At 39.2% G+C, this 115,343-nt stretch carries 120 protein-coding genes and 1 riboswitch (2 of these 121 only partly in view); of the genes, 87 read left to right on the plus strand and 33 right to left on the minus strand.

What is annotated here, in order from left to right:
* The 5 genes from IHV10_RS01220 to copZ form a co-directional block, all read left to right on the plus strand.
* A protein-coding gene (locus IHV10_RS01220) for a heavy metal translocating P-type ATPase (protein ID WP_197126955.1) crosses the window boundary here: on the plus strand, positions 1–1,508 show its 3' portion. 547 nt of this gene lie to the left of the window's left edge; the window shows 1,508 of its 2,055 coding nt (coding positions 548–2,055); its start codon lies beyond the left edge, outside the window; the stop codon is at positions 1,506–1,508.
* A gap of 87 nt (positions 1,509–1,595) precedes the next feature.
* Positions 1,596–2,141: a TVP38/TMEM64 family protein gene (locus IHV10_RS01225; protein WP_197126956.1), complete on the plus strand. Its 546-nt coding sequence runs from the start codon at positions 1,596–1,598 to the stop codon at positions 2,139–2,141.
* 76 nt (positions 2,142–2,217) lie between these two features.
* On the plus strand, positions 2,218–2,505 hold the full coding sequence (locus IHV10_RS01230; RefSeq protein ID WP_197126957.1) for a metal-sensing transcriptional repressor: 288 nt from the start codon (positions 2,218–2,220) through the stop codon (positions 2,503–2,505).
* A gap of 15 nt (positions 2,506–2,520) precedes the next feature.
* Positions 2,521–4,923, plus strand: a complete 2,403-nt coding sequence (locus IHV10_RS01235; RefSeq protein WP_197126958.1) for a heavy metal translocating P-type ATPase — start codon at positions 2,521–2,523, stop codon at positions 4,921–4,923.
* 12 nt (positions 4,924–4,935) lie between these two features.
* Positions 4,936–5,142 (plus strand): copper chaperone CopZ, encoded by a 207-nt coding sequence (gene copZ, locus IHV10_RS01240; protein ID WP_197128141.1) that lies wholly within the window; start codon positions 4,936–4,938, stop codon positions 5,140–5,142.
* Positions 5,143–5,190: 48 nt separating this feature from the next.
* Here copZ and wrbA read toward each other — a convergent pair whose 3' ends face one another.
* The 3 genes from wrbA to IHV10_RS01255 form a co-directional block, all read right to left on the minus strand.
* Positions 5,191–5,817 (minus strand): NAD(P)H:quinone oxidoreductase, encoded by a 627-nt coding sequence (gene wrbA / locus IHV10_RS01245; RefSeq protein ID WP_197126959.1) that lies wholly within the window; start codon positions 5,815–5,817, stop codon positions 5,191–5,193.
* Positions 5,818–5,915: 98 nt separating this feature from the next.
* Positions 5,916–6,359 (minus strand): hypothetical protein, encoded by a 444-nt coding sequence (locus IHV10_RS01250; protein WP_197126960.1) that lies wholly within the window; start codon positions 6,357–6,359, stop codon positions 5,916–5,918.
* Positions 6,360–6,497: 138 nt separating this feature from the next.
* Entirely contained in the window at positions 6,498–7,163 is a 666-nt protein-coding gene (locus tag IHV10_RS01255) for a phosphatase PAP2 family protein (protein ID WP_197126961.1), read from the minus strand.
* Positions 7,164–7,508: 345 nt separating this feature from the next.
* Between IHV10_RS01255 and IHV10_RS01260 the strand changes: the two genes are divergently transcribed.
* From IHV10_RS01260 to IHV10_RS01295, 8 genes are all read left to right on the plus strand, one after another.
* Complete coding sequence (locus IHV10_RS01260; protein WP_197126962.1) at positions 7,509–7,733, plus strand: hypothetical protein; 225 nt, start codon at positions 7,509–7,511, stop codon at positions 7,731–7,733.
* A gap of 76 nt (positions 7,734–7,809) precedes the next feature.
* The gene (locus tag IHV10_RS01265; RefSeq protein ID WP_197126963.1) at positions 7,810–8,025 is read left to right on the plus strand and encodes a hypothetical protein; all 216 of its coding nucleotides are present in this window, start codon (positions 7,810–7,812) and stop codon (positions 8,023–8,025) included.
* A gap of 342 nt (positions 8,026–8,367) precedes the next feature.
* The gene (locus tag IHV10_RS01270; RefSeq protein WP_197126964.1) at positions 8,368–9,609 is read left to right on the plus strand and encodes an MFS transporter; all 1,242 of its coding nucleotides are present in this window, start codon (positions 8,368–8,370) and stop codon (positions 9,607–9,609) included.
* 176 nt (positions 9,610–9,785) lie between these two features.
* Entirely contained in the window at positions 9,786–10,343 is a 558-nt protein-coding gene (locus IHV10_RS01275; RefSeq protein ID WP_197126965.1) for a DJ-1/PfpI family protein, read from the plus strand.
* 213 nt (positions 10,344–10,556) lie between these two features.
* Complete coding sequence (locus tag IHV10_RS01280) at positions 10,557–11,201, plus strand: FMN-dependent NADH-azoreductase (protein ID WP_197126966.1); 645 nt, start codon at positions 10,557–10,559, stop codon at positions 11,199–11,201.
* A 119-nt stretch (positions 11,202–11,320) separates the two neighbouring features.
* Complete coding sequence (locus tag IHV10_RS01285; protein ID WP_197126967.1) at positions 11,321–11,929, plus strand: nitroreductase family protein; 609 nt, start codon at positions 11,321–11,323, stop codon at positions 11,927–11,929.
* A 136-nt stretch (positions 11,930–12,065) separates the two neighbouring features.
* On the plus strand, positions 12,066–12,266 hold the full coding sequence (ytzI, locus tag IHV10_RS01290) for a YtzI protein (RefSeq protein ID WP_197126968.1): 201 nt from the start codon (positions 12,066–12,068) through the stop codon (positions 12,264–12,266).
* Positions 12,267–12,282: 16 nt separating this feature from the next.
* Positions 12,283–13,206, plus strand: a complete 924-nt coding sequence (locus tag IHV10_RS01295) for a DNA-3-methyladenine glycosylase family protein (protein ID WP_197126969.1) — start codon at positions 12,283–12,285, stop codon at positions 13,204–13,206.
* Between the two features lie 43 nt (positions 13,207–13,249).
* Here the strand turns inward: IHV10_RS01295 and IHV10_RS01300 are convergent, their stop codons facing one another.
* From IHV10_RS01300 to IHV10_RS01330, 7 genes are all read right to left on the minus strand, one after another.
* A complete protein-coding gene (locus IHV10_RS01300) occupies positions 13,250–14,179 on the minus strand; it encodes an ATP-grasp domain-containing protein (protein WP_197126970.1) in 930 nt (309 codons plus the stop codon).
* An 89-nt stretch (positions 14,180–14,268) separates the two neighbouring features.
* On the minus strand, positions 14,269–15,471 hold the full coding sequence (locus IHV10_RS01305) for a DUF4129 domain-containing protein (protein WP_197126971.1): 1,203 nt from the start codon (positions 15,469–15,471) through the stop codon (positions 14,269–14,271).
* A complete protein-coding gene (locus IHV10_RS01310) occupies positions 15,465–16,682 on the minus strand; it encodes a DUF58 domain-containing protein (protein ID WP_197126972.1) in 1,218 nt (405 codons plus the stop codon). The genes IHV10_RS01305 and IHV10_RS01310 overlap by 7 nt, the downstream gene beginning before the upstream one ends.
* Before the next feature lies 1 nt (position 16,683).
* Positions 16,684–17,631 carry an AAA family ATPase gene (locus IHV10_RS01315; protein WP_231618096.1) on the minus strand — a complete coding sequence of 316 codons (948 nt, stop codon included), beginning with the start codon at positions 17,629–17,631 and terminating at the stop codon, positions 16,684–16,686.
* A gap of 164 nt (positions 17,632–17,795) precedes the next feature.
* Positions 17,796–18,383 carry a 3D domain-containing protein gene (locus IHV10_RS23050; protein WP_197126973.1) on the minus strand — a complete coding sequence of 196 codons (588 nt, stop codon included), beginning with the start codon at positions 18,381–18,383 and terminating at the stop codon, positions 17,796–17,798.
* A 224-nt stretch (positions 18,384–18,607) separates the two neighbouring features.
* Entirely contained in the window at positions 18,608–18,766 is a 159-nt protein-coding gene (locus IHV10_RS01325) for an aspartyl-phosphate phosphatase Spo0E family protein (protein ID WP_137790428.1), read from the minus strand.
* A gap of 220 nt (positions 18,767–18,986) precedes the next feature.
* A complete protein-coding gene (locus IHV10_RS01330; RefSeq protein ID WP_197126974.1) occupies positions 18,987–19,151 on the minus strand; it encodes an aspartyl-phosphate phosphatase Spo0E family protein in 165 nt (54 codons plus the stop codon).
* A 314-nt stretch (positions 19,152–19,465) separates the two neighbouring features.
* On the opposite strand from IHV10_RS01330, the gene IHV10_RS01335 reads away from it, so the two are divergent.
* From IHV10_RS01335 to IHV10_RS01380, 10 genes are all read left to right on the plus strand, one after another.
* Complete coding sequence (locus IHV10_RS01335) at positions 19,466–20,782, plus strand: hypothetical protein (RefSeq protein WP_197126975.1); 1,317 nt, start codon at positions 19,466–19,468, stop codon at positions 20,780–20,782.
* Positions 20,779–23,571, plus strand: coding sequence for a DEAD/DEAH box helicase (locus tag IHV10_RS01340; protein WP_197126976.1), 2,793 nt, complete (start codon positions 20,779–20,781; stop codon positions 23,569–23,571). Before IHV10_RS01335 ends, IHV10_RS01340 begins: the two co-directional genes overlap by 4 nt.
* A 187-nt stretch (positions 23,572–23,758) precedes the next feature.
* The gene (locus tag IHV10_RS01345) at positions 23,759–24,664 is read left to right on the plus strand and encodes a hypothetical protein (protein WP_197126977.1); all 906 of its coding nucleotides are present in this window, start codon (positions 23,759–23,761) and stop codon (positions 24,662–24,664) included.
* A gap of 18 nt (positions 24,665–24,682) precedes the next feature.
* Entirely contained in the window at positions 24,683–25,453 is a 771-nt protein-coding gene (locus IHV10_RS01350; protein ID WP_197126978.1) for an SDR family NAD(P)-dependent oxidoreductase, read from the plus strand.
* A 131-nt stretch (positions 25,454–25,584) separates the two neighbouring features.
* Complete coding sequence (locus tag IHV10_RS01355) at positions 25,585–25,863, plus strand: HU family DNA-binding protein (protein WP_066236049.1); 279 nt, start codon at positions 25,585–25,587, stop codon at positions 25,861–25,863.
* Positions 25,864–26,030: 167 nt separating this feature from the next.
* On the plus strand, positions 26,031–27,878 hold the full coding sequence (locus IHV10_RS01360; protein WP_197126979.1) for a PAS domain-containing sensor histidine kinase: 1,848 nt from the start codon (positions 26,031–26,033) through the stop codon (positions 27,876–27,878).
* Between the two features lie 53 nt (positions 27,879–27,931).
* Positions 27,932–28,180, plus strand: a complete 249-nt coding sequence (locus IHV10_RS01365) for a hypothetical protein (RefSeq protein WP_197126980.1) — start codon at positions 27,932–27,934, stop codon at positions 28,178–28,180.
* Positions 28,181–28,256: 76 nt separating this feature from the next.
* A complete protein-coding gene (locus IHV10_RS01370) occupies positions 28,257–28,700 on the plus strand; it encodes a helix-turn-helix transcriptional regulator (RefSeq protein WP_197126981.1) in 444 nt (147 codons plus the stop codon).
* A 155-nt stretch (positions 28,701–28,855) separates the two neighbouring features.
* Positions 28,856–29,296, plus strand: coding sequence for a chemotaxis protein CheW (locus tag IHV10_RS01375; RefSeq protein ID WP_197126982.1), 441 nt, complete (start codon positions 28,856–28,858; stop codon positions 29,294–29,296).
* A 10-nt stretch (positions 29,297–29,306) separates the two neighbouring features.
* Complete coding sequence (locus tag IHV10_RS01380; protein ID WP_197126983.1) at positions 29,307–30,995, plus strand: methyl-accepting chemotaxis protein; 1,689 nt, start codon at positions 29,307–29,309, stop codon at positions 30,993–30,995.
* 360 nt (positions 30,996–31,355) lie between these two features.
* On the opposite strand, the gene IHV10_RS01385 is transcribed toward IHV10_RS01380, so the two are convergent.
* From IHV10_RS01385 to IHV10_RS01395, 3 genes are all read right to left on the minus strand, one after another.
* Positions 31,356–31,586, minus strand: a complete 231-nt coding sequence (locus IHV10_RS01385; protein ID WP_197126984.1) for a hypothetical protein — start codon at positions 31,584–31,586, stop codon at positions 31,356–31,358.
* Positions 31,583–31,903, minus strand: coding sequence for a YbjQ family protein (locus tag IHV10_RS01390; RefSeq protein WP_137790415.1), 321 nt, complete (start codon positions 31,901–31,903; stop codon positions 31,583–31,585). The genes IHV10_RS01385 and IHV10_RS01390 overlap by 4 nt, the downstream gene beginning before the upstream one ends.
* A gap of 63 nt (positions 31,904–31,966) precedes the next feature.
* Complete coding sequence (locus IHV10_RS01395) at positions 31,967–33,337, minus strand: FAD-binding oxidoreductase (protein WP_197128143.1); 1,371 nt, start codon at positions 33,335–33,337, stop codon at positions 31,967–31,969.
* A 121-nt stretch (positions 33,338–33,458) separates the two neighbouring features.
* Here IHV10_RS01395 and IHV10_RS01400 point away from each other — a divergent pair, with 121 nt between their 5' ends.
* Together IHV10_RS01400 and IHV10_RS01405 are read left to right on the plus strand one after the other, a co-directional pair.
* On the plus strand, positions 33,459–34,031 hold the full coding sequence (locus IHV10_RS01400) for a BsuPI-related putative proteinase inhibitor (protein ID WP_197126985.1): 573 nt from the start codon (positions 33,459–33,461) through the stop codon (positions 34,029–34,031).
* A gap of 250 nt (positions 34,032–34,281) precedes the next feature.
* Entirely contained in the window at positions 34,282–36,426 is a 2,145-nt protein-coding gene (locus IHV10_RS01405) for an ATP-dependent Clp protease ATP-binding subunit (protein ID WP_197126986.1), read from the plus strand.
* 184 nt (positions 36,427–36,610) lie between these two features.
* On the opposite strand, the gene IHV10_RS22690 is transcribed toward IHV10_RS01405, so the two are convergent.
* Positions 36,611–36,700 carry a putative holin-like toxin gene (locus tag IHV10_RS22690; RefSeq protein ID WP_222122228.1) on the minus strand — a complete coding sequence of 30 codons (90 nt, stop codon included), beginning with the start codon at positions 36,698–36,700 and terminating at the stop codon, positions 36,611–36,613.
* Between the two features lie 412 nt (positions 36,701–37,112).
* On the opposite strand from IHV10_RS22690, the gene IHV10_RS01410 reads away from it, so the two are divergent.
* Positions 37,113–37,742 (plus strand): hypothetical protein, encoded by a 630-nt coding sequence (locus tag IHV10_RS01410; protein WP_231618097.1) that lies wholly within the window; start codon positions 37,113–37,115, stop codon positions 37,740–37,742.
* 373 nt (positions 37,743–38,115) lie between these two features.
* On the opposite strand, the gene IHV10_RS01415 is transcribed toward IHV10_RS01410, so the two are convergent.
* The gene (locus IHV10_RS01415; protein ID WP_197126987.1) at positions 38,116–38,304 is read right to left on the minus strand and encodes a hypothetical protein; all 189 of its coding nucleotides are present in this window, start codon (positions 38,302–38,304) and stop codon (positions 38,116–38,118) included.
* Between the two features lie 202 nt (positions 38,305–38,506).
* Here IHV10_RS01415 and IHV10_RS01420 point away from each other — a divergent pair, with 202 nt between their 5' ends.
* The 3 genes from IHV10_RS01420 to IHV10_RS01430 all read left to right on the plus strand — a co-directional run bounded on the left by IHV10_RS01420 (position 38,507) and on the right by IHV10_RS01430 (position 42,035).
* Entirely contained in the window at positions 38,507–40,909 is a 2,403-nt protein-coding gene (locus IHV10_RS01420; protein ID WP_197126988.1) for a penicillin acylase family protein, read from the plus strand.
* Positions 40,910–40,995: 86 nt separating this feature from the next.
* Complete coding sequence (locus IHV10_RS01425) at positions 40,996–41,286, plus strand: hypothetical protein (RefSeq protein WP_197128255.1); 291 nt, start codon at positions 40,996–40,998, stop codon at positions 41,284–41,286.
* Between the two features lie 410 nt (positions 41,287–41,696).
* Complete coding sequence (locus IHV10_RS01430; RefSeq protein ID WP_197126989.1) at positions 41,697–42,035, plus strand: VOC family protein; 339 nt, start codon at positions 41,697–41,699, stop codon at positions 42,033–42,035.
* 71 nt (positions 42,036–42,106) lie between these two features.
* Here the strand turns inward: IHV10_RS01430 and IHV10_RS01435 are convergent, their stop codons facing one another.
* The gene (locus tag IHV10_RS01435) at positions 42,107–42,358 is read right to left on the minus strand and encodes a hypothetical protein (RefSeq protein ID WP_197126990.1); all 252 of its coding nucleotides are present in this window, start codon (positions 42,356–42,358) and stop codon (positions 42,107–42,109) included.
* Positions 42,359–42,540: 182 nt separating this feature from the next.
* Here IHV10_RS01435 and IHV10_RS01440 point away from each other — a divergent pair, with 182 nt between their 5' ends.
* On the plus strand, positions 42,541–42,792 hold the full coding sequence (locus IHV10_RS01440; RefSeq protein WP_197126991.1) for an HPr family phosphocarrier protein: 252 nt from the start codon (positions 42,541–42,543) through the stop codon (positions 42,790–42,792).
* Positions 42,793–42,837: 45 nt separating this feature from the next.
* On the opposite strand, the gene IHV10_RS01445 is transcribed toward IHV10_RS01440, so the two are convergent.
* Positions 42,838–42,996, minus strand: coding sequence for a hypothetical protein (locus IHV10_RS01445; RefSeq protein WP_197126992.1), 159 nt, complete (start codon positions 42,994–42,996; stop codon positions 42,838–42,840).
* Positions 42,997–43,167: 171 nt separating this feature from the next.
* Between IHV10_RS01445 and IHV10_RS01450 the strand changes: the two genes are divergently transcribed.
* A complete protein-coding gene (locus IHV10_RS01450; RefSeq protein WP_231618098.1) occupies positions 43,168–43,800 on the plus strand; it encodes a YitT family protein in 633 nt (210 codons plus the stop codon).
* 51 nt (positions 43,801–43,851) lie between these two features.
* On the opposite strand, the gene IHV10_RS01455 is transcribed toward IHV10_RS01450, so the two are convergent.
* A complete protein-coding gene (locus IHV10_RS01455) occupies positions 43,852–44,025 on the minus strand; it encodes a YjcZ family sporulation protein (RefSeq protein ID WP_191753127.1) in 174 nt (57 codons plus the stop codon).
* A 180-nt stretch (positions 44,026–44,205) separates the two neighbouring features.
* Here IHV10_RS01455 and IHV10_RS01460 point away from each other — a divergent pair, with 180 nt between their 5' ends.
* Together IHV10_RS01460 and IHV10_RS01465 are read left to right on the plus strand one after the other, a co-directional pair.
* Positions 44,206–44,505 carry a hypothetical protein gene (locus tag IHV10_RS01460; protein WP_231618099.1) on the plus strand — a complete coding sequence of 100 codons (300 nt, stop codon included), beginning with the start codon at positions 44,206–44,208 and terminating at the stop codon, positions 44,503–44,505.
* Positions 44,506–44,822: 317 nt separating this feature from the next.
* Positions 44,823–44,993, plus strand: coding sequence for an aspartyl-phosphate phosphatase Spo0E family protein (locus tag IHV10_RS01465; protein WP_370568694.1), 171 nt, complete (start codon positions 44,823–44,825; stop codon positions 44,991–44,993).
* Here IHV10_RS01465 and IHV10_RS01470 read toward each other — a convergent pair whose 3' ends face one another.
* Positions 44,994–45,188 (minus strand): hypothetical protein, encoded by a 195-nt coding sequence (locus IHV10_RS01470; RefSeq protein WP_197126994.1) that lies wholly within the window; start codon positions 45,186–45,188, stop codon positions 44,994–44,996.
* Positions 45,189–45,344: 156 nt separating this feature from the next.
* On the opposite strand from IHV10_RS01470, the gene IHV10_RS01475 reads away from it, so the two are divergent.
* The 7 genes from IHV10_RS01475 (at position 45,345) to IHV10_RS01505 (ending at position 55,738) form a co-directional block, all read left to right on the plus strand.
* On the plus strand, positions 45,345–46,181 hold the full coding sequence (locus IHV10_RS01475; protein ID WP_197126995.1) for an aldo/keto reductase: 837 nt from the start codon (positions 45,345–45,347) through the stop codon (positions 46,179–46,181).
* 315 nt (positions 46,182–46,496) lie between these two features.
* On the plus strand, positions 46,497–47,447 hold the full coding sequence (locus tag IHV10_RS01480) for a ring-cleaving dioxygenase (protein WP_197126996.1): 951 nt from the start codon (positions 46,497–46,499) through the stop codon (positions 47,445–47,447).
* Complete coding sequence (locus tag IHV10_RS01485; RefSeq protein ID WP_197126997.1) at positions 47,444–48,052, plus strand: alpha/beta hydrolase; 609 nt, start codon at positions 47,444–47,446, stop codon at positions 48,050–48,052. The genes IHV10_RS01480 and IHV10_RS01485 overlap by 4 nt, the downstream gene beginning before the upstream one ends.
* Positions 48,053–48,207: 155 nt before the next feature.
* Complete coding sequence (locus tag IHV10_RS01490) at positions 48,208–48,819, plus strand: flavin reductase family protein (protein WP_197126998.1); 612 nt, start codon at positions 48,208–48,210, stop codon at positions 48,817–48,819.
* Between the two features lie 647 nt (positions 48,820–49,466).
* The gene (locus IHV10_RS01495; RefSeq protein ID WP_197126999.1) at positions 49,467–53,816 is read left to right on the plus strand and encodes a S8 family peptidase; all 4,350 of its coding nucleotides are present in this window, start codon (positions 49,467–49,469) and stop codon (positions 53,814–53,816) included.
* Between the two features lie 169 nt (positions 53,817–53,985).
* Complete coding sequence (locus IHV10_RS01500) at positions 53,986–55,008, plus strand: fatty acid desaturase (protein WP_197127000.1); 1,023 nt, start codon at positions 53,986–53,988, stop codon at positions 55,006–55,008.
* A gap of 250 nt (positions 55,009–55,258) precedes the next feature.
* On the plus strand, positions 55,259–55,738 hold the full coding sequence (locus IHV10_RS01505; protein WP_197127001.1) for a hypothetical protein: 480 nt from the start codon (positions 55,259–55,261) through the stop codon (positions 55,736–55,738).
* 42 nt (positions 55,739–55,780) lie between these two features.
* Here IHV10_RS01505 and IHV10_RS01510 read toward each other — a convergent pair whose 3' ends face one another.
* On the minus strand, positions 55,781–56,014 hold the full coding sequence (locus IHV10_RS01510) for a hypothetical protein (protein WP_197127002.1): 234 nt from the start codon (positions 56,012–56,014) through the stop codon (positions 55,781–55,783).
* 266 nt (positions 56,015–56,280) lie between these two features.
* Here IHV10_RS01510 and IHV10_RS01515 point away from each other — a divergent pair, with 266 nt between their 5' ends.
* Positions 56,281–56,706, plus strand: a complete 426-nt coding sequence (locus IHV10_RS01515) for a MarR family winged helix-turn-helix transcriptional regulator (protein ID WP_197127003.1) — start codon at positions 56,281–56,283, stop codon at positions 56,704–56,706.
* Positions 56,707–56,777: 71 nt separating this feature from the next.
* On the opposite strand, the gene IHV10_RS22920 is transcribed toward IHV10_RS01515, so the two are convergent.
* From IHV10_RS22920 to IHV10_RS01525, 3 genes are all read right to left on the minus strand, one after another.
* Positions 56,778–56,900 carry a hypothetical protein gene (locus IHV10_RS22920; RefSeq protein WP_255520062.1) on the minus strand — a complete coding sequence of 41 codons (123 nt, stop codon included), beginning with the start codon at positions 56,898–56,900 and terminating at the stop codon, positions 56,778–56,780.
* 173 nt (positions 56,901–57,073) lie between these two features.
* Positions 57,074–57,862, minus strand: coding sequence for a class I SAM-dependent methyltransferase (locus IHV10_RS01520; RefSeq protein ID WP_197127004.1), 789 nt, complete (start codon positions 57,860–57,862; stop codon positions 57,074–57,076).
* 108 nt (positions 57,863–57,970) lie between these two features.
* The gene (locus IHV10_RS01525; RefSeq protein ID WP_197127005.1) at positions 57,971–58,765 is read right to left on the minus strand and encodes an FkbM family methyltransferase; all 795 of its coding nucleotides are present in this window, start codon (positions 58,763–58,765) and stop codon (positions 57,971–57,973) included.
* Between the two features lie 223 nt (positions 58,766–58,988).
* On the opposite strand from IHV10_RS01525, the gene IHV10_RS01530 reads away from it, so the two are divergent.
* Positions 58,989–59,690, plus strand: a complete 702-nt coding sequence (locus IHV10_RS01530) for a vanadium-dependent haloperoxidase (RefSeq protein ID WP_197127006.1) — start codon at positions 58,989–58,991, stop codon at positions 59,688–59,690.
* Between the two features lie 38 nt (positions 59,691–59,728).
* Here IHV10_RS01530 and IHV10_RS01535 read toward each other — a convergent pair whose 3' ends face one another.
* Together IHV10_RS01535 and IHV10_RS01540 are read right to left on the minus strand one after the other, a co-directional pair.
* Positions 59,729–60,583: a TIGR03943 family putative permease subunit gene (locus IHV10_RS01535; protein ID WP_197127007.1), complete on the minus strand. Its 855-nt coding sequence runs from the start codon at positions 60,581–60,583 to the stop codon at positions 59,729–59,731.
* Between the two features lie 15 nt (positions 60,584–60,598).
* Entirely contained in the window at positions 60,599–61,510 is a 912-nt protein-coding gene (locus tag IHV10_RS01540) for a permease (protein WP_197127008.1), read from the minus strand.
* A 206-nt stretch (positions 61,511–61,716) separates the two neighbouring features.
* On the opposite strand from IHV10_RS01540, the gene IHV10_RS01545 reads away from it, so the two are divergent.
* Positions 61,717–62,544 (plus strand): VanW family protein, encoded by an 828-nt coding sequence (locus IHV10_RS01545; protein WP_197127009.1) that lies wholly within the window; start codon positions 61,717–61,719, stop codon positions 62,542–62,544.
* Between the two features lie 59 nt (positions 62,545–62,603).
* Here IHV10_RS01545 and IHV10_RS01550 read toward each other — a convergent pair whose 3' ends face one another.
* Positions 62,604–62,996: a hypothetical protein gene (locus tag IHV10_RS01550; protein WP_197127010.1), complete on the minus strand. Its 393-nt coding sequence runs from the start codon at positions 62,994–62,996 to the stop codon at positions 62,604–62,606.
* A gap of 213 nt (positions 62,997–63,209) precedes the next feature.
* Here IHV10_RS01550 and corA point away from each other — a divergent pair, with 213 nt between their 5' ends.
* The 13 genes from corA to IHV10_RS01615 all read left to right on the plus strand — a co-directional run bounded on the left by corA (position 63,210) and on the right by IHV10_RS01615 (position 76,735).
* On the plus strand, positions 63,210–64,163 hold the full coding sequence (gene corA, locus IHV10_RS01555) for a magnesium/cobalt transporter CorA (protein ID WP_197127011.1): 954 nt from the start codon (positions 63,210–63,212) through the stop codon (positions 64,161–64,163).
* Positions 64,164–64,227: 64 nt separating this feature from the next.
* Positions 64,228–64,659 carry a general stress protein gene (locus IHV10_RS01560; RefSeq protein ID WP_197127012.1) on the plus strand — a complete coding sequence of 144 codons (432 nt, stop codon included), beginning with the start codon at positions 64,228–64,230 and terminating at the stop codon, positions 64,657–64,659.
* Positions 64,660–64,766: 107 nt separating this feature from the next.
* Positions 64,767–65,288: a hypothetical protein gene (locus IHV10_RS01565; protein ID WP_197127013.1), complete on the plus strand. Its 522-nt coding sequence runs from the start codon at positions 64,767–64,769 to the stop codon at positions 65,286–65,288.
* A gap of 85 nt (positions 65,289–65,373) precedes the next feature.
* Positions 65,374–65,595, plus strand: a complete 222-nt coding sequence (locus IHV10_RS01570) for a hypothetical protein (protein WP_197127014.1) — start codon at positions 65,374–65,376, stop codon at positions 65,593–65,595.
* A gap of 89 nt (positions 65,596–65,684) precedes the next feature.
* Entirely contained in the window at positions 65,685–66,332 is a 648-nt protein-coding gene (locus IHV10_RS01575; protein ID WP_197127015.1) for a nitroreductase family protein, read from the plus strand.
* Positions 66,333–66,571: 239 nt separating this feature from the next.
* Positions 66,572–67,681: a hypothetical protein gene (locus tag IHV10_RS01580; RefSeq protein WP_197127016.1), complete on the plus strand. Its 1,110-nt coding sequence runs from the start codon at positions 66,572–66,574 to the stop codon at positions 67,679–67,681.
* 176 nt (positions 67,682–67,857) lie between these two features.
* Positions 67,858–67,973: riboswitch (SAM riboswitch) on the plus strand.
* A 184-nt stretch (positions 67,974–68,157) separates the two neighbouring features.
* Positions 68,158–69,948, plus strand: a complete 1,791-nt coding sequence (locus tag IHV10_RS01585) for a PLP-dependent aspartate aminotransferase family protein (RefSeq protein WP_197127017.1) — start codon at positions 68,158–68,160, stop codon at positions 69,946–69,948.
* Positions 69,949–70,106: 158 nt separating this feature from the next.
* Positions 70,107–71,096, plus strand: a complete 990-nt coding sequence (locus tag IHV10_RS01590; protein ID WP_197127018.1) for an aliphatic sulfonate ABC transporter substrate-binding protein — start codon at positions 70,107–70,109, stop codon at positions 71,094–71,096.
* A 22-nt stretch (positions 71,097–71,118) separates the two neighbouring features.
* The gene (locus IHV10_RS01595; RefSeq protein ID WP_197127019.1) at positions 71,119–71,964 is read left to right on the plus strand and encodes an ABC transporter permease; all 846 of its coding nucleotides are present in this window, start codon (positions 71,119–71,121) and stop codon (positions 71,962–71,964) included.
* Positions 71,965–71,979: 15 nt separating this feature from the next.
* The gene (locus IHV10_RS01600) at positions 71,980–72,711 is read left to right on the plus strand and encodes an ABC transporter ATP-binding protein (RefSeq protein ID WP_197127020.1); all 732 of its coding nucleotides are present in this window, start codon (positions 71,980–71,982) and stop codon (positions 72,709–72,711) included.
* Entirely contained in the window at positions 72,708–74,399 is a 1,692-nt protein-coding gene (acsA, locus tag IHV10_RS01605) for an acetate--CoA ligase (protein WP_197127021.1), read from the plus strand. Before IHV10_RS01600 ends, acsA begins: the two co-directional genes overlap by 4 nt.
* A complete protein-coding gene (gene metX / locus IHV10_RS01610; protein ID WP_197127022.1) occupies positions 74,392–75,474 on the plus strand; it encodes a homoserine O-acetyltransferase MetX in 1,083 nt (360 codons plus the stop codon). Before acsA ends, metX begins: the two co-directional genes overlap by 8 nt.
* Positions 75,461–76,735 carry a homoserine dehydrogenase gene (locus IHV10_RS01615; RefSeq protein ID WP_197127023.1) on the plus strand — a complete coding sequence of 425 codons (1,275 nt, stop codon included), beginning with the start codon at positions 75,461–75,463 and terminating at the stop codon, positions 76,733–76,735. The genes metX and IHV10_RS01615 overlap by 14 nt, the downstream gene beginning before the upstream one ends.
* Positions 76,736–76,964: 229 nt before the next feature.
* Here IHV10_RS01615 and IHV10_RS01620 read toward each other — a convergent pair whose 3' ends face one another.
* Together IHV10_RS01620 and IHV10_RS01625 are read right to left on the minus strand one after the other, a co-directional pair.
* Positions 76,965–81,068, minus strand: coding sequence for a phosphodiester glycosidase family protein (locus IHV10_RS01620; RefSeq protein ID WP_197127024.1), 4,104 nt, complete (start codon positions 81,066–81,068; stop codon positions 76,965–76,967).
* Between the two features lie 337 nt (positions 81,069–81,405).
* A complete protein-coding gene (locus tag IHV10_RS01625; RefSeq protein WP_197127025.1) occupies positions 81,406–81,522 on the minus strand; it encodes a YjcZ family sporulation protein in 117 nt (38 codons plus the stop codon).
* A gap of 207 nt (positions 81,523–81,729) precedes the next feature.
* On the opposite strand from IHV10_RS01625, the gene IHV10_RS01630 reads away from it, so the two are divergent.
* From IHV10_RS01630 to IHV10_RS01640, 3 genes are all read left to right on the plus strand, one after another.
* On the plus strand, positions 81,730–82,275 hold the full coding sequence (locus IHV10_RS01630; RefSeq protein ID WP_197127026.1) for a 2'-5' RNA ligase family protein: 546 nt from the start codon (positions 81,730–81,732) through the stop codon (positions 82,273–82,275).
* A 73-nt stretch (positions 82,276–82,348) separates the two neighbouring features.
* Positions 82,349–82,810: a large conductance mechanosensitive channel protein MscL gene (mscL, locus tag IHV10_RS01635; protein WP_197127027.1), complete on the plus strand. Its 462-nt coding sequence runs from the start codon at positions 82,349–82,351 to the stop codon at positions 82,808–82,810.
* 93 nt (positions 82,811–82,903) lie between these two features.
* Entirely contained in the window at positions 82,904–85,195 is a 2,292-nt protein-coding gene (locus tag IHV10_RS01640) for a helicase C-terminal domain-containing protein (RefSeq protein ID WP_197127028.1), read from the plus strand.
* 209 nt (positions 85,196–85,404) lie between these two features.
* On the opposite strand, the gene IHV10_RS01645 is transcribed toward IHV10_RS01640, so the two are convergent.
* Positions 85,405–86,100 carry a class I SAM-dependent methyltransferase gene (locus tag IHV10_RS01645; RefSeq protein WP_370629633.1) on the minus strand — a complete coding sequence of 232 codons (696 nt, stop codon included), beginning with the start codon at positions 86,098–86,100 and terminating at the stop codon, positions 85,405–85,407.
* Positions 86,101–86,219: 119 nt separating this feature from the next.
* Here IHV10_RS01645 and IHV10_RS01650 point away from each other — a divergent pair, with 119 nt between their 5' ends.
* The gene (locus tag IHV10_RS01650) at positions 86,220–86,741 is read left to right on the plus strand and encodes a GNAT family N-acetyltransferase (RefSeq protein WP_231619396.1); all 522 of its coding nucleotides are present in this window, start codon (positions 86,220–86,222) and stop codon (positions 86,739–86,741) included.
* A gap of 115 nt (positions 86,742–86,856) precedes the next feature.
* Here IHV10_RS01650 and IHV10_RS01655 read toward each other — a convergent pair whose 3' ends face one another.
* Positions 86,857–87,498 (minus strand): class I SAM-dependent methyltransferase, encoded by a 642-nt coding sequence (locus tag IHV10_RS01655; protein ID WP_197127029.1) that lies wholly within the window; start codon positions 87,496–87,498, stop codon positions 86,857–86,859.
* A 266-nt stretch (positions 87,499–87,764) separates the two neighbouring features.
* On the opposite strand from IHV10_RS01655, the gene IHV10_RS01660 reads away from it, so the two are divergent.
* Entirely contained in the window at positions 87,765–89,333 is a 1,569-nt protein-coding gene (locus IHV10_RS01660) for an AbgT family transporter (protein ID WP_197127030.1), read from the plus strand.
* 22 nt (positions 89,334–89,355) lie between these two features.
* A complete protein-coding gene (locus tag IHV10_RS01665) occupies positions 89,356–90,552 on the plus strand; it encodes a M20 family metallopeptidase (RefSeq protein ID WP_197127031.1) in 1,197 nt (398 codons plus the stop codon).
* 57 nt (positions 90,553–90,609) lie between these two features.
* Here IHV10_RS01665 and IHV10_RS01670 read toward each other — a convergent pair whose 3' ends face one another.
* A complete protein-coding gene (locus IHV10_RS01670; protein ID WP_197127032.1) occupies positions 90,610–90,891 on the minus strand; it encodes a hypothetical protein in 282 nt (93 codons plus the stop codon).
* A 200-nt stretch (positions 90,892–91,091) separates the two neighbouring features.
* Here IHV10_RS01670 and IHV10_RS01675 point away from each other — a divergent pair, with 200 nt between their 5' ends.
* Positions 91,092–92,516, plus strand: coding sequence for an FAD-binding oxidoreductase (locus IHV10_RS01675; protein WP_197127033.1), 1,425 nt, complete (start codon positions 91,092–91,094; stop codon positions 92,514–92,516).
* On the plus strand, positions 92,513–93,085 hold the full coding sequence (locus IHV10_RS01680; RefSeq protein ID WP_197127034.1) for an MFS transporter: 573 nt from the start codon (positions 92,513–92,515) through the stop codon (positions 93,083–93,085). Before IHV10_RS01675 ends, IHV10_RS01680 begins: the two co-directional genes overlap by 4 nt.
* A gap of 241 nt (positions 93,086–93,326) precedes the next feature.
* Here IHV10_RS01680 and IHV10_RS01685 read toward each other — a convergent pair whose 3' ends face one another.
* The gene (locus IHV10_RS01685) at positions 93,327–93,563 is read right to left on the minus strand and encodes a transporter suffix domain-containing protein (RefSeq protein ID WP_197127035.1); all 237 of its coding nucleotides are present in this window, start codon (positions 93,561–93,563) and stop codon (positions 93,327–93,329) included.
* Between the two features lie 205 nt (positions 93,564–93,768).
* Between IHV10_RS01685 and IHV10_RS01690 the strand changes: the two genes are divergently transcribed.
* The 17 genes from IHV10_RS01690 to IHV10_RS01770 all read left to right on the plus strand — a co-directional run bounded on the left by IHV10_RS01690 (position 93,769) and on the right by IHV10_RS01770 (position 109,706).
* Positions 93,769–94,275 carry an NUDIX hydrolase gene (locus IHV10_RS01690; protein ID WP_197127036.1) on the plus strand — a complete coding sequence of 169 codons (507 nt, stop codon included), beginning with the start codon at positions 93,769–93,771 and terminating at the stop codon, positions 94,273–94,275.
* On the plus strand, positions 94,276–94,677 hold the full coding sequence (locus IHV10_RS01695) for an HIT family protein (RefSeq protein ID WP_197127037.1): 402 nt from the start codon (positions 94,276–94,278) through the stop codon (positions 94,675–94,677).
* A gap of 54 nt (positions 94,678–94,731) precedes the next feature.
* Complete coding sequence (locus IHV10_RS01700; protein WP_197127038.1) at positions 94,732–95,568, plus strand: aldo/keto reductase; 837 nt, start codon at positions 94,732–94,734, stop codon at positions 95,566–95,568.
* 307 nt (positions 95,569–95,875) lie between these two features.
* Positions 95,876–96,538, plus strand: a complete 663-nt coding sequence (locus tag IHV10_RS01705) for a type 1 glutamine amidotransferase domain-containing protein (protein WP_197127039.1) — start codon at positions 95,876–95,878, stop codon at positions 96,536–96,538.
* A gap of 283 nt (positions 96,539–96,821) precedes the next feature.
* A complete protein-coding gene (locus tag IHV10_RS01710; protein ID WP_197128149.1) occupies positions 96,822–98,168 on the plus strand; it encodes an aspartate aminotransferase family protein in 1,347 nt (448 codons plus the stop codon).
* A 9-nt stretch (positions 98,169–98,177) separates the two neighbouring features.
* Positions 98,178–99,671, plus strand: coding sequence for a pyridoxal phosphate-dependent decarboxylase family protein (locus tag IHV10_RS01715; protein ID WP_197127040.1), 1,494 nt, complete (start codon positions 98,178–98,180; stop codon positions 99,669–99,671).
* On the plus strand, positions 99,668–101,455 hold the full coding sequence (locus tag IHV10_RS01720) for an IucA/IucC family protein (protein WP_197127041.1): 1,788 nt from the start codon (positions 99,668–99,670) through the stop codon (positions 101,453–101,455). The genes IHV10_RS01715 and IHV10_RS01720 overlap by 4 nt, the downstream gene beginning before the upstream one ends.
* 16 nt (positions 101,456–101,471) lie before the next feature.
* Complete coding sequence (locus IHV10_RS01725) at positions 101,472–102,023, plus strand: GNAT family N-acetyltransferase (RefSeq protein WP_197128150.1); 552 nt, start codon at positions 101,472–101,474, stop codon at positions 102,021–102,023.
* The gene (locus IHV10_RS01730; protein WP_197127042.1) at positions 101,998–103,347 is read left to right on the plus strand and encodes a lysine N(6)-hydroxylase/L-ornithine N(5)-oxygenase family protein; all 1,350 of its coding nucleotides are present in this window, start codon (positions 101,998–102,000) and stop codon (positions 103,345–103,347) included. Before IHV10_RS01725 ends, IHV10_RS01730 begins: the two co-directional genes overlap by 26 nt.
* On the plus strand, positions 103,323–104,528 hold the full coding sequence (locus tag IHV10_RS01735) for an MFS transporter (protein WP_197127043.1): 1,206 nt from the start codon (positions 103,323–103,325) through the stop codon (positions 104,526–104,528). Before IHV10_RS01730 ends, IHV10_RS01735 begins: the two co-directional genes overlap by 25 nt.
* Positions 104,512–106,317, plus strand: a complete 1,806-nt coding sequence (locus tag IHV10_RS01740) for an IucA/IucC family protein (RefSeq protein ID WP_197127044.1) — start codon at positions 104,512–104,514, stop codon at positions 106,315–106,317. The genes IHV10_RS01735 and IHV10_RS01740 overlap by 17 nt, the downstream gene beginning before the upstream one ends.
* A 62-nt stretch (positions 106,318–106,379) precedes the next feature.
* Positions 106,380–106,532 (plus strand): hypothetical protein, encoded by a 153-nt coding sequence (locus IHV10_RS01745; protein ID WP_197127045.1) that lies wholly within the window; start codon positions 106,380–106,382, stop codon positions 106,530–106,532.
* A gap of 72 nt (positions 106,533–106,604) precedes the next feature.
* Positions 106,605–106,781: a DUF2500 family protein gene (locus IHV10_RS01750; RefSeq protein WP_370629634.1), complete on the plus strand. Its 177-nt coding sequence runs from the start codon at positions 106,605–106,607 to the stop codon at positions 106,779–106,781.
* Between the two features lie 17 nt (positions 106,782–106,798).
* On the plus strand, positions 106,799–107,602 hold the full coding sequence (locus tag IHV10_RS01755) for a GNAT family N-acetyltransferase (protein WP_197127046.1): 804 nt from the start codon (positions 106,799–106,801) through the stop codon (positions 107,600–107,602).
* Positions 107,592–107,894 carry a DUF2087 domain-containing protein gene (locus IHV10_RS01760; protein WP_197127047.1) on the plus strand — a complete coding sequence of 101 codons (303 nt, stop codon included), beginning with the start codon at positions 107,592–107,594 and terminating at the stop codon, positions 107,892–107,894. The genes IHV10_RS01755 and IHV10_RS01760 overlap by 11 nt, the downstream gene beginning before the upstream one ends.
* A gap of 25 nt (positions 107,895–107,919) precedes the next feature.
* Entirely contained in the window at positions 107,920–108,930 is a 1,011-nt protein-coding gene (locus IHV10_RS01765) for a phosphotransferase (RefSeq protein WP_197127048.1), read from the plus strand.
* An 89-nt stretch (positions 108,931–109,019) separates the two neighbouring features.
* The gene (locus tag IHV10_RS01770) at positions 109,020–109,706 is read left to right on the plus strand and encodes a YqcI/YcgG family protein (RefSeq protein ID WP_137790788.1); all 687 of its coding nucleotides are present in this window, start codon (positions 109,020–109,022) and stop codon (positions 109,704–109,706) included.
* Positions 109,707–109,723: 17 nt separating this feature from the next.
* On the opposite strand, the gene IHV10_RS01775 is transcribed toward IHV10_RS01770, so the two are convergent.
* Positions 109,724–110,272, minus strand: a complete 549-nt coding sequence (locus tag IHV10_RS01775) for a GNAT family N-acetyltransferase (RefSeq protein WP_197127049.1) — start codon at positions 110,270–110,272, stop codon at positions 109,724–109,726.
* Positions 110,273–110,535: 263 nt separating this feature from the next.
* On the opposite strand from IHV10_RS01775, the gene IHV10_RS01780 reads away from it, so the two are divergent.
* The 6 genes from IHV10_RS01780 to nadE all read left to right on the plus strand — a co-directional run.
* Positions 110,536–111,378, plus strand: coding sequence for a DUF4037 domain-containing protein (locus IHV10_RS01780; protein WP_197127050.1), 843 nt, complete (start codon positions 110,536–110,538; stop codon positions 111,376–111,378).
* Between the two features lie 238 nt (positions 111,379–111,616).
* Complete coding sequence (locus tag IHV10_RS01785; RefSeq protein WP_197127051.1) at positions 111,617–112,393, plus strand: NUDIX hydrolase; 777 nt, start codon at positions 111,617–111,619, stop codon at positions 112,391–112,393.
* Between the two features lie 72 nt (positions 112,394–112,465).
* Positions 112,466–113,014: a cysteine hydrolase family protein gene (locus IHV10_RS01790; protein WP_197128151.1), complete on the plus strand. Its 549-nt coding sequence runs from the start codon at positions 112,466–112,468 to the stop codon at positions 113,012–113,014.
* 26 nt (positions 113,015–113,040) lie between these two features.
* The gene (locus IHV10_RS01795) at positions 113,041–114,528 is read left to right on the plus strand and encodes a nicotinate phosphoribosyltransferase (protein WP_197127052.1); all 1,488 of its coding nucleotides are present in this window, start codon (positions 113,041–113,043) and stop codon (positions 114,526–114,528) included.
* Positions 114,521–115,135 (plus strand): nicotinate (nicotinamide) nucleotide adenylyltransferase, encoded by a 615-nt coding sequence (nadD, locus tag IHV10_RS01800; protein ID WP_197127053.1) that lies wholly within the window; start codon positions 114,521–114,523, stop codon positions 115,133–115,135. The genes IHV10_RS01795 and nadD overlap by 8 nt, the downstream gene beginning before the upstream one ends.
* A gap of 15 nt (positions 115,136–115,150) precedes the next feature.
* Positions 115,151–115,343 carry the start of an ammonia-dependent NAD(+) synthetase gene (gene nadE, locus IHV10_RS01805; protein ID WP_197127054.1) on the plus strand. The gene runs 626 nt beyond the window's last position, so 193 of the gene's 819 nt are visible here — the first part of the coding sequence; it begins with the start codon at positions 115,151–115,153; the stop codon falls past the right edge of the window.

Genomic DNA, 115,343 nt, shown 5'->3' on the forward strand with positions numbered 1-115,343 from the left:
CACCGAAAGAAGCACTTTTATTAAGAGACGGGAAGACAGAAGTCATCTCTATTGAAGAACTAGAAGTGGATGATGTAGTACTTGTAAAAACAGGGCAAAAGATTCCATCAGACGGCGTTGTTGTCTATGGAAAAAGTTCTGTGAACGAAGCGGCGATTACGGGTGAATCACTTCCGGTGGAAAAAGAAGATGGAGAGACCGTATTTGGTGGCAGCATCAATAATGAAGGTGTACTTCATGTGAGAATAACGAAGACGTATAACCAATCAGCGCTTTCTAAAATACTTGCTCTTGTTCAGGAAGCACAAGAATCTAAAACACCAACAGAGCTTTTTATTAATCGATTTGCAAACTATTACACACCAATCATCATGGTTGTTTCAGCTCTAGTTATGTTAGTACCACCACTATTATTAAATGAACCGTGGGGTGAATGGTTCTACCAAGGTCTTGCGGTATTGATCGTCGGTTGTCCTTGTGCACTCATTCTATCCTCGCCGATCGCGATACTTTCTGGGATTACAGTTAATGCAAGAAACGGAATCTTGATCAAAGGTGGAGCTTATCTTGAACAGCTTGGTAAGATAAATGTCATTGCTTTTGATAAAACAGGTACGCTTACACTAGGTGAACCGCACGTTGTGGCGGAGAAATCGTTTCATCCCGATTTTTATAAAGTAGCTTATGCGATTGAAAAGTCATCTTCTCATCCCCTTGCAAAAGCAGTCGTAGCAAAGTGTCGGGAAGTTGGTGCTGAAGAAGTAGAAGCGGATGAAATGACTACAGTTAGTGGTCAAGGAATTACAGCGGTAGTTGATCATAAAACGTATAGGCTAGGAAACGAAAAAATAATTGGCAGTACGCTAGCGAGTGAGGACGTAAAAAGTGTTATCGATTCATTTAAAGAAGAAGGTAATACGATCGTCCTTGTTGCAAGTGACACTGAAATTCTTGGTGTGTTTGCTATTGCTGATGAAATTAGAAAAGAAAGTCCTGACATTATCTCTCTTCTTCATGAAAAAGGAATAAAAGAAACGGTCATGCTGACTGGTGATCACCCACTTGTTGCAGATAAAGTTGCTAAGAAAACGGGAGTGTCTTCTTTCTTCGGTGGACTGCTGCCAGAAGATAAAGTAGAAAAGATTAGATCACTAAAGAAGCATGGAAAAGTAGCTATGATTGGTGATGGAATCAACGATGCTCCCGCACTAGCTACTGCTGACCTAGGTATAGCGATGGGAAAAGGAACAGATAGTGCGATCGAAACGGCAGATATTGTACTCATGCAAGATCATTTAGGAAAACTTCCAGATGCTGTACAGGTTTCAAGGAAAGTAAATACAATCATCAAGTGGAACATCGGATTATCACTTGGGTTGAAGCTTTTAGCTTTGCTGCTTACGATTCCGGGGTGGCTCACACTTTGGATTGCAATCCTTTCTGATATGGGTGCTACAATTCTTGTAACATTGATCAGTCTGACTGTCCTGCTTCACAATAGAAAATAGTGAACGTAAAAAGTCATGCAGCTGCATGGCTTTTTTAGTACCATAAAGGGGATGAGGTTAGGATTTTTTTTAGGAGGAACGCATGTCATGTCAGAAACCGTTATTCAATTTTTCCAAGAGTATAGCGAATGGGCGATTATAATTTCACTCGTACTCAATCTATTAATTGGAATTCTAGGTGTTGTTCCTACTGTTTTTATAACAGCTGCAAATATTTTATTCTTTGGGTTTTGGTACGGGACATTCATTTCATTTATCGGAGAAGCATTAGGCGCAATGGCTGCCTTTCTACTTTATAGGAAAGGATTTAAACAAGTTTCTAGAGAGAAGCTTAAAGGGTACCCCAGGGTGGTAAGGTTGTTAGAAGCAAGGGAGAAAGAAGCATTTCTCCTGATTCTTTCACTACGATTGCTGCCGTTTGTACCTTCAGGATTTGTTACATTCGCAAGTGCGATTGGGGCTGTTTCAGCTTTGACTTTTGTTGTAGCGAGCTCTATCGGAAAGATACCAGCATTGGTACTTGAAGCATATTCAGTGTATAACGTATCGGAATGGAATACAGAAGGAAAGATCATTTTAGGAGTTGTAGCGTTGGTAGGTATCTACATTTTTGTAAAAGAAAGAAGAAATTAATCAGAACATTTGATACTATAGGGGGGTATAGTATATACTAACTCTGTAAACATCCAAAACGAAGGGATGAACTCATATGGAACAAAAAACACATCGGTGTGAGAGTGATAAACAAGATTTAAACAACCGTTTAAAAAAGATTGAGGGCCAAGTTCGTGGTCTTCAAAAGATGATAGAAGACGATCGTTATTGCATAGATGTTCTTGTTCAGATTTCTGCTGTGACAGCAGGGTTAAATAGAGTAGGATTTCAATTGATGGAAAGTCACACCCAGCATTGTGTGGCTGATGCGATAAAATCTGGTGATGGAGAAGACGCTATAGAAGAGTTAATGAGAGTCATTAAGCAATTCTCAAAATCATAAAAGAAGGTGAAGACCATGAGCCAAAAGAAAGTAAATCTAGGAATCACGGGCATGACATGCTCAGCTTGTTCAACTCGAATCGAAAAAGTGCTGAACAAAATGGACCATGTCGATGTTAACGTCAACTTAGCCATGGAAAAAGCCTCTGTATCATTTGATCCTCAGATGATCAGCCTTCAAGAGATCGAAGCAAAAATTGAAAAGCTAGGATTCGGAGTAGTTAAAGAGAAAGTAGATCTTGATATTTCGGGTATGACCTGTGCAGCATGCTCTACACGAATTGAAAAAAGCTTAAACCGTATGGAAGGTATCTCTAGTGCTACCGTTAACTTAACGGGTGAAACGGGATCGATAGAATATAACCCGTCGATTGTTTCCGTAGATGAAGTGTTAAATAAGATACAAAAACTTGGGTATCATGCGACTACTCAACAAGATCGCGTAACGAAAAAGACGAAGAAGGAAGAAGAGATCACGTTAAAGAAAAGAAAGTTAATTCTTTCTATCATCTTGTCTCTTCCACTTCTATATACGATGTTTGCTCATATGCCATGGGATTTTGGTCTCTCAATGCCATCTGTTTTAATGAACCCTTGGTTCCAACTGCTTCTTGCTTCAGTTGTCCAATTTTATATCGGAGGGACGTTTTATGTAGGTGCTTTTCGAGCACTACGTAATAAGAGTGCGAACATGGATGTTCTTGTTGCATTAGGAACGTCTGCAGCCTTTTTTTACAGCGTTGTTCAAGCCTTTAAAACGCTCGGTAACCCAGACTACATGCCACAACTGTATTTTGAAACGAGCGCTGTTCTAATCACGTTAATCTTAGTCGGTAAATATTTCGAGACTCTCGCAAAAGGTAGGACAACTGAGGCGATTTCTAAACTTTTGAATCTGCAAGCAAAAGAAGCTACTGTCATTCGAGATGGAAAGGAAGAGAGGGTTCCTTTAGATCAAGTGGTAGTAGGAGATATGCTGCTCATTAAGCCAGGCGAAAAAATACCGGTCGATGGCACCGTCCTCTCTGGTAATTCTTCCGTCGATGAAAGTATGATTACTGGTGAAGCGATACCTGTTGAAAAAACAGAAGGTGAAACCGTTATAGGGGCTACAATCAACAAGAACGGCACACTCCGTATGGAGGCTAAAAAGGTAGGGAAAGAAACGGCTCTAGCGGGAATCATAAAGATTGTTGAAGAAGCTCAAGGATCAAAAGCACCTATTCAACGAATGGCGGATTATATCTCTGGTATTTTCGTGCCAATCGTTGTGGGTATTGCAATAATGGCCTTCACGGTTTGGTATTTCCTTGTTGATCCAGGAAATCTGCCTCAAGCACTTGAAGTCAGCATTGCCATTCTAGTGATTGCCTGCCCATGTGCACTTGGTCTTGCAACGCCAACATCCATTATGGTTGGAACAGGTAAAGGAGCAGAGCAGGGAATCTTGTTCAAAGGCGGGGAGTATCTAGAAGGTGCACAAAGAATTGATGCTGTACTACTAGATAAAACAGGAACGGTTACAAAAGGAAAACCAGAAGTGACAGATCTCACAGAGTTAAAAGAGGGTTTTGTATCTCACGTGATTTCAGCAGAGAAAAGTTCTGAACACCCTTTAGCGGAAGCCATCGTTGAGTACGGAGACAAACAGAATATTCCTCTCATTGAAACGGAGTCCTTTCATGCTATTCCGGGATATGGGATTGAAGCTAACGTGAGTGGAAAAACCATACTCGTCGGAACAAGAAAGCTCATGAAAGAAAAAGATGTAGAATACAAAGAGCACGAAGCACTTCTTGAGACATATGAGAACGAAGGAAAAACAGCTATGCTTGGAGCTGTAGATGGAGAACTCGTTCTGGTTATAGCTGTTGCTGATACGGTGAAAGAAACTTCAAAAGATGCGATTAACTCTTTAACAGAACAGGGTATTGATGTGTATATGATCACAGGTGATAACGAGAGAACGGCATTTGCGATCGCTCAAGAAGTGGGTATTAAAGAGATATTCGCTGAAGTGTTACCCGAAGATAAAGCACGTATCGTGAAAGAGCTTCAAGATAAAGGGAAAACAGTTGCGATGGTAGGTGATGGGATCAATGATGCTCCAGCACTCGCGACTGCTAATATCGGAATGGCGATCGGTACAGGAACAGATGTCGCGATTGAAGCGGCTGATGTTACGCTTGTTGGCGGGGATCTGAATCATATTCCAAAAGCGATAGAGTTAAGCCGTAAGACAATGCGAAATATTAGGCAGAACTTATTTTGGGCATTGTTTTACAATACAGCAGGTATTCCAATCGCTGCATTCGGTCTCCTCGAACCATGGGTTGCCGGGGCTGCTATGGCTTTTAGCTCTGTATCTGTGGTTACTAACGCATTGCGTTTAAAACGATTAAACTTAAACAATATTTAGGAGGAAAAGATGATGGAAACAAAAACATTAAATGTAGAAGGCATGACATGTGGCCATTGCAAAGCGTCAGTAACGAATGCACTAAATGAACTAGATGGAGTGAAAAACGTAGTGGTTCACTTAGAAACTGGAAAAGTGGATGTAGAAGTAGATTCCTCGAAAGTGACAGATGCCGAAATGCGTGAAGCGATTGAAGATCAAGGATTTGACGTAAAGTAAATGTGAAAAAGCCTCTCCAATCGGAGGGGCTTTTTTATTTAAGCATTATTAAAGGTTACCTTTAAGTGCTTTTGCTACTTTTGCCACGCGTTTGCCTAATCGTGAAGCCATTGTTTTTTCTGCATCTTGAGGTTGTTGGCTGCCATCTGCTCCTGCAACCGTCGAAGCCGCATAAGGTGAACCTCCGATGCCTTCTGAGGTCATCTGTTCAGGGTTTTCTCCATAAGGAAGACCAACGTATATCATTCCAAAATGCATGAGTGGGACAAAAGAAGTAATAGCTGTTGATTCTTGTCCACCATGTATTGTATTTGAACTTGTGATCACGGCAGTGGCTTTGCCCTCTAGATCACCATTCGCCCAGAGCCCGCCTGCAGAATCGAGTAATTGTTTGATTTGTGCTGGCATCATGCCGTATCGTGTTGGAATTCCCCATACAATACCATCTGCCCATTTTAAATCGTCAAGTGTAACCTCAGGAATATCAGCCTGTGCTTTTTGTGCTTTTACATAAGCATCTTGCTGAGACATGTATTTTTTCGTAACTTCAAATTCAGGAACTTTTACCACTTTTACATCCATGCCTTCAACTTGCTTTACACCTTCTGCTGCTGCTAGTGCCATCTCATGAATATGACCATAAGAGCTATAATATACAACCAAAATATTAGCCATTATATTACCTCCTTAATTAATGTGACTCTTGTACACTTCCCGTTTTTAATCATTTGAAATCATAAAAAAATCCGCCTGTGAGTTTCAGGCGGTCTGCTTTAATAATAAGGATAAGGATATGGATAGGGCGTGTAATAAGGATACGGGTAAGGCGGATAATAGGGGTATAAAGACAAAGCTGCAAGAGTGGCGAGCGGGAAAATCTGACGATAATATCGTCGGTAATACGGATTTCCATTCCATTGGCGCTGATTCTGCTGATTTGTTTGTTGTTGCTGCCCCTGTTGGCTCTGCTGTCCAGGTTCACTCGCCTGAGATGTTTGTTCTGTTTGAGGGGTTTGTTGCTGCGTTTCTTCTGCAGGCATCATATTTTGCGGCACCATCATATATACATTTTTTTTATCTAAATCAGTAATAATGCCTTCGACTTCTTGACCGTCACGCGTTTTGATCGTGACATGGTAATACATGTGAGACTTGCACATTTGGTGCATGTTATCTGCACGAACTTGGTCAACTGCATTCGTTTGTGCATCCCTCATCGTAATCACTCCTTCCCATGTTATTCATATTTGCCTTCAATCCTAGTTATGTCTGTACATGAAAATTGTTTTGTAAATGGTGTTTCTTAAGCTGCAAGAACAAAAAAAGAACCGCTTATATAAAAGCAGTTCTTCACCTTAACTTTTTTCTGTGCTTTGAAGTTTTGTTTTAAACATTCGTTTGAAAAAGCTGAATACTGTTTCAGCCTCAAGATAATAAAACAGTTTAAAAAGCAGGCTGCTAAGTAAAATACCAGCAACGACATCTAGTACAACATGTTGTTTAACGAAAAGTGTCGACAAGATGATACTGTAAGCAATGGTTGAGACAATGATATCTTTTCTTATCGTCCACATCTTACTATGGCGAATACCTAATATCATGAGATAACTACTCAAAACATGAATGCTTGGAAAACAGTTGAATGGTTGGTCAGCGCCATAAACATACTGAACCATCTTTGTGAGTATGCCACCTTCAACTAATTCGGGACGGGGAACCGTGGTTTGAAAAAAGAAATAAATCACATAACATACCAGCATTCCCACACAAAAACTTAATAAGGTCCGATAATAAATGGCTCTGTCATAAACACAAAAGTAAACAAACATTAGAAAAATAAAAGCATACCAAAGTACATAAGGTACTATAAAAATCTCTGCAAATGGGATTTGGTGATCCACTGCTGTAATAAGTTGCCTCGCCCCGCGTTCCCCATGATTTAATACTTGATAAATAATATTCAGTAAAGGGATAGAGAGGAGAAGACATAAAGCTAAAATATTCTCTTTTATAATACGCAATACGAACTACTCCTTTATCTATATCATCAGCTAACTAACATATTCCCGTTTTTAAAGGTTTTACACGTTTTGAAATACACCTTATTGAGGTTACCATATTATGGTTTATTTGTCATAGGTCATGAGACGTATTCTACTATAAATTTTATATCAATTTATCGTTATGTCTAGTCTTCCCAAGTAGGGTTACAATTTCTTTGCCACAATTTGCGTCAAGTAGTAAATGTACCCGTATATTATATATTCAGACGATTACTTTTTGACTTTTCTGATAAAAGGAATATAATGGAGGTACAACCGTAAGACCTAATGCATATTTAACCTCTTTGAAAGGGAGTGTTATGGATGTATGTAGGCAATACCATAAAAGTAGACCGTTATAATGGTGAGTATTTTATGATCAGCCAAAACTGGCTGATGGAAGTGGTCTGGAACAAATATAACATGCCATTGCACGAGTTTTTATTAGCGTATGACAAGTCAGACAGTGACTACATCATGTCACTCGCAGAACGGCAAAGGATTCAATATCAAATTGAACATGATGAAGACTACCTGTACATTGGGTAGTTTTTTTATTTTACGTATGTCAAAAGCCCCTCTTCCTACATACACTGTGTTTAGGATTCAGGGGGAGGGCACATATATGGCTAAAAAAAATGCAAAGAAGACAATAAAAAATAAATATGACAGTCAGGTTAACAAATACCAGCACACACAAAAGATGGTTACAAGTGAGACATGTATCGCCTGTAAGACTCAATGCGTAAGAGGATTAGCTTACATGGAAAGAATGTCACAGCCAGGTGCTATAGGCAAAGGAGTACCCTGCCATCTGACAAAAGGAAGAGGACATAAATAAGGGTAATTGTGTTCGCTGGCCTATTTAGGGGCCAGCTTTTTTTTGAAGGGTTTTTATAGGTAGAGAAGTGAAGAGAGGGTTTTGTGGGAATTTCTTGTGTACGACAATAACGGATTTCTGTTATTTAGGGATTTATGATCGATACCGAGGGTTTATGATCGATGTTGGGAATTTATGATCTATACGAAGGAATATGTGATTCATTCCCGAAAATTTCACCCAGCCCACAAACCATATATCAACAACCTCATCTACGACTCAAACACCGCCAAAGACGGAATCATCTGTCGTGTGGTACACTTTGTTTGGCTTATATTACCATAAGAAGGATGATACATATTTATGATCAAAGCAAATCGCTATTTTCATTTTTTATGGAGTGGACAGGCGCTCGGAAATTTAGGAGACATTCTATACATTATTTGTCTAATTACACTTGTATATAATGAAACGGGATCTGTCCTGCACATGGCTTTAATTCCATTTGCGAAGACGATGTCCTTGCTCGTCTCAGGTTTTATTGCCCCTTTATTTATTGAAACGTACAAACGAACAAGTTTGCTGATCAATACGCTGCTCCTTAAGACAGGGTTATTATTCTGTTTATGTTTATTGAGTTTATATGGCATACATACTGGTATAACTTATGCTCTTTTATATGTTTTAATCGTCGTTGTTTCTCTACTCGAAGGAATAGGAAATCCTGCAAGAAGATCAATGATACCTGATCTCGTAGAAAGTTCTGAGCTTGTAAAAGCAAACAGTTTTATTAGTATTGCCAACCAGACCTCTATGCTTTTATCCTGGCCACTAGGCAGTGTGCTTTTAGTGATATGGGGTGAACAAAACATGCTCTGGGTCACTTTTCTTTTATTTGTAGCAGCGACTTTACTTACAACACAAATAAAGGTTAACGAAAAAGAGAACGTTCAATCACAAGAATCCAAGTGGCACACGATGAAAGAAGGTTGGCAACTGATTTTTCAATCTAAAAAGCTTACCACATTAACGGTTATGGATGTGCTTGAAAACTTCGGTCATGGGGTGTGGATTGCCGCGATCCTTTATGTTTATGTTGAAACGGCGATCGGAAAAGGAGAAGCATGGTGGGGTTACATTAATGCATCTTTTTTTGCAGGGATGATGGTAGCGGGTCTCGTAGTATATCGTTTTTCTAAGAAGATGGAATCGCATCTAGGTTTTGTTATTATGACTTCTACAGTTTGTTTGATGTTACTAAACGTCTGGTTCGGTTTGACTTCATCAGCTTGGGTTGCCTTAATCGTTTCATTCGTTTTTGGGTTTCCGCAGATGGCGCGTGATGTTTCTCAAAACACTCTGATCCAAGAATCCTATAGAGATAAACAGCTTGCAAAAGTTTACGCATCTCATGGAACACTTGTTTATGGGACATTTGGAATAGCGACTTTAATACTCGGTTGGTTTGCAGAAGAATTTGGGATTCGTGAGACATATATTCTCGTGAGCTTTCTGTTTTTTCTTTCCTTTTTGATAGCATTCCTAAATCGTAAATTCCTACATTCATACCAGAAAAAAGACACTTTAGAACATGAGGTTATATAGATAACCTATCAATTCTATCTAATAAGTTGGGAAAACTGCTTGTATTTTACTAAAAAGAAAGCACATGTTCTCCTTCAATTTTCCCAATACAAAGCAAGTCGGCATCCTGTTACAATAATTATACACCCTCTTCCCAGCAAGACGGGTAGAAAAGTAACAGGAATGGGTGAATACCTTTGAAAAAGAAAGTACTTGTCTATTTGTATCCACAATTTAGAGAAGTTGAAGTAATGACGACTTTATCTATCATAGGTAAAAAATACGAAGTGCTGCCTTTCTCGCTGTTGCCAGGAACTGTTACTAGTGAATGTGGTTTACTGATGCAACCTACGATAAAGATGAAGAATATTAGCCCTATTGATTATGAGATGCTAATCATTCCAGGAGGAAAACAAGCATTTACACAAGGGAATCCGAGACTTCTGCATCTGTTGCAAGTGTTCAACAGAGAGAATATTAAGATTGCAGCTATTGGGAACGGCGCAGTTATTCTAGGACGAGCCGGCATATTAAACGGCAGATCATATACCGTTTCTTTGCACGAAGATGAATTTGCTAAAACTAACAGCTGGTTGAATGGTACTTATCAATCCAAACAGATTGTAGAAGATAAAAATCTGTTAACAGCAAAAAGCCATGCTTATATTGATTTTGGTTTAACGATCGGGGACCGTTTGCAATGTTTTGACGGCCTTGAAGAATATAATTTTTATAAAGGCACTAGTTCCTTTTGATGGAACACTGAATTTCGCTCCCCCTTATCGCTTTCTGGCTATTAGCTAGAGAGCGTTTTTTATTGGAAAAAAATCACTAAAATAAATTATGATAATAATTAAAAGTTTAGTGCTTGACAAAAGTAAGTTATGGAATTATGATGTAAAGGAATCAACTTACTAAAGAGAAGTTAATCACTAATTACAACAGATATTAAAAGGAGAGAATCACAAATGAAAGTACTTTATATTAATTCAAATCCAAAACCAATGGATCAATCTTTCGGACTTCGATTAGGACGTCACTTCTTAAACGAACTAACTAATCAAAATGAAAGCATTGAAATCGAAACGGTAAATCTTTATGAAGAGAACATTCCTTTTATTGATGCAGATGTTCTAGATGCTTGGGGTAAATTAGCTGCTGGCTTAGAGCTTTCTCCATCACAAGTTGAAAAAACAAACCGTATGGGAGAAATTTTAGAACAATTCCTTTCTGCAGACATGTATGTATTCAACACACCGATGTGGAACTTGAGCTATCCTCCAATGCTTAAAGCATATATCGATAACGTAGTAATGGCAGGTAAGACATTTAAATATACGGAGAACGGCCCAGCTGGATTATTAGGAGGGAAGACTGCCGTACACATTCAATCTCGTGGCGGTGTGTATTCTGAAGGTCCTGCTCAAGCATTCGAGTTCACGAACGGATATCTTCAAGGTGTGATGGCATTCATCGGAATTACTGATTATCATCATGTATTTACAGAAGGTATGGCAGCAGCTCCAGATCGTGCAGAAGAAATTTTGGCTGATGCAAGAGAAAGAGCTACAGAATTAGCTAAGGAGTTAGTCGTAGCTAAACGCAATGCATAATTTTTGACTTCAACTGATAACCCACTATAATTGGTGGAATAGTAACGAGGTGTCAACGAAATGTGGCACCTCTTTTTTGTAGAGAATTCTAGAGAAATGTGGGATAAGGAGTGGAAAAAATGAACGAAACATTTAAAGTTATGGAAGAACGCTCTTCTGTTCGTCTGTATCAAAAAGATAAAGAAATCCCGAACGAAACACTTCATCAGATCCTTGAGATGGCAGGAAAAGCACCATCAGCATGGAACCTTCAGCACTGGCGTTTTATTGTGATAACGTCTCAAGAACAAAAAGAGAAACTTTTTCCGATTGCTTATAATCAAAAGCATGTGCTAGATGCGTCTGCAGTTGTAGTCGTCTTAGGAGATACAGAAGCAGATAAAGTGGCTGCGGAAGTATTCGAAAAAGCTCCAGAAGAAGCAAGAAATATTTTATTGAAAAATATCAACTCTGCCTATTCACAAGGTCGTGCAGTTGGTGAGAGAGAAGCACTAAAGAACGCATCACTCGGTGCGATGCAGCTCATGCTTGCCGCTAAAGCAGTTGGAGTTGATTCATGTCCGATGACAGGGTTCGATCATGCTGCAATAGTGCCAGCACTCGGAATTCCAGAACGATTCATTCCTGTGATGATGATTACATTAGGATATGCTGACGGCCCAGCAAAACCTACAGAGCGCTTTGATATCGATCGCATTGTCATGCATGATAAATTTGAAGAAAAATAAATATTTCATTCTAAGCAGTTGTGCCTAATATCGGCATAGCTGCTTTTTTTCATAGCACTATCACTATAGTGCCAAGTTTGCTTAATGGGAAAATGTGCTATCATACAAGTAAAATCAGTTTTAATAAGGAGTTAGTATGAGCACATTAAGCATCTCGATATTAATTACCCTCGTTATTATCATATTTGTTGTTATTATTTTCGCAGCAGCTATAACAAAAGGGTATTCTTATAAGCATACAATCGATCAGTTAGATGACAATCCATATCTGAAAAATGAAACAAAAGAAAAAGAAACAAAAGAAAAAGAAACAAAAGAAGGTAAGGAGCGTTCATAAGAAGGGATGTAAGAGGATGAAGTTTGTAATTGAACCTAAACCACCTTTTGACTTTCAAAAGATGATGCAGCGCCTCACAGTTACAGGAAAAACGCATGTCTTAAAACTCAATGAACAATTTACAGAATACGAAAAAATAATCAGAATCCAAGATGTTTCTTGTTATGTAAAAGTAGTATCCAGCGGTACTGTTACAAGCCCTGTTCTGAGTTGTAAGGCTATACCTTTAAATGGTTTAGTATCTGAGGATGCAGTTAAGAAAAAAATTCAACAGCTGTTCTCAACTGAAGTCGATCTGTCGCCTCTTTATAACCACTTTTGTGAAAACGAGAAATTGGATGGAGTACTACAACGTTTTAAAGGATTAAAACTCCTTACAGACACTGATCTATTTGAATCCATTGTAAAGATTATTATCGGTCAACAAGTAAATTTAACTTTTGCTGGAACCTTGACCGAACGACTTATTGAACACGCTGGTGAAAAAGTGGAGGTAGAAGGAAGTACATTTCAAGTCTTTCCAGCTCCAAATCTCGTTGCAACGCTTAAGTATGAGGACCTTCGTAAGCTTCAATTCAGTCAGAGAAAAGCAGAGTATATTATCGATCTGGCAAAGCTGATCTCAGACGGAACTATTGATTTTGAAAGCTTATGGAATATGTCAGATGAAGAAGTGATGAAAGCGCTGTTGCCGATTAGAGGGATAGGGAAATGGACGATCGAATGTCTTTTAATCTTTGGTATGGGGAGAACCGATGTACTGCCCGCTGCAGATATTGGATTAAGAAATGCCATCCGTCAAGTTTGGAAGTTAGCTGAGCAACCCTCAGAGGAAGAGGTAAGGGTGCTTGCGCAGGATTGGACACCATGGCGTACATATATCACGTATTATCTATGGGAGAGTTTAAACCAGACTCCTACAGTTGTGGATCATACTTAATAAAAAGTGAGGGGCATTCTTAGATGCCCCTCACCTTTTTCATTTATAATTCTTTACCTAAAAATTCCGCGATCGCCTTCATGCCATATATATTTGCCTCTGCTTCAGCATCTCGGTTGTAGTTTGTATTCGTGTTTACATCATACGCATATACGTTTCCACTCTTGTCTGTAATGATCTCAATGCCGGCAAACGTAATCCCGTTTGCGTCTAAGAACGCTTCATAACTTTCTTGATTTGGTAGAACAAAGTCTTTAAGAATCTTAAACTTTGGTGTTGGATTCTCTGGCTGGTCTGTTATTGGACAGAATTGATCACCAATCTGGCAAGCGTCAGCCGGACAAAGTTCGAATCCATCAGAAGTATCTACTTGAACGGCATATAAAAATTTGCCGCCTATAAATTCGCAGCGCACAATATAAGGTTCTGGTGCTTCGATATAATCTTGCAAAAGAGTGATTCCGTCGATGGATTTATCAAAATTTTCCGACTGTACATAAGACTCTAGTGCATTCTGGGTTTGGAACAATTGAACCCCAAGCCCTTTACCCGCACGGTTGTGTTTTGTAATGAAAGGGCCGTTAAATTTCGTTGCAGCATGTATCAGTTCATCTTTTCCGTAAGCTGCAATCGTTCGTGGAACAGGTATATGAAATGCTTTTAATGCGCTGTATTGTTTCACTTTACTGATCTCGAGCTGAAGGGCTCTTGAGTCGTTAAATACTTTACGACCATAGCTCTCAAGCCAGGATAGTACCGCTGATGTATATTCAGGCGAATATCTGTGTCCTCTCGTATGAGAGGAGGCACTCATTCTGTTATAGAAAATACCTTGTGGGGGAGCTTCTGTCAGATCTATGTGTCCTTTTTTCATATGCCAATCTTCATAAGGTAGACCGAGCTCTTCAAAACGTTGGAATAACGGAGCAGTCCATTCGCTATTCTCATGAATCACATATATTTTTTTTGTCATAATATCCTCCTTGTATGCTAGAAATCCGACTATTTATATAATATTAGTCTATATTAAATGAGGTGGTATGAACAGAAAAAGAAGCCGTCTTATTTCGGCTTCTTCAAGTGATCCGACTTTTCGAATTTTTTCAATGCACTTACATACTGATTGTACTCAGTATCAGAAATGCTCTCTTCACCGTAACGTACTTTTTCGTATGCAGCTAGAACAGAATCTGCATCTTTTCCGGAAAGTTCAAGTCTTTGAAACCAGTTCACAGCAGATTCACCAGGTTGCCTTCCGAATCCTTTCTTGTCCAATACTTTTTCAAAGTGCAAAAATCTTTTTCTTGTTCTATCTTTCGACTGAAGCCATCTTTTTTTACCGATCATCTGGCTGTTAGCATATGTACTATCAAGAACTGAAATGTTTCCGTTTACCAATAAGCTGGACTGGTTGTTGAACACATTCCTCTTTTTCCAAAGAAAGAAAAGAACCATAATGATAAGAATCGCGATTGTCGTGTATAAAAGTATGGGAGATTCTGCTAGTGTTTCAGGACGCTGTTCTAAGACATCTGTCTGATTACCTGTATTCACCTTTCCCTTTTCCTCCATTTTAAACAATTGTTTAAGCATTTGGATTAACGGAGGAAGAAGGGAGATTACCTTCCAGAGTGGAACCGCTAAAATATAATACAAAATAAAGAACACACCGTCTAATGCCCAATAAAGTAATTGTTTTAAAGGTCCTAATATAGCGAGAATCACTCCGCTTAACCCAACTAGCGTTAAGGGAACCATAAAATCCTTCATTACAATTTGAATCGAATCATTCTTAAAATAATGCAGAGTCATTTTAATGAACAGCATAAGCATGAATTGGATCCACACGGCTCCATACATCACCGTAAAGCCATCCTTAAAAAACAGGGATAGAAGTAATGTTAACACGGCGCTAATCGCAAAGATCAATTCAAGATCTGTTTTAAAGGAATCATTCCAATTTTCTGCGCTTCTCCACATCAGGACGAATGAGATCAATATGGATAGTATGAGGGAAGAAGTCATGAACCAGAACAATAGTGTTGATACAATAACAAAACAAAATAGTGTGATTTTGAATAAGTTTGGTTTGTAGAGATACAACGCCCCGCTTATCGCTACAATCAGGATCAGATTTGCAGTGAACCATCCGAACTCAAGCCAAGTTGCTCCTCCTGAAAAGATGGTCAGCATTATGAAAACAAGCATGGCGTCAAAGCTTAAGTTCATACCGTAAAGAGTAAATTGCTGACTTTTCTTTAACATGATGCGACCTCCGATGAAAAGTATGGCATCAGAATGGCATGTTCTTCGTTGTGTTCGACATAAAAGGTTCTCCCACCTGATCTAGACCATTTCTTAATCAAGATCTGAGAATTCGAATCTGTAGGAATATGACCTAAAAAAATGACAAACGGACTCGAACCAACAAAATTACGATCCATCTTATTCCACATGATCTGAGGTTTGACGATGACATTGGAACGATCAATTCTCGCCAAACCTTCAAGTATACTGCTTAAGTGAACCGCTCCGCTCCCGGTTGGTACATGATACATTCCGATCGGGCCAGGAACTTTAAAGTTAATGTATACTTCAAAAGGTATTCCTTTTTCCGCCGCAAACTGACACATGTATGCCAAATGGCTGATCTCGCTCTCCATATCCTCAGAAGATTTCATCTCTTTATGATCAGGGAGTATCGTATAAACAAATGTCCAGTGATACACCACTGTTTTTTCAAAGACCTTCGTTTGAAGAGAGCCTGACCGTGCTGTAGCTTTCCAATGTATTTTATGAAAAGCATCTCCAGGAGCGTATTCTCGGTTCCCTGCAGGCAGAGAAACGTTTTCAAACAAAGCGAAAGGTCTTACAGATTCACCACTGCCTTGAGAAAATAGATGCTCAATTCGATGAACAGGAAGCGGTCTAGGATAAACAACAATTTCAGTTGGGAAGATCCCCATAAAAGCCAATGCTTGACCACTCAATGAAAGAGGATCTTGTACCTGCAGTGTAAGATTGGAAATTCTTGTTGTTCCTCTTTTTGTAGCAGTAAAGGGTATTGTTTGTGTAAAAACAGTTTTGCGATAGAGTGCAAAATGACGTTTAACTTCAATTCTTCCTTTTGCAGTGTTGTTCGATTCAACATCTCCTGTGACAGATATAGGTGCTCGGTGTGTGAAGATGAGTTCGCCACGATAAGAAGGCCATCTTCCCTTATGAAGAAGTTTTACATAGAACTGATCCGTATCACCAGGAAACAAACGATGAACTTGTTTTGAAGTATCTAGTACAATCTCATTTATTGCGGACTTAGATTGCAGCAATAGCGTTCCATATAAAAAAATGATGGCCAGCCCTAATAAAAATAGAAATGAGATATTACGATAAAAGCCAATCAAAAGTATTATGGGGCTGAAAACAACTAAGACCCGAAAGATGGATTTAATCCATACCTCGCTGCGCCATTGCATATTATCTACCCGCCTCAGACTCTACAGGGACTATAGTTGCTTCAAGAATCTCTTTTAACACTTGGTCTTTCGTCTTTCTCATCGTTCCTTCCATCGTTAATACTAAACGATGAGTTAATACATACGGTGCGACGAATTGAACATCGTCTGGAGTAACGAATGTTCTTCCCTGAACATAAGCAGCGCCTTGAGCGGCTCTCATGAAAGCAAGGGTGCCACGAGGAGAAACACCGTTCTCAATAAACTCATGACTGCGAGTAGCGTGAACAATGGACAGTAAATAATTTTCGACACTATCACTAACATGAATGTGCTTCACTTCTTCTTGCATGACTAATATATCTTCTAAAGAGAAGACTGGTTCTAAAGAGTCTTGAGGATTTTTTTTACGATACATGTGAAGCATTTCTTTCTCTTGATCATAATTTGGAAAGCCAGATGGCAATTTCATAAAAAAACGATCAAGCTGTGCCTCAGGAAGCGGGAATGTTCCGTGAGATTCAATAGGATTCTGTGTGGCAAGAACTAAGAAAGGAGACGGAAGGGGAAGGGTTTCACCATCAATCGTAACCTGTCTTTCTTCCATCACTTCTAATAGACTGGATTGAGCTCGTGGCGTCGCACGGTTAATTTCATCGGCTAATAAGATGTTAGTCATAACCGGACCGGGACGCAGCTCAAACTCTTGATGCTTCGGATGAAAGAACTGTATGCCCGTAATATCAGCTGGAAGGATATCGGGTGTGAACTGAATCCTTTTAAATTCTCCCCCTATCAACCGAGCGAGGCTTTTTGCAAGTACTGTTTTTCCTGTTCCAGGAACATCTTCTAATAATAAATGACCTCTATTGACTATCGAAATCATCGTTAATTCAACAAGTTCTTCTTTCCCTGTTAATACTTCTGCTATTGCATTTTTTATAATTGTCATCTGATCCTTCATGTTCATTTATGTACATCCTCTCAAAAATGTTAATTTAACCTTATCATTATTATAATATTTAGAAAATAAAAAAATGTAATATTTTTGAAATTTATGTAAACATAAAAAAACTCACAGCTTTAAAATAAACTGTGAGCGAAGGAGAAATGAGGTACATTTACCTCATCTCATTAATTTAAAATTGTAATATTTATGCTTTTTCTTCCCCAATTAATGGCATCAGAATAGTTTTTCATAAATACATCGATTTCTTTACCATTGATTCCACCACCGGTATCATCAGCTACAGCATATCCATAGCCAGGAACATAAACAACAGATCCGATAGGAATAACATTTGGATCAACAGCGATTACTTTTGCATAAGGAATTTCTTTTAGATTTGTACCATTGAAAGTTGTACCGCTGCAGCCTTCACAACTTGCCGTATAAGCAGTCGAAGCAACAGTCATACTCTTTTTTGTAACGTTATTTTGAATGCTGTTAAACGTTTGAGGTCCAGCAATACCGTCTACGGATAAGCTTTTAGCTCGTTGATAATCTGTTACGGCTTGTTTAGTAACGGGACCATAATAGCCTGTTGTTACAGCGAAATCATAGAATCCTAGCGCTTTTAATTTTCCTTGAAGTTCATATACGTCATTGTCCCAAGTACCCGGTCGGAGAGTGTGATCCCCCATTGCTGCAAATCCACTAACGGGAGCAGAAACGAGCAATCCGAATGCTAGAGCCCCTGTAATTACCCATTTTTTTATCATGATAACTCCTCCTAATATGTATAATTGGTTAAATACGCCTCGGTTGCCAATTATACTAATCGAATGTAACAAACTCATTAGGAGAAGATAACAAAGAGATTACATTACTATTTTCATATAATAATAGGTAATTATGGAATTTAATAGATAATGATTATGTAGGTTCGTTTAAGTTGATAATCATTCTCTCTCAAACGACAAATTTCCCAGGAAATAGACAAAAATTACGAGTTGTCGCTAGGTTCGCTAATAAAATCATCTAAGCGATTCAATAACTGATCTAATTCCTGACTGCAGATCACTGTTTCTTTAGCGGTTAAACCATATGTTTTGCCCAGACATAACAATACTTCACGTTTTTCCTCAATTAATTGCAATAACATGTTCTATTCACAACTTTCATGAGAGATTTTATCTTCACTTAATATGCAATAAATTTACAAAAAGAAAAAGGGTTTCGGCTAAAATAGTGATAATGTTACAAAAAACTACAATATTGAAGGGAAGGAATGTCGAATTAAGTTCGAGAGGGAAAGTAGTGTTTTAGTTGAAAAAGTAGAAGGTTACGTTGAAATAAAAAAACGACCTAACAAACAGCCGTTTTTATACTTTCTGTTCAAATTTAGAGTACTGGTTCAATAGTTGATCGAGCTGTTGGCTGATCGTGACCAATTTGGGGTGTGTTAATTCATAGTTTAGTTGGTTTGAAATTCGATATAATTCTTCTCTTAATAAACGGATTCGTTCTTGAATATTTTTTTCTATCATAAGTGGTTCTTCCTTTCCAGTTGTAAAGAAGAAGGAGTCTCTATTGCGATCGACAAGCATATCATTAAAGGTAGACCTAACTTCATAGAATTCTGTACTCTTTTCTCTAAAATTTTGTCTTGTGTTGATTGTTTCTAAAAGCCGATATCAGACACTTCTATTCATGTTATCGGTAAAAATTGGAATTGTTTTAGGCGTTAAATGTGTATCTTTGGTCAATTTCAACGGTTTCCTTTAAAATAGATATGATATACATGAATGAGTATAGATGTATTTTGCTATAATTGGTAATAAAAAGAAAGGGGGGAGACGGAATGAAACCAACTGAAGAGCATAAAGATAAGGGCGAAACTCAAGTTCATTATGAAACGCCTGAGCAAAAAGTTCAAAACACACATTCTGTTCAACTATGGCGAGAGTATTTTTCAGAACGGTTTGAAACTTTCGAGAGACGTAAACTGCAAACCGTCTCCTTTCGAGATCTCGTTGATGGAAAAGATACGAGTTATACGTTTGTTCATATCTATCGCGATTATTATCCTGCGCTCTTAAATGCAGGGCAGTTCTTTGACGAAGATATAGCATTATTATACAAATATCACGTACAGATCGAAACGCTGATTCGATTGTTTTCGTTTGAAGGTCAATATGGTGTAGCTACATATATGCAGTCCAATTTTGATGCGACTGTTGAGAAACTAAGTGATCAAATGTATATAACTTTAAAACAGATCGACAGCCAAAAGTTACTAAATGAGAATAAAAAGCTTTTGGAAGAGAGCTTAAGAAACTTTCAGAGTCTTTATGAGATCCCTCCTAAGTGGGGACATCTTCTCTTTTATCTATTTCAGATCAGCTGGTCGTTACTCTATATTGAGCAGGCTTGGGTTACTAAATATGAAAAACAGCTTTTAGAAGAAAAAGAGAGTGGCAAAACATCTCAAATGCTTGAACTAGCTCTTGTTCATTTTGCTTTTGCTAGTGGAAATGAACAACTAGCTTTTAAACGGTTAACACAGTGTGAGAAGAAAGTAGATATGGTTCATTATCTTGTTTGGATGAAATTATTGGTAGACAAACAAGAATGGGATCGACTCTTGTTGTGGCTGCTTGATCTAAAGCCATATTTCCTAGAAGGTGTTGGTACGTACTATTACCATTCTGAATCTCGTGAGTTTTTTCATGAATACTTAAGCTATTTTTGGAAGTACGCTCAACACACAGGTGACGAGGATCAGTATGAAGAGATGCTGATTGAATTCTTACCTATCACGTTCTATGAATACGGGGAGTATTTGATGGTGATCGGTGAGCATGAAAGATGGGTAGAACTGCAAGTGATCATGGGCTATTCACCAGAGTTGATTCAAAGAAAGGATTTAAAAGAGGTGGTGTCCTTTCAAAAAGAATCCGCACTGCCGATCTATCACCAAGCGATTGACAGGCTGATTAATGAGAGGACAAGAAAATCTTATCAGTCCGCTATTAAACATTTAAAAACACTTCGATCCTTATATTTTGATCTTGGTGAAGAAGAACGTTTTTCACAGTATATCAATCGTATTGCTACTGTTTATGGACGGCTTAGAGCCTTTCAGGAAGAGCTAAGGAAAGGAAAGTTTATTTCATGATCGATACAAGCAATCTTTTGCTACACGCGAAATGGCTTCATGGCAACATGGTTTTATGGGCCACTAAACATTCGAAAAGAGTGCATGTAAACGACTGGAAACCTCTTTTATTTACATGGCATAAGCCTTCATTTTATGGGACGATGCTAGAAGTTGATGATGACCAGAATGTTTATTTAGATGCGGGGGAAGCTTTTGATCTTTTTAATCGATATCCCGAATTCTTTCTAACGAAAAACAATTGGGAAGATGATTCTTGGACTTTTGTAAAAGAGGCTAACGATGTCTTCCGTTTGATGCAGAAAGAAAAGGTTACTCCTGACTATGAAGCATGGAAGACAGGATCATGGGCATGGAGAACGGATGGAGAGAGAATTGAATCCGCCTGGGTGAACGAAGCTCTCTCAACATTGCCACATGACGGCAACACATACATGCCTTCAAATTTTAATAGAGAACGCATGAAGGGTATACCTCGACAGATCATATCCGCCTTGAATCATTTAAGTGAAGAGGAATGGCTGATTAAGATCGGCTGGAGAAAAGATCCAAAGCCCTTTGATATCATATTTGAACTGTCTGAACCTGCAAATGATGGTGAAGCTATTGAAGATGTATGGAAGCTAGATGTCATTCTTCAAGAAAAAGAAGATGGGATAGCTGTGCCGTATCTCGGAAAAAGTACCCTTCTTCCAGAGGAATGGAAACCTTTCAAAGAGATGTTAGAGTCTGATATAGAGCTCGTGACAAAATTAATCTCTTGGTTAAAACCAAATGCGAGAAAAGAAATCCGAAATGAAATAACAGAAAAAGAAGCTTGGGATTTTTTAACACTCAAAAGCGATCTGTTAAGACAGATTGGACTTACCGTTGTTCTTCCAGCATGGTGGCAAACCGTTCAAGAACTTCAACCAAAAGTAAAGGCAAAGATCAAAACAAAATCGCAGCAATCTGGTGGAGCACCTTCGTTCTTGGGATTAAATGCGATTATGCAGTTCGATTGGCGAATGTCAACGGGCGATGAAGAGCTTACGGAAGAAGAATTTCGTAAGCTGGTTGATGGAAGCAGGAGGCTCGTGCGAAGAAACGGCCAATGGTACAGAGTAGATCCTGAGTGGATGAAACAAGTGCGTCATCTTATAAAGAATGTGGATCGTACAGGAATTCAGTTGAAGGACGTACTAGAACAACATCTTCTAAATATGGAGACCAACCCTGCTGAAGATGGTCTTCTAGGAATAGAGTCTGACGGACCGATGCTCGACATTGAGTGGGATGAACCGTTAAACGCATGGATGGATCAGCTGACAGAGATCAAAACACTGCCGATTGAGCCTAAAGCAGAAAACTTAATCGGAACATTAAGAGATTATCAGAAGACAGGAAGTTCTTGGATGTATTTTCTCCGGGAATTCGGCCTTGGTGGTTGTTTAGCTGATGATATGGGGTTGGGTAAAACAGTCCAGACCATTGACTACTTCTTAAAGGTGAAAGAAAAAGAAAAACATGAAGGTACATTTTTACTTGTATGCCCTACCTCTGTAATCGGCAACTGGCAAAAAGAGCTTCAAAATTTTTCACCTACTTTATCCGTAGGTCTTCATTACGGGGGGAACCGTAAGAAGGGGGATCATTTTGCTGAGTGGCACAAAAAATTTGATGTTGTTATTACTTCTTACACGACTTGCCAGCTTGATTTTAGTGAGATGGGTGAAACATATTGGGAAGCAATCGTGCTTGATGAGGCACAGAACATTAAGAACAGCTATACAAAACAGTCAAGAAGTATTCGCAGACTTAACGGACGCCACAAGATCGCGTTAACGGGAACACCTGTAGAAAACAGACTTCTTGAACTGTGGGCTATTTTCGATTTTTTGAACCCAGGATATTTAGGGAGCGAACCATCGTTTCAGAAAAAGTTTGTAGTGCCAGTGGAGAAAGATAATGATACGTTGCGTTTACAGCAATTAAAACAGCTTGTTCAACCATTCCTGCTACGTCGTACGAAAATGGATCCTGCTGTTCAGCTCAACCTGCCTGAGAAACAAGAGATCAAAGAATATTGTCCGTTATCAAAAGAACAAGCTTCTCTATACGAAAGACTTGTTCAAGATACATTTGAGCAGTTGGAAAAGGTAACAGGGATGCAAAGGCGTGGACTATTACTCGCGATGTTAGGAAAACTGAAACAGATTTGCGATCATCCAGCTCTCTATACAAAGAATGACAAGCTAGGCAAACTTGAAGATCAATCTGTAAAATTCGCTAAGACGATTGAATTGATCGATGCTATTCTTGAAAAGGATGAGAAGTGTCTGATCTTTACTCAATTTATTTTTATGGGTGAACTGATAAAGAAGTATGTGGAGAAAAAATTCGGACGAACAGTACTCTTTCTGCATGGCAGTCTAAGCAAGCAAAAACGCGACCAAATGATAGAAAGCTTTCAAGATGGAGAGCATCCTATTTTTATCTTATCTCTAAAAGCTGGTGGAACAGGACTCAACTTGACCGAAGCAAATCACGTTATTCATTATGATAGATGGTGGAATCCAGCTGTTGAGAATCAAGCAACAGATCGTGCTCATCGTATCGGACAGAAAAAATTCGTGACGGTGCATAAGATGATTACGCTTGGCACATTAGAAGAGAAGATTGACATGATGCTTGAGAGTAAGAAAGAACTCTCAGAAAAAGTGATTCAGAGTGAGAATTGGATTACAGAATTATCAACTGACGAATTAAAAGATCTATTTACGCTGAGAAAAGAGTGGGTAGAATCGTAAGTAAAGCACAGCCGAATAGCTGTGCTTTTTTTAGTGGGCTGTACATGATGATTGAGTTGTTCAATGTTACGAAACAGCTTATGAGCAAGTTGTATTTTGTTGTTTTCGATTTCTATTGGATAGCAGCGTCTTTTTCACAAATTTTTTGATAAACTTATATTATTATCCAAAAATTAGGGGGAGAACGATGCGAATGGAGTCGTTACTAGCTTGGGGCATCTCAGCCATTTTTCTTGTATTATTGATACTCATTTATACGAAGAAGGCAGACCGCGAAGAATCAAAGATCGGGTGGAAACTGATTGGTTACTTTTTATTAGGTACGTTTACGTTTCGTATTGAATCTTGGGTACTACCAGTGGGACTGGCGATCTTCCTGCTCTTTTTTCTTCCTAAAATCATCGTAAATAAAGATGCTAAAAAGTGGGCTGCTTCTCTAGGCGTGTTATCTTTTGCATCAAGCTTAATTATGAACTACTCGGTAGCTGCTTATTATGAAGAAGTGTTCCGAGTTAATGCTTTAACAAATGCATACGAAATGAAATTAAATAAAGAGTATGAGAAGGTAAAGAAAGCGCTGCATGCAGAAGGAGAGCTTGCTATCAATAACCTGTCGCTCATTTTTAATAAGAAAGGAAAGATTCAGCAGTTTAACTATGAAGCTTCTTATTATAGAGACGGTCGAGATATGAATGCATGGGTCACTTTACACGATGGCAAATATCAAATTAGTACTCAAATTCAGGATGCAGAACTCCAGATGGTAAATCGTCAAAACTATATCTCTTCACCTCACATTTACTTTAAAGCGCTCGATCTGCATGGATTAAAACAGATGGTTCCAAAAGGTGATTCCTATTATTTGAGCTTCACAAACTTTGAACAAGTACAGTTTGATAGTGTGGACAGCTCTTTGTGGAACATAGAGAATTCAGGTATTAAAAAAATTACTGATCTAGTTGTACGTGAGGACGATTCTGAAATGGAAGACGATATGGATATACCTACCTACCAAATTAGCATTCATACGATGAATACTTATGAGACAAACCAAGAACGTTACTTCATCATTTCCCCCGAACTTTTTAACTAAATAGAGGAGGTCGTAAACGTGTATTTACCGTCATTTTCACTTAAAGGCAAAACAGCACTCGTAACTGGTGCTGGAAGAGGAATCGGACAGGCGATAGCGATTGGATATGCAGAAGCCGGAGCGGATGTCGTGATTGTATCTAGAACCCAATCTGATCTGGAAAAGACAGCACAGTTGATTGAACGTGCTGGAACGAAAGCGTATCTTTTTGAAGCTGATGTTACGAATAAGGAACAAGTTATTGGAATTTTTGAAACGCTAGACGCAAAGGGGATCAGCGTAAATATTCTTGTCAACAATGCCGGAATGAATATCCGCTCAAAAGCTTTAGATGTCTCTGATGAAGAATGGGATATCATCATGCATACGAACCTTCGATCAGCTTTTTGGTTCTCGCAACAAGCTGGGGAACGGATGAAACAAGCCGGCGGGGGTAAGGTAATTACTATTTCTTCTGTTGCAGGACATGTCGCTCTTCGTACAGGTGTAGTCTATGCCTCTACAAAAGCTGCGATCATACAGATGACAAAGAACTTAGCTCTTGAGTGGGGACAGTACGGAATTAATGTGAACAGCATCGGTCCTTGGTATTTTAAGACACCATTAACAGAGAAACTACTAGCCGACGAAAAATATTTACAAGACATACTCGCTGTTACTCCACAAAAGAGAGTAGGAGAACTACCGGACCTTGTGGGACCAGCAGTATTTTTAGCGAGTGAAGCAGCTGATTACGTGAACGGCCAAACACTATTTGTTGATGGTGGTATGACCATTCAAGGGTTCTAATTCGAAAACGAATTATTAAACTATATAAATATTTTTCGGAATTTTGTATCTTTCTGTATGAAACCTATCTTTTTCGTTAATAATGTTGCTACACAAGCAGTTCATTTAATGTTTGAAAGGAGCAACTCATAATGAAAAAGATGGATTTAGTAGATGCAGTTCGAAATGCAACGAGTATGAACAAAAAGGAATCAGCGCTTGCCGTTGATGCAGTGCTAGATGCGATTACAGATGCTTTGAAAAACGGAGAAAGCGTACAGCTTATTGGTTTCGGAACATTTGAAACAAGAAACCGTAACGCAAGAAAAGGTCGCAATCCTCTTACTGGTGAAGAGATCATGATTCAAGCAAGCAATGTGCCAGCTTTCAAGCCCGGTAAATCGCTAAAAGAAGCGGTAAAAGCCGTTTAATCGTCAGCATATACAAGAGACGCTTTCCACAAGGGAAGCGTCTTTTTGTCATATTTAGGCGAAAAATAAACGAATTTGACGTGCGAAACTCTAAAAAAAATAAAGGAAAATTGACCCTTTTATTTAATTTATAGACGTTAAGAAAGTTTTAGTAAAAAAGGGTGGATATGATGAAAGTATTGAGCCAGGACGAATTACCTGCAGTTGCCACTTTAAAAGAAATGATTGATGTCCTGCCTGAATTTGTTTGTTTAAGATATCCGGATGGAACTTGGGCAGAAGCGAACCGGTTTGCTCTTAATATTTATGGAATCAACCACGATGAATATAAAGGAAAAAGTCTTGAGGAACTAGATACAAGACTTTCATATGAAGCAATTGAAAGATGTAGCCTTTCTGATAAGAGAGCTTGGGAAACAAGAAAGCCAATAAAAACAGCTGAAAAGATTCTCATGAAGAGCGGTCGTAAAGTAATGCTAGAGCTCATTAAGCAACCGACATTTACGAGTGATGGTAAACCTCAAGTATTAGTCATTACAGGGCGTGATATAACTCCTCATAAGCAGAAGGAAGAAGAGTTGAGTGTGGCTCTAGATTTATTAGAATCGGTTTTAAAAGGAACGACAGATGCCATTCTCATCATCAATACGAGACAAGAAGTTATTAAGGTAAATGATGCATTCAATCAGATGTTCGGTTGGGCCGAAGAAGATTTCTCAGAGGATAATGACGACTATCCCGTTATTACACCTGAACATCTACAAGGTGAATCAAAGGAGATCATTGATCTCTTAAAACAGGGGCAATCGGTTCCGCTTCATGAAACACAGCGTATACACAAAGACGGAACCGTTTTTGATGTATCTGCATCTTTTTCAAATATATGTGACATGGACGGAAAAATTATGGGGTTCGTAATCGTATATCGTGATATTACTTCACAGAAAAAGGTAGAGCGTGCTCTACGGGAAAGTGAGGCGAAATATCGTTTGATCGCAGAACATTCTACAGATCTGATTACTGTGATTGATCCATCCGGTATTATTCAATATGTATCTCCTTCACATTTACCGGTTCTTGGCTATGAAGATGGTGAGATTAAAGGTGCTATCCTTGAAATGGTTCATCCAGAAGATATACAGAGCCTATCTGATCAATTCATGAGAGCTCTTGTAAAAAAAGAACCGTTTCAAACAGAGTTCAGGTTGCTTCATAAGAATGGTGATTGGATCTTATTAGAGGCACGTGGTGTACCGGTTATGACAAAAGACGGACATGTTGAGAGTCTAGTAACCTTTGCTAGAGACGTTACGAAAGCAAAACAGACAGAAGAACTTATGTTGAAATCGGAGAAGTTGTCTGTTTTGGGTGAGCTTGCTGCAGGAGTGGCGCATGAGATTCGGAACCCGCTAACTTCATTAAAAGGATTTACGAAACTATTATCGGATGCAGACGATGTGATTCGATTAGAATATCTTAGAATAATGGAGTCAGAGCTGAATCGAATCAACGATATTGTCGGGGAACTCATGCTTGTTGCTAAACCTCAGGCAGTGAGCTTTGAGCATACGAACATTCAAGAACTGATCTATAGTGTTGTAAGATTGTTAGAAACGCAAGCGATCATGAAAAACATACAAATCTGGGTAAATATCTCGGATAACATTCCACTTGTATATGGTGTGGAAAATCAACTTAAACAGCTTTTCATCAATCTATTAAAGAATGCGATTGAAAGTATGGATAAAGACGGAGAGATTCATATTAAGATCGGAACTCGCAACGATTCTGTTCTTCTCGAGCTAAAAGATCAGGGTTGTGGTATTCCAGCGGAACGTTTGAAAACCCTTGGAGAACCGTTTTATACAACAAAGGAAAAGGGTACGGGGTTAGGCTTGATGGTTTGCTTTAAGATTATTGAAGAGCACGGTGGAGCGATACAATTTTCTTCCGTTGAAAACGAGGGAACGAAGGTGGAGATCGAACTTCCGACTGCACCGTCTTCATCAAAATAAGGTTTAATGTATGTGAAATCCGACCACACTGTTTCTAAGGGAGTGTGGGAAAGATGAATAAATATCGTATCTTTTTTGTGTATCGCGTGAAAGATTTAAATTATATTCATGTGCATGGGATGAACATGGAAAATAAGAAATTGTTCACGGTTCTGATCTCATCTCCAAACGATGAGATGAACCTTGTCAATCATCACAGTGAGCTTCCAAATGAATTGCTGTCATTATTGGAGGCGGAGAGTACCCGGATTAATTCTGGACTCTATGATCTAGCTCATTGGGAACCATATACGTATAGCTGATGCTCCTTTCAATTTTGTTGAAAGGAGTTTTTTTGTGTAAAATGTTCCTAAAAGGATAAAAGGAGAATTTCTTATTATGACGCAAGACGAAATTGTTGACTTGTTAACAGGCAAGATCAAGCTTGTACGGACGGAACTTGGATATACACAAGACAAGATGGCCGATATATTAGGTATTTCAAAGAAAACGTTAGTGCAGATCGAAAAAGAAAGAATCAAAGCGAGCTGGACTGTAATCGTTGCTATGTGTGCACTTTTTCGTAATTCTGACATTCTTAACAATGCCCTTGGTGGAAATCCGCTCGATGTTATGGAACTAGTCGTTCATGAGTATGTAGCGGTACCGAAAGAAAAAACTTGGGGTGGACATGTGTGGTGGAAAGAAATAGAGTCACATAAAGGCTACCGGCTTCAGCAGAATGTAATCAGTCAGCATTTCCGAATTCTTGATCAAAATGATTATCGCGTTTTTAGTTCGTTTGAAGAAGAAGAAGCTAAAAAGAGGTTAAAAGAAATATGATCGACCAATTGTGGAAACACCTTGACCGTTGTGTCTAGGTGTTTTTTTAATTATGCATCTGTATAACTAAAACAATTGAATTTCGTAACCGATAAAAGAGTGAGAACTCATGACTATTGTTTAATGAAGAAATACCTAGAAAAGGAGCAAGTGAGATGTCGCTTAGCACTCAAACGTTAAAAATTGTTGTAATTACAGCGGGTGTTGAACAATATGGGCTGCCGATCGAACATGTGGCTTCGATTGAGCGCGTTCTAGAGATCACACCCATGCCAGAGACGCCTTCAGACGTATTAGGAATCATACATCTAAGAGGGAACGTTATTCCGATCATTGATTTTGGACAGCTGATCGGCAAAGGAAAAACTGAAATTACAGATCAGACTAGAATTGTTATTTTACAGAATGAAGAAAGCTTCTTAGGACTTCTAACTGAAGCCGCTACTGATGTAATTGATATTGAAGCGGATTCCATACAATCACCAGGAAGTTTTCGTTCAAAAGAGGACTCGTTAATAAAAGGTGTCTCTAAGCAGGATGATCATTTAATCATTGTGCTAAATTGTCCGGTTATTTTTAGAAACAGAAATGTATAAGAGGTGACGTATGAAACTAACGTTGAGAAAAAAGCTAGTAGGATCTTTTTTAACGATTGCCGTTCTTTTTGCCGCAACTTGCGGTGTTTTCTTTTACTTTCTAAAAGATATGCAACATACATACAGTGAACTATTAGACAGAAGAACGGTAATCTATAACAATGCTAAAGAGATTGAGCTTCAAGCGACCGTGCAAAACAATAGTGTCCGCGAGTACTTGCTTGAGCAGTCGACCGAAAGCAAACAAAAGTTGACCGACGCAAATCAAAGGATTAATGCACTCGTGAATGAAACGATGAAACTGGTTCAAGTTAAGGCGGATAAAGACAGACTTGAGAAGATTTATTATTTGAACAATGATTACAAAACTGAATCAGACCGGGTACTGCAAAATTCAATGAGTAACATGGAAGCTGCAAATGAATATGCGAAAAGCACTCTTTTTCCACTAGGAAGAGATATGAGAGCTGTTACAGAAGAGATGGGGAAAAGACAAGCAAACTTAATGGCTGAAGGCAGGGTAGTCGTTGCTGACGAAGAGAAATTCGTTGTCTATTTAATCACAATTTTAGGAATCGTTATTGTTGTGGCTGCACTTGCAATCGGTTACACGATCTCGCTCATGATCTCTAGACCGGTAGTGAGAATGTCCAACATGCTTAATGACATCGCAGACGGTGATCTGACGATGGATCCGATCTCTGTAAAAAATAAAGATGAAATTGGTATGCTCGCAGATGGCATCAACCATATGGGTACAAACCTTGCCACCTTAATCAGGCAAGTAAGAGCCACAGCAGAACAGGTGGCAGCATCTTCTGAAGAATTAACGGCTTCAGCTGAGCAAACGAGTATGGCAACAGAACAGATCGCGACAACGATAGGTGAGGTGGCAGGCGGATCTCAAGAACAAGTACGAACGGTTGATGATATTGTTGAAGCCATGAACCAGCTTTCTGCGGGCATTCAACAGATCGCAGTTAGTATGCAGAACATGTCTGAAGCATCAGCTCGTTCTATGCAAGTAGCAGAGGGTGGCAATGATACGATTCAAAAAACGATCGGCCAGATGGATGCGATTCATACTTCTATGGATAGCACTTCTCAGGTTGTGAAAGATCTTGGTGAGCAGTCACAAGAAATTACGAATATTGTTGATGTGATCACGGATATTGCCGGTCAGACAAACTTGCTAGCACTGAATGCAGCAATCGAGGCAGCACGTGCAGGTGAACAAGGGAAAGGTTTTGCTGTAGTTGCTGATGAAGTACGAAAGTTAGCAGAGCAATCTTCAGCATCTGCATCTCAGATCGGTCAACTGATCACTAGCATTCAGGAACTAACTGAAAAAGCCGTTGCCGCTATGAAGAACGGTGCGATAGAAGTGAATGACGGTAGAGAACTCGTCTATCAATCGGGAGAAGCCTTTAAAAGTTTGTACGAAACAGTTGCAGAGGTTTCTGGCCAAGTGAGCGATATCTCAGCCGCTACAGAGCAGATGACAGCAAGTACTGAACATGTTGTCGGCTCGATCGATGTGATCTCGTCGATGGCAGAAACAGCAGCTTCGTCCACGCAAGAAGTTTCTGCTTCTGCAGAAGAACAGCTAGCTAGTATGGAGGAGATCTCATCTTCATCGAACGCGCTTTCACAGCTAGCAGAAGAGATGAATGAAGCAATTAATAAATTTAAAGTGTAGAATCGAAAAGAAATGAATGAAAGCCGCCAGTATTTTGAATGGGCGGCTTTTTTCTGCTTAAAATTGTTTTCTTTGAAAAATTATACTGTTTTTATATGTAAAGAGCATTGTTTTAAAAGCTGAGGCGTGCTTATCGATGGTGAGAGAGTAGGATTAGGTGAAAAGCAGTGCTCTCCAGGTGGTCATTGAGCGGTTACAGGTGATAAATAATGGTTTGCAGGTGGTCCGAGAGAATTTAGCGGAGAACGCGTAACAGATAATAAAATCACGTACCGTAAAAGATGTAATAATCTCATCACCTAAAATAACACAACAAAAAAGCAGCTCTTCAAAAAGTGCTGCTTAAATAAACGAAATAATCTATTCTTCTTTATAAAACCGATCGCCGGTTTCCGGATTATAATAGACGCGTTCTCTTTTTCCAGAAGTAGGATCGATAGAGATTTCATCTGTCCAAATATAGCCTGAGGGTACTTTTGTTTCATTCTTTTTATAACGCTTATCAAAATAAAGCCAAGAGATGATGCCTAAGACAATTAAGAAAAAGATAGACAGAACCTGCCAACCGATAAGGATGTTTATGATGTTCATTGTTTTTCAATGACGACAACAGTGCCATAAGCAACAATCTCGCTCATGTTATTGCCCATCTCTCCAGAATCAAAGCGCATCATGATGATTGCGTTACCACCCATCTCAGTGGCATTCTTTACCATGCGATCAACTGCTTGTTTACGGGCATCTTCAAGCATGCTCGTATACTCTTTTATCTCACCGCCCATGATTCCTCGCAGTCCTGCCATGATGTCGCCGCCGATTCCGCGAGCACGCACAACAACTCCGAAAGCAGAACCTTTTACTTCCTTCACTTCATAGCCTTTTATATTCTCTGTTGTAACGACGATCATGATATAACGCCCCCTCTTTGGTTATTACTCCTATACGAATCATACAAGCTCTTCGTTGCATTTCTATAATATGATCTTACCTGGGTTTAAAATGTCGTTTGGATCCAATTGTTTTTTTATAGCTAACATGATGGGAAGAGTATCAGCATGTTCCTTAGCCAAATATTTTGCTTTTCCGATACCAATGCCGTGCTCGCCTGTACATGTCCCACCTTTTTGAAGAGCATAGTCCACTATACTAGCATTCACCGTATCAGCTTTTTCACGCTCTTCCAAAATTGAGCTATCATACATCAAAATGGCATGAAAATTTCCATCCCCTACATGACCGAGTACGGCACCTGGTACACCAATCTCATCCATCGTTTTTCTCGCATGTACGATTGCTCCGGACAATTCAGAGAGTGGAAGACAAACATCGGTGAACATCATCGATTTTCCGGGATAACCGTGTTTAAATGCATAAGCTAGATTGTGTCTTGCTTCCCAAAGCTTAGCACGCGCTTTAGAATCACGTTCCTCCACCCATTCTAAACCTCCAAAGCTCTCTAGCAACTCTTTTGTCAATGATGCTTCATATGAAACGCTTGAAGGGTTTCCTTGAAACTCTAAAAATAAGGTAGGAGCTTCTGTATACGAGGTATCGCTATTGTGGTTCACTTGAACGATCGAGCGTTCATCAACCAGCTCCATCCTTGCTATACCAGTGCCAGAGCCAAGAACCGCACCAGCTGCTTCAACCGCCGATTGAACCGATGGAAATGTGCACCTTGCTGCTAAAACTGACTCAGGGATGCCGTATACTTTTAATGTGATCTCAGTAAAAACCCCAAGTGTACCTTCTGAACCGACAAACATGGAGGTCAAGTGATAGCCTGCTGAAGATTTCGCGGCCATTCCGCCGGTTTGAATAACCTGTCCATCAGCCAGTACTACCTGGAGATTTCTTACTTGGTCACGCATGATTCCATATTTTACGCTTGTTGTTCCACTTGCATTCGTAGCTGCCATTCCACCGACGGTAGCATCTGCTCCTGGGTCCACCGGAAAGAACAATCCGTATTTTTTTAAAGATAGGTTAAGCTGAGTACGTGTTACGCCGGGCTGTACTTTCACTAAAAAATCATCTGGACGAATCTCAAGCACTTCATTCATTTCTTGAAAATTTAGTGAGATCCCACCCTTTACGGGTATACAGTGGCCTTCAAGACTGGAGCCTGCTCCGTAAGGCACAACAGGAATTTTGTTTTCATTTGCGAATTTTAGTATAGAAGAAATTTCATCTGCTGATATAGGGTATACAACTATATCGGGAGAAACAGGGTGGTGATATGATTCATCGTGGCTATGCTGCCAGAGAATCGTTTCATTTTGTGTGGCACGCTTTTCAGAAGTTATTTTTTGCATCTCAAGCAAAAGATCTGACTTTGTCATTTCCAAAGAAACACACTCCCTATACGTATAAGTTTATTTCTATTTTACATGAAGTAAGCTAAAAATCCTTTTTAAACATGAAATTCCGTATATATGCCCAAACTAACAAGTGAGGTGAAGAATGATGAGAAAATGTTGGATCAACAAATGGCATGTTATACTGATCATATTATGTATTTCGATAGTCGCTACAGGCTGTGGGAACAGTGACAGCCAAAACCAATCCGAGGGGAGAGAGCAACCGGTGATAGGTGATGGTAAAGAAGATAATAAAAAGAAACAAAGTCCTAAGGATGGCAATGAAGAGCGATCTGGACAAGATGGTCAGAACGGTATCGTTGCAGGAAATATTGAAGGTACAATCAAGGTTCAAGAACAGCAGAACGCAAAAGGTATCCTATTTCGGTATGAGTTAAAAAATCAAACAGAAAAAGAGAAGGTATTTCAATTTTCATCCAGTCAAAAGTTTGATTATGTAATCAAAGACAAGAATGGAAAAGTTGTTTATCAATACTCTAAAAATCATATGTTCATGCAGGTTCTCACTTCATTAAAGTTGAAGCAAGCGGATGTTTTTACGCAAGACATTTTAGTGAATAATCTTGAGCCAGGTTCATATACACTTGAAGTGTGGTTAACGCCAACTGGAGAAACAGAAGATTACAGACAAAAAATCACTTTTAATTGGAACTGATTTGGGGAAGAGATGAGTTAAGAGCTCATCTCTTTTTGTTATTTTTAACAGTCAAACAAAATACTTGAAAGTCAAAAAAGGTCAAAGTATAATATGATTAAAGGTGAAAGGTCAAAGAAAGTCAAAGTCAAATTTTGAGCAATCAAACCAAAACACCTTAACCAAAAAAGTTGCGAAACGAAAAGCATAACGTTATAATCGCAAATAATTTATACAAATTTTCTAAAAATCTAAATAGGGGGTTACAATTATGCGTTGTGAACAATGTGAAGTTAATCCTGCTACGATTCAAATGAGTATTTCGATGAATAAAGAAAAGAAACAATTTGTGCTCTGCTCGGATTGTTACCATAAAGTAAAACAAGAAATGACTACTGGAGGAGGAATGAATATGAACTTTTCTTCTTTCGATGATATTTTTCAACAGATGATGAATGGACAAGCTTTTGCAGATCAGTCTAACGGTCATCAGCATCAACAAACACAAAAAGGAAAACGAGGCGGAGGCTTCCTAGATAAATTTGGCCGTAACTTAACAGATGCGGCAAAGGCAGGAATCATCGATCCCGTAATCGGACGTGATCAAGAGGTACGTCGTGTTATCGAAATATTGAACCGTCGTACAAAAAATAACCCGGTATTAATCGGGGAGCCAGGTGTAGGTAAAACAGCAATTGCTGAAGGCTTAGCTACTAAAATTGTAGAAGGTAATGTACCAGCAAAGCTACTGAACAAAGAAGTGTACTTGTTAGATGTTGCTTCACTCGTTGCAGATACTGGCGTAAGGGGTCAGTTTGAGGAAAGAATGAAACAACTTATTGCTGAACTTCAAAAACTCAAGAATGTGATTCTCTTTGTAGATGAGGTGCATCAGATCGTGGGAGCCGGTTCTGCTGAAGGATCTATGGATGCAGGAAACATTCTCAAACCAGCACTCGCTCGTGGTGAACTTCAGATGGTTGGTGCTACAACACTCAAAGAATATCGCCAAATTGAAAAAGATGCAGCGCTAGAGCGCCGCTTCCAGCCTGTTATTGTTAACGAACCGACACCTGTTGAAGCGTTTGAGATCCTTAAAGGACTTGCTTCACGATATGAAGACTATCACCAAGTTAAATTTACAGAAGAAGCTTTAAAAGCTTGTGTTACATTATCACATCGTTATATTCAAGACCGCTTCTTGCCAGATAAAGCGATTGACCTTATGGATGAAGCAGGTTCTAAGAGCAACCTGCAACATATTACGATTGAGAAATCTTCAATTGAAGAGCGCTTGGAGGAACTCGTTAAAGAAAAAGAAAAAGCTGCTGCAGATGAAAATTATGAACTCGCAGCTAAGCTTAGACAAGAAGAATTAGTACTCGATGAGAAACTTAAAACACAAGAAGAAGATAAAAAGGCAGCAATTGTTCAAGTAGAAGATATTCAACATATCGTTGAACAAAAAACAGGAATTCCAGTTCGTAAACTGCAAAGTGATGAACAGTCTAAGATGAAAGAGCTCGCTTCAAAACTTGCAGCACAAGTAATCGGACAAGATGAAGCAGTGGAAAAGGTAGCAAAAGCTATCCGCAGAAGTCGTGCAGGGTTAAAAGCGAAAAAGCGTCCGATCGGTTCCTTCCTATTTGTAGGACCAACGGGTGTAGGTAAAACAGAATTAACGAAAACATTAGCTAAAGAAATCTTTGGCGATGAAGACAGCATGATTCGTCTCGACATGAGTGAATATATGGAAAAACACGCAGTTTCTAAGTTGATCGGTTCACCTCCAGGGTATGTGGGACATGAAGAGGCTGGACAACTAACAGAACAGATTCGCCGTAAGCCATATAGCATACTGTTGCTCGATGAGATCGAAAAAGCTCATCCAGATGTACAGCACATGTTTCTTCAGATCATGGAAGACGGTAGATTGACCGACAGCCAAGGACGTACGGTAAGCTTTAAGGATACTGTGATCATCATGACAAGTAATGCCGGTTCAGCTGTAAAACAAACAAAGAAACTAGGGTTTAATACAGAAGAGGTTGAAAAAGAAACGCAGATTCTAGACTCTTTAGGCGGATATTTCAAACCAGAGTTTCTAAACCGTTTTGATAGCATCGTTCAATTCCAGTCTCTAAAAGAAGAACACCTTGTGAAGATTGTTGATTTGATGCTGCAAGATCTTTCTGTTCAACTCCAAGAGCAAAACATCTCGATCTCAGTTACTTTTGCTGCAAAACAGAAGCTTGCGAAACTAGGGTATCATCCAGCTTTCGGAGCAAGACCACTTCGTCGTATCATTCAAGAGCACATCGAAGATAAAATTGCAGATGTTCTTTTAGATGACGAGAGCGTCGAGAATTTAACAGTAAATGTTTCAGAAGGGCAGATTGTCGTCAAGAAAGTATAGACTAGCTACGATTGTATAAAGAAAAAACAGTTAAAACTAAAAACCTTGCTCGGAGAGTATCTCCAGCAAGGTTTTTGTTTTACAATTCATAGAAAGGGTAATTCTAGCTTTTAGATAAATTTATCCGAAAAAATAAGCCATGCATCTGCATGGCAGAATGAATAAAAAATAAAACTCTCTGTCTTTATGAATCATCTTTGGAGCGGATTATGGTAAGAACAAGCATTGAAAAACCAATCATGAGTGACATCGCTTCAAATACTGTCATCCCCATCCCTCCTTGCAAATTAGGAGTAAGACTCGTACAGAAACTAGAGAAGGAAAAGTATTGTATGTTTACCATTTTATCCCGATTTGAAAAATGAAACAAGAATCGGAAAGACTATTTCTAATAACACTATTTAGGTCAATAGGATTATTTTACCAATATTATTTTCGATCAAAAATCGAATTCTTTTTCTATTTTAACTGGGGTGAACCAAAAGACCTATGAAATAGTTAATTTTAAAAATATTTTAGATAACAGGTGTAGCTAGGAACATCACGAAAAGAAATATAAATAAGCTAAATACGAAGAGCAAACACTTTCTTTTCATTCTTTTCATCCCCCTTGTGTATATCAATGTATAAAAAAATGACATTGTTCATGACTATTATTCAAGGAAAATTTTAAGGAGGATTAATCGTTGGACACATCTTATGTTTGGTATGTCAGTTATGGATCTAATTTAATGGAGCATCGTTTTTTATGTTATATTCTTGGCGATCAGCCGGAAGGTTCTACTCAACGGGAAAGAGGCTGCAGAAACCCAGCCATGCCGCTGAAGAACGGCAAAGCAGTTCTGCCATATCCCCTGTATTTTGCAAGAGAGCGAACGAAGTGGGGGGAAGGTGGGGTTGCCTTTATCGGCCATGAAAGAAATGAAGCTTACGAGACGTTTGGGAGAAAGTATTTGGTCACTGTTGAGCAGTTTTTAGATGTTACAGCCCAAGAAAACAGCTGTGATGAAATAGAGGCTGATCTGGAGGAAGTCATCAAAAAAGGATATATTCACTTTGGCCAAGGCTGGTATAGTCGAATGGTCTATTTAGGCGAGGACCAAGGATATCCGATGGTTACATTCACTTGCAATCTTGATATGCATGAACAGGATTTGAATCCACCGCCAGCAACTTATCTTATTACGATCGCAAAAGGGCTTAGTCAGATAGGTCTATCTTGCGGTGAAGCGGTAAAATATTTTGCTCAAACCCCTGGAATTGCAGGTCGAATGAAGGATGAAGAGATTGAAAATATCATTAAGACGTATTTTTAGCATGACAAAAGCTAGATAACTTGGCCAACCACCGCCTAATTTTCCGATTAAAGGGTTGAACATAGGCCAAGCGGTATACGTCTAATGGAACTTACTAGATTTAAAAATCGATGAGATAATAAAGTCCCCTATACATATAGAGGTGCTTCCTTTAGCGAAGCACCTCTTTTTTTATGGCTCTTTTCAAAAGGTTGGCCTTTAGTTGTTTTTCGAAGGAGTTCATTTCCGTTCGGGACTGCTCGCTTTCCTTTGGGCAGACAAGCAATCCTGATGTAAAATTCCTTTTTGGATGCCAAGCTTAGAAACGCGCAGGTGGTAGGCGACACTACCACACATTTCAAAGCTTTAAGGCGTTAACACATTTTTTATTAACTTATGCATTCATTTTTATTTGCTTAATAGAGATGATTCCAGCAGGGCAGTTAAATTGTTCTGCGATTAATTTTTTCACTTGTTCGTGGAGATTGGCTTTGCTTGGATAGATATTAACAATCACGATGTTGCCTTCAGTAATTTTTTCCTCACCATGACTAAGTTGGAAATCCACTACAATTTTAGCCATCTTAATTCTCCTTATCTTTTATGTCATAAACTGCTTGTTGAAATATTCGACATTTTTCTGAGAATCCTGTCTTTATTTAGAGAAATTAGGCGAAAAGTATGGAGGTTTTTCAATCCATTTACTTTTCTCAATTTTTTACAGGGGAAATCCGTCACATTATAGAATGTAATTAGGAAGATTGTAGTGGCAGGGGGGTCTATAGGTGGAGAGTGCGCTTCAGAAAAAAAAGTCTGTTAAACGATTATCTTGGAAAAAAGGTTTACTTATCATCGGAATTGCTATCGTTGTCATATTAGCAGCAGCAGCAGGGACTGCCTATTTTTTGCTTCAAAAAAGTAAACCCATAATTAATGGATCAATTTCTCTAAACGGACTAGATGCAACGGTAGATGTTTACAGAGATAGAGACGGTGTTCCTCATATTGAAGCGACCTCAATGAAGGACCTATTTATGGCTCAGGGCTTTGTAACGGCTCAAGACAGGTTGTTTCAAATGGATTTGAGCAGAAGACAAGCATCGGGAATGCTCAGTGAGGTTATTGGGGAAAAGACACTTACCCGTGATAAGTTTTTTAGAACACTTGGTTTGAGAAGAGCAGCAGAAGCTTCTTATGATAAATACTCTCCAGAAATGAAACGATATCTCTCATGGTATGCAGATGGTGTGAACGCTTATATGAACCAAGCGAAGAAAGATAACACACTACCCATCGAATTTTTGCTCGTTGGATATGAGCCGGAGAGATGGACGCCGGTTGATTCGCTCGTGATCGGTAAATACATGGCTTTTGACCTTGGTGGACATTGGGAAGGTCAAGCCTTTCGATATTATCTAACGGAAACCTTCTCAAAAGAAAAAGCTCTGGACTTATTTCCAGGATATCCAGAAGATGCACCAACGATAATAGAAGATCTACAGACTGAAGGAATTGATTTTGAAAAAAGTTTCGCGGGATCGGTTATTCCAAACCATCATAATGGTAGTAATAACTGGGTAGTTGCGGGCAGTAAAACGAAATCTGGAAAACCGCTTCTTGCCAACGATCCACACCTTTCGCTTGGTACTCCTTCTATTTGGTATCAAGCTCATCTGAAAGCTCCGGATTATGAAGTTTCTGGTGTAATATTTGCGGGAATTCCAGGTATCATTGTGGGCCATAACAAAACGATCGCATGGGGTGTTACGAACGTAGGACCAGATGTTCAGGAACTATACGTAGAAAAGAGAAACCCGAAGAATGCTTATGAATTTCAATACTTAGCAAACTGGGAAAAAGCTGATGTGGTTAAAGAAAGAATTAAAGTTAAGGATAAAATGGATGTGGATCACGAGGTAGTTATCACGAGGCATGGACCTGTAATTTCAGAATTTGCACATCATGATAAACCAGGTACAGCCCTTTCATTAAAATGGACAGCTCTTCAACCTTCAAAGGAGCTCGAAGCTGTAATTATGATGAACCGCTCTAAAAATTGGAATCAGTTCGAAAAAGCACTGGAATCATTTCATACACCGGCGCAGAATTTTGTATTTGCTAGTACAGATGGAACGATTGCTTATAAAGCAAACGGTTTGATACCCATTCGTAAACAAGACTATACGTCAATTCCTGTTCCTGGATGGACCGACCAATATGAATGGGAAGGGTACATCCCGTGGGATGAACTGCCAACAAGCGTTAATCCTGAAAAAGGATATATTGCGACAGCCAACAATAAAGTCACTGCTGATTCGTATCCTTATCATATTTCAGATACATTTGCTCAACCATATAGACAACAACGGATCGTAGAAGTACTTGAAGGGAAAGAAAAACTTACGGCAAAAGACATGCAATCTCTACAGTTCGATCAAAAAAACAAGCAAGCAGAAGAAATGCTACCTATTTTTTTGCAACAAGTTATGAAAAAGCCGCTGAACGATAAGGAACAAGATGTTTTAGCACTTCTGAAAAATTGGAATAGATCGGACAGCAAGGAAAGTGCAGCTCCATTAATCTTCCATATCTGGATGAGCCATTTTAGTGATGAGTTGTTTAAGGATGAGATCAGTGAAGAGATGCTTAAAATGTTTGACGGTAGAGAACAAGTAGTGGACGAACTGATAAGAAAAGCGAACTCTGGAGAACCCGGACCTTGGATCAAAGAGAATGGTGGATTAGAAAAAGTCACCCAACGTTCTTTTGAATCGATGATGACCTTATTAACAGAAAAATTTGGTGAAGATTCATCAAAGTGGAAATGGGGAGATTTCCATACCTTAACATTTGAACACCCTCTTGCTGCAATTAAACCTTTAAATCTGTTATTTAATCCGGATAAACAAAGTATGGGTGGGAGTAGAGTGACAGTGGGTGTAGCCGGATGGGATCGTGAAACTGGAAGCATCACGCATGGTGGAGCTTGGCGCTCAGTGATTGATATGTCTGATACGTCAAGGTCGTATCACGTGGTCGGACCAGGTCAATCCGGTCATGTTCTGAGTCCATGGTACAGTGATCAAGTGGAAGATTGGGCCACTGGCAAGTATCACGAAACAGCATTAATTAAGAAAGAATGGCCAGAAAATCAACATCTCGTTTTGCGACCATTTGGAGAAAAATAAAAACCGATAGACTCTTGTCTCTGTCAAAATAACAGGTTGGACATATGGTGTAGAGAAGGCAAAAACAAGCTGGGAGGTTTACCCCATTGTCATACCAAACGTATCACCTGTGCCGTCGTTATATAGGCAGATCGGTATATATTGATTGTCATTGTGGCACACGATATCATGGTGTTCTTAAACACGTAGATGAGAGTAAAGCGTATATTCTACCGTATAGTTCAGAAGGTCAGGACGAGAGCAGCAACCGCTTCTTCTTTGCACCAGCATTAGTAGGACTAACACTTGGTACTATCGCAGGTCTAGCACTAGCACCTCGACCTTATCCAATCTATCCTGTCTATCCGCCATACCCATATCCGCCGTATCCGTATTAAGTTTTATAAGACTGAATTCATACTACACTTTGCGTGTAGATGGATCAGTCTTTTATTTTGTTAATCAGTGTGTTTTTTTATTAATGGTTGTTTTTTTAGATACATTGGTGCTCTACGAAAGAGTTGAGATACCTATACATTTGCATGCTCAATATGTTTCGTATGAAGAGCTTCCTGCCAGTATATGCGCATTAGGAGTCTCATCATCTTTACCTTCAACCAACTTGCATAGTAGCAAAAGAAAACTTCCAAAAGCGGGAGACCTTTAGAAAAGAGCGTGATAAATAGTGCTTTTTTATAAAAGAGAGCAGGAAATGAAGAATAAGAGAGGGAATTTAACGAATACATAAAATTAAAATCGAATATAAATCTAGCACATGATCACGAATTTTTTACGAGGGGGTATTGGTATGAAGCTCGCGTTTTTGTTTCACCCAGTAAAAGATTTACATGAGTCGCAGCAATATTATGAAGGTCTAGGGATGACTGAAGCCTGGCGAGAAGGAAATCAAGTACTTGGAATGTCGATGAAAGATTGTGAAGTACAGCTGATGATAGAAGAAGATGAGCATGATCTAGGACCAGGCGGTGTGTTTTTAGTAGATAGTGTTGATGACTTTTATCATGAACATGAGGGAAAGCTGAATTTTGTTAAACTACCTTGTACAATTCCACCGGGAAGGTATGCCATCTATCGAGATGCAACAGGAAATCCAATACGCATTATTGATTCTACGAATAAAGACTAAATAAGGGTGAATAAACACCATTCAACTTTGAATGGTGTTTTTATTTGCTATTTTTTTTTGCGGAATTTAGCCTAGTGATAAAAATCATCGTTTTCATTTAATGCGGGATCATGCAGATCGCCAACGAAATTTAACAAACTGTCACCTTCAAAATAAAAAGGCTCGGTATCTTCTAACCAGCTTCTATATTCCTGGAAATCTTGATCAAAGTCTCCCGAGTAGAAACGGTGAGCTACTTCGTTTGTTAAAGTATCTATGATCACGATCCCTCTGTAACTCTGGCGATCGGGTTCATCATAATCGCATGCTATGTAATAAGCCATAATCTTACTCCTTTTTAAGTCATACTCATAATGTTGCAATTTAGTTCTTTTTTCATACCATTATTTTTCAGTTTCTTCATAAATTAAATGCATAAGCCATAAAACTCTAACATGGGGTTAAAACGTTCTTTACATTTCGCTAGTAAAATAAAAAATGAAGAGGACTGAAAGAGGGTCATACAATGAAAACATACTTTATGGTACAAGAGAAAATCAGACCAACTTGGATTCATGAAATGGTCATTAAAGCGAATGAGTTTGAACAATGCCAGATCTTTTTTGAATGCAATACGTTAAGAATCAATGCAAAAAGCCACCTTAGTATGAGTCTTTTAAATGGCATGCAAGGGGTGTGTTGTGTTTCTGCAACTGGAGAAGATAGCAGGGGTGCAGTTGATGCCTTACGCAGTCTTGGAACAGGTTCATTATCATAAAAATATATAAGGCCATAAAAAAAGCAGTCATCCGACTGCTTTCTTTTATTTGCTCTTTTTTGGTTGAACAGTTGCTCGGTTTTCCTGAAACTTCTTTTGAATATAGACATCTCCAACTACTGATCGTGCTTGTTCAGCTTCTTTGTGCTCTTCGCGCGCTTTTTGCTCAAGCATCTCAATTTCTCTTTTGTTGTGTTGTGTCAATTTTCTTGTCCACCTTTCTGCTGCTTCCACATTTCGTGTTATTCCCGCAAAAGAGATGAACAGGGCCCTATTCCTCTAAAAAGGAGTAATCAATAAAAAGATATGATTCGTATTTAACTTATATGTGTTTTATTTTTGAAACAGCTTGCATTTTAGGTGAAGAGGACTAATATGAAGGAAGGAATAAACAACGAAAGAGAAAGGGTTTTTGTTTTGCAGCGAATCATGTGGTTAACGTTTGGTGCTTTTTTGCAAGGACTAGCTATGGCAGCTTTTCTTTTTCCTCACCATATACCTTCTGGGGGTGTAGCGGGTATTGCTATATTAAATGATTATTTTTTCGATGTATCACTTGGTTTAACGTTATGGTCGATAAATTTTGGACTATTGCTGTTGGCAATAAAGAAACTCGGAAAGCAAACCGCATTATGGACCATCTATAGTGTGGCTGTCACATCCATCGTTGTGGATTGGCTGACTCCTCAGATCACCAACCCTTTAAACGGAACACTTGTAGATGTTGTGTACGGAGGTATTATCTTCGGAACAGGAGTGGGTATTCTCTTTCGATTCGGTGCATCTTCAGGTGGTATGGATATCGTTGCTTTAATTCTTTCTTATTGGACGGGTAAGAAGCCAGGAACCATTCTTTTTTGTATCAATAGTGTTGTATTGTTAGGTACATCGTTAATGTTAGGCATTGAGATTATAGTATTCGCTTTAATGTGCCAGTGGATCAGCACAAGACTTATCGATTTTGTAAGAACGGTATCCCTTAAGAGAACAGCAAAACCATATATGTAAACAAAAGAGGTGCGGATACCATATCCGCACCTCTTTTTACTGCATATAAAATTAGCAGTCTTTGCCTTTATATGCCCACGAACAGCCAACAATAATGAGAAGGACAAATAGAACTACTATGATCGCAAAACTCTTGCCATAACCTCCGCCACCACAATAACTATATCCGCCACCATATACTGGTGCGTTTGCAAGTGAAGCATTTACCGGTGAATTTGCATACATTCTAAAAACTCCTCCTTATAAGTGTACTTTCGACTTCGATACAGTATATGTAAACTCCGGAAAGCGTGTATGGACAAATGATTAGATTTTAAGGAAATAGGCAGATGTAATAATTGAAAAGAAAATGAGATGTTACGATATTATATAAATGGGGTAAATGTAAGCAAGGAGGCGTTATTCATGCAAACTACAACTCAAACTCAAATGAAAACAACCAGTAAATTATTGAAAACACAATCTTGGGCCCTGATCGGTCTTGGTACAGGAGCATTAGTGTGGCTGTCCTTTAAACCAAATCGTATTAAAACTAAAATGAAATTTAAAGATATGAAACGCAGAGTTCGACCAGATCACATTGATCGTACGCAGCTACCTATTAATAAAGCAGGTCATCCTGATCCAATGGATGTTGATGACAACAAGATGGTAGAAGAAGGAGCGATGTACTCTGTAAACTATTTCAATGACAAAAAAGGTTAAAAGGATGGGAAGTAGCCCATCCTTTTTTTTGAGCCTGAAATAGTAGCCCTAAGCATCGATTCTATAATAAAACAATAAAAAACAAAGGATTCTTTACTAGTATTGTTACTAGTTTCAAACTCAAGAAAGTCGACGAATGCGGCTGAATCTTGGATCATATTGAAGGATATCTTAGGTATTTCTGACGATATAGCATGAAAAAATTGTCCACTTTTGTAACATTACTTCTTCTTTTGGTGAATCTATTTTCAAGGATAAAAAAAGCGTTCATAATAAGCAAGAGGTATATAAAAATGACACAAGAGGAGCGGATTTTCGTGGAGAAAAAAGAATGGAATAACTCTCTTCTCATGGAATGTATAAAAGAAAAAAAAGAGAAGCTGGTAGAAGTTGCGGATCGCAATGGCTTAACCAGCAATGAAACGGTTAAGTGTAGTCAAGAGTTAGATGTTTTGCTGAATGTGTATCAAAGACAATTTTCTTTTTAATTATCGTTTATTGAAGATGAGTTCATCTGTTAGTTGATCGATACGAAGTAGAATCGCTTTTTTTGTTACTAAAGGATAGTTACAGTGAAACTCTGATAAAAGTTCACGTATCTCCTGAATCAGGGTAAATTCTTGTTCAGGCATAGATTTAGATGATTCGCTTTTGGTCTTAAAATGAATCAGATTGTCCTTCACACCAACACCCCATTTTCATATTGTGTTGGATACTACTTCCATAGAAGGATTTAAATCCCTTCTAAAAGTCGAAATGTTTCCTTTATACAGCAGAATGTGACAATATCTTTTTGAGGGAACAAAATTCAGCTCTAAAAATGGGAGGCTATTAAACAGATGACTACGATTAAATCATTGCAAGATACGACGGTCTTGAACAACGGAGTAGAGATGCCGTGGTTCGGACTTGGTGTATTTAAAGTTGAAGAAGGACAAGAAGTAATTGATTCTGTTAAATGGGCAATCGAAGTGGGCTATAAGAGTATTGATACAGCAGCCATCTACAAAAATGAAGAAGGTGTTGGACAAGCGTTAAAAGAAGCGGGTGTTCCTCGCGAAGAATTGTTCATCACGACTAAAGTATGGAATAAAGATCAGGGTTATGAGTCAACGCTCGCAGCGTTCGAAGAGAGCATGAGCAAACTTGGACTTGAATATCTTGATCTATATCTCGTTCACTGGCCGGTAAAAGGAAAGTATAAAGAAACATGGCGTGCACTTGAAAAGCTTTACAAGGATGGAAAAGTAAAAGCGATTGGTGTGTCTAACTTCCAAGTGCATCACTTAGAAGACATCTTAGCTGATTGTGAGATCAAACCGATGGTGAACCAGGTAGAATACCATCCACGTTTGGCACAAAAAGAGCTTCTGTTGTTCTGTAAAGATAACAACATTCAACTCGAAGCATGGAGCCCACTCATGCAAGGGGAGCTGCTAGATGAGCCATCATTAGTCGAACTAGCAGAGAAATACGGAAAATCTGTAGCGCAAATCATCCTTCGTTGGGATGTTCAAAACGGCGTTGTAACGATTCCGAAATCTGTTAAACAACACCGCATCGTAGAAAATGCAGATATCTTTGATTTTGAATTATCGCTTGAAGATATGGCGAAGATTGATGCGTTAAATGAAGATCGACGCATCGGCCCAGACCCAGATAACTTCGACTTCTAATAAGGGGTCTGACCCCAAACAAATACAACAATTCACATTTTGTCCACGTGGAATCTACAGATTCCACGTGGATTTTTTTATTTCTGACATGGATGAGTGGTGGCAATATACGAACTAAATGTTGTTCTTCCCACGTATTAAGGGTATAGGCTTAAATAAACTGTGGTACGTCCATAATGAGTAGGATTAAAAGAAATGATACATATTCTAAGTATCGAAAACAATCGAATATAGTTACTTGACAAAAGTAAGTGTTAAATCATATACTTAACTTACAAAAAATAAGTTACATGAAGTTGAAAGGATGTAAAGGATATGACGATGCGTACAGATGGAATTCACCATATAACTGCGATTGTTGGTAACCCTCAAGAAAATGTAGATTTTTATGCGGGTGTACTAGGGCTTAGACTTGTTAAAAAAACAGTAAACTTTGATGATCCAGGGACGTATCATCTCTATTTTGGAGATGAAGGAGGGAGCCCAGGAACCATCATGACGTTTTTCCCTTGGCCAGATGCTTATAGAGGTAGAGTTGGTTCGGGACAAGTTGGAACTACATCTTTTGTTGTACCTGAAGGCTCTTTACCCTTTTGGGAAGAAAGACTCGTGAAGTTCGCCGTAGAGTATAAAAAGACTGTCCGTTTTAAAGAAGAATATCTAGAATTTCTCGATCCTCATGGATTGCGTCTAGAAATTGTTGCAAGACAAGAAGGCAAGAATAACGAATGGTCATTTGGCGAGGTTACTCCTCAACATGCAATAAAAGGATTTGGTGGAGCAGTACTTCTATCAGCAGCTCCACAGGCAACCGAACAAGTTCTTACAGAAGTGATGGGGTTAGAAAAAATAGGGCAAGACGGTGATTACATCCGGTTTCATGCGAAAAGTGACATTGGGAACGTAATTGATGTTAAACGATCGCCTGAAGCAAGAGGTGTGAGCGGAGTAGGTACAGTTCATCACATCGCCTGGCGAGCTTCTTCCTACGAAGAACATGAACTATGGCAGCAACATGTGAAACAAAAACAGTTTCAAGTAACCGAAATCATTGACCGACAATATTTTAACGCTATTTATTTCCGTGAAGAAGGCGGCATACTCTTTGAAATAGCAACTGATCCACCAGGGTTTACACGTGATGAACCAGAAGAAGGGTTAGGAAAGAAATTATTACTTCCACCATGGCTTGAGCCTCACCGTGAACAGATAGAGAATCACCTACTACCGGCTGAAGCCAGAATTTTAAAGGAGGATAAACGATGATCCATCTATTTAATAAAGGAACAGATTTAAACAAGCCAGTACTTTTGTTATTACATGGTACAGGAGGAAATGAGAAGGACTTACTATCGTTAGCAGAAATGATCTCACCAGAATCCTCTGTACTGAGCGTAAGAGGAAATGTGTCTGAGAACGGTATGCCGAGATTTTTCCGCCGTCTATCAGAGGGTGTATTTGATGAAGAAGACCTAATCTTTCGTACAAAAGAGCTTTATGAGTTTATTGAAGAAGCAGCAGAAAAGTATGATTTTAATCGTGATCAAGTTGTGGCTGTTGGCTATTCAAACGGTGCTAACATTGCAGGAAGTTTAATTTTTCACTATGAAAAATCATTAAAAGGTGCTATCCTTCATCATCCGATGGTACCTAGACGCGGAATTGAGCTTCCGAACCTTGATGGACTTCCTGTTTTTATCGGGGCAGGAAAAAACGATCCAATCTGTCCGCCTCAAGAAACGGAAGAGTTGCACAAATTGTTGAACAACGCCGGCGCAAAAGTACATTTGAAATGGGATAACATGGGTCATCAGCTATCAAGAGCTGAGGTAGAAGAAGCGGCTGAATGGTTCAGCAAACATCTCTTATAAGTCATTTTTGTTAAAATTAAGTCAAAATATAAGACAAATAGATCATGATCGTTTATTTAGTGCTAAATGTCACAACTGAGTCATTCATAAGAACATATGGAATTCGACAAGTTCATGCTCATTGTACAAAAACTGATTAAAGTGGGTGAAGATTCATGAAGTCCATCGATCCTCAAAATTTATCAATAAAAGAGAATTATAAGTTTCTAACCGGAAGTATTATTCCAAGACCGATTGCGTTCGTTACAACTCTTTCATCAGAAGGAGTGCTAAACGCTGCACCGTTCAGCTATTTTAATGCGTTAACTTCCGATCCTCCTTTAATCGCAATCTCTATTGGGAGGAAGGATGGTAAACGGAAGGATACGTCCCGAAATGCAGATGAGCTAGGTGAATTCGTGGTTCACATTCCAGACGAAACATATATAGAAGCTGTAAATATAACAGCTGCTAACTTAGAGCCAGATCAAAGCGAAGTTGAACTTGCGAATTTAACAAGGGTAAAATCGGTAAAAGTAGGTGTTCCTGGTATCGCTGAATCGAAAATACGTATGGAATGTGTTGTTGAACAGATCATTCCTCTAGGAGGCACACCCGACAAGCCATCTACTGATCTGTTAATCGGAAGAGTCGTTCATTATCATATTTCAGATGAACTTTATCACGATGGCAGAATTGATGCAGACAAGCTAAGGCCGGTTGGTAGATTAGCAGGAACGAATTACGTAAAGCTTGGAGAGATTTTTTCGTTAGAACGACCACAATAGTATTTAACCTTCCTCATAAAGAGGGAGGTTTTTTGTTTGTTTTCGAATGCTTTTACGAGATGAATATTGCCATAAAACGACATTTTATAAAAATCAAAGTTAAGATATTGTTACAAACTATTAAAATTTAAGTAATAGATTATAACTTTAATAGGTAAATATGCCGTTTTTTCCGACATAAGACCTGCATCCAAGAAAGGAAGAATGCCTCACTCATGAACTCGTAAATCTATCTAACTCAATGCAACTGTAAAAGCATAAAGAAAATATTGGAATTAATATAGTTTCTTTTTAACACAGATAAAGTGACTGAGTCCTCATTTTTCACTTACTTTATTTTATATTACAAAAATAAGTAGTTATGTACCGTGCCATAAGTTTTGCATACCAGAAAAAATAAGCAAAAAGAAAAAAATGACTAATCAAAAGTCACGGATTAGTAGAATAGCAGTCATACAAAGGATTTATTTTCCATTTACTAGTACTTTCTACGACAAAATATTACATAATCTTACATGACTGTTCCGTTAACCTTTATATAACAACAAAGAATTACTATATTTTCATAAAAATAACAGGAGGTGTGACAGAATTCTTGCTTAGGTTAGATCAACCAAAAAACAATAGACCAGGGAGGGAAAAGTTACATGAGTAAAAAACGAAGAAAAGTACGCTGGCTTTCCGTATTTTTAGCTTTTTTAATGATTGTTCCAATGATGTTCCCATCTCAAGCGAATGCTGCTACTACAAAAGGTAAGGCTTCTACTTCAGCGAAAGAGGCAGCATTAGACGGTAAGACGAGTAAGGTTGCAAAGAAACTGAACGAGCAATTCAGCAAGAAGGATAAAGTTACATTCCTCATTAAATTCAAGGAACAAGTAGATACGGCTGCAGTGGCGAAAAAAGCTGCTAAAGAAGCTAAATCTCAAAAACTCTCTTCTAAACAAACTAAACTTATGAAACGTTCAACGATCGTTTCAACACTTCGTGCAAACGCGCTAGAAACTCAACAGCACACGAAAAAATACTTAGAAAAACAAGAAAAAGCAGGTAAAGCTGAAAAAATCCAATCTTTTTATGTTGTTAACGGTATGGCCGTAACGGCGACAAAAGAAGTAATGGAAGAAATCGCAGCTTTCCCAGAAGTTGAAAAAGTGCTTCCAAACGAAACAAGACAGCTTATTCAACCTGTAAGTTCTGTAAAGCTTCCAGAAAAGCAACTTCCAAAATCATCACTACAGGTTCAACCGAAAAACGATACTTCTTCTATTGAATGGAATATCGAACGTGTAGGTGCTCCTGAAGTTTGGGGGATGGGTATCGATGGGGCTGGTACAGTTGTTGCCAATATCGACACAGGTGTTCAATGGAATCACCCTGCACTAAAAGAAAAATATCGTGGATTTGATCCTCAGAACCCTGATGCAGCTGATCATCAATTTAGCTGGTTTGATCCTGTCGGTGGACAAACGGCTCCATATGATGATGATGGGCATGGTACACATACGATGGGAACTATGGTAGGTGCTGAACCGAACGGAGGCAATCAGATCGGTGTTGCACCGGGAGCAAAATGGATCGCTGTAAAAGCGTTCTCCGCTTCAGGTGGAACGGATGTTGATCTTCTTGAAGCCGGTGAGTGGATCTTAGCACCAAAAGATGCAGAAGGTAATCCACATCCTGAAAAAGCGCCTGATGTTGTAAACAACTCATGGGGTGGCGGAGCAGGACTGGATGAATGGTATAGAGAGATGGTACAAGCTTGGCGTTCAGCTGAGATTTTCCCAGAATTCTCTGCAGGTAACACAACGATCTTTAATCCAGGTGGTCCTGGATCAGTTGCAACTCCTGCAAACTATCCAGAATCCTTTGCAACGGGTGCAACAGATATCAATAACACTTTAGCGAGCTTCTCACTGCAAGGACCTTCTCCATATGACGAAACAAAACCTGAGATCTCAGCACCAGGAGTTAATATCCGTTCAGCGGTTCCTGGAAGTGCATATGAAGGTGGTTGGAATGGTACATCAATGGCCGGACCGCACGTTTCAGCAGTAGTTGCTTTATTGAAGCAAGCTGATTCGAGTCTGACTGTTGAAGAACTTGAAGAGATTTTATTAAATTCAGCAACTCCTCTTACAGATGCAACTTTCCCTGAGTCTCCTAACAATGGATATGGGCATGGACTTGTGAATGCATTTACAGCCGTATCCTCAGTAGTGACTGGATTAGGAAGAATCGAGGGAACTGTAACGAAAGAAGGAGAAGATAGTGAAGCTCCTTCCATCACACATGAAGGGCCAACTGAATCTTACAAAGAGATGCCATTAAATCTTGAAGCTGAAGTGTCAGATAACATTAGCGTTACTTCAGTTACATTGAGCTATCAGAACGAAGACGGAAGCTGGACAGATGTGGCTGCTGAACGTACAGGTGGAGATTATCAATCAGGTACGTACAGCGCTTCTATTCCAGGATCAGCATTAATGGGTGATTCCATTGTCTATAAATGGACAGCCATTGATTTTGGAGGAAGTTCCGTTTCAACTGATAACTATACAATAGCACTGTTACCTGGAATCTCTTCAGGATACAGTGAGGATTTTGAAGGAAATCCTACAGGCTGGACATCTTTTGGAGCAAATAACAGCTGGGAACATGGTGTACCAACAAGCGGACCTGGTGCAGCATTCTCTGGTGAAAAGGTATATGCTTCAAGTCTTGCTGGAAACTATGCGAACAGTGCTAACATGACACTTGTTATGCCTCCTGTTGATCTTCCTGAAGGCAACACTTATCTTCAGTTCAAACAGTGGCACGATTTAGAGCGAAACTATGATTATGGACATGTATTCGTTTCAACAGATATGGAAAACTGGACACAAAAGCTTCGTGTAAACTCTACTTCCGGTGGTTGGATTGACGGTGAAGTAGATTTAAGTGAATATGCAGGACAACGCATTTACGTTGCGTTCAATGTAACTGCTGATGGTTCAGTCGTTAAAGCAGGCTGGTACCTAGATGATGTGAAGTTGCATGACCAACCGATCACACCAACGAAGAAAGCAAAACTTGGCGGATCACCAGCGGTTGAAAAAGCACCTATGTCACAAGCAAAACCAAAAGTAGATCCTTCTAAAATCAAGCCGATGAAACCATCTTCTGAAAAAGAACCTTCAAAAGATGGTAATGGTGCTCCACTAGCTCTACCAATGAGAGCAGAAGTTAGTGTTCTTGAAACAGGACGTTCTGTTTATACGAATCCTCAAGATGGTTCGTACAGCTTAACACATGCGGCAGGAACGTACACGGTACAAGCTGAGGCGTATGGTTTCCGTTCGCAAACTCAATCAGTAACTCTTGAGGCTGACGGAACGGCACGTGCGAACTTTACACTAGAAGAAATTCCAAGAGGAACAGTCTCTGGTACGGTTACGAATGAAGTGACTGGAGAACCGATCTCAGGAGCTACTGTGATGCTCATGGAAGATGCTGCGATTGCACCTGTTCAAACGAATGAAGATGGTACGTATGAAATCTCTGCATACGAAGGCGAATACACGCTAAAAGTACTTGCACCTTCTTATTATGGAGAAGAAGTTTCTGTTACCATTTCTGGTGGCGATACAACAGATCAAGACATCGCGTTAAAACCTTTCATCGGTTACCCAGGTGAGATTGGGTATGACGATGGTACAGCTGAGAATGCTCGTGCATGGAATGCTGCAGGTAACGCTTGGGCAGTTAAGATGTCACTAGCAGATGGTAATGAAAAAGCAGCTGTAACTGGAGGACTATTCCGATTCTGGGATACTGAATGGCCAGTACCAGGTGGAACAGCATTCCAAGTAGCTGTATACGATGCTAGTGGACCAGATGGGACACCAGGTAAAAAGCTCGCTGGACCTTTTGATGCTACAGCATTACGTAATGGCGAGTGGACGCATGTTGACTTAAGTCAACACGGCATCATGGTAGAAGGGGACTTCTATATGGTGTACATCCAAAACTTTGCAAACCCTAACACACCAGGTCTTGCAACGGATGAAGATGGAGAGTGGTCAGGACGAAGCTTCCAAAGCTTGAGTGGGGCATGGTCTCAATCTCCAGAAGAAGAAGGTAACTATATGATCAGAGCGACTGTAAACTATGAAGTAACGGCACCATCCATTACTTCTCCAGTCGATGGATCGTTTACAAACGAAGAGAAAGTAACTGTAACAGGTAACGCTGCTCCAACCACTACAGTGGAAATCTACAGAGACGGAGAAGAAGTAGCTACTGCTGAAACGACAGACGAAGGTACGTTCTCTGCTGAAGTTATGTTAGAAGAGGGCGCTAATATGTTGACTGCCAAAGCAGTAACAGATAGTGGTTCAACAGATGAATCTGCTCCGGTAACTGTGACGCTGGATCAAACAAAGCCAAAAGTGAGTATCACATCACCGGCTGATGGTATGAAGACAAACCGTGAATCTGTAACCGTAAAAGGTACAGTTGATGAAACCAACCTTGATTGGGTTAAAGTTAACGGACAAAAAGCGCAAGTTGACGAAGATGGCAACTACAGTCACCGCATGCTTCTAAATGAAGGAGAAAATGTAATCAAAGTGGTTGCGCTTGATAAAGCTGGAAATCGCCACTCGAAGACTGTAACCGTTTATGCGAAGTTCGAAGCTCCAGTGGTTGAGAACTTGAAACCTGACACAGACAAAGAGCTGAAGAGCGGGGAGTCTGTGAAGATTGAATTTGACAGTGCGCCAGGATTGGATGCAGTATTCGTTATCCATATGCCGCTGACAAATGCTGGTGGATTAGCAAATGCTACAGAGCTTCCGATGCGTGAAACGTCTGAAGGTCATTACGAAGGTTACTATACGGCAACTACAAATGTTAAGGCACCAGGTGCTGTTGTTGAAGTGATCGCTTCAGATGATTATGGCAACAAAACAAGTGAACGAGCATCAGGTAAGCTTTACATCAACGCAAAAAAATAAAAAAATAAAACTTTATTTTTCCGGCCTTCTCCCTTGTGAGAGGCCGGTTTTTACGTGGTTTTAGTACCAAGTCATATAATAAGTTCACAATTCGACAAATATAGGTGGGTGCTAAATTCAAAATATGTGATAAGATAGGGAAGATGTGAAGTTAAAGGAGACTGATTTAATGAGCGAACATTCGAAGTACGACATTCGTGAATGGAAGAAAAAATTAGCACCATTTGAGCGCCCGCGTATCTCAGCAAGTGTATGGCAGTTAGTTAATTCAGTAGGACCATTCTTGATTTTATGGGTTTTGGCTTATTTGAGTTTAAATATATCATTTTGGTTAACACTGCTTTGTGCAGTACCGGCAGCCGGCTTTTTAGTTCGAACATTTATCATTTTTCATGATTGCACACACTATTCTTTTTTCAAAAGCAGAAAAGCCAATCAGATCGTGGGTATTTTTACAGGTTTGTTTACGTTTTGTTCGTATGAACAGTGGAAGAATAGCCATGCAACACACCATGCCACGAACGGAAACCTTGAGAAACGTGGAGTTGGTGATGTATGGACAATGACGCTTCAAGAGTACGCAGAAGCTTCTTGGTTTAAACGGTTACAATACAGAACATACCGAAATCCGATCGTGCTCTTTTTGATTGGACCACTATATATTTTCTTGATCGATTATCGATTTAATGCAAAGAATGCTTCAAAGAAAGAAAAAGTGCATGTTTGGTTAACGAATATCGCACTAGTAACGATCGTATTAGCTGTTGGATTTACGATCGGATGGAAAGCTTTCTTATTGGTTGAACTGCCGATCTTCTACATTGCTACTTTTTCAGGCGTATGGTTGTTTTATGTTCAGCATCAGTTTGAAGATGGTTATTTTGAACATAATGAAAAATGGAACTATGTTGAAGCAGCTCTTAAAGGAAGTTCGTTCTATAAGCTGCCAAAAGTATTACAATGGTTTACAGGGAACATCGGATTTCACCATGTGCACCATTTGAATTCTCGTGTGCCGAACTACCACTTGGAAAAAGCACACAAAAGTGATCCGAGACTACAAGATGTACCAACCCTCACGCTTCTTACTAGCTTAAAATCATTAACGTTTAAGCTATGGTGTGAACAGTCTAAGAAGTTTATCGGAAATCGTGATATTCGTAATTTCATTCGAAAAAATAGAGCAGCATAAAAACACTCAAGAGTCACTCCTCGCTACGTTAAAAAACGTGCGGAGAGTGACTTTTTTTACTTGAGGCTAGGCTGTAATCATCGCTTTCCTAGGGTAGTTGATTACCATTCTAGGCACATACTCTTAACATTTCAAACAAATCCAGGTAATCTTTAATAACAAATCAGACGAACATCTATAGGCACCTTTTACACACTTACTTTCATACTATACATACATGATGACTCCATTAGAAAGAAGGAGATATGAGATGAAGTTGAATGTTCAATATATTCATCTAACTAAAATTAAGCCGAATCATGCGATTAACTTAACAGATCATGTAAAGATGCTTAAAAATAGAATGTGGGATTCTATGCATATGCTTGTAGTCAAGAAAGATAAGAAGAATCGATTCAGTATTATTTGCGGAAATGACCGTTTTGAATATTTAACGAAGCACACAAAAAATAAATACGCGCTATGTATCATTGATGAACAACCTAGAAAAACAGAAATAAAGAATTTCTTACAGAGCTTAAGAGGTATGGGTAGGAAGGAACAAGATAAGAAATTATGCAAGAGGGTGAGTCCAGCCGCGCTTTCGATCATAAAGTGTTTCCTAAAAGAGAATCCGGGTTTTCATGAACTGTCATTTAGTCAACGATTAAAAGTACTCTTGCTTGCTTTTCGTTACAAAAGAACAGTGATAGGATCTATGAAGACAAAAGTAGAACATTTATTGGAGTAACATAAAAAAACAAGCACCTCATTTTAGTCTGAGGTGCTTGTATTAGTTCATATCCCATAAATCACTGAGTTTAGTTGTAGGTTCAACCTTTTTTACCGCATATAATATCTTTCGTATACATATCATTCTTGGATTTTTATTTGGATTGTAGGCGAGCTCTTCTATCATTTGTCTTTCGATACCAGACGTTCGGGTCAACCAATCAGTATCTTTATTATGCTGTTCGAGCCACATACCTAATTTGCTGCGTTTCTGCTCCACTCTGTACATATTCAATGATACCCCCAAACAATTTATTCACACATTTTTTCTCTATAATTATGGGGTACCCGTATAGAATGGTAACTAAACCTAAATACTTGCATATGAATGAGTCTTTTTTACCAAAATCTTTTTTGAATCTACATAACGCGTCAAAAATAACGCCGTTTTCGGGTATGTAATTAGGTTGAAATACCTATTTAACATAAATGGATAATTCTTTAAAATTATTTAAATTTTCAGAAGTATGCCTTATAGTGAAATTAAGGTGGTGTTTATTTATGGAGGATGTCAGAGATCTACTGCAGAATTTGAGTAGAAAATATGAAACGTTGCAAAAGAACAGCTGTCGTTTAGTAGAAGAAAATTTAACATTAGCACATAGTCATATCCTTTATGAAATTAGCAAACACTCACAGCCTACCATGCAACAGATCGCAGATAACGTTGGTGTTGATATTACGACATTCAGCAGGCAAGTGCAGTCTTTAGTAAAAATAGGTCTTGTGGAAAAAAGAGTGAATCCTAGTGACAGAAGAATTTTTTTCCTTGTATTAACAGAAAAAGGCGTGCATACGTTATCACATTTGAATATGATTTTAAGCACACGTCTAAATCAAAATATTGAAGGACTCTCTGAATTTGAAAAAAACACGATCATGCAAGCTCTAAAAATATTAACGAAAGCACTAAATTCACATAAATAAGAAAGAGTATCTGCTAAATCAGATACTCTTGTTTAATAAAGGATTATATGATGGCGATATCTTTATCTTTTTTAATGTTTGTCTTTCCTTGCTGAAAGAAGAAAATGGACAAGCAGCTGTTGAAGATGCTGATCTTGTATGTTTTTCTTTGTGAAATGACGTTTCACAAGATGACGGATGATCACTTCACTCATTTTCTTTTCCTCCCTTCTAGGTTTTCTCCATAATTCTCTCTCAATCGATAAATATCCTCTTTATTGTCGAAACAATAGTACAGCTTTCCTAGGAATGAATCGAACAAAGTGAAAACAGGACATTTGAAGGGGATCTAAATGAATTATTCAATTGATAATACTTTATTATAAAACTATACGTCTTTCTTTTTGGCTAGAAATAATGCAACTGCATGTTTTTTAGAGATGATCCCTGAACCTTCCTCCAAAATTGCTTTCTCTATTTCTTGATAGAGGAGTTCTTTTTGTTCTGGAGGCAACAGTTGGTGACCAGAATGTGTATCTAATAGCCCTACATATTCTTTGGCGGTATAGGTTTGGTTCCACGTATAAGTATGTGTGCTTAAATCTTTAAAAGCACCTGACTGCAGCGTAAGTTCGTTTCGCTTCTCAATAAATTCTGCTAGTGTAGGAGCACTGCTGTCTTCTAAATGAGGAGCAAATAAATCATAAGCTTTACGTATTGATTGGTAGACAGGTTCAAAAGAAGGAATGTGAATAAACCAAAAGAGCGCTAGTACCCCATTAACTTTTAAAAGTGAAGCTGCTTTTCGATACCCAGTCTCTTGAGGAATAAAGTGAAAGGCTGTTCCAGAATAAACTAGGTCAAATTTGTCGTTTTCTGGATGATTCCAGTCTTCAAAACTAGAGTGAATCACGTGAAGAGTTGGAGACGATGAAAACTTTTTTCGAGTCAGCTCAACTAGGTTTTGTCCATGTTCAATACATGTGATTTTTGAGATGCCTTGTTTTACAAAACCTTCTGTAGCTTTTCCCGTTCCACTTCCTACCTCCAAAGAATTATGATCTGCATGAAGGTTTGCATACCGTATAATATCTGCGAAAAGCTTTGTTGGATAAGTCGGCCGGTATTTCTCATATGAATCGGCAACAAAGTTAAACGATTGTTTAAGCGAAGTCATCAAACATCAGCTCCCCATATTTTAAGGAAAATGATACCAAAAGAAACGTTGGCTGAATAGAGGGGATAAATAAAAAAAGGTGCGCATTAGCCAACACCTAAACAGTTTTTAAATTTTAAAGGCAGTAGTTGTGAAAAGTAGTTCTATTGGATCATCATCCATTAAAAGGGCTTGAAGCAATTTTGATTTTTCAATCCTTACTGAGGATGACGCATAAATATAATCATACATATCTAAGCTTTGAATAAGTTTTTTTACTTTCTTTTGATAGGCTTTTTGTAGTTTCTTTTCTGAAGTGTCAGGACATCTCTTTCTCATCGAGCTTTTTAAAAATTCAGGATGAAGAGATAGGTAAAGCGGTGGCTTGTACCGTTTTAAATATTTCCGCATAGAGGGTATGAGTAGATATTCACCGCCTTCAATATCCATTTTGATGAGTGACAGATTGGTAATCTGATAATCCTTCAGCAAGTCTTTCAGGGTACTTACTGAAACGGATTGAAAATCATCTGACAATGATCGAACGAGACTTGAACTAGAATCACCAAATCGTGTTCTTTTATATAAGTTCATCGTTCCTGACTTATAGGATAGGGCTTTGTTGATAGGCGTGATTTTTTGTTTGAGTTCTAGGTTTAACGTAATATTTGTTTTCAATGCTTCATAGGCTACTGAATCTGGTTCAACACCAAATGAATGTTTTGCTTTACTTGATGCATACAGTATAGTTGGTCCGATCCAAGAGCCGATATCTAAATAATTTTGATCAGGATGTAAGTAATGATCCAAGACTTTAAATGTAAAGTCCTCCCAATGATTGGGGAACACAGTGTGCCAAAAGTATGCAAACTGTTTATCGTCAGACACATTAAAGGATACATCATTTTTTGTAACGTTCTTCAAATCATCCACCAACTTCCATTTAAAAAAGCTGTCACAAGCTGTAAGAGCTTGGCCAACTATACAACATTATATGTTTATACGACACTTAAGGAACTTGATTTACTCTTAATCTCTTTAAATACAAAAAAAATGTTTGTATAACCACTGTTTAAACAATTACCTTGTTCTAAAATTTTTGTCCATTGACATAACATGAGGTAATACATGAAACAGGGGGGATGAAATGAGAAGTTATTTGAGGTGGTCAAAAATACCTTATCCGGGCGAGAGTAATCCCCCGACTCCTGTAACCCCAGAAGCAGGTAATTGGCCGATGTTTTTCATCGCTCGAGAAGGTGATGCGTTTTTGGACCCTTTTCGAAACCAGATCACATGGAAAATCAAAGATCCTAATTCAATTAATTGGGCCAATGAACTTCAAATTGTGCAACAGATGATGCAGCAGATAACACCAGATCAGATACGCATTGCACAAATGTGGGCTGCTGGAGAAGTGAATAAACAGATTATTCCAATCGTATTTCAAATGATGGAAACATATGGGTTGGCTTCAACAAAAGCGGCCAGATTTTTAGCGTTTTATCAAGCGGCAATCAATGATGCTTTCGTAATTACGTGGCATTTTAAATATCTTTGGGATGTAGCACGTCCGTGTCAATATGACCCAAACTTAAGAACGGTGTTAATGACTCCAAGGTTTCCGGGTTATCCCTCTGCACATGCTGTAATGGCTGGAGTTTCAGAACCTATACTAAGCTATTATTTTCCACAAGAAAAAAATCGCATCCACCTGCTCATGGAAGAGTGTGCGATGTCTAGATTATATGCAGGCGTTCATTTTAAAGTAGATAATGATGAAGGATTATCACTTGGAAGACAGCTCGGAGATATCGTAGTGAATTTAATACGATCGCAAAATATATAATGAAAGAATAAAAACCGGACGTAGATGTCCGGTTTTTCTCAGTATCCTCGATATACATATTCTTCTTTTGGTTTCTCGATTTCCTTCCAGTCCTTTACTTTTACATAAGGGATATCGGCTTTAAATGGTTGATAATATTGGGTTTCTATACTTCCCTCAATCTCAATCCATTTGTCATTAGGAAATGTTGTACCTTTTGGAAATTCCACCATCATGCCAAAAACGCCAGAATCGGCAATACAGTGAATGATTCCAAAACGTAGAAGAAAAAGTTCGTTTGATTTAGCAGCTTCGTCTTCTGCATTGTAAGTAAACCCTTTGAACTGAACATCCTTCCCGAGAAAAATACCAGGTTTATAATAGATACTCTCCATGCCTTTTAGATAGTTCTTATCGTTCAGCACAACCTGATTTCCTTTAGTAAAGGGCTTCAGTTCTTTATCCATGATTGAATTATAGCTTTCTTTTCCATAATAAACACTCGTATCAGGCTTTAGAAACTGATGCTCACCAAAATCCCCTTCGTTCTCAAGGCCTTTAAAGTGGAACCCTTTCGTTTTTACGGTTTCAGAGTCAAGAGAAGCGATAGGAAAGAATAACCCGGAAATGATCGGGAAAATGAGTATGCTGTTCACAGTTACATTCTTTAGACGGGAAGGTTTCTTATGATGATCATGACCACAATCAGGGGTGCATGAATCATCGTGTGCATGTTCACCATCATCACTTTTCCCATAAATGTAGAACTGAACGAGCGTAAGAAAGCCAAGAATAAATATGGCTGAGAATGAAATATACGAATACTTCATGTTAATGTACTTGCTTATATCACCTGTTGCATGCAGATGCATGAACAAAAAGGTGAATCCGATCAAAATCAAGATTCGAATCATGGATGTGCACCTCCCTTATAGAAATAGTGATCCGATTAGAACAAGGATCGTAATATATACAACAAGACTTATCACTAGTTTTTTCTTAAATGCAGCTAGCATCATCAGGACGTTCTTCACATCAAGCATCGGACCATAAACAAGAAACGCAACGATGGAACCGATGGTAAACGTGCTTTGAAATGAAGACGCGATGAAAGCATCAGCCTCTGAACATAGAGAGAGTATAAACGCTAGTCCCATCATCACAAGAGAAGATGATATTTCACCTTGCCCGATTTCAAGAAGTGTTGATGTTTTCACGTACGTTTGCATACTCGCTGCAATCAATGCACCAATCACTAAATACTTTCCGACAGAGAAGAATTCTTCTACAGCATGGACGAACGTACCTTTCAGTTTGTTATAAAAAGAAACTTTTGTTGCTGTAACCGTTGCTGCCATTTCGTCGTTAAACGGTGGACGGGAAACAGCACCTATTTCATTCTTTAGTACTTTTACATTTTTAAATTGAACGGCAAGAATAAAACCTAATAAGACAGCAACAATCATGGCCAGTCCACCTCTGTAGATCATGACATCCCATCTGTTGCCGAATGCAACATACGTCGAGAATAATACGATGGGGTTGATGATCGGACCGGTAAGCATAAAAGGTATAGCCGCAAAAACAGGAACACCTTTTTCGATCAGCTTTCTTGTGATTGGAACGATTCCACACTCACATGCGGGAAAAATCGCACCTAGAACAGCTCCGAACAAAACAGCACCTATCTTATTTTTGGGCATGATGCGTGCCACCATCTCCTCAGTGACAAACATCTGTATGACACCTGCAATGAGCACACCAATAAGAACGAATGGAAGTGCTTCGATGAGGATGCTTATAAACACGGTATTCATCTGTAAAAACGATTTGTCGAGCATCCGATAATTCCTCCAAATCAATAAACTACCTATCATCATAAAATATAAACTTTATGAAGTAAAATTTTATTAAGCAATATCCACACTATAACGCATAATCCACAGGAAAATAAATGGTAAATGAAGAATTAGAAGATAATGGGAAATGGGGTCTGACCCCAAACAATTTATTTCCCATAATGAGATTGAGCAAAAGGAGTAAATAAATGAACCATTTTGACCTGCGCCCGAAGCGGCGTTCGGCTTTTCGAATCTCGCTAGGAAAAAAATATTATATGTTTAAAAGGTATATAGAATGGATTACCGATGAAAAGACTTATGCCAAAACAAGAAAGAGCGAACAGCTACCATTTGTTCATTTTTCGCATCAGACTATTCTTCTTCGCAAATTAAAAGATGTAGACATGTGGTATCAGCATAACAAAGTTAAAAACCTGAGGATTGCTATCAAACATTTAAACGGAACCGTGATCCAGCCTGGGGAGACTTTTTCTTATTGGAAAAGCATAGGAACGACAACACGCTCGAAAGGGTACGTAGATGGTATGGTTTTGTTTTACGGAAAGTTTAAGAAGGGAACCGGGGGAGGACTTTGTCAGCTGTCGAACTTAATCTATTGGATGACGTTGCATACTCCGCTCTCTGTAACAGAGCGACATCGTCACAGCTATGATGTGTTTCCAGATTCGAAGCGCACCCAGCCGTTTGGAAGCGGAGCGACTTGTGCTTATAACTACCTAGACCTTCAAATTAAGAACACGACGAATCAGCCTTATCAGCTTCTTCTATACTTAACCGATACTCATCTCGTAGGAGAATGGCGGACAGACCAAGAACCTTTGCTATCGTATCAAGTGTATGAAAAAGAACATTGGATCACGCCGGCTTACTGGGGTGGATATTTAAGGCATAACTCTATTCATCGCAAAGTATTTAACCGTCAAAGAAAAGAGATCGATGATGAATATGTAACAGAGAATCATGCCATCATGATGTATGAACCATTACTAGAAACTAGTCAAAAAGAAGCGTAGTAAAAACCCTTGGCCGTTTTTGTGGCTAAGGGTTTTTAAGCTTAATTGATCTATTTCTTCTAATGTTGAACAGGGTTAAGGTCAAATATAGTTTCTGTTTCGTTAGCATATGGGTTCCAGCCACCATCAATATGTAGTTCTTTATTATTTTTTTCAAATCTCAACATAAACCCTCCCCAGCCTTCTATAGAAGCTTGTTTAAAAACGAGCTTCCAGCCATGACTAGGTAGAGAGTCTCTATAAAATTCATAGATATCATACCAATGGTTACCCTTCATCAAGTAATGATGTTCTTGAAATTCTAATCCTTCATAAAGAGGAAGGTCGTTGCGCTGCTCGGGAACTATTGAAACCGATGAGTAACGATCTTTCTTCACCACATATTGATAAATCGTGACACTTAAAAATACCAACAAAACGAAAACAAAAGATATCACGATCCTCTTTTTCAACACGATCGCTCCTTTCATACATAACTATAATTTTAACAAAATAAGGAAAAATACAGCTTGTTTATTAACCATTTAGTCGACCGTTTTTTTATTGTCAAAATAAAAAGCATAGCTTATTGTATATAAATGCCGCATTCCTATTTAAATGTTTCAAATCACTGATAAAAGTTAAAGAAATTAGGGAAATGATAATAAGAGAAAGAAGGTGTAATCATGGTCCGAACAATCGCTATCATCGATCATAAAGTAATCATTAATCCGCCGTTTAGACAAATCAATGAAATGAAGCCTGATTGGTTCTGGGTGGATTTTGACTGTCCGACATCAGGTGAAACCAATTTATTGCGCACTTTTTTTGACTTCCATCCTCTTGCTGTTGAGGACTGTGTGAATGCCTTGCAACGACCAAAGGTTGAATTTTATGAAGATCACCTGTTTTATGTGGTGCACGCTCTTGACAAAAAGACACTCGAAGCAACTGAGGTTGATATTTTCACAACGAAAAACTGTGTTGTCACTTTTCATAAAACAAACGTACCAGAGATTGATTTTGTGTGGGATTATTTAAGTAGACTAGAGAGTGTTCCGCCTGAACTAGGAAAAAATGAACTCGTTCACAAGCTTATGGATAAACTGGTAGATATGTATTTTCCTATCATGCATGAATTAGAAGAACGAGTAATTTCTATTGAAAGCAATGAAGATGACGAAGCACCTAAAATCATTAACCAGATCTTTGATATAAGAGGAGATCTCTTAACATTAAGAAAAACAGTTGTACCTATGCGTGAGTTGCTGTATCGTATGCTCGAGTCAAAACGAGTAGGTTTAGATGCGGATGAAAGATCCTATTTTCATGATATATACGATCATCTATTGCGTTTGACAGATATGATGACATCAGCCAGAGAGATGACATCAGATATACGTGATAATTACATCTCTCTTAACTCTTACCGTATGAATAATATTATGAAAACATTAACTGTAATCACAACTATTTTCATGCCGTTAACATTCATTGCAGGTCTGTATGGAATGAACTTTGTAAACATGCCAGAGCTGCAAACAAAGAATGGCTACTTCTATGTACTAGGTTTCATGGTCTTATTAGGGGCAATTATGTCCATTTGGTTTAAGAAAAAAGGTTGGTTCGAGCAGGATTGAGTTTCGTTTAAAAAATGCTTAACAGGGGAACCTACTTGTAAAGAACCGTTTGGAGGGAAACCAAATGAAAAAAGATATTATCGGTACATATTTAAAAGAAGAAGAAGCGGTTGGCGCAATCAAAGCTCTCGTCGAAAAAGGATATCATCCATCTGATATTTCAATCGTTGCGAAAGATGATGAGATGGTTGATCATGTTGCCGATGAAACACATGTAAACGAAAGAAAAATTACTGAAGATGATGCAGATAGTGCAACATATGGTACGATTGCTGGTTTTCTAACCGGTATTGGCGGAGGGATTGCAGTCCCTGGCCTCGGAGTACCAGGTATCGGACCACTTCTTGCAGCTGGACCTTTTGCTTCCATGTTTGATCATGATGAAGCGGATATGAAGGAAATTCTTCAAAACATGGACGTTGCGGAAAGTGATGCGGAAAGTTATATGCAAGATTTACAAGATGGTAAGATCTTAGTTATGGTTGAACGAAAATAAAACCACGATTTAAAGGGCACCTTCAGAAGGTGTCTTTTTTATTGTTTTGAAACTTTTTCCAGTACATAATCGTATTTATATATATAAGATATGTGGGGTGATAAAACATGGAGCTCTTCTTAAATGTGTTTTTTGGAATCTTAATCGTGATAGGAATCATTGCAGCCGTTTATTACCTTTTGAAAAATGTGATAGACAAAAAAAGAGCTGTTCCGGTCTATGGACTTTCTTATAGTGGAGAGTATACACAGAAAAACTTTTGGACGCATGAGATTATGATTGTGGTCATCATCACACAAGGATTCGGTCTGTTGAAACTTTCGATGCCTGTTAATGTTTTAATGATTTGTTTACTGGTGTTCCTAACACTGCTTTATTTTACTCAAATATGGCGCGGTGCAATCGGCAAGAAAGGCGTTGTATCGGCAACAAAATTTTATGATTGGAATCAGATTGATTCAGTGGATTGGATCACGGGACTTCAAGCTGAAAACCCAGGGTATCCAAGCTGGGGTTTAGTTCGCTTTCATACGGGTGAAAGATATGTAGAATTTGTAATCAAGAAAAAAGCTGAGGATGAAGTGCGTTCGTTTGTTGAAGAGCGTATGAATCTTGCAAAAGCTAATTAGTTATGCAAATTTGTTTTAAAGAATAAAGGTATTCTATCTTTTCCTAAGAATATGTTAAATGTAAAAGGGAAAAGGTGGTTTTACCATGAAGCCATATGTGAAAGCAGGTTTAATTACCGCCGGGTTAATCGTTCTGATCAGTACCTATCTGCTAGGAATGTATGTTGAGAAGTTAAATGTTCAAAAAGAGTCACTTAATATGGATCCTATCCATATTGTAAGTGTATTATTAGGAGCTTCACTCATTTTAATCGGATTAAGAATAAAAACTAAAAAAGAAATTGAACCAGAGAACAGTGCAAAATAGGCACTGTTTTTTTACGTATTTTGTAGAGAGTTCCAATCTTTTGTATAATACATTTAGAATATCTAATACATGTGCCAGAGGAGACAATCATGAAATACGAAGATTTTAAAGAAATCGTGCACGGCAGAAGAAGTGTCCGAAAGTTTACGGATGAAGCAGTTGCTGAAGTAGACATTCATGAAATCATGGATTGTGCCCGCTATGCGCCGAGCGACACGAACTCACAAACGTGGGAATTTATCGTGATCCGAAACAAAGATAAAGTAAAGAAAATTGAAGAGATGACGTGGGATGCTATTCATAAATTGGCTGCAAGAGCTGAAGAGAACGGCAAAACGAAGGAAGCGAAATTGCTGACGCGCTCTTTCGGCCCTTATGCAACGGCGTTCTCTGGAGCACCTGTGCTGATTATCTGTTTAGCCACTCCTTACGAATCTAAGTTTCGTGAAAAAATATTTGATCCGATCGAACTTGCCGAAGAATCAGTCTGGGAAGAAGAAGGAATCAAGAGCAGCTGCTTGGCGATTCAAAACTTGATGCTCGCAGCCCATGCGCGCGGACTAGGGACTTGCCCGATGACTGGTCCCGTATTGCTTGCGCAAGATGCGATTCGAGACTTTTTAGAAATTCCGTCTAAGAAACAGATCAACATGGTTATTTCACTTGGACATCCACAAGATCAACCGAAAAAACTCGCAAGAAAAGCTGTAGAAGAAATCGTCACATATGTAGATTGATGACAATTGGTTCTGTAAAATTCTTAAAAAGCTCGTCCAGCGGCTGACAAGCACACTGGACGAGCGCCATATGAAAAGTGCAAGAATCACCGCTTTGAAATGCCCCCTTGAACCCCTCTCATACCCCTCTATAAGACTTCAGACCTACAATTAATCTTAAGAAAAAAGGATTTTTTTCGACATATACCGAATATATGTTTCATGTAACGTATTTTCAATTATAGAAAGAGGAACTTCTTATGAAAGAGACATTTGACTTGATTGATTATGCACTGCAAAAAAGTGGATTAGAGGAACTTAAAGATCCGACTCAGGTTCAGTATTTAGGTGAAGGGGCTTGGCATCTTGCTTATCTTGTTCAGCTACGCACTGGAGATGCTGTGGTTGTTCGTTTTCCGAAAACAGAGGCGTATGGAAAGAACGTTGAGTTTGATGAAGAAGCCATGCACTCAGAATATGCAGCGACTAGAGCATACTATGAGCTAGCAAACCAAGTTAAACCAGGAATCTGCCCTGCCTTTTTCAATTATCATGTAGAAAAAGGCAGAACGTTTACCGTGGAATCTTATGCGGGGAAAGCAATCAAGCTAGATCAACTAACGGTTGTAGAAGCGTTTCATATTGGAGCGGAAGTTGGTGAGTTCTTTCGCAAGATGAATACTGCACATCATGGCTTAAAAGGGTTTGGTTATCTCTCATGGAACGGTAAACATATTGCAGGCAAATTTCAATCAGATGTTTCAGAATCTATGAAAGAAGAAAACAATGAATACATAGATGATTTCAAGAAATTTATAGAAACGTATGAGGGGGCCATTTCTTCATCAGCTTTAGTAGACCTACATGCTTGCATGGAGGATAGAGAGATTACGGATCATACGGTTGTACTTACTAATCAAGATACATCTCCAGAGAATATATTGCTGCATTCAGATGGCACTGTCTGTTTGATTGATCCTGTACCAATCTTATATAGCGGAGATTCGCTTGCTGGGAATTTTCTTAATAATTATCGAACGTTGTTTCCAACATTTTTTAATGCACCGCGTTATGCACGACATGAATTTGATCGCTTTGAAGACCGTTTGAAAAGAATAGCTGACGGATTTTTAGAAGGTTATTCTAACGGAGATCTAGATGTAAAGCGTCGAGTGAAACAAGAAGAGTTTATTCAACTTACGGATCTAACTGTAACTCATTGGCAACTACTTCAGATTGATGAATTATCGTCCGAACAGAAAATTCGTTACGGAGAAAGAGAAGCCATTGCCAATCGAATAGCGGAACTTGTAAAAAAAATCGAAGAGTTTCAATGGTTTGATGAAAAAAGTGGAACAAAGTTAGCATAACCGGCATAGCATGGGCATAATCTTAATTCAAAGCTGACAGTTGAACACTCATTCATTTGTATAACTTTTATGATTTTTCAAAAAACGGTTGACTTTCTAAAACATCTTACTCTATAATCCTATTCAAGAACAAAGTAAACATCAGCACGTTAATGTGTTAAACATAATTTGAATATCTCTTATCCAGAGAGGCGGAGGGACTAGGCCCGATGAAGCCCGGCAACCAACAAACCACATTTGGTTTGGAAAGGTGCCAATTCCTACAGATCTTTTTTGATCTGAAAGATAAGAGGAGGACCAAAACCCTCTTCTTAGGAAGGGGGTTTTTCTTTTTCCCCTTATCATACTTCAAGCACAAACATCACTTAGTCACTTATTTCATTTTAAAAATTGAATATAGCAAAAGGGAAAAGCATTAATCTTTATCCCTAGTTTTCCTATAGATTTTATTTGAATAATGAGAAGGAGCGATTATAATGACAAAATCTTTTGACGGATACGATATTGAAACATTGCTATTACATGGGGGCCAAGCGCCTGACCCAACGACAGGATCACGAGCGGTACCTGTCTATCAAACTACTTCCTATGTTTTTTCTGATACAGACCATGCGCAAAGCCTTTTCGCGCTTGATGAGCCAGGAAACATCTACAGCCGAATCGGAAATCCAACTGTTGATGTTTTTGAGAAAAGAGTTGCACTTCTAGAAGATGGTGTTGCAGCTGTAGCTACTTCTTCTGGTATGTCAGCTATCGCGCTTGCCATCTTAAACATCGCACACGCAGGAGACGAAATTATTGCAGCTACGAATCTATACGGAGGTACTTACAACCTATTTTCTACTACTCTTCCGAAATACGGAATCAACGTAAAGTTTGTTGATGCAGAGGATCCAGAGAACTTCCGAAACGCGGTTACTCCAAACACGAAAGCATTTTTTGCTGAAACGATCGGGAACCCCAGTCTTAACGTATTAGATATTGAGGCAGTGGCAGATATTGCGCATGAAAACGATGTACCTCTAATTATCGATAATACATTTGCAACACCATATGTCACAAAGCCAATAAGCTTTGGAGCGGACATCGTAATCCACTCAGCTACAAAATGGATCGGCGGACATGGAACCGCAATTGGCGGTGTTGTAGTGGATGGAGGACGCTTTAATTGGAATTCAGATAAATACCCAGGATTCACTGAGCCAGATAACAGCTATAACGGATTAAGATACGCGAATGATTTTGGAACATTGGCTTTCGCGACTAAATTACGCGTTCAGCTTTTACGAGATTTCGGAGCTTGTTTAAGTCCACACAATGCATTTCTCCTTCTACAAGGTTTAGAAACACTGCATCTACGAGTAGAAAAACATGCGAAGAACGCACAAGAAGTAGCGGAGCATCTGGAAAAACATCCAGCAGTAGATTGGGTTTCATATCCTGGTCTTTCTTCGCACAGAAGTCATGAGCTTGCGAAAAAATATTTAAGCAACGGTTTTGGTTCGATCGTAAACTTTGGAATTAAAGGCGGGCGTGATGCAGGACGTAAGGTCATTAACAACATCTCATTATGGTCACATGTTGCAAATGTTGGTGATGCAAAATCATTGATTATCCACCCTGCTTCTACCACTCATCAACAGCTGAGCGGAGACGAATTAGTAGCAACAGGCGTAACAGAAGAACTAATTCGGTTGTCGATCGGACTTGAATCCGTAAAAGATCTTACGAATGATCTTGATCGTGCGATACAAACGGCTACAGGAATCGGAGCGGATAAAACAGAAATCACGATTAATGACGAAGGTGTCATTCGTTGGGCATTGCAATCATCACTTTATAGAGCAGTTGAGAATGGACAGGAAATTCAACGACCTAAGACGCTAGCGATCGTGGGACTCAGTTCCAATCCTGCAAGACCTAGCCATCGATTAGCTAGAAAGATGCAGCGACTTGGCTATAAGATCGTTCCTGTTAATCCAAGAGAAACCGAAGTGCTTGATGAAAAAGCGTATCCAGATTTAAAATCCATTCCGTTTCCGATAGATGTTGTTCAAGTATTTAGAAGTCCAGAAGCAGCGATCGAGCTCGCAAAAGAAGCAGCGGTCACACAACCAAAAGTGTTCTGGCTGCAAGAAGGTGTCATCTCACCAGAGGCTGCAAAAATCGCGAAAGAAGCTGGTATTGATGTGGTGCATAACAGATGCACGTATAAAGAAGCACAACGACTAAGAGGTACCATTTCAACGTATGCGTGTGAACTTTAAAAATAGAGATAGCCGATTCATTTTTAGGTTTTGCTTTAATGATTCTTTGCTTGTTGATTGTAGTGCAAGGTGTGAGACTCCTGGAACGGGAGTCAACGACTTTCAAGAGTAACTCAAAAAATAGCCATACAAAAAGAGAGAAACGTGGAGGGAAATACATGATGAAGATTTGGCAAAAAGCAGCACTGGCTTTAAGCATAGCAGGCGCTTTAGTGTTAGCGGGCTGTTCCAGCAGTGCTAAAGAAGGTGAGAAGCCGGAGAAGATTAGACTTGATTATGCCTTTTACTCTCCAACAAGTCTAGCACTCAAAAAGTTTGGCTGGGCAGAAGAGACATTCAAAAAAGATGGCATTGAAGTGGAATGGGTTCAGAGTCAGGGAAGTAATAAAGCGCTCGAATTTTTGAATTCAGATAGCGTTGATTTTGGATCGACAGCTGGTGCCGCAGCTTTAATCGCAAAAGACAAGGGTGCTCCGATCGAGTCAGTCTATATCTATTCTCAGCCAGAATGGACAGCACTTGTCGCGGCAGATGGATCAAAGATTAAAGATGTAAAGGATCTGAAAGGTAAAAAGATAGCGGCGACGTTTGGTACAGACCCGCACATCTTTCTACTCCGAGCACTTGCAGATGCCGGCCTTTCTGCAAAGGATGTACAAATCGTAAATTTACAACATGCAGATGGTGCGAATGCTCTATTAAAAGGGCAAGTGGATGCTTGGGCTGGATTAGATCCACATATGGCGAGAGCAGAAATCGAATCCGGTGCTCAATATATTTACCGCAATCCAGATTTTAATACGTATGGCACGTTAAACGTACGCTCTGAGTTTGCAAAGAACCACCCGAAACAAGTAGAACAAGTCATTGAACTTTACGAAAAAGCAAGGAAATGGACGATTGAGAATCCAGAGGAAGCAACAAAACTTTTATCTGAAGAAGCGGGGATTAAAGAAGATGTCGCAAAAAAACAACTGCAACGAAACAACTTCGAGGAACCTGTTCCAGGATCACAGCACGAAAAAGCTATATCGGCTGCAGGCGAAGTTCTCCAAACAGAAGAGATTGTCAAAAAAGATACTAACATCGAAGATCTTGTAAAGAAATTAATCAATCCGAAGTTCGCAGAAAAAGTAATCAAACAATAAGGAGAGAGAGGAGGAAGTGTCGATGATTTCTGAAACACATAAGTGGAAAGTAGCACAGAGAGCTTCCCCTCAAAAGCTCTCATCATCTAAAGGCATATTCCAATTAGGTAGAGGAATTCTTATTGGTTCTATCTTGCCTATCATTTTATTAGTTGGGTGGGAAATAGCAGCTAGAATGGGACTACTAGCTGCGCACCTGCTGCCTGCACCAACCATTATTTTAGAGAAAATAATTAGCATGTATCAAGATGGCTCCCTGTTTGGTCACATCTCTATTACACTGACCCGGGTATTCTTAGGGTTTGCGATTGGAACGGTAGCGGCGGTCGTGATCGGTGCGATTGTTGGTTATGCAAAAACAGCAGAAAGACTTTTAGATCCGTTGTTTCAAGCGATTCGTTCTATCCCTTCTCTTGCCTGGGTACCACTCTTTATTCTTTGGATGGGGATTGGCGAACCTTCTAAGATTTCTTTAATCGCAGTAGGTGTATTCTTCCCTGTCTATTTAAATATTGTGGCAGGGATCCAAGGGGTGGATCGTAAGCTCATCGAGGTAGGAAGAATTTATAAGTTAACACCTTATCAGCTAACGAAACGCATTATTCTGCCTGCTGCATTGCCGTCATTCATCACAGGTATGCGCAGCGGCTTAGGTTTAGGGTGGATGTTTGTAGTAGCCGCAGAGCTTATGGGTGCAAGTGAAGGATTAGGCTATCTGCTTGTGGTAGGTCAGAACACGTACTCACCTGATACGGTAATTGCGAGCATCTTGCTATTTGCAATCTTAGGAAAGATAACGGATGCCGTACTAAAATGGATCGAACGCCGTTCGTTAAAATGGCAAGATAGTATAACCAATCAAGGATAGAAGGAGGGGAAACAAATGCTGAATGTGAATCGTTTAAAACGTACGTTTAATCATGACACAGCTGGGTTTCAAGATATTAATCTTTCTGTACAGGAAGGGGAAATCATTGGAATTCTAGGAACGAGTGGCTGTGGAAAAAGTACATTGCTTCGCGTGCTATCAGGACTTGATAAACAATATGAAGGGACGATTTCGATAGAGAATGGATCGAACAACCAGATCGGTATGATGTTTCAAGAACCTCGCCTTCTTCCATGGTTGTCTGTAAAGAAAAACATTTCATTCGGTTTGGAAAAAGAAAAAAGGAATACGGATAAATATAAAACGTATCTGGATCTAGTAGGATTAACGGATTTTGAGAACCATTACCCGAAAGACTTATCAGGGGGGATGGCACAGCGGACAGCAATAGCAAGAGCGCTTATCACTGAGCCTGAGATTCTATTATTAGACGAACCATTCAGTGCGTTAGATGCTTTTACAAAAATGCAGCTTCAAGATCTTCTATTATCCATATGGCAAAAAAAGAAAACGACGATGATTTTAGTAACTCACGATATTGATGAAGCACTTTATTTATGTGATCGAATCTTTATCTTAAAAGGGCAGCCAGGTGAAGTATATAGCGAAGTTTCAGTGGAAAAACAAAAACCCAGAACCCGTGGAGACGCTTACCTCTCTAAACAAAAAGCACACATCTTAAATTTATTAAACGTTGAAAAGAAAGCAGCAGGTGAACAGAAATGACAAAACTAGCCACCATTCATCCAGTCGAAGGAAATCATAATATTTCAGAAGACCAAAGGGATACAGCATTTTCTTGGGAAACTTTTATTGAAGAATTCAATAGGCGAAGTGATGGTAAGACGAATATGGCGTATGAATGTGTAGACCGTCATGTTGAAGAAGGAAGAGGTGAGAAAACAGCTCTTCACTATATTGACGACTCACAGGATATTAAAATTCGTTATAACGAGTTAAAGAAAACGACTGATCAATGGGCGGCGGTTTTGAAAAATCATGGTGTAAAGAAAGGAGATTTTGTATTCGTATTCTTGCCAAAACACCATCATTGTCATATCGCAATGTTAGCTGCTATTAAGTTAGGTGCGATCGTGGGTCCGTTATTTGAAGCATTCATGTCAGATGCTGTAAGAGACCGAATCAATGATTGTGAAGGAACGTTCTTAATTACAGATGAAGAGTTGTATAAGCGAGTACCAAGAGAAGATATTCCGAGTCTTCATACGGTTTTTTTAACAGATGCTGAAGGAGAAAACGGAGAAATCTCGCTTCCAAAAGAATTGAAGAATGTAGAGAACACTGAGAGTCAGATTGAGTGGGTAGATCCTGAACATGGTTTAAACATCCACTACACATCCGGTTCTACTGGAAAACCTAAAGGAATCATCCATGCTCATCGAGCGATGGTTCAGCAATATCTTACAGGCAGATGGGTGTTAGATATTCAAGAAGATGATGTGTATTGGTGCACTGCCCATCCTGGATGGGTGACAGGAACAGTGTATGGCGTTTTTGCACCATTATTAAACGGAGCCACCATTGTTGTTCACGGTGGGCGATTTAAAGCAGAAACCTGGTATGAAACCTTACAAAAAACAGGTGTCACAGTATGGTATAGTGCACCAACTGCGTTCCGCATGTTGATGGCAAAAGGAAATCAGCTTCCAGAACACTATGACCTTTCAAAGCTTCGTCATATTTTGAGTGTAGGCGAGCCATTAAATCCAGAGGTAATCTTTTGGGGTAAGAACGTACTTAGTAAACGAATTCATGATACATGGTGGATGACTGAAACTGGTGCGCAGCTTATCGTAAACCTTCCAACAGAGCCGATCAAGCCAGGTTCGATGGGAAAAGCTTTTCCTGGAATAACAGCAACTGTATTGGATGAAGAGGGAAAAGAATTGCCTCCGTACGCTGTAGGACATTTAGCGATCAAGGCCCCATGGCCAGCAATCATGAGAGAGGTTTGGCAGAACCCTGAAAAATATAATTCTTATTTTAGCTGGGGTGAATGGTATGTTTCTGGAGATCTAGCCATAAAAGACGAAGATGATTATATCTTTTTCCAAGGACGTTCAGATGACATGATTAATTCTTCAGGAGAACGAATCGGACCATTTGAAGTTGAAAGCAAGCTGATTGAACACAAAGCAGTGGCCGAAGCTGGAGTAATAGGCAAGCCTGACCCTATTCGCGGAGAAATCGTGAAAGCCTTCATCGTGTTAAAAGATGGATTTAGCGAGAGTAAAGAGCTTTTGGAAGAAATCCGAATCTTTGTTAGAGGTGAGTTAGCTGCACATGCTGCACCTCGTGAGATTGAAATCGTGGAAGAGCTCCCTAAAACAAAGATCAGCGGAAAAATATTGCGAAGAGAGCTGAAAGCCCGTGAGTTACAAAAACTTGCTTGAGACCACGAGAAAGATAGGGAAGATAAGAATCGGTGACTTTGCTTTAGAGTCAGGTAAGATAATCCTAAATGCAGAACTAGCTTTTGAAAAAACGGGAAACCCAAAAGGTCCAGTTGTCTTACTTTGCCACGCGTTAACTGGAAATCAGTATGCATTTGGTGAAGAGGAAGATCCAGGATGGTGGCGTGGATTAATTGGTCATGATCATTATATCGACACAAACCAATTTCAAGTCATCACATTTAATGTGCTCGGAGGATGCAGCGGTTCTACAGGTCCAGCAAGTACAAATCCTGAAACCGGAGAAATCTATGGAAAGTCATTTCCTTTTGTAACGGTAAGAGATATGGTTCGCGCACAGCGACAGGCACTTAGCATTTTAGGAATTCCAAGACTTCTAGCCGTCATGGGGGGATCTCTTGGCGGTATGCAGGCACTTGAATGGGCAGTGCAGTTTCCATACTTTTTAGAAAAAGTATTTATCTTTGCGGCAACTCCCTTCTTAAGTGATTATGGAGTTGCCTATAATAGACTCGCTCTTCACGCGATAGAAAGTGATCCTGTTTATAAGAGCGGCAATTACAAAGGCGATGAGAAATTGACAGGTTTGGAGATCGCACGTATGGCGGGCTTATTAACGTACCGTCAGCCTAAATTATTTAACGAGAGATTCAATAGAGAGATCAAAGAAAAAGATGATGAAGGTAAACCGTTCTTTCAAGTAGATTCTTATCTTACGTATCAGGGGGAAAAGTTGACGAAAAGATTCGATGTGGATAGTTATGTTTCACTTCTATACGCTATGAACGCTTTTGATATTGGGGATAAGCTCGGTGGCTGGGAGCGGGCAGCATCACAAATTCAAGCTGAAGTTCATGCTTTTGGTTATGAAGGGGATCTTCTATATCCACCTGAAGTGATTGAGAATTTTGTAAAACATACTAGATTCGGAACCTACTATTCTATAGAAACAGACTTCGGTCATGATGGATTTTTAGTTGAATTTGAAAAGTGGGGACCACATGTGAGGGAAGCATTGAGACAAGAAGGGAGGCTGCAATATGGCACCTATTAAAGCGGCGCTGCTAGGTTTTGGAACAGTTGGCCAAGGTGTGTATGAAGCGCTGAAAACACATAAAGAACAGCTTCAAGCCGTGCTCGGTCAAGAAGTTGTGATTGAAGGAATCTTAGTAAAAGATGGATCGAAAAAACGTGAAGTGGAAGATCATGTTTTAATTACTACTGACTTTAATGAAATCCTCAATATTGAAGGATTAGAGGTCGTGTTTGAAGCAATAGTGGGAGAAGAGCCTGGTTTTACTTACTTAAGCCGCGCTCTTGATAAAGGTTGTCATGTAATTACAGCTAACAAAGTCATGTTTGCGAGACATGGGAGAACATTGCTTGATAAGGCGGAAACACTGAATCGCTTTGTGGGATTTGAAGCGACAACTGCCGGGGGAACTCCGATTATTCGCAGCATCTCGCAGCTTCTTCAAGTAAATGAGATCCATACAGTTGAAGCTATATTAAACGGTACATCCAACTACATTTTAACGAATATGAGGGAAAAAGGTCTTCCCTTTCATGAAGTGTTAAAGTCTGCCCAAGAACTTGGGTATGCAGAAGCTGACCCGGCAAGTGATATAGAAGGTTATGATGCTTTTTATAAGTTAATGATTCTTAGCGAGTTGTCGTTTGGTGAGACGCCGAAATGGGAGGACGTAGAACGAAAAGGGATAACAGAAGTAACTGCTGAGCAAATCTCTGTGTTTAAAGACTGGGGATATAAGGTGAAGCATTTGGCGCGGATCCGCCGTGACAGCGACCAATTCATTTCATCTGTAAAACCCGTGTTGGTCGATGCTGATCATCCATTGTACGGAGTGGAAGATGTTCAAAATGCGATTATGGTGGACACGAGCCTAGCAGGAAAAGTTACGATCCAAGGAGCTGGTGCAGGAAAACTTCCAACAGCAAGCGCCATGGTGGAAGACTTGACTTATGTGCTTCAGCCTCGATCTTTAGTAAGAAAGAAAAATTCAGCTACTATTGCTGAAGAAGTAAGCAGTGAAGATACAAATACGACGCTTATTGGAGAATATGTTGTCATTGGCTCTTCTGTAGGATTTCATGGAACAGATGAAGTAGAGATCTTAAAGCAAGAAGTAGAAGGTGATCTTGTCTATTTGTTGGTCGAGTGTCAGGTAAGTACAGCCCTTTTGTTAGAGGAAAATCCGGACCTTGTTGTTTATGAAGTAGCAGGAAAGGTGAGGAAGACAGAGGGAAGGGCTGAGCAAAAAGATTCGCTGCTAAAGAAAGTGATCAATTTATAGAATGAGAGAAGTTTGCTTCATCAAGTGTATTAGACGAACATTGCAGAGTGGCTCCTGCAATGTTTTTTAGTGTGTGGGTTTTGTAATGACGCGAGCATAAAAGTCTATGAGCGAGCATAAACCTCCGTGAACGAGCAAAAAGCACAAATCATACACAAAAATTAAATAAGCTGGATGAAAGGTCAACGAACGACTGCTTTCAACCAGCTTATTTTCTCATTTACTCCTATTACTCTTCATGATAATCCTCGTTTATTACCGTGAACTCATCAATCAACTCTCCATCAGAAGAAATAGTCGTAAATGTAATATTGTCTTTGTTTACTTTTGCACGCATGGATACAGCGATGTTGTCCATATTTACAAACTCGAATTTTTCATCTGCTACAGCGTCATAATGTTTGTTGCCTGTTGTTCCAGCTACGACATAGACGGTTCCGTTTTCATCTTCATTTCCATCTTTCAATTTCTTTGTCCGGCCATAACTATGGTCGTGACCCGAGAAAACAAGGTCGATACCAAGTTCGTCAGCTACAGGAGGTATCTTTTCTTTCATGATCTCGTTACCGCCGAACGGGTTTGTATAATATGGTGGTTTGTGAGTCACAAGAATTTTCCAAGGTTTATCAGAACCTTTCATATCCTGTTTTAACCACTTAAGCTGTTGGTTCAGTACCTTTGCATCAGATGTGTATCCGAGGACAGCAATATGCAAGTTATTATAATCTACTGAATATGTTCCGCCTTTATCAACATTTGGTCCGTTATTTGGTAGATTGAAGATGGATTTTGCTAGAGACGCATCAGCATCTCCCATGTACTCGTGATTTCCAAGGGCAGTGACTAAATCAGTAGAACGAATCTTGTCATAACTGCTCAATACAGTTAACGAATCATCCCATTGATGAAATTTGGAGGATTCATCAATTAGATCGCCAACATGAACCATGAACGATAGATTTTCTTTGTCTAGATCTCCTAATATCTTGTTGAAATGAGACAGATCAGAGGGTGATTGCGTATCGCCTAGGACCGCAAACTCAAAGCTCTGTTTTCGCTTTAAAGTAGTAAATTCCATGAACTCTGACCAGTGCTCACCATCACCAACACGGTAAATATAAGTGGTACCTTGTTTTAGTTTCTGCAGCTTCACCTCATTTACACGGATTATTCCATTCTTAGTTAGGTCTAGTTCTCCAGAAAAGACTTGATCACTTCCCCTTGCTTTTTGAGTCTTTAGTGTAGAACTGCCCTTACGTTCAAAATCTTTCTTTTTAGCGTATTGAACAATTGCTGATTGTTTTCCAGCAAGAGGACTAGACATCCAGGTTAAGCCTTTCATTTTATAAGGATTGCCAGTCGGAGTCGAGATAATATTCTTGAATTCAGTTTCAGTCGCAAGCGCTGGGTATGTTTGTGTATTGACCTTAAAGGAATATTTACCATCTTTTACTGCATATAACGTGATTTTCTTCACTTCATCTGAGAAAGAATCAACCATTATCTTTCCTTTACGATCAGTTTTCCCTAAGGAGACAGGATCTTGCTCACCAATATGCGCAAACAATTCAGCATTTACAACGGGCTCTTTGTTACTATCATTTACAAAAAGCTTTGTTGGTTCTCCAATTAATATTGGATCATGTGTCAAGCTGATTGCAGATTTAACAGGTATACGAACGGGCTTGATCGAAAAACTTGAAATGAAATTCTCTGCTTTTGGCTGACTATAAACTAGGTTTCCATTAATTATTTCATATTTTAGTTCGCTGTCTTCTTTTGTAGAAGCAGGAATATCTATCTGAATCGTTGCAGCATCTGCAATTTCAGAAGTCTCACCACTATTGATTAGATTGAGAGTTAAGATACCAGTCTGTGAGTCGAAGTTTGTTGTGCTCGACTGAAAAGCTTCTGAAAATATTACATCTTCAACTGGAAATTCTTTATCCATCTGCATTCGAATAACAGCAGAAGTAATATCATCGAGCTGTGTCATTTTTACCTTGAGATTAAAGGGATCGCCTAAATAAGCTTCTTCTCGTGACTTGACTAGTTCAACCTTTGCGGATCCTGTAATTACTGAAAAATAACTGGTATAAACAGCTTGGTTTCCAAATTTATCAGGAACGATCAACGTTACTTTATGTGTTCCATCAGCCCAACGATACCCACTTAATGAGATGGAACCATCCATGTCATAAGAAAAGTGACCTTCTGCATTTTCATAATTCTTACCATCTACGATCATACGGATCTTGTCCCAATCAATGCCTGTTTTAAACAAATCATCTTCATATTCGTTTACTCTTGCCGTAATGGTTACTTCATCTGTTGTGAAATTCTTGTCGTCCGTACTAACAGATTGAATGACAGGAGGGTAGAGGTCATCTACCTTTTCACCGTATACGGCACGTATGTTATCCACATAGATGGAACCTTTTGTCATTGGACCGGTAATACCGGATTTTGTAGACATCAAACGAATCGTTTGTGTTCCTGATAACTTGAACGGTCCTGTAAAAGAGGAGGGAATATCAGCTTCGATGTATTTCCAACCTGTCCAGTCGATTCCGGGATCTTCACTTGTCAGATTTATCGTCTGATTCTTACCGTTGCCATCCACGATCATCATTCTCAACCAATAGCCTTTTGCTTCAGGAGTTCCGTACACCCACATGCCTATACTTGAAGGAATACCGTCGATAGGAGTATGTGCTCCAGGTCCAGCATAAACACCGAGCGTCGTCCCTGTTTGAGCACTTAAAAAATCAAAATCAAGTTTGAGCGACTGGTTGTCAAAACGGACTTGGTCTGGGAATTCAGAAAGTGCTAGCGTTCCATTTTCTCCACGACCGGCAGTGGATGTTTTCCAACTGCCTAATGTATCCTCAAAATTATGAAGAACGATAGGAAGCTGTCCAACCGCTACATTTATCTGTGCTGCAAGAGAGGTTCCGTTTAGTCGAGCCGTGATTGTTCCTTTTACGTTTTGATCTCCAGTATGAAGTATGCCTCTTTCATCAATAGTTCCCATACCATCAGGGATCTCAAATGTAATGTCTTGCGTGTTCCATTTTACATTCCTTTTTTCGAAACTGGTGATGAGATTAATCTCTGCTTGGCTGTTTTTAGCAACTGTCAATTCAGAAGATGTAAAGTGCATTTCGTTAGGTGTTTCAATCTCAATAATACTCTTGCCAACTTCATGACCATCATGCTTTAAAAGAACGTGAAACTGTCCAGTTTTTCCACTCGATACAAAAATACCTTCATTATTGATGGTTCCATAAGAAGGTTCAGACACTTCCCACGTTAAACCTGAATTTGGGAGTGGGGCAGATGCTTTAGACTTGTCCATTCCTTTTGCGTCAAAATGAATCGTTGAGCCAGGAGTGAACGATATGTCGTATGGATCGATGTGCGCGGAATGGAAGACATGATCAGAAGGCTCTTTTGTAACAACAAGCCAAGAGTTGGCAACACTTCTTTCATTTCTGTCAGAAGGCTGATTGTCTACTTCTAATACATCATCACCTCGTTTACGAGTCGTAAAAGTAGAGGAGCCGCCTCCGTCGAGGTTAAGAGCGTGAACAGCACCATGATCAAGCATTAATTGAGCTAGATCTTTCATTGAAATACCTGCTGAATAAGGTTCTTGTCTCCCGTCGATTACAACAAAGAAAACATCACCGTCTTCTTTAATGCCAACTGCAGTTCGAGGCTCTTTATCCTGACCTGTTTGAGGAGTTTGATAGATTTGACTATTCCTGACGAGGATGGCGTTACCGCCGAGAGCCTCTTGAAGGTCTGTTTTAATTGATTCATAATCTGAGGGATTACCGATAACAGCACTACCATCCTTCTTTATGCCGAAAAAGTTCCACGATCGTCCGCTTGTCCCTTTTATTGGGCGCCCTTCTTTATAAACAACGCCATGAGGTTCACCTGTTGCCATGTTATAAAAATCAGCGTTTACGGCTGCAACCACTTGGTGGTTTTCTCCATTGGCCGCGTTCGCTTGTGCTCTCACAGGCTGTAAGCCAAATGAATCTCCATCATTAGGCGTCCCGGCTTCAATGGAAACGTTTGGATTATGTACATCGACTTCTACTACGTAACTCTCAATCTTCTTTCCTTCTTTGCTTTCAAAGCTGTAATGCTTTTCTTCTACACCAGGTGCGAGGTTTGCCCGGTACTCATTAATGGGGGTTTGTACAACTTCAGAAACGAGATCGAACTCACCTAAAGCAGAGGTGATAATGGGTGTTAATGTACTGCTCACGAGACTCAGGGCAAGGGCAGAGGTTAATAGATTTTTCCAATTAATTTTCATCTTTTCCTCCTGTAAACATTATTTTTGATACAAGGGTTTTGGTGTACAGGTTTACAATAATGGAAAAATATTAATTTAATGTTAGTATTTTGTAATATGTGTTTATAGTTATACTAGAAAACTAAAGTAGTTGTTACAATAGGGCAAAAGTTCTCTTGTAGCCATACATATAAAGACCTGCACTCAGACGAGCGCAGGTCTTTTCTCTCTCTAGTTTTCTCTCTCTAGGTTCTCTCTCTCTGTTATCATACGAGGGGTTGTTAAAGCAAAAGGTTTTCATGCAATTGATCACATTGGGTGAATCAAGGACTCATTTCCTCTAAAGGAAATGAACTGATTAGCACCAGCCGTGTCCGCCGCCGTAACCACCGCACCAACAACACCCAACGATGATTAACAAGATAAATAGAACTACGATTAAAGCGAAGCTGTTTCCGTAAGACTTATATCCCATTTAACCCACCTCCTTCTTTACAATGACAGAATATTAGAGGTACAAGTTAAAGGTTTGGGCGGAATTAGCCCATTTTTTCGGGACAAGAGCGGAATCCTTATTTTATATAGTAATGCATTTACCAAAATGTGGTTTCATGTATAATTACACTAAAACCTACCAAGATTATTGACTTTTATGAACAAAACCATATTTGGAGCTGATAACATGTACGGTGTAATTGCTTATTTAAACAGTGAAACTGAAACAAAGATAAATGAACTTAGGGATGGACTAATAAAAGAAGGAATCGTTGGTCATGGTATGCGGCCACATGTAACTCTTGGTACACATCCAGAAGTAGATATTGAATCGTTTAAGATATCTTTTCAAAATTATTTTAAAGACATTGCTGCTGTACCTCTATTCTTCCCATCTCTAGCCATTTTCTTAAACAGCGGAACACTATATGCAGCACCGACTAAAAACAGTGTGCTGACAGATTTTCATCAGCGTTATCATGACCACTTTAAAAAAGAGATAAACCAACAATCTTTATATATCCCAACTCATTGGGTGCCGCATTGCACGCTCGTAATGGACTTATCACATGAAGACTTAATTAAAGCGTTTGATTATTCGGCAAGGAACCTAGAGCCTTTTCCTTCTACGATTGATAGTGTCGCACTTATACAACTAACGTATGAAGCTGATATATGCATAGATGTGAAGGATATTCTGACTGTGAAATTAAAAAAAGATGACGTGAATTGATATCGGATGACGTTTGAAAGTTGATGCTGTATGGTTATACATATACTAGTCATACAGAAAGGAATTATCGTACATGTGGAACGAATTTAAAACATTTATCATGCGTGGCAACGTGATCGATCTCGCCATCGGCGTAATTATCGGGGCAGCGTTCAGCAAGATCGTCACTTCACTTGTTGATGATGTCATCATGCCTCCGATTGGTCTGTTACTTGGAAAAGTAGATTTCAGCAACCTCTACATAAATTTAGGAAAAGGTAACTATGCCACATTAGCAGATGCGCAAAAGGCGGGAGCCGCAACACTTAATTATGGATTGTTCATTAACACGCTGATCAACTTCTGTATCATTGCATTGGTCATATTTCTGGTAGTAAAGCAGATTAATCGTCTTAAGAGAAAAGAAGAAGTAAAAGCGCCAGATACAAAAGAATGCAAATATTGTTTATCTACAATTCCGCTGAGAGCCGTTAAATGCCAAAGCTGTACGGCAGATTTAAACGATGATGCTGTAGTGAGACAGTCCTCTGAATAAGGGGGCTGTCTTTTATTGTAGGAAAAGTTTATAGAAGCAGTTGTGCTACAATTATTACATAAAAACAAGTGAAAACTAGAGGTAGGTGAAACCATGCCTGAAGCGGTTAAAATCTCTGTACGGTCCTTAGTCGAATATGTATACCGTTCCGGGAGTATTGAATCCGGATTTAAATCAACCTCATCCTTAATAGAAGGAACGAAGGCACATCAAACCATACAAAAAACGTATGAAGAGACCGATAAGGCAGAAGTATTTCTGCAAACGAGCTATCTCCATGAAAACCTTGAATATTGGATAGAAGGCAGATGTGACGGTCTTCTTTTGCGTAATGATATAGTCACGATCGATGAGATCAAATCAACTGCTCGAAATTTAAGTGAGATTACAAGAGATTCCTACCCCGTTCACTGGGCTCAAGCAAAGGTGTATGCCTACATATACATGGAAAGAGAAAATATTGACAAAGTTACGGTCCAGCTGACCTATGTACATATTGATTCTAGTGAGCAGAAGAAATTTCAGGAAGATGTTACTTTTACTGAGCTAGAGAATTTCATGTCTCAACTAATAAAAACGTATGCACCATTCGCTGAATTGCGTCTCGAAAATCAGCAAAAAAGGAACAACAGTATACGAGAATTAGCTTTTCCATTTCCATCATACCGGAATGGTCAACGTAACTTTGCTGGTGCTATCTATAAAACGATTATGGATAAGAAAACTCTATTTGCGAATGCTCCGACTGGTACAGGAAAAACCATTTCGACTCTTTTTCCAGCCGTCAAAGCGATCGGAGAAGAAAAAGCAGAAAAGATTTTTTATTTAACAGCTAAAACACTCAATCGAAAAAACGCAGAAGAAGCACTTTTGTTAATGAAAGAGAAGGGATTGTTTCTCCAAAGCACGACCATCACTGCTAAGGACAAAGTTTGCTTTAAAGAAGAAACTCGGTGCGAACCCTCTTATTGTGAGTTTGCCGATGGATATTTTGACAGGATAAATGGAGCAGTACTTGATATCTTGAAAAATGAGACCGTGATGGATCGAGCAGTAATCTCAGATTATGCACAGAAACACAAAGTTTGTCCGTTTGAATTCTCTGTTGATCTTGCGTATGCTTCAGACAGCGTAATCTGTGATTATAATTATGTATTTGATCCTAGAGTCTCGTTCAAACGTTTGTTTGAAGAACAAAAAAAGCGGACGGTTCTGCTTATGGATGAGGCGCACAATCTAGTGGACAGAGCTCGCGGAATGTATTCTGCAGAGATTATGAAATCGTCATTTTTACAACTTGCGCGTAATTATAAGGGAAAACATGACGGGGTCTGTAATACGGCAAAAGCCGTTAACCAGGAACTTCTTTTGATAAAAAAAGAACATGAAGATAAAGATGTTGCTGTCATAGAATTGAAGGAAAAACTACTTGAGAGTTTAGAAGCTTTCTTAATACAGGCAGAGCAGCTATTAGCCAGTGGTGATAACAGCGAACAACTATTAGAGACTTTTTTTGAAGCGCTGCAATGGTTCAAGATTTCACAATTTTACGATGAACGTTTCGTTACGTTCATCTCGACGTTTAAAAGTGAGGTCAAAGTTCGGCTATTTTGTATGGATCCTTCACAGCTGCTTTTTCAGACTGGTAAGAAATATGGTTCACGCATATATTTTTCAGCAACACTCTCACCACTATCGTATTTTCAAGAAATGCTCGGAGGAGAGAAAGACGATTACATCATTCGGATGCCGTCTCCTTATGAAAAAGAGCAGCTGGATGTATTCGTGCAGCCTCTGTCTACCCGCTTTAGAGATCGGGAAAAAACGATAGATCCAATTGTGGGTATGATCAAAGACTTGGTCGTGAACAGACCAGGCAACTATCTTGTTTTCTTTCCATCCTATCGGTATATGACAGATATATATGAACGAATGTTAGAAGTCGATCCAGACTTTTCGCTCATCGTTCAACATCCTGCTATGAAGGAAGAAGAGCGAGAGACATTTTTAGCTCATTATGACTCTGTAGGTGAGAAATCGCTTGTCGGGCTCGCTGTCATGGGTGGCATCTTTTCTGAAGGAATTGATTTAAAAGGAGATAAACTTACTGGTGCTGTAATCATTGGTGTTGGATTGCCTCAAGTAGGATTAGAGCGTGATACGATGAAGGATTATTTTCAGCGTGCAGGCAAGAATGGTTACGACTTCGCGTACGTGTATCCTGGAATGAATAAAGTACTGCAGGCAGGAGGGCGTGTTATCCGATCAGAAGAAGATCAGGGAACGCTCGTTTTAGTAGATGATCGCTTTCTAACAAGGAAGTATGTAGAGATGCTGCCTGAAGAGTGGCGCGATTTTGTGGTGTTGGATCGGTCGTTTATGTAAGTTGTATTGTGTGTTTTGTCGAAAAGCCTATAAAAGATTTTGAGGGCCTATAAAGTAATTTGAAGGCCTAGAAATAGATTTGAAGGACCATAAAATTGGCTGAAGGCCTATAAAATGAAAACTAGGGCCTAGAAACGAATCACGATAACTATCACACACTTCTTAAGCCATTAAAAAACACTTGGAGACGGAGCTCCAAGTGTTTTTCTTTATTTCCTAAACAACCCTGCATTTAAAAATGGCAAACCGAATGTATCTGCTGGCTGCGTTATTTCCTTCATTTTGCGTAATTCAACCTCTTCAAATTCAAAGAAGACCTCCCGCATCCGCTCAAACGTGTACCCTAATCCTCCTTGCATCGAGCGATCTTTGTACACGTCCATGTCAGGTATATCTAATCCCATGCCCACAGCATCAAAGCACGTAATAGCAAAATGTCCGCCTTCTTTTAAACAGTTGTTTAAAAGGTTCAAATAACTGACACGACGATGGGGAGGCACATGATGGAAGCAGCCGGAATCATAGATGAGATCATACTCTTTGTGTGGTAGGTTAATCTCAAAGATATTTCCTTGCATAAATTTTACTTCAACGCCTTTTTCAACAGCACGTTCACGAGCCCAATCTAGTCCTTCGCTTGAGAGGTCTACAGCATCTACTTCAAACCCGAGTTGAGCTAAGAAGATTGCATTTCGACCAGGACCACATCCAAGTTCTAACACGCGGCCAGGCTGAATCATGCCACGTTCCACGTAGTTCACAAGATTTTCATCTGGAGCGTCAATGAAAAAAGGAATCCTTTTATTTCGATCTTCATAAAAAGAGTTCCAGAACGCGCCTTCATCACGTAAAAGAGAATCTAGCATGTAAAAAACATGTTCATTTTTTGTAATCAAATTTGTCAAATGATCTTCCGCCTTTCTCATTCAAAATGAGTATCTGACTGACTGAGCTATTTACCTCTATTTTACCAAAAAATAGGCTATAATAGGGGTGTTTAAGATAAATAAAGTGAGGTGAAACAATGGATAAAATAGCGGTTACAGAAGGTTTAGTTCTTATGAAAGCTGGTCCAGAAGACGTGAAAGGAATAGCCAGAGTTTGCTCAGAAGGATGGCGTGCAACATATGGATACCTAGAAGATGAAGCGTATGTGAACAGAGTCATCGAAGAATATTATAACGAGAAAAGAATTGAAAAAGAAGTGACCGAGTTCACCGAAGGTTGGCACGGATATTTCGTAGCAAAAGAGGATGGGGAAGTAGTAGGTGCAATCGGCGGTGGAACGATTGGTGAAGAAACAGGTGAGATCTTTGTGTTCTATATGGATCCGAACAAGCGAAACAGGGGAATTGGAACGAAACTGTTAAACTATTACACAGACTATCAGAAGAATTTAGGTATTAAAGAACAATGGCTATCTGCGCAAAAAGATAACGAAAAGGCGATTCCTTTTTATGAAGCAAAAGAGTTTGTAAAACAGTCAGAAAAGAGGAGTGAAGGAAGCGGAAAACACCTGTCTATTCGATATAGGCGAGAAATTTAAGAGCCCCTCAAGCAGAGGAGCTTTTTTTGAACAGATTTTTAAGCTAGCACTCTTTTCCTATCTTGAGCTTCAAACAATTTAAGCAAGCAAATAATCTCTTAAAGCAACGCTGTAATTAGTCTACGATTGCTTTCTTACGTAAAAGCAAGGATTGAAAGTTCATACCTATACCTCGTCCAGCTTCTGTTACAACGTGAAAATCTTGTACGTCGAAAAGAGGAGCAACCACATCAAGTAAATCTTCATCGGTATAAAAGGAGAAGAATCGCTTTGGAATATATGAATCTTCTTGCCACACTCCCTCAGAATCTTTACCGCCGTAAACGCCCATGTAGAATAAACCATCCTCTGATAATACGGTATGAATGTTTTTAAGAACAGCAGGCAGGCTTACCTTTGGAACGTGAAGAAGCGTATTCATCGCCCATACCGCATCAAAAGATTCATCATCATAATGTAGTTTGTAATAATCCATCACTTCTGCTTTTAAACCTTTTGCACGGCACGTTTCTACCATGTTAGGAGAGAGATCGATACATGTTACATCCAAGTGATGTTGAGATAAGTATTTCCCATGTTGACCTGATCCAGCTCCAAGATCAAGAACAGTATGTTGATCATTTTTTGGACTAGATGTAAGAGCGGCAACAAACGCATTTAATTCGTCAATTTTCCAATTCTGAATCTCTGAACGATCACGTGAATCAGCTTGCTCGTTATAGCTTGCTTTCAGACTTTCTTTTAATAAAAGATCCATGGTGTTCTCTCCCTTATCCTTATCTGAAAATCAATTCTCTAAGCAACAATGTATTTATTATAGCGAAAGGTAAGAGTTAGGTAAATTTCAAAATGAAAGAATATTCTGCAAAAGAAAGCCCTTACATCCCTCCCAGTCCTTACACAATCTATTGTCTAGTAAAAAAGTAGTGTTCTATATGACCCCTTGAAACCGAATGATAGAGACGGTAGAATGTGAAGAAATTTATATTTTTTCTGAAAATTCATAACAAAGGGAGGATATCCATGTCACGTTCAGCTCTGAAAGCAGTACCTTCACCAAATACACCAGATCCTGAGAACAGCAAAAAAAATATCTTTAATCGACTGTTGGACTGGGTAGAGAAAAACGGAAATAAGCTTCCGGATGTTCTTACTTTGTTTGTCATCATTACGGCTGTTATCTTGCTAGGTTCATTCATAGCTGGAGTAGCTGGATGGAGTGCAGTAAATCCAGCTAATAATGAAAAAATTACAGCAGTCAACCTTCTGAACGAAGATGGAATCATAAGGATGCTGAGTGAGCTAGTTAGTAACTTTGTGAATTTCCCGCCGCTGGGCCTTGTGCTCGTCGTTATGCTAGGAGTAGGGCTGGCGGAATCAACAGGTTTGATCTCAGCTTTCATGCGAAGGGTTGTATTAGCCTCACCAAAAGCACTCATCTTACCGATCATCATTTTTATAGGAATCGTAGGAAATGCAGCCGCTGATGCCGCTTTAATCGTACTCCCGCCTGTAGCAGCAATGGTGTTTCTCACTCTTGGACGTCATCCGATCGCTGGACTTGCAGCAGCGTATGCAGCAGTTGCTGGTGGATTTAGTGCAAATATCATCATTAGTATGCTCGATGTAATGCTTGCTGGTTTCACAGAGTCAGCAGCTCATCTTCAAGATAAATCGTATACTGCAAATCCTGCTATGAATTACTACTTCATGCTGGCCTCAACTTTTGTGCTAGTACCTGTTGCTGTTTGGGTAACGACAAAGATTGTAGAACCAAGACTAGGGGATTACCAAATTCCTGATGATCTTGAAGTGAAGAAACAAGCCTTAACTTCTGAAGAGAAAAGAGGCTTAAAGTGGGCAACGATCTCCCTATTCATCTATACAACGATCATTCTGCTGGTAACGGTTCCCGAAGGTGCTATGCTTCGCAATCCGAAAACTGGAGAACTGATCGATTCTCCGTTTATGGATTCATTGGTTCCGATCATGCTTCTATTTTTCTTGATTCCAGCAATGGCTTATGGATTCGGTTCTAAGGTCTTGAAAAATGATAAAGACGTAGCCGAACATTTAACAAAAGCGATGAGTGGCATGGGGTACTATATCGTACTTGCTTTTATTGCAGCTCAGATGATTGCTTATTTTAGCTGGAGCAATTTAGGTTCGATCATTGCAATAACAGGTGCAGACTTTCTAAAAGAATCAGGGTTTACGGGACTTCCGTTATTGCTCACATTTATCCTTTTTACAGCTCTTGTAAACTTACTCATAGCTAGTTCTTCAGCAAAATGGGCCATTTTAGGACCTGTATTTGTCCCGATGTTTATGGCTTTAGGTTATAGTCCAGCTTTTACCCAGATGGCATATCGAATTGGTGACTCGATCACCAATACGATAACTCCGATGCTTGCATACTTTGCCATCTTGCTAACTTTTGCAAAAAAGTTTGATAAGAATATGGGCATGGGAACTTTGATTTCCTCATTACTTCCTTATACGATCGCTTATACGATTTTTTGGTGTGTTTTATTTGCTGTCTGGTATGTGCTAGGACTTCCATTAGGTCCTGGCGAATATATAAAAATGTAGATTATAAGAGGAGTGAGCAGGAATGGAACAATTATTTAGCCGTTTGGCAAACTATCAAGATGAAATGGTGGAGATTCGGCGACATCTTCACCAAAATCCTGAACTGTCATTTGAAGAAGTCGAAACACCAGCCTTTATCGCTTCGTATCATGAAAAATTAGGATTAGATGTGCGCACGGGAGTCGGTGGGCGAGGAGTAGTCGCTACATTAAAAGGTGGAAAACCAGGAAAGACAGTTGCACTTCGAGCAGATTTTGATGCACTTCCGATTCAAGAAGAAAATGAATCTCCATACAAATCCAAAGTGCCTGGTGTTATGCATGCTTGTGGACATGACGGCCACACAGCGTCATTACTAGTACTCGCAAAAGTTTTAGCGGAACTGAAGAACGAAGTTGAAGGAACAATCGTGTTCATTCATCAGCATGCTGAGGAACTCGCTCCAGGTGGAGCTATTGCAATGATTGAAGATGGCTGTCTAGATGGTGTGGATGTTATCTACGGAACACATCTTTGGGCAACGATGCCAACAGGAACAATTGGTTATCGAACAGGGCCAGTTATGGCAGCAGCCGATTCGTTCACAATAAAAGTACAAGGTAAAGGTGGCCATGGCGCTCAGCCTCATAAAACAAAAGACAGCATCGTTATTGGTGCACAACTTGTTTCAAATCTTCAACAAATTGTGAGCCGCCGAGTCAATCCATTGGACGCTGCAGTCGTTTCAGTTGGTGCTTTTGAAGCAAAAAATGCATTTAATGTGATCGCGGATACGGCAAAATTAACAGGAACGGTCCGTACATTTAAGGAAGACGTTCGAGTTGCCATCGAGCAGGAGATCGATCGCATCGCAAAAGGAACGTGTCTTGCATCTGATGCTTCCTATGAATATGTATTTAAACGAGGATATCCGGCAGTTGTTAACCATAAAGGCGACACGGAGTTCATAGTGGATGTAGCGAGAAAAGTTCCAGGTGTTATGGAACTCGAAGAAATCGAACCGCAAATGGGTGGGGAAGATTATTCATATTACTTAGAAAGAGTTCCGGGCACGTTCTTTTTTACCGGTGCTCTTGACGAAGTGTGGGAAGAAGTATATCCGCACCATCACCCAAAATTTAGGATTAATGAAGATGCTTTATTAATAGCAGCAAATTTACTTGGGGCTGCAACACTTACTTATCTAAAACAAAATGCTTTAACAAAAGTTTTAAGCTAATTAATAAAAGCATGAAAAAGCTCCCTTACGAGAGGGAGCTTTTTTTATATTCAAGAATTATTCCCAACAGCTGTCAGGAGCGCTTCCGGATCCACCTGTTCCATTTTCACCGGAATCATTTCCATTAGATTGCTTGCACTTCTTAGAAGATTTCTTAGACTTTACAGCAGGACCCTTTTTAGACTTCTTGCGTTTAAGACCATCACCTAAAAGAGATCGTAACGCTTCAACAGTACCAGCTTCAGCACCGTTTTCAGCGGTTACTTCAGCTTCAGTCTCTGTGCCGTTTGCATCTAAGGAATTAAAAGCTTCCAAAAGTTCTTTTCTTTTTTTACCCAATCGTATCACCCCCACTATTACTATATGAAATGCGTAAAAGAGTGCTTGTACGAATCACCATTTTTAAGATGAAGAAGCGTCTAAATTCTTTCGATATTGAAAAATCTACATTTGATTTTCGAAAAAAATTGTTGCCAACCACTTAAGTATCATTTTATAATAAATGTGTAAAATTACACTTTTTACAGTGGGGTGATGTTATGAAAGGAAAGTATCTTTTAATTATGATTTCTTTATATGGAATTGCTTTTTACACAAGCACCTCCATCCATTCACACCAACAACAAACAGTGGTAGTAGAAGATGCGGGAAAACTTTTACCGACAAAAATGAAAGAGGTAAAGAGTTCGCATTCTACAAAAGAACTCCAAAAGTGGGTCAAACAAGAAAAGACGATTTCAATCGCTGGGATGCAGCATAGTCAGGGAGGTCATACTGTCTATCCATATGGAACACTTCTCGACATGAAGAGATACAACGAGATATTGAATTTCAACCCTATAGAAAAAACGATAACGGTTCAAAGTGGCGTGACATGGGCAGATATTCAAAAGAAGATTAATCCGTACGGTCTATCTATTCAAGTCATGCAGTCGCAAAATATTTTTACGGTTGGAGGTGCTCTAAGTGTAAATGTTCATGGACGTGATATAAGGTATGGCTCTCTAATCGATACGGTAAATTCATTTCGCTTACTTAAGCCAGATGGAGAAATCATTTCTGTGAGCCGTGAAGAGAATAGTGAATACTTCTCATACGTGATAGGCGGTTATGGTCTTTTTGGAGTCATACTCGATGTCACACTTCATTTGGCTGAGGATGAACTGTATCAACATCGCATATCCACGATGGATTACCAAGAATACGAAGAGCATTTTAAGGAAAAGGTTAAGAATGATGAGCATGTAAAGATGCATCTTGCTCGTTTATCTGTTGCTCCTAAGACCTTTTTAAAAGAAATGTATGTAACAGACTATGTATTGGCAGAAAATCAAAGGAAGTTAAGTAGATATTCAAAGTTAAATGAAAAAGAAACCGTGGTGCTACCAAAATTTATGTTAGGGATGTCTCGTTATAGTGAAAGGGGAAAAGATGTATTTTGGGAGACACAGAAGAAACACTTTCAAAATAGTAATGGCAGATATCAATCAAGAAATAACGTAATGAGATCAGACAGTACGTTTATGGAATATGAAAATGCCAATCGAACAGAAGTATTGCAAGAGTACTTTGTTCCTGTTGATCAGTTTGCTTCATATATAGACGATCTAAGAAAGGTGTTAGAAAAAGAGGATCTGAACCTGTTGAACATCACGATTCGATACGTTGAGCATGACGAGGATGCTGTATTGTCCTATGCAAAGGATGATATGTTTGCTCTTGTGTTATTGATCAATCAAGGCAGATCTGAAAAAGAGATAAAGAAAACAGAGAAGGTCATTCAGAAGATGATCGACGTAACGTTAGATCACGATGGAAGCTATTACTTACCTTACTATTCATATCCGACAGAAAAACAACTGAAACGAGCATACCCGCGTATCGATGAGTTCTTTGAGAAAAAACGCGAGCTTGATCCTAAGGAACGGTTCAAAAATCTTTTCTACGAGGTGTACTCACAATGAATTATCGTACATTTGTAACAATTCAAAGCCTTTTAATGACAGCAAGCTCAATGGTTTTTCCCTTCTATCTGCTCCTCATCCGTAACATCGGTGACAGCTACTCGCAGTTCGGATTGGCATACGGTCTATTTGCTCTGACTGGAGCACTTGTTCATCCGATAATTGGCAGGCTTTCTGATCAATTTGGTGACCGTACCTTTATTCTTTTACATACATGGGGTATGGCTGGGATGATGCTGATTGTTCCTATCATTGAAACAGTCACTGCTCTCTACTTGGTGCAGATCGTAATGGGGATATTAGGTGCTGTACAAAAAACATCGGAGAAAACCGTCCTAGCAAGGCAATCTGAGGGCGTACAGACGGGGACAAAGATTGGAAGCTATCATTTATGGACAAGTGTATGGGGGGCGATTGCTGTGATGCTGACAGGTTATCTGATAGACTTTTTAACGATAGGAAGCTTGTTCTATATCGCATCATTTCTTTATATGATCGCTGGCGGTCTGATCTTAAAGTCAGTCACCACTACATCCGAAATTCAAGAAAAAAAGCCCGTACAGCTCTAGCTAACGGGCTTTACGTATACATCTGATAGAAAAGCCAGGTAATAACAAAACATTGGATGGCAAGAATTAGAATCCTTTTTGCAGGATGATTTACGCCGTTACCTAATATTCTAGTAAAATAGTTTCAAAGGATATAACAACCAAGAATGTAAAAATAAAGCCTAGAATAAGTTCTTCCATTTCTCCACCTATTTTATTGAGTCTGCAGTTTGAATCAGTTCATCATTCGACGTCAAATCATTTAAGAGAGATCGTCGTCTTTCTTGTCTCTTCTCCAATACTTTTTAATAAAGTTTTTCACAATATCTTTTCCAGCTAATAGCGCACCTAGCCAAAAGAATACTTCTCCACCGATAAATAATCCACTAACAATGGCAGTTTTAAGACCGGCACCGAATGATAAGAACGGTATGACCGGTATTAGAATCCACAAAACAAACGAAAGTATAATAAAAATAATTCCGATTTTCTTTTTCAAAGTAATCTCCTCCGTACCTAATTACAAGTAATACGAAAAAAACGAGATAAAGTTCCCATCTCATTATTCTACCAAATTATTAGAAAATATTCCCACTAACTATTTAATTATTAACTGGGTGACATTTCCAATAAGCTCATAGTTGAAAATGTTTCCAAGTTTGGATAATGTTAAGAGGAAACTGATGTAAAAGGGTGGGGTAATTTTGAAAAAGGAACTTGTATATCAGAGCAGAGATAAAGATGTTGAAGTGTTCGAGGATGAATTTGGAAGTATTACGTTAAAAGAGATACCTTATGAAGCAGCCGTAATGGTCGCGTTAGAGAACGATTCTCTCATATTGATCAGCCAATATCGACCGGCCGTAGATCAAGTTATTATCCAACTTCCAGGTGGTGGAATGAACGAAAATGAAGATCCGATGGAAGCTGCAAAAAGAGAGTTGCTTGAGGAGACGGGTATCGTGTGTGGAGAAACGGTTTTCTTAGGGAGTATACAGCCTAGTGCTTGTTTGAGTAATACGGTTACGCATGTATATTTTACTAAAGATATTGTGGAATACAAATCTCAAATGCTAGAGAAAAAGGAAGCAACGATTCAAGCATTTCATATCCCTATAGAGCGAGCATTCCGAAATATTGAACAAGGAATTTGGAAAGATAGTGAACTTGCACATGGCTTATTATTGGCAAGGCTGAAAGGGTGGATCTAGGTGAGTTGTTTAGGATGTGAATTAGCAAATAGAGTATTACCAATACATACGGTTTATGAAAATGAGTGGGTGCAATGTTTTCTCGATATTGATCCCTTTAATGAGGGGCACACGCTGATTCTTCCTAAAAGACATGTTAAGGAATTAACAGAGCTGACGAATGAAGAAACGAATGCTGTAATGGAAGCTGCAAAATACATATCAAAAAAGCTAGAGAACTGTTTTAACCCTGATGGGATTACGATTAACCAAAATGGGGGTAAGTTTAGTGATCTTACTCATTTTCATATGCATGTGATTCCGAGATATGAAAATGATGGATTTACCTGGAGCGAATCTACGATCATAGATAATGCTCATGAACGTTTAGAAGAAACAGCAGATAAACTTCAAAAAGTTTAATATTTTTTACTTTTATATAAATTGTGCCACAATGTTTACAAGGAGGGATTCAATATGCCAAGCAGTATTCATGATCGTGCAGTTCTACATAATGGTGTTCAAATGCCATGGATTGGATTAGGAGTCTACAAAGCTGAAGATGGTGATGAAGTCATCCAGTCCATAAAATGGGCGATTGATTCAGGTTATAGAAGCATTGATACGGCGAGTCTTTATGACAATGAAGCTGGTGTAGGTCAGGCGATCGCTGAATCAAACGTTCCAAGAGAAGAACTTTTTGTTACAACCAAAGTTTGGAACACCGACCAAGGCTATGAAAAAACCTTATCAGCATTTGATGAAAGTTTAGAGAGACTAGGGCTAGACTATGTGGATCTATACCTTATTCACTGGCCGGTGCCAGGAAAGTATAAAGAAACATGGAAAGCTCTTGAGAAAATTTATAATGAGGGACGAGCTAAAGCGATTGGTGTCAGCAATTTCAAACAGCACCATCTTGAAGATTTGATGAGTGAAGCAGAGATCAAGCCGATGGTGAACCAAGTGGAATACCATCCTCGTTTGTCGCAGGAAAAATTATTGACGTTCTGTAAGGAGCAAGGAATCCAGTTGGAAGCTTGGAGACCTCTTTTAAAAGGAGAAATCTTTGAAGACCCAACATTGGTAGAACTTGCCGATAAATACAATAAGTCAGTTGCTCAAATCATTTTGCGCTGGGATCTTCAGAACGGGGTAGTCACGATTCCTAAATCTGTCACACAGCATCGAATCGAAGAAAATATTGAACTTTTTGACTTTGAACTGACAAATGAAGATATGACGCGTATATCTGCACTAAATCAAGATAAACGTAATGGTGCAGATCCAGATGATCCGGAGTTTTATAAATAGTTTGTATGAAGTGAGTGAAAGTCTTCCTGTTGTTTGGAAGGCTTTTTTAGTTTGGTACTTAAAGGCCCTAAACAAACTTTTATAGTCCTTCAAAATCATTTATAGTCCCTCATGATTAATTTATGGTCCTTCAATAAAACTTATAGGCCCTAAAAATTAGTTTATAGGCTTTTCGACAAATCCATCTTAAATTTCTACAAAACTACCTTACCTACCTTACCTTTAAAACCTTCATTATTTCATCGTGTTTTAAATCATTAGATTCGGGAAAAATGATAAACGTAATGTAATGAAAGGGAGTGTAACAATGACAAAACGAGTATTGATCGTCGTAACGAATCATCAAAACATTGGTAATAATAAGACAGGGCTCTGGTTAGAGGAGTTTGCGGTTCCTTTCAATGAGTTTCGTGACAAAGGATATGATATTACGGTAAAAAGCATTAAAGGTGGAGATGTTCCGCTAGATCCGAACAGCTTAGAAGGTGTAGATAAAGAAACATATAAGGAAGCACTGGCTCAGTTGGAAGGTACTGCAGAACTTACTCCTGATGATGCAACGAGCTATGACGCGATCTATCTACCTGGCGGGCATGGTACCGTTTTTGATTTCCCGAAAAGTGACGCATTAAAAGAAGTAGTAAGTCAGATGGCACAAACAAATAAAGTAATCGGAAGTGTCTGTCATGGACCTGCAGGACTTACAACAGCAACGCTTAAAGATGGTACACCTATCGTAAAAGGTAAAACGGTTACAGCATTTACGGATGAAGAAGAAGAAGAGATGCAGCTGACGAAAGAAGTACCGTTCTTACTCGAAACAAAGCTTCGTGAACTTGGAGCAGAGTTTCAACGGGCAGGAAAATGGGAAGATTTTGCGGTAACAGACGGCACACTTGTTACAGGACAGAATCCTCAATCGAGTAGAAGTGTAGCACTTCGAATGATTGAAGTGTTGGATAAACAATAAAAGATGAACGGAAGCGACTGGCCGAGGCTGGTCGTTTTTTTTGTAAAAAAATATCACTGATTATCAATTATCAATGAATCTTCTTAAGAAATTCGTTTAAACAGGAACAAATACAAGGACTTAAGACCTACTACTCATACCCAGTGCTAAAAATAACTGGAAAGAATTTAGGGACAATTTATCATTGACGATGATAATCATTATCAATTAAGGTTATACATGTAATCAATAATGAGAATCATTTTCACTGATGTGTCGGATAATCCACTAGGAGGAATAAATGATGAGCATGCTACAAATAGAGATGAATGAAAAATATCTAAAACAACAAGAAAAAAGAGAGTCTAACGCAAGATCTTATCCACGTCGTATTCCAATCGCAATTGAAGAAGCGGAAGGAATCTATGTAAAAGATGCTGATGGGAAGACATATATTGACTGTCTGGCAGGAGCAGGAACACTTGCGCTAGGGCATAATCATCCGGTAGTGATAGACGCTATTGAGAAAGTGCTTCATGACAAGCGCCCTTTACATACACTGGATTTAACAACGCCAGTAAAAGAGGAATTTGTAAGTGAAGTGTTTGATAGTTTACCAGAAGAATTCGCAAAACGTGCAAAGATTCAATTCTGCGGACCGACTGGCGGAGATGCCATCGAAGCAGCGATCAAGCTTGTAAAAACAGCAACTGGTAGAAGAAGCATCCTATCTTTCCAAGGAGGCTATCATGGCGCTACGCACGGAACGATGGCGCTATCTGGTAACTTAGGGCCGAAACAGAGCGTGCAAGGCTTGATGCCAGATGTACACTTTATGCCATATCCATATGAATATCGCTGCCCGTTCGGAATGGGTGGAGAAGATACGTGGAGAATCAGCGCTAACTATATTGAGAATCTTTTATATGATCCAGAAAGCGGAATCCTTCCTCCAGCGGCCATGATTTTAGAAGTTGTACAAGGAGAAGGTGGATCTATTCCTGCGCCAGTTGAGTGGCTGCGTGAGATCCGCCGCATCACGAAAGAGCGTAACATTCCATTAATCATTGACGAAGTGCAAACAGGTATCGGACGCACTGGTGAACTATTTGCCTTTCAACATGCTGGAATTACTCCGGATGTAGTCGTTCTGTCTAAAGCGATCGGTGGAAGCTTGCCTTTATCTGTTGTGATCTATGATCGTGAACTGGATAAATGGGGACCTGGTGCGCATATCGGAACGTTCAGAGGAAACCAGATGGCTATGGCAGCTGGAACAGCAACACTGCGTCATATTAAAGAAAACAACTTATCACAGCATGCTGCTGAACTTGGCGAGAAACTTATGCTTGAACTTTCAATCCTACAAAATGAAATTCCTGAGATCGGTGATGTTCGAGGCCGAGGTTTGATGGTAGGGGCAGAAATTGTGAACCCGCGCATTCCAACTGGATTAAAAGGAACATATGCAGCAAACTCTGAACTCGCTAGCCGCATTCAACGAGAATGCTTTAACAGAGGATTGATCTTAGAAGTAGGCGGAAGGCATGGCAGCGTTGTCCGATTCTTGCCACCGCTTATCATTACAGAGGAACAACTGGATGAAGTAATCGCAATTTTCACAGATGCGGTAAGAGCCGCACTAAAATAGAGGTGCTAGATGAATACAACTGATTTTGATCGCTTTTTTCTTAACGATAGCGGAGCGGGGATACAAAGTTTTCAGCAAACCATTCTTGAAACTCAGCATCTGTTAAGTGGATTTTATAAAGATAATTCAGATGCTTATAACGGTTTATTTCCTACTGAGATCGAGACAGAGATAAATGAACTATCTCTCACTTCGAGTGACGGAGAAGAACCGTTAACCGTACTAAAAGATGTTATGGAGAAAATTGTGAGAAACAGCATACATGTTTCTCATCCGACGAGCATGGGACACCTACATTGTCCACCTCTTATCCCAGCCATTGCAGCTGAATTGATCATCGGAGCACTAAATCAATCAATGGATTCTTGGGATCAAAGCTCAACGGCTACTTATTTAGAAGAGAGATTGATCAAATGGGTAAGTAACAAGCTTATCCTTTCATCTTCAGCAGATGGGACATTTACGAGTGGTGGTACTCAATCGAACTATATGGGGCTTCTACTCGCTCGTGATTTCTTTTGTGATAAACGATGGGGATGGAATGTAAAAGTTCACGGATTGCCACCAGAGTCGCATAAGCTTCGTATCTTATGTTCAGAAGATGCTCACTTTACCGTGAAGAAGTCAGCGTTTCAACTTGGACTAGGTGAACAGGCAGTCGTAACGGTTGAAACGGATGAACATAAAAAGATGAATACTGCTAAATTAAGGGAAGAAATTGAGCGCTTGAGAAGTGGTGGACTTGTCCCGATGTGTATAGTTGCAACGGCCGGGACAACGGATTTCGGCAGTATCGACCCGATTCAAGAGGTTGCAGCTATTGCTCAAAACCATGGATTATGGCTTCATGTTGATGCAGCTTACGGGGGTGCGTTACTTCTTAGTAAAAAGCATTTTCATAAGTTAACAGGAATTGAGCGAGCAGATTCCATTACGATAGACTTTCATAAGCAGTTTTATCAACCGATAAGCTGTGGAGCTTTCTTCGTAAAAGATAGAGCAAATTTCAAATATATTGCACATCATGCAGACTATTTGAATCCTGAGAACGACGAACAAGATGGACTCGTTCACCTAGTGAGCAAATCGGTTCAAACGACAAGGCGTTTTGACGCGTTGAAGCTCTTCATGTCATTACGAATCGTTGGCGAAAAGAACTTCGCCAGCATGATTGATTATACGCTTCATCTTGCGAATCAGGCAGCAGGGGTAATGGATCAGAACCCACAGATTGAAGTGTGTAACGTAAATCCCGAAATTAATGCTATTGTATTTCGTTATACTGACGCACCAACTGATTCATTAGATGAACTGAATACCTATATCTACAAAAAAATTCTTCATACAGGAACAGCTTTAGTCGCGAAAACAAAAGTGAAGGATGAAGTCTTTTTAAAGTTTACTTTACTGAATCCACGTACAACAATCGTGGATATTGAAGATATTCTTCATAGCATTACTCAATTTGCAGCAGAGTACGAAAACAGGGGGATCACCCAATGACAAATCATAAACAACAAGCAGAAAATGCGAGCATACAGAGCTTTTTAAATTGTTATCTTCGAGAAACACAAGCATTTGTTACCTTTGAAGATACGGTTGATCATTTAGGATGGAGTGGGGAGACGCCGGACAGATGGGTGAAGATTGAACTTAGGAATCAAGGTTCAGCGATCTTTGCGGCAATCAAGCATTGGTCTTTAACAGGCAGACATTTGTTTCACTTTCCTATTCTTTATCAAAACAATGAAAACGTGATAACACTCGATTACATTTCACTTGTTGCCATTCTTTCAAAAGAATTGTTGCTAAAACAAGATCGTGAGGATGCAGAAGATGAATTGATGCTGCGGACGATTTTAAGTAAAAAGAACATACAACGGTACCTAGAAGCACGTGAAGGTGACTCCGTGAATTTAGAAAGCAGTGAGTTTACATTCATTGAAGCAGAGCAGTCCCTTTTGTTTGGTCATCTGCTTCACCCGACTCCAAAAAGCAAGCAAGGCATGAGTGATGAAGAGGAATCTCTCTATTCCCCAGAACTTAAGGGAACGTTCCAGCTCCATTTCTTTCAAGCGGACAAGTCGATCGTCGATCAGGATACTGCAGATGAAGTGACAGCAGAAGAAATAACTCGGACGCTACTACAACGGGATGAGGAGTTCGGCAAACAGATAGAGATTAGTGATGAGTCAGTCTTCATACCTGTTCATCCTTTACAAGTTCAAGTTCTACTGAATGATACGTTTGTTCAAACTTTAATCAAAGACGGTAAGTTGAGCTACATCGGTCCATTCGGTGAGCTGTTCTCGGCAACATCATCAATGCGTTCTGTTTACAGCCACAATTTTAAATATATGTTCAAGTTCTCTGTACCTGTGAAGATTACAAATTCACTGCGCGTTAATCTTGAAAAAGAACTGCATAGAGGGGTAGAAGTTTCTCGACTCATGCAATCGATAATCGGACAAGAGATGAAGGAGATCTACCCATCGTTTCAGATCATAAAAGATCCGGCATTCTTAAATATCCCTACAAATAAAGAGACATCTGGATTTGAAGTGGTGATCAGAGAGAATCCTTTTTACGAGAATGATAGAAATGCAAGTTTAGTAGCAGGTCTTTGTCAGGACCACGGTTTTGGAGGGAACTCTAGAATTGCTTCAATCATTCATGACATCGCTCAAAGAGAGAACAGAACGACAGAAGAAGTCAGTAAAGATTGGTTCCAGCAATATTTATCAATCGCTCTAGATCCGATGCTGTGGCTGTACGAAAGATACGGTGTAGCACTTGAAGCGCATCAGCAGAACTCGATCGTCCAAATGGAGAATGGCTATCCGAAGCGTTTTTATTACCGTGATAATCAAGGTTACTATTATAGCGAATCAAAAGCTGATCTGCTCGTTGAACAGCTTCCAAGCCTAAATCGTAAGAGTGTAACGATCTGCAGTGACGATGTCGCGATCGAACGGTTCCGTTATTATTTCTTCATGAACCATCTCTTTGGTCTCATCAACGGATTTGGAACCGCAAATCTTGTCGCAGAAGAAGAACTTATGGACATGCTACGTCATCGTTTGAAACACCATGATACGTTAACAGACGGAAAGTCAGGCCTGATCAGAAGCTTACTAGATGCGGAAGAACTTCCGTGTAAAGCGAACTTACTTACTCGTTTTCATGATATGGATGAGCTTGTTGGTTCTCTGGAAACACAGTCTGTCTACACAAAGATCCCAAACCCATTACAAAAGGTGATGAAAACAGATGCAGCCAGAATTTAGTTTCTATGATCACACCATCCAAAAGACGTTATCGTATGTAAAAGTAGATTTGGAGCGGGATGTATCACTTCTCCATAAGTGGCAGCAGCAACCGTATGTGATTCCATACTGGAAACTGGATGTCTCGTTTGAAGAATACAGAAAGCATTTAGAAACTTTCCTGGCTGATCAGCATCAAACGCTGTATATGGGATTAATAGATGGAGTTCCGATGAGCTATTGGGAAGCATACTGGGTAAAAGGAGATGTGGTAGAGAAGAGCTATGATCCACATCCTAAAGACCAGGGAATTCATCTTTTGATCGGAGAAGAATCTTTTATTGGGAAGGGTTACGCACTTCCCTTATTACGTGCCATCGTACATTATCAGTTTTTATCAAAAGGGACTGAGAAAGTAATCGCTGAACCTGATATTCAAAATGAGAAGATGATACATGTGTTTGAAAGGTGCGGCTTTGAAAAAGTGAAGCCGATCGAATTGCCGGATAAGACCGGGATGCTCATGTATTGTCATAGAGAAACGTTCGAGAGGAGATGGAGAGATGTCTTTCAAACCATCACAACATAAAGAGATATATGACATCATCGGTGTCGGCATCGGTCCATTCAACCTTGGGCTAGCGGCTATGCTAGATGAAACAGAAGGTAAAAAAGCGCTCTTTTTTGAAAAGAAAACAGAATTCAACTGGCATAAAGGAATGCTGATTGATGGTACGACACTACAAGTACCATTCTTTGCAGATCTAGTTAGTATGGCTAATGTGAGAAGCAAATACACGTTTCTAAACTATCTGCAGAAACATGATAGACTATACCACTTTTATTTTTTAGAGAACTTTCATATCCCGAGAAAAGAATACAACCACTATTGCCGTTGGGTAGCGAGTCAGCTTGATTCTTGCTCATTTGGTATGGGAGTTGAACACATTCAGCCGGTTGAAGATGCGGAGAGTTCGGTATACGAAGTGATTGTAGAGTCTTTAGAAACCGGGGAAACACAGACGTACTATACGAAGCATCTTGCTGTCGGCATCGGTACGATTCCATCAATACCTTCGCATATAGAGAAGAAACTTGGTGCAAAGGTCATCCACTCTTCACAATACTTAGATCGAAAAGAAGAGATTCTTAACGCAAATTCAGTTACAGTCGTCGGTTCTGGTCAGAGTGCAGCAGAAGTGTTTTATGATTTAGCGCAGCATCAGGATAATGACTCTTATTCTTTAAACTGGTTCACGCGATCAAAAGGATTTTTCCCGATGGAATATTCGAAGCTTGGTCTTGAATATTTTTCGCCCGATTATACGAATTTCTTTTACAACCTCCCTTCTTCAAAGAAGGATGAGCTTTTGAAAAAGCAAGACCTTCTCTACAAAGGGATCAGCATGGACACGATCGCGGATATTTATGATCTGCTTTATGAAAAATCAGTTGGACAACATAAACCTGATATTCACCTACAGGCGATGACCGAACTTGTTCATCTTGAAAGAAGTGAAGATACTCACTTGCTTACACTTCGTCAGAACGTTACAGGAGAAGTGTTTGAATTGAAATCTGATGTCATCGTGTTAGGGACAGGCTATGCTCCAGCATTTCCGCATTTCTTAATGAAGATGCAGGATCAGATTCAATGGGATTCTAAGAATCGCTATCAGATTACTAGTGATTATCGTTTGGAGACAAAGGGTCTGCAAAATAACCACATCTTTATTCAAAACGGAGAGCTTCATACTCATGGTGTAGGTGCTCCAGATCTTGGTCTTGGCGCACATAGAAACGCAGTTATTATCAATACGCTTTTTGAGAAGGAAATGTATCCTGTTACTACAAAAAATGTGTTTCAGAATTTTGGAACGGAACCTTCATGGAAACCAGCAACCGTTCGTTAAACCTTTTTTTATTAAGCTGTGTCTTTCTATTCGTATGCACAGAAGTATTACTATCGCCTTTTTATCCTCAATTTTTTAAAAAGGTATATGGCATAAATGATCCGGACCTGACAGGGTTCTACATTATGACGTGCAGACTCGTCGTTGTAGTCTTTACTCCGATCTGGGGATTGATCGCCCACAAAAGTAATAACAGCTCTACCTTATTAATCATCGGACAATGGGGAACAGGAATTTCTTGCTTTCTGATGGCGATCTCACAAAGCTTTGAAATGTTTGTAGCAGCGAGTGTACTTTTATTGATCTTTAAGAGCAGCTACTTTCTGTTGTATACCATTTTAATCTCTGAGAATCGAAATTCTACAACAGGGGCAGCAGCCAGCTATCATGCCGTTTTACAAGGTGCGATCGTTACAGCGACTATTCTGTCTGGATGGGTTATAGGAATGGATAATCCTTTACTGATCTTTTGGATCGTTGGAATTATTGAATGTTTAATGGCAGTTTTTAGCCTGTTTTTCTTAAAAAAAGTAAACAAAAACGTAATTGTAGAATCAGATTTAGAACAAACAAATCATCGAAGCTTAATAACTCAATTCTTGTTTTTTGGAATCATCGTTTTAACGCTTCATCTTGCAGTAAATATGATTCGGCCATTTTTTACAATATACACGGAAAATGTCTACAGCACGAATACGATGATGAGCAGTTGGTTGTATTTGATTCCGAGTCTGATGGCAATCGTCACATTGCCTCTCACAAAAAAATACAGTGAACGGTTAGGATGGTACGGCTATGTTGGTGCGGCGAGCATGATTATTGTCGGTTTGTTTCTTCAAGGAATCGAAACGAGTATCGCGGGACTCATCTTTTTCCGCTGTATGTTCGGTATAGGTGCTGCTTGGTGTCTTGCAAAAATAGACGTATTTATCTTTAAGTGGAGTGTTAATATGCATGGAGACTATAGCAAAATCTCAGCGATTCAAAATGTAGGGTTGCTGCTAGCTCCAGTCGCGGCATCATCCATCGTTAACACCCGTTCAATATCAGCCGTATTTACTTTTGCTAGTTTGTTCGTTGTTCTCCACTTACTCATTTTCTTATGGGGAACGTACTCGAGAGAAAGAAACAAAGGAAAATTGCACTTACATAAGGAGGAAGAACATGCTTTATATAAATGAAACAGAGTCCATGCTAAAAAAAGATACGTGGGAAAAAGTGAACAAAAATTTGTTAGCTAAGATGTTTGCAGAATATATGTATGAAGAGATGATTTTCCCAGAGCAAGAAGATGAGGGATACATTTTTACAGTGAACGAAGAACGCAAATATCGTTTTACTGCCCAAAAACGTTTATTTGAAAGCTTTGATGTAGATCCGGAATCAATCGAAGTGCTTGAGAATGGTGAATGGAAATCTGCAATCCATGCGATTCGCTTTTTGATGGATATTCAGCCGATGATCGGCATGTCCTCCGAAACAGCGGGTCACCTTATCAAGGAACTAAACCATACACTTATTGCCGATGCGAATCTTTTAAACAATCATAAAAGAACGTCTGACCAATTAGTAGATCTTGATTATGCCGAGCTTGAGGGAGAGATGTCAGGTCATCCATGGATCACGTACAACAAAGGTCGTATCGGTTTTGGATTCGATGACTATAACAAATACGCTCCTGAAAATCAGAATGAAACAAAGCTGTTCTGGATTGCCGTTCATCGCGATCGTGCTCAGTTTCAATCTGTACAAGAACTTCATTATGAAAAACTTTTAATGAGAGAACTAGATGGTGTTCTTGTTCAGCGCTTTAATGAGATTTTACGAGAGAACGGGAAATTACCGCTAGATTATTATTTTATGCCAGTACATGAATGGCAATGGAATAACGTTTTAGTTCAAAATTTTGCTGAGGATCTAGCGACAGGCATGATTGTTCCTTTAGAAGAAGGAACGGATCATTACTTGCCACAACAGTCTGTTCGAACGTTTGTTAATGTGACAAACCCGCTGAAATCTCATGTCAAGCTTCCGATGAGTATTTTAAACACGCTTGTGTATCGTGGACTTCCGTCAGAACGAACACTGATCGCACCTCGCGTTACAGAGCACATCAAAGGAATTTTTGAAGGTGACAGTTTCTTACGTGACGAATGTGAAGTGGTCCTTCCGGGAGAGGTTGCGAGCATTAATGTAGATCACCCTCACTATAGCCAGCTAAAAGGAGCACCTTATCAATATCTGGAGATGTTAGGAACAATCTGGCGTGAAAGTATCTACACGTATCTAAAAGACGGTGAACAACCGATCACGCTTGCCGCACTTCATCATGTTGATGGAAACGGAAAGCCTTATGTACAAAGTCTTATTGAAAAGTCTGGGTTAACTGCTGACGAATGGATGAAGAAGTTCTTTGGTGTTGTGATGCCACCGTTGCTTCATTTCCTTTATCAATATGGAACAGTCTTTTCACCGCATGGTCAGAACACGATACTGATCTTAAAAGACTACCAGCCTGAGAGGTTAGCAGTAAAAGATTATGTAGATGACGTGAATATTTCAGATCAGCCATTCAAAGAGTTAGAGAGTGTAACAGAGGAGCTGCGCGCTGTATTACGAAGTGAACCACCTGAAGGTTTAACGCAATTTATTTTCACGGGACTATTTATCTGTCATCTGCGTTATCTCTCAAACGTAATGGTACGTAACGGTTTAATAGAAGAAAAAGCATTCTGGTCACATTTGGTAGACAGTATTGAATCGTACCAAGCAAGATTCTCACATCTAGAAGATCGTTTTAAGCTGTTTGATTTCTTTAAGCCAGAGCTTACAAAGCTATGTTTGAACCGAAATAGAATGGTAGATTACGGTTATGGAGATGGAGATGACCGTCCACATGCCTCTGAGTTTGGAAAAGTACGAAATGCACTTTATGAAATTCGCAAAAACAAAGAGATGGCTGTTCAATAATTAGAAAATGAGGACTTCCCTGGTAAACGGGAAGTCCTTTTTTTGTGCTTTTAGGTGATGAGTTGCGATTTACCGGTGGAAAGAGCGATCGTTCGGGTGGTGAGTTCACAGTTACAGGTGGTTACGATATTTCTACAGGTAGAAAGAGACCATTTACCGGCGAACGTGTAACCGAAATAAGAACACGTACCGTAAAATGCAAGTATTTAATCTGAAACTTCTGTTTTTTTATTCCTGTATGTAATATTATGGTAGGTGGGTATTGTGAGGGATAACGAAAAGAAGCGGTGGTTCTAACGAAACGTCTGCTTCAATATGGTATTATGCCTCGTTTCAAGTGGAGAGCGGGATCCGAATGGAGTTCCATGTATGGCATGTTAGTTGAAGGTGATCAAGGGACACTTACTTTTCAAGGCGCACGTTATCTAGGTTTTGAACGTAATAGCCCATCCCAATCTGTATAAGTTGAGGGTTTAAGAATATGAGAAAATTAAATCAAAGTGATCATGAAGATGTAATGAGACTTCTAAGTAAACGACCAGCAGAGAACCTGTTTACATTGTGGGGAATAGAAGCATATGGGTACGAAGCAGATATTCAAACCCTATGGGGGCAGTTCGATTCCGATGGTGAGTTGAACGCTGTGCTGTGTAAATTTAAGAACAAATATACACCGTATTGGGAATCAGGTTGTAATGTGCAGGTAATTGCGGACATGATTAATGCCGATACAAACGAGAAACAAGTTAATGGAATAGAACGGTTAACGAAAGAGATAGAACCTTTGATTACAGAAGGTTACTCAAAACGCGAAAGTTATTATTATGCAAAATGTGACCCCACACCGAATCATAACCATTCTGATTCAGTCAGATGTTTAAGCGAAGAAGAAGTTCCTCGGCTCATCTCTTTTTATCAAGAAGTTCCTGAATTTAAGAGAGAATATAAACCTGAGTCTTTTATGGATCAGATGAGTAATGGATGGTCTAGAATATTCGTTATCGAAGAAGATGACAAGTTGATTTCATCAGCATCTACAGTTTGCGAGACATCTGTCGCAGCAATGGTTTCAGGAGTTTGTACACTACCCGAAAAAAAGGGAAAAGGATTGGCAAGCATCTGTGTAGAACACCTGATGCATAACCTTTTTCAAGATAACAAGACACTTACTTTATTCTATGACAATCCAGAGGCTGGCCGCATCTACAAGCGGTTAGGTTTTATAGACATTGAAAAATGGACGATCAATCACTGTAAAGAAAGGAATTACCATAATGACAACTAGTCTAGATAGCTACCAAAAGAGTGTATTAAACGCATTTCTAAACAAAGAAGGACGATTGAAAAACATGCCTTCACAAAAGAAGAAAAAGCTAGTGGTGTTAGAATATTTAGTTCAGCAGCTGAATGACAACCAGTCCTATACGGAAAGAGAGATCAATGAATTTATTAAAACGTATCATGAAGATTTTTGTACCATTCGCAGAGAATTTATTGTGAACGGATACATGGACCGAGATGAGGGAAATTACATAAAAAGAGATGAAACACTTTGGACAAAATGGCAAGAACTCTAGTAACAGTTAGAAAGAAGTGAATGAAGTGGAGACTGGTATTTCGAATGAAAGTCTTTGGACTCATTTAAAAGAAGAAGTAGAAGCACGTTTTGGTTTTGAAATGGATAAATGTACACCGATCAATCGAGGTTGGCTCAATCAAAAATGGAAGATAGAAACGAACCAAGGCGTTTTCCTAATCAAGCAATACAACAAAGAGCGGATGAAAAAGTACGACCTTCAAATGATACTATCAACCCTTCAAACACAAAATCGGTTGTTTTCATTAGGTTTAGTCTGTCCTGAGCTCTTGTCTTATAAAGGTGATCTTTTACAGAAGTCGACAGAAGGTGAACGCTTTACCGTTATGCGTTTTATGGAAGGAATGTTAAATCCACCTGGTAATGTTTCTAGTGAACAGATGCATTCTGTCGGTGAAGAAATTGGAAAGCTGCACGCGTTATTAAATGATGGAACATTAGAAGCAAAATCAGAAACGGTATTTAAGGTTCCTTCTATAGCAGAACGTGTGGAATATTGGCAATCTAAAATCAATAAGTGTGATGAACAAGGATTAGATCATGTCCGTTCTTTGATGGAACTTCAAATGGCTGCAACCTTAGCGTTTAATATAGAGCTGTTTGGAAATCTCACCCCTGGCTGGTGCCATCGTGACCTTTGGGTAGATAACTTGCTGTTTTCGGGTGATTACATATCGGCAATTCTCGATTTTGATCGAATGAACTATGACTTCTTAGAATTGGATATAGGCAGACTGATCATCTCAACATGTCTGCAAAATAATACATTAAATCGTAAAGCTGTCCAGGCATTTCTTAAAGGATACAATAATACAAATGAATTATCAGTTGAAAGATTAGTGATAGCTTTAAAATTAGTATGGTACATGGAAAGTACGTGGTGGATCGATGTCACTCCTCATGAAGGAGAGCCTCCGAAACGATTTCAGCAAGAAATGGTCTGGTTAGCCCGTCATCTACAACAATTAGAGCGAATGATGGACTGGAAAAAAGAAGAAGTAACATTCATGTTTTAACAAAGTAGCTTAAGGGAAATTCCTCATTAACAGATTAGAGGAGTGGTTGAGTGGAGACGAAACAATTATGTTTGCTGAAAAAAGAAGATATGACGAATCCAGAAAAAGTACCAGCTTGGGTGATAGAAGAGTATAAGACTTTTCATGAGACGGTGACCAACAAGACCTTTCCTTGTTATTTTGGAATGGCTGCTGAGAATAAGGGGGAGCTTCGTTATGCCTATGTGACGCATGATGATTGGTCGAACCTTCCCGAAGCGATTCGAGAGTTTAACAAACTTTTTGACGCACCTAAATTGATTCGTCACGGACTATTTGTGTTTGTTGAACCGGAGAAAGAAGAGAAAGACATTCCGTATTACCGCGATTATTTTTGGAAAATGCTTCAGTCACTGCACGAAACAGATAATCAACCTTGGCCAGAGCATATACCGAAAGATCCGGACCATCACTTATTCGCTTTTTCATTTGATAATGAGCCTTATTTCGTATTCGGAAACGCGCCCGCATACAAACAAAGAAAAACAAGAGATCTTGGGAATAGCTTAGTTCTCGGATTCCAGCCTCGCCGCATTTTTGAAGGATTAGAAGGTACTTCACCAGGCGGAGCGATGTCTCGGGAAAAAGTTCGAGAGCGGGTAGAGAAGTGGGATAATCTTCCGAAACACCCGAATATCAGTCATTATGGGGACCCTGAACACCGTGAATGGAAACAATACTTTATTGGAGACGATGTTGAACCGATAGCGGGAAAATGTCCGTTTCATCATAAATAAAACGTAGAAAAGGACTCTTAACCGAGTCCTTTTTTCTTTGTCCATTCGTGCTCTAGCATACTGAATAATAGAGAGTCACGCCATCCGTCATTTAGCATGATGGTTTCCCGCATTTTTCCCTCTAACTTCATATCTAATTTCATCAAAACTTTCTCTGATGCTCTATTTCTGGGGTCACATGTTGCAAAAATGCGATGAAGCTGCAGAACTTCAAAACCGAACTTAAGCAATAGTTGCCCGGTTTCTGTTGCGAATCCTTTTCCCCAATAATCAGGATGAATCACATAACCGATCTCACCTACACGATTTGTCAAAGAGGTGATCTGTAGTTCTCCAGCTCCGATCAACATCTGTGATTGATTTTCAACAGTTGCAAACGCATATCGTCCACGAGGATTTTTCTTTGCATCGTTAATAACTTCATTCACATAAGTAATAGAATCATTTTCGTCATTCGGTCCCCATGGCTGGTATTGAGACACAATTTCTTGTGAGGCATACTTATGAACATTTATCCAATCTTCAGCTACCATCTCTCGAAAAGAAATTCTTTTTGTATGTAACATCGATTGATCCCACCGTTCTCTGTTAAAGTTTTCTATAAATTTTACATGTAAAGTCAGCCCACGCCTATTTGAGGTCGCTAATTCTAATTACTTGCCAAGGGTTAAACATCGTTTGACCATGTTTGTTAAATGCATGTTCTTCACTTAACAGATAAGTAGCAGATAAATGTTTAAACTATGATAATCTAATACTATCAATAATTTACATATGTTAGTAGACTTTAAGAAACAAGTTCAGTTAGATGAAAGCGGGAGAGTTGATATTGAATCTAAAAGATAAGGCTAGTAAAATGGCAGCTATTTATAAAGAAAATAAAAAAGTGCAGGCTGTATTATTGGCAGGGTCTGTTTCAAGAGGCTGGGAAGACAAGCATTCAGATATTGAACTAAATATTTTCTGGTCAGAACCTCCGACTGATGACGATAGAATGTTTCCTATTCGCGAGGTAGATGGATCAATCATTGAGTTTCATCCGTTTGAAGAGGAAGAATGGGCAGAGAGCTATTTAACACCTCAAAATGTAAAGTTTGAGATCAGCAGTTTCTTAACAACTACAGCTAATAAGTGGATAAAAGAAGTAGTGAAAGAGTTTGAAGTGGATTACGGCAAACAGTGCATGGCTTCATCCCTATTTTATGGAGTGAGTTTGTACGGAGATCGCGTGATTAGTGAAATGAAAAAAGAAGTGGAAGTGTATCCAGATCAATTAGCACAAAACATGATCAAAGAAAATCTAGCTTTATGGAGTAGGTGGAATAACCGTTATGCTCTATTGGATAGGAACGAGTGGATTATGTTGTATGATTTGATGGTGGGTGTTCAGAAGAAACTTCTTGGAACATTATTCGGTATGAATAAATTGTATATTCATCATCCGTCCTTTAAGTGGATGCATAAATATAGCGAGATCTTCACAATAAAGCCAGTTTATTTAGATGAGCGGCTATCTTCTATTCTCATTCAAAATGTTCATGAGAGTATAAAAGAATTAGAACTGTTGATTCGAGAAGTTTTTAACCTCGTGGAGAAACATTACCCTGACCTTCCATTTTTACCGGATTACAAAGAAAAGATGAGCTTTGTTCGACCGGAAAATAAAGGCTGATTCCAAGTATAAAAAAGCAGTTATGCACACACAATAGAAATAGCCATCCGGGTGGATTCGTCTTCTCGGGTGGTTTTTTATTTTTTTGTACGCTCATCGCCTGCCTCGCAAAAAGCGAGCAACGTGAACAAAAATCGATACAAAAAAAAATAAAGTTTAACCGTTGACAAAAAGAGGTAAATAGAATATAAATAAATTAACAATAAACATTTTGTTAATTGAAAAAGGAGGTACACCATTGTCTAATAAGCAAGCTTTGAAACAATATGACATCAAAAAATATCGTACACCAGATGGTTACACTTCCGATATTTGCGTTTTTACAATAATCTCAGAAAAAAATGAGGCGTATAAACCTCCAACGATGGACCTTAAAATCATGCTGATTAAAAGAGCGGGACTTGATTCTGAAGGGAATTTGAACATCGAAGCAAACAAGTGGGCGATTCCTGGAGGTTTCGTGCAAGACGATGAAACAGGCTTTCAAGCAGCTAAACGAGAGCTAGAAGAAGAGACGAATATCTCTGGAATTCATATTAAACAATTTGGCGTTTACGACAAACCTGGTAGAGATCCTAGAGGATGGATTATCTCGAACGCACATTATGCGATTGTTCCTGATACGTATCTATCGCTAAGAAAAGCACAAGATGATGCGGCAGATATTGAGTTGTTCTCAATAAAAGATGTGCTGAAACTGGACCTGGCATTCGATCATGAACAAATCATTGGAGATGCGATTCAAGTGATCACAAACGATTTATTGCAAACGACTGTAGCTAAAAACTTTCTGCCTGAAAACTTTACTTACTCTGAACTACAGGCCGTATTAAGAACTGTAACCGATGATCCTGCAATTTTAAGCGATCAGTCATTTTCAAGAAAGATTAAATCTCTTCCTTTTATTCAAGAAGTACAAGGAAAAACAACCACAAGAACATCAAAGAGAGCGACAAAACTTTATACATTTATTGAAATGGATATTTTAAAGCCGATCTATACAGCGCGATATTAACCAAATTTTTTTACGGATAATAATTAACGAATCGTTAATAGTTAACCAAAACAATATGAGGAGGAATTTATGATGAAAAAAGCTTTAATCAATATTGACTACACATTTGATTTTGTGGCAGATGAAGGTGCACTAACTTGTGGGAAACCAGGTCAGGATATTGAAAGTGAGATTACTTCTATCACGGAACAATTTATTAAAAACGATGATTTTGTCGTTTTTGCCATTGATCAGCATTATGCCGATGATAAATTTCATCCGGAGAACGAGCTTTTTCCCCCACATAACATTGAAGGAACACATGGTCGTGAGCTTTTTGGATCTCTTCAAGAAGTCTATGAAACACATAAATCAAAATCGAATGTTTATTGGATGGATAAGACTCGATACAGTGCCTTCGTGGGAACAGATTTATTAATGAAGCTTCGCGAACGTGGTATTACAGAGGTTCACATCGTAGGAGTTTGCACAGACATTTGCTGTCTTCATACAGCTGTCGATGCTTACAATGCCGGACTTAAGATCGTTGTTCATGAAAAAGGGGTAGCGAGCTTCAACCAAGCAGGACATGAGTGGGCATTAGGACATTTTAAGAGTTGTTTGAACGCAAAAGTTATCTAAAAATCATTCACTTGGAGGTAATGAAAATGAACAATCAATATGCTGATGATAGCTTAACGCTCCACACAGATCTTTACCAGATTAATATGGCGGAAACATACTGGGAGGACAACATTCATAATAAAAAGGCTGTATTTGAAGTCTTCTTTCGTAAACTTCCTTTCGGGAACGGTTATGCTGTATTTGCTGGATTAGAAAGAATTATAGATTATTTGAAGAACTTTAAGTTTACAACAACTGATATTGATTACCTTCGAGAAGAACTGGGGTACGGAGAAGATTATTTGGAGTATCTGCAGCAAGTGAAATTTACGGGTACTGTTCGCTCAATGGTTGAGGGAGAACTGGTCTTTGCGAACGAACCTATCATACGAATAGAAGCACCATTAGCAGAGGCACAGCTTATTGAAACAGCTATTCTAAATATCGTGAACTATCAGACACTCATCGCTACAAAAGCATCCCGCATTAAACAAGTAGTTGGAGAAGAACGAGTGATGGAATTTGGAACACGCAGAGCACAAGAGTTGGATGCAGCGATTTGGGGAACGAGAGCCGCGTTTATCGGTGGTTTTGAAGCTACTTCTAATGTTAGAGCAGGAAAACGGTTCGGTATACCTGTTGCAGGTACTCACGCTCACGCTCTCGTCCAAACGTACCGTGATGAATATACAGCTTTCCATAAATATGCTCGACGTCACAAAGACTGTGTGTTTTTAGTCGATACGTATGATACATTGCGATCTGGAGTACCTACAGCGATTAAGGTTGCCAAAGAATTAGGAAACAAGATCAACTTTAAGGGAATTCGTTTAGATAGTGGAGATCTTGCTTACCTTTCAAAAGAGGCTAGAAAGATGCTTGACGAGGCAGGATTCACAGATACTAAGATTATTGCTTCAAATGATCTAGATGAGAATACGATTATTAATCTAAAAGCCCAAGGTGCAAAAATAGATTCTTGGGGAATCGGTACAAAACTGATCACTGCTTATGACCAGCCAGCTTTAGGAGCGGTCTACAAACTCGTCTCAATTGAAGACGAACAAGGAAATATGGTAGACACGATCAAAATCAGCGGAAATCCTGAAAAGGTAACGACTCCTGGTTTGAAAAAAGTCTATCGAATCATCAATACATTGAATAATAAATCTGAAGGCGACTATATTGCACTGGACAATGAAACGCCTCAAGAAGAACCTAGACTCAAAATGTTTCATCCTGTTCATACGTTTATCAGTAAATTTGTAACAAACTTTAAAGCGAAAGAGCTTCATCAAGATATTTTTGTAGAAGGTAATGTAGTCTATGAAACTCCCACTCTTAAAGAGATACAGCTCTTTGCAAAAGAAAACCTTGAAGTGCTATGGGACGAATATAAACGCACGATGCATCCGGAAGAATATCCTGTTGACCTTAGTCAAGAATGCTGGGATAACAAGATGAAGAACATACAGGAAGTACAAACAAAAGTTATGTTAATAATGGAAGAAGGAGAATCTCACAATGGGTAAGATTGGAATCTATGGATCATCTTTTGACCCGATAACGAATGTACATCTATGGACAGCAAGTACTGTTGCACATCGCTGTAAACTAGATAAAGTGATTTTTCTACCATGCTCAAGTAAACGAAAAGATAAAACGATGAAAACCTCAGATGCTCATCGCTGGGAGATGCTTCAACTCGCAATATCTAATAATCATACATTTATAGCGGATGATCATGAAATGCTTCAAGAAGCTTGGGAAGTATACACGTATTACACGATGGAACATTTTAAAGAAAAATATCCTGATGATGAAGTGTACTTCATTATGGGAGCAGATCTGTTGGTTGATATTGCAGATGGTAAGTGGAAGTATGACCAAGAGTTAATCTCAAACAATAAGTTTATTGTGATGGCAAGGGACGAGATCAATATGGTGAAAACGATCTCTCGCTCTCCAATCCTAAGAAATCATGATGATGGTACAAAATTTCATCTGATCGATAAAGGACTGTCTATGGAAATCAGCAGCACTTATATCCGTGATGAATTTTCTAAAGGTGGCGAGCCAAGATATCTGTTGCCTGACGCTTGTTACGAATATATAAAAAAACATGATCTGTACAAGTGATAGGAGGAATGATTAATGTCTTTGCAGTTAAGAATTATGAGTGATCTCCATACAAAATCAAATATAGTAGCTTCGACTGAAATACGAAACAGAATAAACTTCTTAAAACAATACCTTGTTCAATCAAAAGCAAAAGGTTTCGTCCTAGGGATAAGTGGTGGCCAAGACTCTACATTAGCAGGGCGACTGGCACAGGTCGCAGTAGAAG

It is taken from the genome of Fictibacillus sp. 5RED26, assembly GCF_015903895.1.
In the GTDB taxonomy this organism is placed as follows: domain Bacteria; phylum Bacillota; class Bacilli; order Bacillales; family Fictibacillaceae; genus Fictibacillus; species Fictibacillus phosphorivorans.

Bases quoted from the DNA above. Each gene is read 5' to 3' on its own strand.
- IHV10_RS01615 (WP_197127023.1), top strand. From the start codon at position 75,461: ATGGCACCTATTAAAGCGGCGCTGCTAGGTTTTGGAACAGTTGGCCAA.
- IHV10_RS01480 (WP_197126996.1), top strand. From the start codon at position 46,497: ATGACGATGCGTACAGATGGAATTCACCATATAACTGCGATTGTTGGT.
- mscL (WP_197127027.1), top strand. From the start codon at position 82,349: ATGTGGAACGAATTTAAAACATTTATCATGCGTGGCAACGTGATCGAT.
- IHV10_RS01325 (WP_137790428.1), bottom strand. From the start codon at position 18,766: ATGTTATTGCAATTAATTGAGGAAAAACGTGAAGTATTGTTATGTCTG.
- IHV10_RS01620 (WP_197127024.1), bottom strand. From the start codon at position 81,068: ATGAAAATTAATTGGAAAAATCTATTAACCTCTGCCCTTGCCCTGAGT.
- IHV10_RS01490 (WP_197126998.1), top strand. From the start codon at position 48,208: ATGAAGTCCATCGATCCTCAAAATTTATCAATAAAAGAGAATTATAAG.
- IHV10_RS01460 (WP_231618099.1), top strand. From the start codon at position 44,206: ATGCAAACTACAACTCAAACTCAAATGAAAACAACCAGTAAATTATTG.
- IHV10_RS01415 (WP_197126987.1), bottom strand. From the start codon at position 38,304: ATGGCTAAAATTGTAGTGGATTTCCAACTTAGTCATGGTGAGGAAAAA.
- IHV10_RS01260 (WP_197126962.1), top strand. From the start codon at position 7,509: ATGTATGTAGGCAATACCATAAAAGTAGACCGTTATAATGGTGAGTAT.
- nadD (WP_197127053.1), top strand. From the start codon at position 114,521: ATGGGTAAGATTGGAATCTATGGATCATCTTTTGACCCGATAACGAAT.
- IHV10_RS01340 (WP_197126976.1), top strand. From the start codon at position 20,779: ATGATCGATACAAGCAATCTTTTGCTACACGCGAAATGGCTTCATGGC.
- IHV10_RS01580 (WP_197127016.1), top strand. From the start codon at position 66,572: ATGAAAGAGACATTTGACTTGATTGATTATGCACTGCAAAAAAGTGGA.
- IHV10_RS22690 (WP_222122228.1), bottom strand. From the start codon at position 36,700: ATGGGGATGACAGTATTTGAAGCGATGTCACTCATGATTGGTTTTTCA.
- IHV10_RS01370 (WP_197126981.1), top strand. From the start codon at position 28,257: ATGACGCAAGACGAAATTGTTGACTTGTTAACAGGCAAGATCAAGCTT.
- IHV10_RS01485 (WP_197126997.1), top strand. From the start codon at position 47,444: ATGATCCATCTATTTAATAAAGGAACAGATTTAAACAAGCCAGTACTT.
- IHV10_RS01675 (WP_197127033.1), top strand. From the start codon at position 91,092: ATGAAAGGAAAGTATCTTTTAATTATGATTTCTTTATATGGAATTGCT.
- IHV10_RS01790 (WP_197128151.1), top strand. From the start codon at position 112,466: ATGAAAAAAGCTTTAATCAATATTGACTACACATTTGATTTTGTGGCA.
- IHV10_RS01770 (WP_137790788.1), top strand. From the start codon at position 109,020: ATGACGAATCCAGAAAAAGTACCAGCTTGGGTGATAGAAGAGTATAAG.
- corA (WP_197127011.1), top strand. From the start codon at position 63,210: ATGGTCCGAACAATCGCTATCATCGATCATAAAGTAATCATTAATCCG.
- IHV10_RS01650 (WP_231619396.1), top strand. From the start codon at position 86,220: ATGGATAAAATAGCGGTTACAGAAGGTTTAGTTCTTATGAAAGCTGGT.
- IHV10_RS01505 (WP_197127001.1), top strand. From the start codon at position 55,259: ATGAAGTTGAATGTTCAATATATTCATCTAACTAAAATTAAGCCGAAT.
- IHV10_RS01285 (WP_197126967.1), top strand. From the start codon at position 11,321: ATGAACGAAACATTTAAAGTTATGGAAGAACGCTCTTCTGTTCGTCTG.
- IHV10_RS01595 (WP_197127019.1), top strand. From the start codon at position 71,119: ATGATTTCTGAAACACATAAGTGGAAAGTAGCACAGAGAGCTTCCCCT.
- IHV10_RS01540 (WP_197127008.1), bottom strand. From the start codon at position 61,510: ATGCTCGACAAATCGTTTTTACAGATGAATACCGTGTTTATAAGCATC.
- IHV10_RS01345 (WP_197126977.1), top strand. From the start codon at position 23,759: ATGCGAATGGAGTCGTTACTAGCTTGGGGCATCTCAGCCATTTTTCTT.
- IHV10_RS01740 (WP_197127044.1), top strand. From the start codon at position 104,512: ATGCTTTATATAAATGAAACAGAGTCCATGCTAAAAAAAGATACGTGG.
- IHV10_RS01440 (WP_197126991.1), top strand. From the start codon at position 42,541: ATGAAAACATACTTTATGGTACAAGAGAAAATCAGACCAACTTGGATT.
- IHV10_RS01585 (WP_197127017.1), top strand. From the start codon at position 68,158: ATGACAAAATCTTTTGACGGATACGATATTGAAACATTGCTATTACAT.
- IHV10_RS01530 (WP_197127006.1), top strand. From the start codon at position 58,989: ATGAGAAGTTATTTGAGGTGGTCAAAAATACCTTATCCGGGCGAGAGT.
- IHV10_RS01435 (WP_197126990.1), bottom strand. From the start codon at position 42,358: ATGGCTTATTACATAGCATGCGATTATGATGAACCCGATCGCCAGAGT.
- IHV10_RS01385 (WP_197126984.1), bottom strand. From the start codon at position 31,586: ATGAACATCATAAACATCCTTATCGGTTGGCAGGTTCTGTCTATCTTT.
- IHV10_RS01710 (WP_197128149.1), top strand. From the start codon at position 96,822: ATGAGCATGCTACAAATAGAGATGAATGAAAAATATCTAAAACAACAA.
- ytzI (WP_197126968.1), top strand. From the start codon at position 12,066: ATGAGCACATTAAGCATCTCGATATTAATTACCCTCGTTATTATCATA.
- IHV10_RS01520 (WP_197127004.1), bottom strand. From the start codon at position 57,862: ATGACTTCGCTTAAACAATCGTTTAACTTTGTTGCCGATTCATATGAG.
- IHV10_RS01545 (WP_197127009.1), top strand. From the start codon at position 61,717: ATGAACCATTTTGACCTGCGCCCGAAGCGGCGTTCGGCTTTTCGAATC.
- IHV10_RS01655 (WP_197127029.1), bottom strand. From the start codon at position 87,498: ATGGATCTTTTATTAAAAGAAAGTCTGAAAGCAAGCTATAACGAGCAA.
- IHV10_RS01395 (WP_197128143.1), bottom strand. From the start codon at position 33,337: ATGACAAAGTCAGATCTTTTGCTTGAGATGCAAAAAATAACTTCTGAA.
- IHV10_RS01405 (WP_197126986.1), top strand. From the start codon at position 34,282: ATGCGTTGTGAACAATGTGAAGTTAATCCTGCTACGATTCAAATGAGT.
- IHV10_RS01565 (WP_197127013.1), top strand. From the start codon at position 64,767: ATGGAGCTCTTCTTAAATGTGTTTTTTGGAATCTTAATCGTGATAGGA.
- IHV10_RS01495 (WP_197126999.1), top strand. From the start codon at position 49,467: ATGAGTAAAAAACGAAGAAAAGTACGCTGGCTTTCCGTATTTTTAGCT.
- IHV10_RS01400 (WP_197126985.1), top strand. From the start codon at position 33,459: ATGATGAGAAAATGTTGGATCAACAAATGGCATGTTATACTGATCATA.
- IHV10_RS01335 (WP_197126975.1), top strand. From the start codon at position 19,466: ATGAAACCAACTGAAGAGCATAAAGATAAGGGCGAAACTCAAGTTCAT.
- IHV10_RS01305 (WP_197126971.1), bottom strand. From the start codon at position 15,471: ATGTTAAAGAAAAGTCAGCAATTTACTCTTTACGGTATGAACTTAAGC.
- IHV10_RS01360 (WP_197126979.1), top strand. From the start codon at position 26,031: ATGATGAAAGTATTGAGCCAGGACGAATTACCTGCAGTTGCCACTTTA.
- IHV10_RS01680 (WP_197127034.1), top strand. From the start codon at position 92,513: ATGAATTATCGTACATTTGTAACAATTCAAAGCCTTTTAATGACAGCA.
- IHV10_RS01630 (WP_197127026.1), top strand. From the start codon at position 81,730: ATGTACGGTGTAATTGCTTATTTAAACAGTGAAACTGAAACAAAGATA.
- copZ (WP_197128141.1), top strand. From the start codon at position 4,936: ATGGAAACAAAAACATTAAATGTAGAAGGCATGACATGTGGCCATTGC.
- IHV10_RS01280 (WP_197126966.1), top strand. From the start codon at position 10,557: ATGAAAGTACTTTATATTAATTCAAATCCAAAACCAATGGATCAATCT.
- IHV10_RS01235 (WP_197126958.1), top strand. From the start codon at position 2,521: ATGAGCCAAAAGAAAGTAAATCTAGGAATCACGGGCATGACATGCTCA.
- IHV10_RS01500 (WP_197127000.1), top strand. From the start codon at position 53,986: ATGAGCGAACATTCGAAGTACGACATTCGTGAATGGAAGAAAAAATTA.
- wrbA (WP_197126959.1), bottom strand. From the start codon at position 5,817: ATGGCTAATATTTTGGTTGTATATTATAGCTCTTATGGTCATATTCAT.
- IHV10_RS01700 (WP_197127038.1), top strand. From the start codon at position 94,732: ATGCCAAGCAGTATTCATGATCGTGCAGTTCTACATAATGGTGTTCAA.
- IHV10_RS01600 (WP_197127020.1), top strand. From the start codon at position 71,980: ATGCTGAATGTGAATCGTTTAAAACGTACGTTTAATCATGACACAGCT.
- IHV10_RS01625 (WP_197127025.1), bottom strand. From the start codon at position 81,522: ATGGGATATAAGTCTTACGGAAACAGCTTCGCTTTAATCGTAGTTCTA.
- IHV10_RS01660 (WP_197127030.1), top strand. From the start codon at position 87,765: ATGTCACGTTCAGCTCTGAAAGCAGTACCTTCACCAAATACACCAGAT.
- IHV10_RS01640 (WP_197127028.1), top strand. From the start codon at position 82,904: ATGCCTGAAGCGGTTAAAATCTCTGTACGGTCCTTAGTCGAATATGTA.
- IHV10_RS01375 (WP_197126982.1), top strand. From the start codon at position 28,856: ATGTCGCTTAGCACTCAAACGTTAAAAATTGTTGTAATTACAGCGGGT.
- IHV10_RS01705 (WP_197127039.1), top strand. From the start codon at position 95,876: ATGACAAAACGAGTATTGATCGTCGTAACGAATCATCAAAACATTGGT.
- IHV10_RS01515 (WP_197127003.1), top strand. From the start codon at position 56,281: ATGGAGGATGTCAGAGATCTACTGCAGAATTTGAGTAGAAAATATGAA.
- acsA (WP_197127021.1), top strand. From the start codon at position 72,708: ATGACAAAACTAGCCACCATTCATCCAGTCGAAGGAAATCATAATATT.
- IHV10_RS01230 (WP_197126957.1), top strand. From the start codon at position 2,218: ATGGAACAAAAAACACATCGGTGTGAGAGTGATAAACAAGATTTAAAC.
- IHV10_RS01715 (WP_197127040.1), top strand. From the start codon at position 98,178: ATGAATACAACTGATTTTGATCGCTTTTTTCTTAACGATAGCGGAGCG.
- IHV10_RS23050 (WP_197126973.1), bottom strand. From the start codon at position 18,383: ATGATAAAAAAATGGGTAATTACAGGGGCTCTAGCATTCGGATTGCTC.
- IHV10_RS01455 (WP_191753127.1), bottom strand. From the start codon at position 44,025: ATGTATGCAAATTCACCGGTAAATGCTTCACTTGCAAACGCACCAGTA.
- IHV10_RS01535 (WP_197127007.1), bottom strand. From the start codon at position 60,583: ATGATTCGAATCTTGATTTTGATCGGATTCACCTTTTTGTTCATGCAT.
- IHV10_RS01380 (WP_197126983.1), top strand. From the start codon at position 29,307: ATGAAACTAACGTTGAGAAAAAAGCTAGTAGGATCTTTTTTAACGATT.
- IHV10_RS01330 (WP_197126974.1), bottom strand. From the start codon at position 19,151: ATGATAGAAAAAAATATTCAAGAACGAATCCGTTTATTAAGAGAAGAA.
- IHV10_RS01795 (WP_197127052.1), top strand. From the start codon at position 113,041: ATGAACAATCAATATGCTGATGATAGCTTAACGCTCCACACAGATCTT.
- IHV10_RS01310 (WP_197126972.1), bottom strand. From the start codon at position 16,682: ATGCAATGGCGCAGCGAGGTATGGATTAAATCCATCTTTCGGGTCTTA.
- IHV10_RS01720 (WP_197127041.1), top strand. From the start codon at position 99,668: ATGACAAATCATAAACAACAAGCAGAAAATGCGAGCATACAGAGCTTT.
- IHV10_RS01735 (WP_197127043.1), top strand. From the start codon at position 103,323: ATGGAAACCAGCAACCGTTCGTTAAACCTTTTTTTATTAAGCTGTGTC.
- IHV10_RS01355 (WP_066236049.1), top strand. From the start codon at position 25,585: ATGAAAAAGATGGATTTAGTAGATGCAGTTCGAAATGCAACGAGTATG.
- IHV10_RS01590 (WP_197127018.1), top strand. From the start codon at position 70,107: ATGATGAAGATTTGGCAAAAAGCAGCACTGGCTTTAAGCATAGCAGGC.
- IHV10_RS01665 (WP_197127031.1), top strand. From the start codon at position 89,356: ATGGAACAATTATTTAGCCGTTTGGCAAACTATCAAGATGAAATGGTG.
- IHV10_RS01430 (WP_197126989.1), top strand. From the start codon at position 41,697: ATGAAGCTCGCGTTTTTGTTTCACCCAGTAAAAGATTTACATGAGTCG.
- IHV10_RS01250 (WP_197126960.1), bottom strand. From the start codon at position 6,359: ATGAGGGATGCACAAACGAATGCAGTTGACCAAGTTCGTGCAGATAAC.
- IHV10_RS01775 (WP_197127049.1), bottom strand. From the start codon at position 110,272: ATGTTACATACAAAAAGAATTTCTTTTCGAGAGATGGTAGCTGAAGAT.
- IHV10_RS01450 (WP_231618098.1), top strand. From the start codon at position 43,168: ATGAAGGAAGGAATAAACAACGAAAGAGAAAGGGTTTTTGTTTTGCAG.
- IHV10_RS01365 (WP_197126980.1), top strand. From the start codon at position 27,932: ATGAATAAATATCGTATCTTTTTTGTGTATCGCGTGAAAGATTTAAAT.
- IHV10_RS01300 (WP_197126970.1), bottom strand. From the start codon at position 14,179: ATGACAAAAAAAATATATGTGATTCATGAGAATAGCGAATGGACTGCT.
- IHV10_RS01755 (WP_197127046.1), top strand. From the start codon at position 106,799: ATGAGAAAATTAAATCAAAGTGATCATGAAGATGTAATGAGACTTCTA.
- IHV10_RS01270 (WP_197126964.1), top strand. From the start codon at position 8,368: ATGATCAAAGCAAATCGCTATTTTCATTTTTTATGGAGTGGACAGGCG.
- IHV10_RS01475 (WP_197126995.1), top strand. From the start codon at position 45,345: ATGACTACGATTAAATCATTGCAAGATACGACGGTCTTGAACAACGGA.
- IHV10_RS22920 (WP_255520062.1), bottom strand. From the start codon at position 56,900: ATGAGTGAAGTGATCATCCGTCATCTTGTGAAACGTCATTTCACAAAG.
- IHV10_RS01760 (WP_197127047.1), top strand. From the start codon at position 107,592: ATGACAACTAGTCTAGATAGCTACCAAAAGAGTGTATTAAACGCATTT.
- IHV10_RS01265 (WP_197126963.1), top strand. From the start codon at position 7,810: ATGGCTAAAAAAAATGCAAAGAAGACAATAAAAAATAAATATGACAGT.
- IHV10_RS01560 (WP_197127012.1), top strand. From the start codon at position 64,228: ATGAAAAAAGATATTATCGGTACATATTTAAAAGAAGAAGAAGCGGTT.
- IHV10_RS01570 (WP_197127014.1), top strand. From the start codon at position 65,374: ATGAAGCCATATGTGAAAGCAGGTTTAATTACCGCCGGGTTAATCGTT.
- IHV10_RS01730 (WP_197127042.1), top strand. From the start codon at position 101,998: ATGTCTTTCAAACCATCACAACATAAAGAGATATATGACATCATCGGT.
- IHV10_RS01225 (WP_197126956.1), top strand. From the start codon at position 1,596: ATGTCAGAAACCGTTATTCAATTTTTCCAAGAGTATAGCGAATGGGCG.
- IHV10_RS01315 (WP_231618096.1), bottom strand. From the start codon at position 17,631: ATGAACATGAAGGATCAGATGACAATTATAAAAAATGCAATAGCAGAA.
- IHV10_RS01575 (WP_197127015.1), top strand. From the start codon at position 65,685: ATGAAATACGAAGATTTTAAAGAAATCGTGCACGGCAGAAGAAGTGTC.
- IHV10_RS01295 (WP_197126969.1), top strand. From the start codon at position 12,283: ATGAAGTTTGTAATTGAACCTAAACCACCTTTTGACTTTCAAAAGATG.
- IHV10_RS01390 (WP_137790415.1), bottom strand. From the start codon at position 31,903: ATGATCGTCGTTACAACAGAGAATATAAAAGGCTATGAAGTGAAGGAA.